The organism is Micromonospora sp. A200, from assembly GCF_029893845.1.
Classification (GTDB): Bacteria; Actinomycetota; Actinomycetes; order Mycobacteriales; family Micromonosporaceae; genus Micromonospora; species Micromonospora purpureochromogenes.
Genome location: NZ_JARXXY010000020.1, coordinates 1 through 111,909, shown reverse-complemented (window position 1 = coordinate 111,909; position 111,909 = coordinate 1). Strand labels below are relative to the sequence as shown.

Here is a 111,909-nt window from a genome sequence, read left to right as displayed (position 1 = left end):
GCGTACGTCCGGCTGCTCGACTCGACCGGTGAGTTCACCGCCGAGGTGGTCACCTCTCCGGCCGGGCAGTTCCGGTTCTTCGCCGCGCCGGGCAGCTGGACGCTGCGGGCGCTGTCCCGGCACGGCAACGGCGACACCGCCGTGACCGCCGGACGGGGCATCAACGAGGTCTCGGTGACCGTCGCCTGACCCACGCTCTGATCGGCCCGGGGCCGGTCACCCACCCGGGGTGACCGGCCCCGGTCGTCCGCCCGGCTTCCGCCGCAGGGGGCGGCCGGCCCGACGGCGGGCGCGTGACACGATGGGCGGGTGAGCGGTGCTGTCCAGGCGGGGTGGGCCCCGCCGAGTGGTCCTTCCGAGCCGGCGCCCACCCGAGGGTGGCCGCGCTGGCTGCTGGCGGTGACCGTGCTCTGGGCGGTGCTGCTGGGCGCGCTGACCTGGTGGTCCGTGCGGCACGATCCGCCGACCGTGCGCGAGCAGCGCACCCTCGCCGAGGCCGGACCGGTGGTCGACCGGGCGGTCGGCCGCCTCGTCGCCGCCACCGGTGACGGGGCCTGGCAGTTGGCCGCGCCGCGGTTCGACCGGGGCTGTCGGGTCACCCCGATGGACGACGGCGCGTCGCTGGCCCGGGATCTGGACGTGGTGGTGGCCGAGGGCGGGGAACGGGCGCTGCTGGAGGCGGTCGCCAAACGGCTCCCCGCGGACTGGCGCGCCGGCGTCCACCTCGGCTCCGACGGTCCCCGGCTGCGGGCCGACGCCGGTGAGTTCGTCGCGGTGCACGGCCGGGTGGTCACCCCCGGCCGGGTCCGGCTGACGGTGGACACCGGTTGCCGCCCGGACGACGTGGCATACGCGACACTCCTTCCCGGCTACGCCGGCGAGCCGGCCCTGGACGAGGCGCTGCGCGCGCTCGGCCGTCCGGCGGGCACCCCGGAACAGGTCGTCGCGCCCTGCCCCGGCGGCGGGCTCGCCCGGACCAGCTGGGTCGCAGCCGGGTCCGCGCCGGCGCCGCTGGCGGGGCTGAAGCCGCTGGCCGCCGGCGGCGCGGTGGTGGACACCCCCGAGGTGTACGCCTACCGGCGCGGCACGGCCGTCGTTCTGGCCGACGCGACCGGCGAGCAGGTCCGGGTCTCCGCCTCCACCGGCTGCTGATCCCGCTCGGCCCCGGCGCGGTCAGCGCTGCTGTTGAACCTCGACGCCGGCGCGGTCAGCGGTCGTGCCGGCTGTCGTGCGGGGTGCGGCTGCGGCCGAGGGCGTCCACCAGGCCCCACCGGCCGGGGATGTCCAGCAGTTCCACCCGGCCCATGCCCTCCGGCACCGCCGGGTCGATGATCAGGTGGTCGCCCTGGGGTTCCAGCCCGAGCATCACCCGCAGCAGCAGCAGGGGCGTCCCGGCCGACCAGGCCTGCGGACTGCACGCCGTGGGGTACTGCACCGGGTACTCGGTGAGGTTGCGGTCGTAGCCGGCGAACGCCTCCGGGAGCCGTCCGTTGAAGTACCGGGAGGCGCTGAGCATGCTCTCGCAGATGCGTCCGGCCTCCTCGCGGAAGCCGTACCGGGCGAGGCCCCAGGCGATGAAGGCGTTGTCGAACGGCCAGACCGTCCCGACGTGGTAGCCGACCGGGTTGTACCGCCCCTGGTCGGCGGCGAGCGTGCGTACCCCCCAGCCGGAGAAGAGCAGGGGGTCGAGCAGGAGGCGGGCGATCCGCTCGGCCCGGGACTCGTCCACGATGCCGCTCCACAGCAGGTGCCCGATGTTGGAGGAGAGCGCGTCCACGTGCCGCCCCTCCGGGTCGAGGGCGAGCGCGAAGTACTCGCGCTCGGGGATCCAGAAGTCCCGGTTGAAGCGTTCCTTGAGGGCGGCGGCCTCGCGTTCCAGCCGCTCGGCGTAGGCGGGGTCGTTCCAGAACTGCCGGGCCATCCGGGCGCCGCGCAGCTTCGCGTCGTACGCGTACCCCTGGAGTTCGCAGGTGGCCCGGGGGAAGTCCGGCAGCCGGCCGTCGGAGTAGGAGATCGCGTCCCACGAGTCCTTCCAGCACTGGTTCTGCAGGCCGGTGTCCGGGTTTCGGGTGCGGTACCAGAGGTAGCCCGTGCCGAGCAGGTCGCCGTAGCTGTCGATCCAGGCCAGCGCCGCCCGGGCCGGGAACTCCAGCTGCCGCACCAGGTTGGCGTCACCGGTCCACCGCTCGTACTCGTCGAGCAGGATCACGAAGAGCGGGGTGGAGTCGGCGGAGCCGTAGTAGGGCGAGTGCGGCTGCTCCTCGAAGCCGGCCGTCTCGCCGTAGCGCAGCTCGTGCAGGATCTTGCCCGGCTCCTCGTCGCGGAAGTCGTCCAGGCGGTGACCCTGCAACCCGGCCAGCATCATGATGGTCGGCGGGATCAGCTCGGGCAGGAACGGCAGCACCTGGAGCGAGGTGAGGATGCTGTCCCGGCCGAAGATGGTCATGAACCAGGGCAGGCCCGCCGCGAGCAGGCGTACGCGGAGGGTGATCGATTCGTAGCGCAGCGCGGAGAGGTCGGTGAGGCTCTGCCGGTACGCCGTGGCCAGCGGCTCGCAGTCGCAGCCCAGTTTGGGCGCGCTGTCGACCAGCTCCTGCTGCTCCGCCAGGATGGCGGCGGGGCTGCGGCTGCCGCTCAGCGGGGTGGTCGCGCGGAAGTCCTCCCCGCGGGCGCCGTAGATCAACGCCGACACGTGCAGCCGGGTACTCCACTCGGCGTGCGGGCCGACGAGGATCATCCAGGTCATCCCGCCCTGGTCCACCTCGGCGGGGGCGGTGCTGGTGATCACGGTCTCCCGGTGGAACGCCTCCCGCCGGTAGGTCAACCGCAGTTCGTTCTCGGCGACGGTGGCGGTGGTCCGGCCCACCTTGCTCCGCTTGTGTTTGATCTCGAAGAGGTCGGCGAAGTCGGAACCCATCTCCAGCCGGAGGTTGAACCGCATCTCCCGCTCGGAGTGGTTGAGCACGGTGAGTTCCTCGCCGAGGCTGCCGCCGATGGCCCGCCTGCGGATCACCGACACCTTGGCGTCGAGGTAGTGCGTCGGCTCGCCGGGGACCAGGAAGTACCGGGTCCGGTAGGACTGCGAGTCGTCGATCGACAGGGCGTGCAGCCGCTCCCCGTCGAGGGTCAGCAGCCAGGTGGAGAGGAAGCGGGTGTCGAACGAGAAGAGCCCGGTGGGAAAGTCGTACGACGGCTCGATGTCACCGCGGCGGTCGCAGACGACGAAGGTGTTGCCGTCGAGGATGCTGACCGGCTCCCTCATCCCGACCATCCGACCTGCTCGCGGGCGGTGTCCCGGGGATCCCGGGCACCGGGCGGGTCGGGGAGGAACCGGCGGAAGGCGAGAAAGAGCGCGGAGTTGCCCCCGAAGGTGCACTCATTGCGCAGGACCGCGGATACGGCCTCGGCCCGGCCGGTGACCAGCCGCTCGAAGAGGTCCGCGCTGCTGGTCCAGATGGCGTCCGCGGGGCCGCGGGCCCGGGTGACGATGACTTCGCCGGGGCTCATCTGGACCAGCCAGTGGTCGGTGCGGTTGTCGGTGGTGAGGTTGATCTGGATGGTCCCGGCGAACGGGGTGCGCAGCACCGCCGGGGCGCGCGCCGGCAGCGATGCGAAGAACTCCTCTATCGCCTCGTCCACAACCGAATGGTAGGCAGCGGACTGGCAAGGCGGGACAGTATCGGCAGTCCGCGCAGATCGGACATAAGCGTTCGGGGGCAGGTCAGTAGACCAGCGCCTGGGCCCCCTCGGCCATCGCCTCCTCGACGAAGACGGCCGCGCCCGCGATGCGGACCCCGGGCAGCACGTCGCCGGGGCCGATGTCCCGGCGGGCGGCGCACTGGGTGCAGGCGGTGATTCGACCGGTGGTGAGGATGACGTGCAGCAGCTCCCCCAGCGGCGCGGAGTGCGGCAGCTCGAACTGCTCCGCCCGACCGGGGAGGGCGAACCAGGTCGACTCGCCGGTCAGCCAGAGCGACACCTCCACTCCGGCTGCGGCGGCGGTGGCGGCGACCGTGAAGGCCTGGGCGCACCGCTCCGGCGCGTCCGCGCCGGCGGTGGCCTTGACGACGAGAGTGCGGGCCATGACGCCCAGCATAGGATGACCATGATGGTTACCGAGATCGGGTTCGTCAGCCTGCTGGTCGCGGGCCTCGGCGCGCTCGCCGGTGGCCTGGTCTACCTTGCCGTACGCATTTCGAGAGGACGTTGGTAATCGGTGAGCGCGAACCCGTCGGACGAGAACCCGCTGCAGCCGCCGTGGCTGAACGCTCCGCCGGTCGAGGAGTACCCGTACGAGGAGAGCCACGACCTGCGGGTCGGCCCGAAGCTGCACCCGGCCCTCGACGGCCTGCTGCCGTACGTCGGGGTGTGGCGGGGGCGCGGCCGGGGCGGCTTCCCCACCATCGAGGACTTCGACTTCGCCCAGGAGGTCCGGATCAGCCACGACGGCCGCCCGTTCCTGCTCTACGAGTCGCGGGCCTGGATCCTCGACGAGCAGAGCCGGCCGGTGCGGCCCGCCGGGCGTGAGGTCGGCTGGTGGCGTCCGGTGCTCAGCGGCGACCGGGCCACCGACGAGCTGGAGGCGCTGATGACGAGCCCCACCGGGATCATGGAGCTCTACATCGGCAAGCGCACCGGCACCCAGATCGAGTTCGCCACCGACGCGGTCGTGCGGACCTCCACCGCCAAGAGGGTCACCGCCGGCGCCCGGCTCTTCGGCATCGTCGAGGGCGCGCTGCTCTACGCCCAGGAGATGGCCGGCATGGGCCAACCCCTCTCGCCGCACCTCTCCGCCCGCCTCATCCGGGTGGCCGGCTGACCCACCGCCGGCATGCCCACCCCGGATCCGCGGTGATCGACAGCTCCGCGTCCCCGGACCCGGACGGGGTCAGGGGACGGAATGGGCCAGGAGGGCCTGGAGGGCCGGGGTGTGCGGGGAGCGGGGGAGGCGCGTGGCGTCGAGGCTGCGGAACTCCGCCAGGCCGCGCACCGACGAGGTGAACCAGATGCCGTCGGCCTCGACCAGCCGCTGCGGCGTAACCATCCGCTCGGCGGCGGTGAAGCCCAGCTCCCCGGCGTGGGCGAGCAGCCAGGCGCAGGTGGCGCCGGGGAGGATGCCGGTCGCGGCGGCCGGGACGGTGCACAGCGTCCCGGCCTCCAGCCACACCACGTTCGCGCTCGGCCCCTCCAGCACGTACCCGTCCGTGGAGATCCAGAGCACGTCGTCCACGCCGTTGCGGGCGGCCCAGCGCCGGGCGGCGCTGCTCACCCCGTACGAGGTGGACTTGACGCCGGTGGGGAGCCAGCCCAGCTCCGGCCGGGCCGCCGCGGCCACGCCGAGGGGCAGGGTGGCCACGCCGACACCGTCCCGTCGGGCCCGTCGGGCGGACGGCGGGACCTCGCCCAGGGTGGCGTAGACGGTCGGCGGGCCGCCGCCCTCCGGGCCCCGGGTGCAGACCAGCCGGAGCGCGCCCTCCACCTCCGCCGGCCAGCCGGCGGCCACGCTCTCCAGCAGCTCGACCAGGGCGTCCTCGGCGGGCAGCGCCAGCCCCACGGCGGCGGCGCCGGCCCGCAGCCGGGCCAGGTGCGCCGCGCGCAGCCAGGGCCGCCCGCCCCGCAGGTGCATGGTCTCGAAGAGGCCGTCGCCGTGCAGCACGCCGAGGTCGTCGCCGCGCAGCACCGGCTCCCCACCGGGTACGACGCCCCGGCCGAGCACGGCGACCCTGGTTGCCTCCATGACCGTCGAGCCTAGACAGTGGCCGGGGCGCCCGGGCGCGCCCGCCTGCCCGGGTCAACCCCGCGCGGCGGCCAGTTCGGCGTTGGCCCGCTCGGTGACCAGGGTCAGCACGCGGGCGGTGACGGCCAGGTCGGCGGCGGGGATGTCCGCGTACACCCGGCCGGCGATGCCGGCGCTGATCTCGGCGATCCGGCTCTGCCGGGCCCGGCCGGCCTCGGTCAGGTCTACCCGGGCTTCGTCGACCGGCAGCACCCGCACCAGCCCGGCCTCGGCCAACTCGGCGATCGTCGCCAGCACCGCCGCCGCGTCGATCTTCAAGGTGCTGGTCATCCGGTCCACCAGCCGGGAGCGGTCGAGCGTCCCGCCGGCGTTGGCGACGGCGTTGAGGGCCAGGGCCTGCGGGAAGGACGTGCCGGTCGGGGCCAGCTCGCCTTCGAGGACCGCGCGGGTGGCGTAGTGGGCCAGGCCGACGACCTGGCCGTTGAGGGTGGGAGTGGTCGACATCGGTCGCTCCTTTGTTCGCTCCATGCTTTCGATACTCAGAGCATATTGAGACTCAGTCTCATTTGGCAACAGGTTTCTAAGGGTGTCAAGTCTCTTCCCGGTCGGGATGCGGCTAGATTGCCGCCATGACCGCCGACTCCTCGACGTCCGACCGGGCCCTGCCGCTGCGGGAGCGCAAGAAGCTGCGGACCCGGCGCGCGCTCGCCGACGCCGCGCTGCGCATGTTCACCGAGCGGGGCTTCGATGCCACCACGGTGGAGGAGCTGGTCGACGCGGTGGAGGTGTCCCGGAGCAGCTTCTTCCGGATCTTCCCGGCCAAGGAGGCCGCCGCCATCGAGGCGGAGGCGGAGCTCTGGTCGGCCTACCTGGCCGCCCTGGACCGGCGCGCCCTGTCCGGCCTCGTGCTCACCGAGCTGAGTGACCTGCTGGGCGAGGTGGTCACCGGGCTCGGGGCCGACTGGGCGGACCGCTACGTCGCCACCCGGCGGCTCGTGCTGACCTCGCCCGCCCTGCTGGCCTACGCCGCCCACTACCGCGCCGAGGTCGAGCAGCGGATCACCGAACGGCTGGCCGGCAAGCTCGCGCTGCCGCCCGGGGACCTCCGGCCGCAGGTCCTCGCCGAGGTCACCACCACCGCCTGGCGCCTGGCCGCCCGGGCCTGGGTGCACGGCGGCGGTCAGGGCGGGTTGCCGACCCTCGTCGAGCGGGTCGCGCGCGCGTTCCGGGCCATTCCCGCGAGCCTGGAGCTTTCCGCGCCGGAACGACCCGCCGCCGCCGAACTATGATCGGACGGTGTCCGAATCCTCGCTCGCGGAAATGCTCCGCTCCCGTGGGCTGCGGCTGACGGCGCAGCGGCAGCTGGTGCTCCAGGCCGTGCTGGACCTGGGGCACGCCACGCCGGAGCAGGTGCACACGGCGGTGCGCGAGGTCGCCGCGGGCGTCAACATCACCACCATCTACCGCACCCTGGAGCTGCTGGAGCGGCTTGGGCTGGTGACCCACACCCACCTGTCGCACGGGTCGCCGACCTACCACGCGGCGGGTGAGCACCAGCACGTCCACCTGGTCTGCCGCGAGTGCGGGGCGATCGACGAGATGGATCCCGAGCTGCTCCGTCCCCTCGCCGACCAGCTCGTGGCCGAGCGTGGGTTCCGGGTCGACATCGGGCACGTGGCGCTCTTCGGCGTCTGCGGCCACTGCGAGGACGGGGAACCGAAATGATCGACATCGCGGGAGCGGTGGCCGTCGAGGCGATCGACGAGGCCAGTCGCGACCAGCCGGAGCCGGCGCACCGCGCCGCCGGGGTGCGGGGCGTCGCCGCGCACTACGGCGACCCGATGCGCGAGCAGCGCACCCTGGCCACCGGGGTCGGCCTGGTCGACCGGTCGCACCGCGGAGTGGTCGCGGTGCCCGGCGAGGAGCGGATCGGCTGGCTGCACACGCTGACCAGCCAGCACCTCAACGCGCTGAAGCCCTGGCAGGGCACCGAGCTGCTGGTGCTCAGCCCGCACGGGCACGTGGAGCAGCACGCGATGGTCGCCGAGGACGGCGAGACCACCTGGCTCGACACCGAGCCGGGCGCCACCGAGGGGCTGCTGTCGTACCTGGAGAAGATGCGGTTCTTCAGCCGGGTCGAGCCGCGCGACGCCACCGCCGACCACGCGTTGCTCTCGCTGGTCGGTCCGGAGGCGGTCGCGGCCGTCGCGGCGCTCGGCGTCACCGGGCTGGCCGACCCCGACGTGGTCGGGGTGCCGGGTCCGAAGTTCCGGTCCGACGAGCTGCCGTCCCGGCCCACCGTCGTGTACGACGTGCGGCCGCTGCCCGTCGGCGGCTGGGCCCGCCGGGGCCCGCTCGGCGTGGACCTGCTGGTGCCCCGGCCCGCCATGGACCAGGTCGTGGCCGAGCTGCGCGGCAACGGGGTGCCGGTGGCCGGGCTGTGGGCGTACGAGGCGGTGCGGGCGGCCGCCCGGCTGCCCCGGGTCGGGGTGGACACCGACCACCGGACCATTCCCGCCGAGGTGGGTCTGATCGCCCCGGCGGTGCACCTGAACAAGGGCTGCTACCGGGGGCAGGAGACGGTGGCCCGGGTGCACAACCTGGGCAAGCCGCCGCGCCGGCTCGTACTGCTGCACCTGGACGGGGTGACCACCGACCAGCCGCCGGCCGCCGGCACGCCGGTGATCCTGGACGGCCGGGCGGTGGGCTTCGTCGGCACTGCCGTGCACCACTACGAGCTGGGGCAGGTCGCCCTCGCCGTGGTCAAGCGCAACGTCGGCGACGACGCCCGCCTGCTGGTGGGGGAGACCGCCGCGGCGATCGACCGGGAGTAAGGGTGCCGGGCCCGCGCCCACGTTGCAGGAAGTCTTCCTTCCTGCCGGGCGCGGTCCCGACATTCTTCCGTCGTTCCCGGCTCCGGCCGTCGACCGGAGCAGGCCGGGGCGGCTAGGATCCCGGCATGAGCACAGGGACGTTGATCACGGTTGCCCCCACCGGCGCGGAGTCGGCCAAGGCGGAGGTGCCGGCGCTGCCGGTGACCCTCGACGAGCTGCTGCTGACCGCCAAGGAGTGCGAGGCGCTCGGCGCCGCCGTGATCCACGTCCACATCCGCGACGACGAGGCGCGGCCGACCCTGGACCAGGGCCGGCTGCGGGACACCGTGGCGGCGCTGCGGGAGAGCACCGACCTGATCGTGCAGCTCTCCTCCGGCGGCGCGGTGACCGACCCGGAGTCCGCCCGGCTCGCCGTGCTCGACGCCGGGCCGGAAATGGCCTCCTGCACCATGGGCACGCTCAACTTCGGCGACGACGTCTTCCTCAACCGGTGGGAGTTCATCGTCGACCTGCACACCCGGATGCAGGAGCGCGGCATCGTCCCCGAGTACGAGATCTTCGACCTGGGCCACCTCACCGCCCTGCAGCGGCTGCTCGGCAAGTACGGGCTGCCGCACGGCGGCCACGTGCACGTCGACTTCGTGATGGGCGTGCCGGGCGGCATGCCGGGCACCACCCAGGCGCTGGTCGCCGCCCACCAGGCGCTGCGTGACCTGCCGGCGGGCACCACCTTCTCGGCCACCGGCATCGGGCGCAGCACGATCCCGGTGCTGCTCGCCTCGCTCTCGGCCGGCGGCCACCTGCGGGTCGGCATGGAGGACACGGTCACCTACGCCAAGGGCCAGCCGGTCGAGTCCAACATGCAGTTGGTCGCCCGGGCGGTCGGGTTCGCCCAGCTCGCCCAGCGTCCGCCGCTGACCACCGCCGAGGCCCGCACGCTGCTCGGCCTGTAAGGCCGGCCCCGCCGCCCACCCCTGTACGGCCGCCGCCGACGTCCCTGGTCACCCGGCTGCCGAGCCCTGCCGGGGCGTCGGTACCGTCCACTTCGTGGGAAAGACGTACGAGGGCGGCGTGCCGCTCGTCGAGGTGGTCCGGTCCGGCTTCGTGGAGGGCGTGCACCGCGGCTCGGTGGTGGTGCTCGACGCCGGTGGCCTACCGGTGGCCGGGGCGGGGGATGTCACCTCGCCGATCTTCCCGCGCTCGGCGAGCAAGCCGATGCAGGCGATCGGGATGCTGCGCGCCGGCCTACCGCTGACCGACCCGGCCGACGTGGCGCTGGTCTCCGCCAGCCACGCCGGCGAGGAGTTCCACCTGGCCCGGGTGGCGGCGCTGCTGGCCCGGGCCGGGCTGGACGGCTCCGCGCTGCACTGCCCGCCCGACCTGCCCGTCGGCGAGGCGGCCCGGGAGGCGGTGCTGCGCGCCGGCGGCGGGCCGACCCGGGTGCAGATGAACTGCTCCGGCAAGCACAGCGGGATGCTGCTGACCTGCGTGGCGGCCGGCTGGCCGCTGGACGGCTACTGGCGGCCGGAGCACCCCCTGCAGCAGCGGCTGACCGCCACCATCGAGGAGTTCACCGGCGAGGAGGTGGCGGCCGTCGGGGTGGACGGCTGTGGCGCGCCGGTGCTCGCCGTCTCGCTGACCGGGCTGGCCGGGGCGTACCTGCGGCTGGTCTCCGCCGAGCCGGGGTCGGTGGAGCGGACCGTGTCCGACGCGATGCGGGCGTACCCGGAGCTGGTCGGCGGGACCGGGGCCGAGGACACCCGGCTGATGCGGGGCGTACCCGGGGCGTTGGCCAAGGTGGGCGCGGAGGGCGTGATCGCCGCGGCCGTGCCCGGCGTGGGCGCGGTCGCCCTCAAGATCGACGACGGCGCCGGTCGGGCTCGGATGCCGGTGCTGGTCTCCGCGCTGCGCCGGCTCGGCGTCGACGCCCCGGTGCTGACCGAGTACGCCGAGCTGCCGCTGCTCGGCGGCGGCCTGCCGGTCGGGGTCGTGCGGGCCGCCTGGTGACGCCCGGTCCGCATCGCGCCGCCTGACGCCGGCGCGTCGCAGCCGGTGGCGCCGTGCGCGGGCGGCCGGCGGCACCGCGACGCCTCGTGGTGCGGGCGGCTGGCGGCACCGCGACGTCTCGTGGTGCGGGCGGCTGCGGTCCACTACAGAGCGTGAGTCCCGTCCGGCAGCAGACTTCCGTGAGCCTGATGCCTGTGAGGCATAAATATGCCTGACAGGCATCACGCTCATGGGCCACACATCCTGCCGAGCGCGACACCCCCGGCGCGGTGTGGGTGCGTTTCCTGTCGTCGGGGTGCCAAGAAACGCAACCGAGTGGGCCGGACGGTAGGACGCCCCGCTTCACCGGCCCGCCGAAGGGCCGGCACCGCGACGCCTGTGCGGGGGCCGGCCCGGCGCGGTCAGCGCAGGAAGTCGCGCAGGGCGGCGTCGACCGCCTCCGGGCGCTCCAGCGGCAGCAGGTGGGCGGCGTCCGGCACGTCGGGCAGGCGCACCGCGCCGGGCACCTCGGCCGCGATCCGGTCGGCGAGCCGGGAGATGTCCGGGACGTCGGCCGCGCCGGCGGTGACCAGCACCGGCAGCCGCAGCTCACCGAGGCGCTCGATCGCCGGCGGGTCGAGGTCGTCGACCTCCACCGCGCTGAGCGCCTGCTCGGCGGCGAGCGCCCGCTGGTCCATCTCCTCGGCGAAGGCGACCAGGCCCGGGTCGACGTCCTCGGGGCGGCGGCCGGGGCCGACCACCCAGAACCGCACCTCGCCGGCTGCGCTCGCCGCGAAGTCCTCCGGGTCCACCTCGCCGACCAGCGTCTCCCAGAGCTGCTCGGCCTCCTCGGACCACTGGTTGCCAGCGACGGCCGAGCCGAAGAGCGCGAGGGCGGAGACCCGCTGCGGGTGCGCCAGCGCGGTGTCGATCGCCACCGCCCCGCCGAACGAGCAGCCGACCAGGGCGGCCCGGTCGATGCCCAGCGCGTCCAGCACCGCGACCACGTCGTCGTGGTGGGCGAAGGACGCCGGCGGCAGCTCGGAGTCGCCGTAGCCGCGCAGGTCGAGTGCGATCACCCGGTGCCGTTCGGCGAGAGCGGGCGCCAGGTGCCGCCACATCCGCCGGTCCGCGATACCGGCGTGCAGCAGGAGCACGGGGCTGCCGCTGCCCAGGTCGTCGTAGGCGAGCCGGGCACCGTTGATGTCGATCATCGTCACGCGTGCAAGCTACGCAGCGGACACCGGGTCCGCAACCGCCCATTGTTACCTTGCTAACTCTGGCTAGCGCTTTGCTTGCTGTAGTTAGCACCGCGGACTACCGTTGGGCCCATGGCCGCACCCAAGGATCTACCCGACGTCGGCGGATTCATCCGTGACCTGCGCCGGAACGCCAAGATCTCGCTGCGCCAGCTCGCCGAGCAGGCCGGGGTGAGCAACCCGTACCTGAGTCAGATCGAGCGCGGGCTGCGCAAGCCGAGCGCCGAGGTGCTCCAGCAGCTCGCCAGCGCGCTGCGGGTTTCCACCCCGGCGATGTACCTGCGCGCCGGGCTGCTCGACGACAAGGAGGGTCAGGGGGTGCTCGCGGCGATCGCCGTCGACCCCGACCTGACGATGGCGCAGAAGCAGTCGCTCACCCAGATCTACGAGACCTTCCGCCGGGAGAACGTCCGGCTCGCCGAGGCGACCGCCGCGGCCGGCCCGGAGACCACCCCGGCGGCGGAACCCAGCGCACCGGCCGAGCCGACCGGGGCGGCCGCCACCGTCACGCCGGCCGCGACCGGCCCCACCACCGGAGACGGCACCCCGACCGAGGCCGTCCTCGAATCGGTCGCCGTCACCGAGGCGGGCCCCGCGCCCGCCCCCGTCACCCCCGACAGCAAGGCCGCGGGAGCGGCCGAGGAGGAGAAGTCATGACCCAGCCGAAGACCAACCGCATCCCGGCTCCGCTCTACGCCGCCGCCGGCGCCGGCGAGCTGGCGTACCAGCAGCTCCGCAAGCTCCCGACCGTGGTGAGCGAGCTGGGCACCAAGGTCGTCGCCGACGGCACCAAGGTGGTCACCGAGATCGGCGGCAAGGCCGTCGTCACCGGCTTCGAGCTGCGCCAGAAGGCCAGCGAGACCTTCAAGACCGCCAACCTGACCGCGACCGGCCTGCGCGAGAAGGCCGTCCCGGCCGACCTCGACCTGGACAAGCTGCGCGAGGCCGCCACCCGCAACGCCGCCGTGCTGCTGGTCGGCGCGCAGGCCGCCCAGGAGCGCGCGCTGGCCGTGTACGGCGCGCTGATCGCCCGCGGCGAGCGCGTCGTCGGTGCCGGCGTGCTGGAGGCCGCCGACACCGTCAACGCCGACATCGAGGCGACCGACGCCACCCTCCCGGCCGAGGTGAAGGACGAGGTCGCGACCGCCGCCACCGCCGCACCGGCCGAGGCGGAGATCCCCACCCCGGCCGAGGTGGCCGAGGTCGTCGAGGCCAAGCCGGCCACCGCGAAGACCACCCGGGCGCGGGCCGCCAAGCCGGCCGCCACCCCGTCGGCGAAGCTGCCGAAGGCCACCAAGCGGACCCGCCCGGCCGCCCAGTAACCGTCGCAAACCGCTACGACCCCGGAAGCGTCCTGTGGGACGTTTCCGGGGTCGTCGGCATATGCTGGCCGGCATGGCCATCGCCGCGCCGATCTTCGTGTTCGAAGTCCGCTATGTGATCGAGCTGATCCTGCTCGTCTTCGCCCTGGCCGTCCAGGGCATCGCCCTGGTACACGCGATCACCCAGCGCGCCGACGCGTTCCCGGCGATCGGCACCCTGCCCAAGGGCGGCTGGATCGCCATCCTGGCGGTCTGTCTGGTGCTCACCCTGCTCGGCTTCGGCGCGCTCAGCATCTTCGGGCTGATCGGCATCGCGGCGGGCCTGATCTACCTGCTCGACGTCCGGGTCGGGCTGCGCGACCTGCACGACGGCAAAGGGTTCTGGTGAGAGGTTTCCGCTGGCCCCCGCCGCCCGACGGCGGACCCCGCACCTGGGGGCCCGGCCCGGGCGCGCCGCGTACCGGCCGACCGGCGCTGCCCGAGCCGGAGACCGAGCTGGTCACCACGCCGCACGGCGTACGGCTGGAGCGGCTGGTCACCGGCGCCGGTGACCCGGCCACCGTCTTCGCGCACGGGCTCGGCAACGGCATCGCCACCACCCGCCCGTTCGGCAGCGCGGTCACCGGCCGCAAGATCTTCTTCCAGTTCCGCGGGCACGGGCGTTCGGACGCGCCGCCCGGCCCGTGGAGCTACCTGGACCTCGCCCGTGACCTGCGGGCCGTCGCCGACCTCGGTGGGGCCACCCGCGCGTTCGGGGCCAGCCTCGGGGCCGGGGCGCTCTGCCGGCTGCTGCTGGAAAGCCCCGACCGCTTCGAGAAGCTGGTCTTCTTCCTGCCAGCGGTGCTCGACAAACCGCGCGGCCCGGTCGCCCGGCAACGGCTGACCGACCTGCTGGACGCGGTGGCCGACGGTGACGCCTCGGCCGTTGCCGACGTGGTCTCGCTCGAGGTGCCGGCGGCGGTGCGCAACACCCCGGCGGGCTGGGCGTACCTGCGGCAGCGGCTCGACCAGCTGCTGCGCGACGGGCTCGCTCCCGGGCTGGCCGACCTGCCGGAGCAGGCCCCGCTGCGGGACGTCTCCGCACTCGCCGCGGTGACCGCCCCGGCGCTGGTGATCGGCTGTGCCGGCGACGACCTGCACCCGGCGCACGTCGCCGAGGAGCTGGCCGCGGCGCTGCCGCACGCCACTCTGCACGTCTACGACCGCCCGGGTTTCGCCTGGACCGAACGCGCCGACCTGCGGGAGCGGATCTCGACGTTCCTCAACGGGTAGCGTCTGCTGTCATGGGCGTCACACACCACGGCCGTACCCACCGTCTCGATCTCGCCGACCCCACCCTGCGGGAGTGGGATTGCACGGTGCTCGCCGCCGACGAGCAGGGCGTCGTGCTGGACCGGTCGGCGTTCTACCCGGGCGGCGGCGGCCAGCCGCCGGACCACGGCGTGCTGCTCTGGCAGGGCGTGCAGACCCGGATCGTCGGCACCCGCAAGGGCGACGACCTCTACCTGATCCCCGCCGAGGGCGACCCGGTGCCGCCGTTCGGCACCACGGTCACCGGCGCGGTGGCGGACGAGCGGCGGACCCGCCTGATGCGCACCCACTCCGGCCTGCACGTGCTCTGCGGCGTCGTGTTCCGCGACTTCGGCGCGCTGGTCACCGGCGGCAACATGGAGCCGGGGGAGGCCAGGATGGACTTCAACCTGCCCGAGGTGCCGCCGGACTTCAAGACCCGGATCGAGGAGCTGGTCAACGCCGAGGTGGCCGCCGACCGGTCGGTCGCCGTGCGGGTGCTGCCCCGGGCCGAGGCGCTGGCCCTGCCGGACATCATCCGTACCCAGTCCAACCTGATCCCGCCGGACGAGCAGGAGGTCCGGATCGTCGACATCGTCGGGCTGGACGTGCAGGCCGACGGTGGCACCCACGTCGCCTCGACCGCCCAGATCGGCAAGGTGCAGGTGGTCAAGGTGGAGAGCAAGGGCCGCGCCAACCGCCGGGTCCGGGTCCGACTGGCGGACTGAGCGGGTGGTGTGTCCCCGGCACCGGTGGACCGGTGCCGGGGACGACGGCTCAGACGAGGTCCACGCGTTCCCGCTCGATCGGGTAGCCCGCCCGGGCGAAGACGGCGGCCATCGGGTGGTTGGTCTGGTCCGTGGCGGCCACGATCTCCGTCGCGCCGCCCTCGACCAGCAGGTGCGTCCCCTCGACCAGCAGGTCGTACGCGTAGCCGTGGCCGCGCTGCTCGGGGACCACGCCGACGAAGCCGATGATCGGATCGGCGTGGTTGCGGGCCGGCACGATGATGCCCACCAGCTCACCGCTCGCGGTCCAGGCCAGTCGCCACCAGTCACGCGGGCTCGGCAGCCAGAGCAGCAGGTCCAGTTCCTCCCGGGCCGCCGCGTCCGGCCCCGAGGTGGCGGCGGTGTGGCGGGTGTGGGCGTCCAGGCTGCCCTCGCCGACGCGGCGGAGGACATCGAGGATCACGGCGTCGTCCGGTTCGGGGCGGAACGTGAGCCGACCCGGCCGGTCGGGCAGTCCACACCCGGTGGTCCAGCGGTACCGGTACCGCTCGACCAGCACCGACATGCCGGCGGCCGTGGCGGCGTCGATCCGCGCCTGCGCCTGCGCCCGGACGGCGGGATCGTCGCGCCAGCCGGGTGGCAGGGCGAGCGAGTACTCCGCCCGCAGCGGTGCGGTCCGGAGCAGCTCCACCGCCGCGTCGGGGTCGGTGAAGTCGAACCAGTCGAGCGCCAGCGGCTGGTCGTCGTCCGGCCCACCCCACCAGGCGGCGCGGGCCACGACGACGTCGTCGCGCAGGGCGACCCAGGTCCATTCGGGGCGGTACTGGCCGGCTTCGGCCATGTCGAGGTAGCGCTCGCCGAACGCGGCGCGGCCGACGAGAGCGGGGTCGGGCAGGGAGTCGAAGAGTTTTTCCTCGCCCGCGGTGATCGGGCGGATGACCAGGTCGGTCATGGGATCCTTCCGGGTGGTGACGTGCTCCCGGTTCAGGACCTCGGCGTCCTCGCCGTCGGGTGGGAGCACAGGACAGTCGTGGTGGACATCGCGCTCACCTCCCTTTCGCTGATCGAGGACGCGGGCGGCAGATTAGCACCGGGGCCGGCGCCCGGCCGAGCGGTTTTCGCTCAGCCGGCCGGCGGCAGGTGGGCGGCGCGCACGTCGAGCAGCCAACCCTCCACCGTCGCCTCGTCCGGCCGCTCCGGCAGCGGCGTACGGCTGGTGTCGAAGTCCCGCTGCGCCGCGGCGACCAGCGCCTCCGCCTCGTCCAACGCGCCGCCGGCCACCCGCTCGCCGAAGGCCCGGAACCACTCCGGGTCGGCCAGCCGAATCTCCAGCACGCCGGTCGCGTAGAGCACCCGGCCCTGGTGCAGCAACCGGGCCAGGTGCCGGGCGTGCTTCGCCGAGCGCCGCCGCCCGCCCAGGGACGAGTCGCGGGTGGTGAGCTTGCGGAACTGCTGCGTGGCGTACCCGAGGTAGGCGTCGCGGACCCGGGGTGCGCTGAGGAACGCCGACCGGATCGCGATCAGCCGCTCACCGAACTCCGTCCGGGTCTCGTAGCAGTCGTCCGGCAGCCACATCAGCTCGGTGGCGGTCGGGTTGCCGCTCAGCGCGAGCTTCGCGTACTTGCCGGCCTCGTGCAGGGTGACGTCCGGGTCGGTGGTGACCACGGACTCCTTCGGCGGGTGCAGGCCGTGGAACGCGACGGTGGGCGCGGCGAACACGCCGATCCGGTCGACGTCCGAGCCCGGCCCGGCCAGCCCGTACGCGACCGACCCGACGATTCCGGAGAGCAGCAGGTGCATGCCGGCGAGCATGACGCACGACACCCGATCGCGAAACCGGACTTCGGGTGTCAGGTTTTCCTGTCAGGGTCGGACGCATGACGACGAAACCGCTGACAGGGAAGATCGCGCTGGTCGCCGGGGCGACGCGGGGCGCCGGCCGGCAGATCGCCATCCAGCTCGGCGCGGCCGGGGCGACCGTCTACGCCACCGGCCGCAGCAGCCGGGCCGGCCGCTCCGAGATGGACCGCCCGGAGACCATCGAGGAGACCGCTGAGCTGGTCACCGCGGCCGGCGGCACCGGCATCGCCGCCCGGGTCGACCACCTCGTCCCCGACGAGGTCCGCGAGCTGGTCGCCCGGATCGACGCGGAGCAGGGCCGGCTGGACGTGCTGGTCAACGACATCTGGGGCGGCGACCCGCTGATCACCTGGGAGAAGCCGGTCTGGGAACAGCCCCTGGACGCCGGCTTCCGTACCCTGCGCCTGGCGATCGACACGCACATCATCACCAGCCACTTCGCGCTGCCCCTGCTGATCCGCCGTCCAGGCGGGCTGGTGGTGGAGATCGGGGACGGCACCCGGTCGTACAACGACGAGAACTACCGGCTCTCGGTCTTCTACGACCTGGCCAAGGTGTCGGTGAACCGGCTCGCGTTCAGCTGGGGGCACGAGCTGAAGCCGCACGGTGGCACGGCCGTCGCGCTGACTCCCGGTTGGATCCGGTCCGAGGCCATGCTGGAGCACTACGAGGTGACCGAGGAGAACTGGCGCGACGGCGCGGCGAAGGACCCGCACTTCCTCATCTCGGAGACCCCGGCCTTCGTCGGACGCGCGGTCGCGGCGCTCGCCGCCGACGAGGGGAAGGCCCGTTGGAACCAGGCCTCCGTCTCGGCCGGCGAGCTGTCCCAGGTGTACGGATTCACCGACGTCGACGGCAGCCGGCCGGACGCCTTCCGCTACATCGCCGAGGTGGTCGACGCCGGGAAGCCCGCCGACGTCACGGGCTACCGCTGACGGGTGGGGAGGTAGAGCCGGTGGGGAGGTAGCGGGCGGCGGACCGCCTCGCGGCGTCCGCCAGCCGTTCCCTCAGCTCCGGCGGGTCCAGTACCTCCACCTCCGGGCCCAGCCCCAGCATCTGGGAGTACGCCACCTCGACGGACTCGACGGGCAGCCGGGTCACCACCCACCCCTGCTCGTCGGGTTCGCCGGCGGCGGCGAGCGCCTCGGCGTACACGAAGGGGGCGTCGGCGAGGTGCCGGAGCCGGCGCAGGCCGGCGGGGCTCAGGCGGATCGTCACCTCGGCCCGGAGCATGCTTCGCAGGAACGCCTCGGCCTGCTCCCGCCAGTACGCGGCCAGGTCGAAGTTGTCGTCCCGGTCGAAGCTCTCCCCACCCACCTCGACGCCCCTCACCCGGTCCACCCGGTACGTCCGGTACCGGTCGCCGACGCGGCCGACCATGTACCAGATCCCGCTCTTGAGGACCAGCCCGTAGGGGCGCAGCTCCCGCGTGACCTCCCGGTCGCCGCGCCGGTAGCGCAGCTCGACCACCCGGTCCCGCCAGACCGCCCGGGCCAGGTCGGCCAGCCACGGTGGCGGCGCGGACTCCCGGAACCAGCCCGGCACGTCCAGGTGGAACCGCTGCCCGGCGCGGGCGGGGGCGTCCCGCAGGCTCGGCGGCAGCGCGGCGAGCACCTTCAGCTCGGCGGCCGCCACCGCGTCCGCCAGCCCCATCTCACCGGCCGGGCCGGGCAGCCCGGAGAGGAAGAGCGCCTCCGCCTCGTCCCGGGTCAGGCCGGTCAGCCGGGTCCGGTAGCCGCCGAGGAGGCGGTACCCGCCGGCCCGGCCCCGGTCGGCGTAGACCGGCACCCCGGCGGCGGAGAGCGCCAGCACGTCCCGGTAGACCGTCCGCTCGGACACCTCCAGCTCGCGGGCCAGTTCGGCGGCGGTCATCGTCTCGCGGGACTGCAACAGCAGCACCAGGGAGATCAACCGGGACGCGCGCACCCGACCATCCTGCCCGGCCCCGGGGCGTGCCGGTGAGCACTAGGCTCTCCGCTCGTGAACGCACCCAGTATCGCCGCGCCGGTCACCGGCGCCGTCGGTCGGTTCCTCTCCGGCGTCGGGCTGCTCCTGCGCGGCCTCGGCCTCTACGTCCGCAGCCCCGGGCTGATGCTGCTCGGCATCGTGCCGGCGCTGATCTCCGGTGCGGTCTTCCTGTCCGCCTTCGCCGCCCTGGTGTACTTCGTGGACGACCTGGCCGCGCTGGTCACCCCGTTCGCCGACGACTGGTCGACCACCGCGCGCAGCCTGGTCCGGGTGATTGCCGGGCTGGCCTTCCTCGGGCTGGGCGGGCTGCTGGCGGTGGTCAGCTTCACCGCGGTCACCCTGGTCATCGGTGACCCGTTCTACGAGAAGATCTCCGAGCGGGTGGAGGAGCGCCTCGGTGGCACCCCGGGCGGGGTGGAGGTGCCGTTCTGGGCCTCGCTGCGGCGCAGCATCGTCGACTCGCTGCGACTGGTCGGGCTGTCGGTGCTGTTCGGCATCCCGCTCTTCGCCGCCGGGTTCATCCCGGTGGTCGGCCAGACGGTGGTGCCGGTGATCGGGGCGGCGGTGGGTGGCTGGCTGCTCGCCGTCGAGCTGGTGGGGGCGCCGTTCTCCCGGCGCGGCCTGCGGCTGCCCGACCGCCGGTCGATCCTGAAGGCGGACCGGCCCACCACGCTCGGCTTCGGCGTGGCGGTCTTCCTCTGCTTCCTGATCCCGCTCGGCGCGGTGCTGGTCATGCCGGCCGCCGTCGCCGGGGCCACCCTGCTGACCCGCCGGTCGCTCGGTCAGTCCGTCGTGGAGAGCTGACATGGAGATCACCCTCGTCGAGGGCTGACCGGTTCAGGTCAGCTCGCGCAGGCAGGACCACTGGGACGCCACCGGCCGGTAGCCGAGCCGCGCGTTGATCGCGAGCATCGGCGCGTTCGCCTCGTCGTTCGAGGTGTACGCGACGCGTACCCCGCCGCCGGCGGCCCGGTGCAGGGCGGCCTGCTTGGCCAGTCGGGCCAGCCCACGGCCCCGGTACGGCGGCAGGGTGGCGGTGTAGTCCGACCACATCCGGTCCCCGTCCCGCTTGACCATGCTGAACGCGGCCAGCTCGCCGTCGATCTCGGCCGCCGTACTGGCCTCCCGGTCCAGGCCCACGTTCTGCCACACCTCGTAATGCCAGGTGGCGTAGCTGATCGCGTCGGACGGCACGTCGCCGGGCTCGTCGGCGGCGGCGACGTTGGCCCGGTAGATCCGGCGCGGGTCCAGCCCGGCGATCGGGACCAGCCGTACGCCCTCCGGCGCGACCGGCGCCGGCGGTGCCGGGCGCAGCTCCAGTGCCGAGTAGCGCAGCTCCCGGCCCGGCGTGAAGCCGTGCCGGCGGGCGAACGGCAGCGACTCGGGCAGGGCCCGGGTGAGGACCCGGCGCGCCCCGATGGACCGGAGGTGGTCCAGGGCGGCGGTGAGCAGCCCGGTGCCCACGCCCCGGCCCCGGTGCTCCGGGTGCACGTGCAGGGTGGAGATTTCCCCGAAGTCGGGCACCGAGGTCTGGCTGTTGCGGTACGCGGACGCCCACCCGACCACCCGGCCGTCCTGCTCGGCGACGAAGGGGAGCCAGTCCTCGCCCGGCGGCGGTTGGGCGATCATCTGCCGAGTCGACTCCACCCCCCGGACCAGGTACGGGTGGACGACCGCCCGCAGCGCCACGATCTCCGGGGCGTCCTCGGGGCGGGCGGTGCGGATCAGGTGGCTACGGGTCATCGGGCGGACGCTACCGGCCGGCCCGGTCATGATCGACCGGTTATCCCGGCCGAGGTGGCGGCGCTCAGGCGGACTCGCGCACCACCAGCTCGGTCGGCAGGATCACCGACTCCTCGATCGCCTCGCCCGCCGCGAGCCGCAGCAACTGCCGGGTCATTTCCCGGCCCAGCTCCACGATCTCCCAGCGCACCGTGGTCAGCGGCGGCTCGGTGTAGGCCGCCGTCTCGATGTCGTCGAAACCGATCACCGCGACGTCGTCCGGCACCCGCCGTCCCGCCTCGCGCAGGGTCCGTAGGGCGGCGTGCGCCATCAGGTCGCTGGCGGCGAAGACCGCGTCCAGGTCGGGGTGCGCGGCGAGCAGCTGGTGCATGGCCGCCGCCCCGGACTCCCGGGTGAAGTCGCCGTACGCGACCAGCTCCGCCAGCCCGGCGGCGGTGACCGTCTCCCGGTAGCCGGTGAGCCGCTCGATGCCGGCGATCATGTCCTGCGGGCCGGCGATGCTGGCGATCCGGCGGCGACCGTTCTCGATCAGGTGCCGCACCGCCCGGGCCACCCCGCCGACGTTGTCGACGTCGACGTAGGGCACCCGCGCGCCGTCGAGCGGCCGGCCGGCGCAGACCACCGGGATGCCGAGCCGGGCCAGGGTGCCGGGCAGCGGGTCGGCCCCGTGCAGCGAGGCGAAGAGCACCCCGTCGACGTGCCGGCCGGTGGTGTACCGCTCGACCCGTTCGTGACCGGCCGCCGACCCGGCGAGCATCAGCACCAACTGCTTGTCGGCCGCCTCCAGCTCCTGGGCCGCCCCCCGGATGATGCCCGGGAACACCTGGTCGTCGGAGAAGACCCGGGTGGCCTCCTCGGGCATGACCAGGGCGACCGAGTCGGTCCGCTGGGTGACCAGGCTGCGGGCGGCCAGGTTCGGCACGTACCCCAGCTCGGCCACGGCCCGGCGGACCGCCTCCTGGATCGGCTCGGCCACCGTGGTGGAGCCGTTGACCACCCGGGACACGGTCGCCCGGGACACCCCGGCCCGGCGGGCGACCGCCTCCAGGGTCGGTCGCTGCGCGGTCGTCATCCCCGTCACCACCACCTCGTCACAGCCCGTTCCGGGAGATCACCTCCTGGTACCACCGGGCGCTGGATTTCGGTGTGCGCCGCTGGGTCAGGTAGTCCACGTGGACGATCCCGAACCGCTTCCGATAGCCCTCGGCCCACTCGAAGTTGTCCAGCAACGACCATACGAGATAGCCGCGCAGGTCCACTCCCCGGGCGATGGCCTGGTGCGCCGCCCGCAGGTGCCCGTCGAGGTAGGCGATCCGGTCGGTGTCCATGACCTGACCGAGACCGTCCGGGCCGTCGGCGCCGGGCTTGTCCGGGAAGGCGCCGCCGTTCTCGGTGATCAGCATCGGCAGCCCCGGGTAGTCCCGGGCGATCCGCTCCAGCAGCCGGGTCAGCCCGGTCGCCTCGATCATCCAGCCCATGTCGGTCAGCGGGCCGGTCGGCGGCAGGAACTCCACCACGCCCTCGGTGCCCGGGTACGCACCGCCGCCGCCGGCGGCGTCCGGCCGGCCGGCGACGTAGGTCGGGGCGTAGTAGTTCACCCCGAGCAGGTCGATCGGCGCGGCGATGAGCTTCTCGTCGCCGTCCCGGATGAACGTCGGCTCCACCAGCCGGCCGAGGTGCGCCAGCACGTCGTCCGGGTAGCCGGCGCCGGTCAGCGGGTCGAGGAAGATCCGGTTGTGCAGGCCGTCGACCAGCCGGGCGGCGGCGACGTCGGCGGCGCTGGCCGGGTCGGCGGGCTGCACGTCGGCCGGGTTGAGGGTGATTCCGAGGGTCGGCGCGCCGGCCGCGCGCAGCGCGCGCGCCGCCAGGCCGTGCCCCAGCAGGAGGTGGTGTACGGCGGCGAAGGCCGCCCCCGCGTCCCGCTCGCCCGGCGCGTGCACCCCGTTGCCGTACCCCAGGTACGCCGAGCACCAGGGCTCGTTGAGGGTGGTCCAGGTGCGGACCCGGTCACCGAGCCGGCCGTGCACGGCGACGGCGTAGTCGGCGAGGTGCTCGGCGGTGTCCCGGTTGGTCCAGCCGCCCCGGTCCTGGAGGGCCTGCGGCAGGTCCCAGTGGTAGAGCGTGACGATCGGGTCGACGCCCCGGTCGAGCAGCGCGTCGGTGAGCCGGTCGTAGAAGTCCAGCCCACGGGGGTTGACCGGGCCGGTGCCGTCCGGCTGGATCCGGGGCCAGGCCACCGAGAAGCGGTACGCCCCCAACCCCAGCTCGGCCATCAACGCCACGTCGTCGGCGTACCGGTGGTAGTGGTCGCAGGCGACGTCGCCGGTGTGCCCCTGGAAGACCTTCCCCGGCGTACGGCTGAAGGTGTCCCAGATCGACGGGCCGCGACCGTCGTCGTGGACCGCGCCCTCGATCTGGTACGCCGCGGTGGCGGCGCCCCAGACGAAGCCCTCGGGGAAACGCAGCTCACTCGTCGCGCTCACGCCTTGACCGCACCTTCCATGATGCCGCCGATGATCTGGCGGCCGAACACGATGAACACCAGCAGCAGGGGCAGGGTGGCGATGGCCGTACCGGTGAACACCTGCGACATGTCCTGGTAGTACCCGTCCGACAGGGCCCGCAGCGACAGCTGCACGGTCGGGTTCTCCGGGTCGTTGAGCACCGCGTACGGCCAGAGGAAGTCGTTCCAGGTGGTCATGAAGGTGAGCAGCCCGAGGACGGCGGCGGCGGGACGCAGCGCGGGCAGCACCACATTCCAGTAGATCCGCGCGGTGCTGCACCCGTCGATCCGGGCGGCCTCGATCAGCTCGGTGCTGACCGCCTGGCCGGCGTACTGGCGCATCATGAAGACCCCGAAGCCGGTCACCAGCGCCGGCACGATCACGGCCGGCAGCCGGTCGTTCCAGTTCAGCTTCGTCATCAGCATGTACAGCGGGATGACGCCGAGCTGGGTGGGCACCATCATCGTCGCGATGATGACCATCAGCAGCGCGTTGCGCCCACGGAACCGCAGCTTGGCGAAGGCGAACCCGGCCAGGGTGGAGAAGAAGACCACCGAGACGGTGACCGACACCGCCACGATCGTGGAGTTCACCAGGCCGGTCAGGAAGTACGCGTCGGTGTTGGCGAAGAGCCGGGCGATGTTCGCGCCCAGGTTGCCGCCGGGGGTGACCGGAGGCGGCACCTCGCCCATCGCGTCGCTGGTGCGGCTGGCCACCACGAACATCCAGTAGATCGGGAAGATCGACAGGAGGGCGGTGAGGGTCAGTGCCGCGTAGGTGAGCCGGCCGGCCGACCAGAGTCGGGTCATCGGGATTCCTCCTTGCGCCCGCCGCCGCCGAGCCGGCGCAGGACCAGCACGTTGATGGCCGCGACCACCGCGATCAGCGCGAAGAGCAGCCAGGCGATGGCGGAGCCGTAGCCGAAGTTGTAGTGCGGCGCGAAGGCGTTCTCGAACATGTACATGGTCACCGTCTGCGACTCGCGCAGCGGCCCGCCCCGGATCGCGTTGGTGCCGGAGTTGAAGAGGCGGGGCTCGGTGAAGAGCTGGAGCCCGCCGATGGTGGAGATGATGACCGCGAAGATGATCGTCGGCTTGAGCAGCGGCACGGTGATCGACCAGAACTGCCGGGCCCGGCCGGCACCGTCGATCGAGGCGGACTCGTACAGGTCGCGCGGGATGGCCTGCATCGCGGCCAGGAAGATCAGCGCGTTGTAGCCCGTCCACCGCCAGTCGACCATGGTGGAGATGGCCACCCAGGACGCGAACCGGTTGGACTTCCAGTCGATGGCGTCGATCCCGACGAGGTCGAGCAGCCAGTTGATCATGCCGAACTCGCGGCCGAAGAGCACGCCGAAGACGATCGCCACCGCCGCGGTGGAGGTGACGTTGGGGATCAGCACCGCCATCCGCCAGCCCGTCCGCGCCCGCAGGTGCCGGTTCAGCAGGTTGGCCAGCCACAGCGCGAGGAGCAGCTGCGGGACGGTCGAGATGACGAAGATGCCGAGGGTGTTGACCACCGAGTGCCAGAAGTCGGGGTCGGCCATCAGCTGGGTGTAGTTCTGCGCCCCGATGAACGTGGGGTCGACCCCGAGCAGGTCCCAGTCGTGCAGCGAGACCCAGAGGGTGTAGACCAGCGGGTAGATCCCGAAGACCGCGAAGAGCAGGAAGAACGGGGCGATGTAGAGGTAGGGCGAGTACCGGGTGTCGAACCGGGCGAGCCGGTTGCCCCGGTTCGAGCGGGCGTGGCGCGGCGCCGGTACGACCGGGGGGCGCGCGTCGAGCTGGACGGCCATGCCGTGGACTCCTTCTCCGCCGGGCGGGCGGGACCGGCGACGCCGAACCCCGCCCGCCCGCCTGGCTCGGGCTACTTGGCGGCGGCCTTCTTCGCGTTGTTGACGGCGTCGTTCCAGCCCTGCTCGGGGTTGCGCTGGCCCAGCTCGACGGTGCGCACCGCGTTCTCCACCTCGGTGCGGACGGCCTGGTTCTTCGGGCCCATGTAGACCGGCTTCAGGCTCTTGGCGCCGGTGCCGAAGATCTTGCCGACCGGGGCGGCGGAGAAGTACGCGTTGGTCGAGTCGACGATCGCCGGGTCGTCGAGCGCCTGCGGCGACGACGGCAGCGGGCCCTTGGCCTTGAACGCGCCGATCTGGCCCTTGGCGCTGGTCAGGAACTTGGCCAGCTCGATCGCCTCGGCCTGGTGCTTGCTCTGCTTCGGCACGGCGAGGAACGAGCCACCCCAGTTGCCGCCGTTGCCGGGGACCTGGGCGATGTCCCACTTGCCCTTGGCGGCCGGGCCGGCGTTGCCCTCGATGACGCCGGTCATCCAGGCGGGGCAGGCGATGGTGGCGAACTTCGACTGCTTGAAGGCGGAGACCCACTCCTCCGACCAGGAGCCGTACTTGCCGGAGAGGCCGGAGTCGATGATGTCGACGGTGGTGTCGAAGGCCTGCTTCACGGCCGGGTTGCTGTCGACCACCAGCTTGTCGCTGGTGTCGTAGTAGCTGTAGCCGGAGGTGTTGCCGGCGGTCTGGAGCAGGATCGTGTTGAACGTGTTGGTCGCCGCGTCGAGGAAGGACGCCCCGGTGTTGGCGGCCTTGAACTTCTCGCCGGTGGCGATGTAGTCCTGCCAGGTCGGCCAGAGCTTGGAGACCTGGTCCCGCTCGGTGGGCAGGCCGGCCTTGGCGAAGAGGTCCTTGCGGTAGCACATCGCGATGCCGCCGACGTCGGTGCCGAGGCCGATCAGCTGCTTGCCGTCGGCGGTGAGCCCCTGGCTCCACTTCCAGTCCAGGAAGTTGCCCTTGAGGTCGGCGGCCCCGTGGTCGAGCAGGTTGACGAAGTTCTGCGGGTTGTCCTTGTACTCGACCAGCAGCCCCTCCTCGATGGCCACGACGTCGCCCGCACCCTTGCCGGCGGCGAGCCACTGGGTGAGCTTCGGCGAGTACTCGTCGAGGTTGCTGCCGGTGCCCCGCTCGACGATCTTCACGTCGGGGTGGCTGGCCATGTACTCCTTGTAGAGCTCCTCGTAGCCGAACTGGCCGAAGACGTCGACGTTCAGCGTGATCGGCCCGTCCTTGGCGGAGTCGTCCTCGCCGGCGCAGGCGGCGGTGCCGAGCAGGGCGGTGGTGGCCACCAGGGCCACCGCCGCCAGACGGCGGCGCGAAAAGGTACCCATCTTCCTCGGATTCCTCTCAGGTCAATCGGTGGTGGAGCGGGTGGACCTGCTGGTGAGCGAGTCGCAGCCCGGGTCCTGACGCGATCGTGAGGGGCTGAGAGAGCGCTCTCACGACAGCGTTGCGGCTCACTTGACCGGTGTCAAGAGAGCGCTCTCTCGTCGCGTCCGAGCCGTGACCTGACGACCCCCGGATACGCGAAGAGTGGCCATTCGCGGGGAATGGCCACTCTTTGCGAAAGGCGCGGGTGCGGGACCGGGAGGTCCGGTGCGGTCAGCCGGTGCGCAGGCCGTCCAGGAGGGTGCGGTCGCCGGTGACGCCCAGGGCGTCGTACCCGATCCGACCCCAGAGGGCGAGCAGCAGGTCGCTGGCGGTGCCGGTTACCTGGACCCGGGCGTGGTGGTCCTCGTGGCCGAAGACCGTGGCGGTGTCGAGCAGGGCCACCCCCTCGCCGCGCAGCCGCAGGTACCAGTCCTGCGCGGCGTCGGTCGCGGTCAGCTGCACCACCCCGTGCCACTGGCCCGGCACCGCCCGGCGCCCGGCCGGCAGCCAGGTGTCGAGCACCTCGCTGATCCCGTCCGCCGCGAGCTTGGCCTCGATCGGCTCACCGGCGGCGATGGCGAGCTGGGCGTCCCAGCGGTGCACCGCCGTCTCGTGCGCCATCCGGCGCGGCCAGAAACCGGCCTTCTTCGGCTGCGGCGCCCAGTTCCACGCCGGCGCCTCCGGGTCGAGGGTGTCGAACTGGGTCATCAGCTGGTCGTACCCGCGTTGCCACAGCTGGAGCGGGGTCACCCCGCTGGGCAGCTCCGCGCGGTCCCGGCGGGCCGGCTGAGCGGTCTCGCCGGAGCCGACGAACGAGTGCACCCAGTGGTAGATGCCGGCGAGGTGCAGCGTGAGGTCGGCGACCGTCCAGCCCGGACAGGACAGCACCGGTGTCTCGGGCGGCGCCTCGGCCACCGCGGCGGCGAACGCCGGGCCGTCCACCCGGAGCGCCCCGATCCAGAAGTCCTTCGTGCCGTGCAACCTGCTCATCGCAATCCTCCCGGGGGTGACCGGGCCACCAGTGGGTGCCACGGCTACCCCTCAGCCTAGGGTGAGAGGCGTGTCAGACGTCTACGCCCAGCCGACAACCGGAGCCGACCCCGCCGACCCGGCCACCCTGGCGAGATACACCACGCTGCGCCTCGGCGGCCCCGCCGGCCGGCTGGAGACCGCCACCAGCGCCGAGGAAATCGTACGAAGCGTGCGCCAGGCGCGGGAGCGGGACGAGCCCGTCCTCATCCTCGCGGGCGGCAGCAACGTCGTCGTGGGCGACGAGGGCTTCCCCGGCACCGTCGTGCTGGTCCGGTCGCGGGGGCTGCGGGTGGTGGCCGAGGACGCCGACACCGTCACCGTAAGGGTCGAGGCCGGCGAGCCCTGGGACGACCTGGTCGCCGCCACCGTGGACAACGGCTGGTCGGGGCTGGAGTGCCTCTCCGGCATCCCCGGCTCGGCCGGCGCCACCCCGATCCAGAACGTCGGCGCGTACGGCCAGGAGGTCGCCGAGAGCATCACCGGCGTCCAGGTGTACGACCGCGCCGACGACAGCCTCGGCCGGGTCGAGGCGGCGGACTGCGGCTTCGCCTACCGGTCCAGCATCTTCAAGTACAGCGACCGCTGGGTGGTGCTCTCGGTCGACTTCCGGCTGCGCCGCTCGACGCTCTCCGGCCCGGTGCGCTACGCCGAGCTGGCCCGGGCGCTCGGCGTCGAGGTGGGCGACCGGGTGCCGCTGGCCGACGCCCGCGCGACGGTGCTGAAGCTGCGCGCCGGCAAGGGCATGGTGCTCGACGCCACCGACCCGGACACCTGGTCGGTGGGCTCGTTCTTCACCAACCCGGTGCTCGACCGGGAGGCGTACGAGCTGCTGCGCGAACGCGCCACCGACCTCGGCGAGCCGCCCTCCTGGCCCTGCCCGGGCGACATGGTGAAGGTCAGCGCCGCCTGGCTGATCGACAAGGCCGGCTTCGCCAAGGGCGATCCCGGCCCCGAGGGCACCGCCATCTCCAGCAAGCACACCCTGGCTCTGACCAACCACACCGGCACGGCCAGCACGGCGGCCCTGGTCGCCCTCGCCCGCGACATCCGCGACACGGTCCACACGCGCTTCGCCGTCACCCTCCACCCCGAACCCGTCCTGATCAACTGCACCATCTGACCCCGCCCCGGCCCGCCACCCCCGGCCAGGCCGCGTTGATCAAGAAGTTTGCGTCACCCCGGGCCGGATTCCTGACCAAAACCTCTTGATCACCTAGGTGCGGGCGCGAGCGGGGGTGGTCGGGCGGGTCGGCGGGTCAGGTGGGGGCGATGGCGGGCCAGGGGAGGGTGAGTTCGCCCTGGCGCCAGCGGGGTGGGCGGTCGAGGACGGGCCAGCCGGACTGTTTGAGGGCGCTGACGGCGCGGAGCCAGCGCTGGCGGGGGCCGAACGGGGCGTAGCCGGCGGCGGCCTGCCAGGCGTCGTCGAGGGCGCGGATCAGGTCGTGCACCGGCTCGCCGGGGACGTTGCGGTGGATCAGCGCCTTGGGCAGGCGTTCGGCCAGCTGGGCCGGGGTCTCCAGGGTCGCCAGGCGGGCCGCCAGGGTCAGCGTGCGCGGGCCGGCCGCGTCGACCAGCACCCAGCTGCCCAGCCGGCCCAGCTCGTCGCAGGTCCCCTCGACCAGCGCCCCGCCCGGGGCGAGCCGGTCGGTGACCGTACGCCAGGCGGCGGCGACCTCGCTCTCGTCGTACTGGCGCAGGACGTTGAACGCGCGCACCAGGACCGGACGCAGGCCGGCCAGCTCGAAGCCGCCCCGGGCGAAGGTCAGCCCGGGCGGGTCGGCGGCGGGCGCGGCGGCGGCCACGCGTACCGGATCGATCTCCAGCCCGACCACCCGCACGTCGGCGCGGACCCCGGTGGCCAGCCGGGCGCGCAGCTCCACGGCGGTGACCGGGGTGGCGCCGTAGCCGAGGTCCACCACCAGCGGGTCGGCGGCGGCGCGGAGCCGGTCGCCGCAGGTGGCCACGATCCAGTTGTCCACCCGCCGCAGCCGGTTGGGGTTCGTCGTCCCCCGGGTCACCACGCCCTGGGGCCGCACCGGCCCGGCCCTCACCCGCGACCGGCCCGGCTCACTGCCCGACCCGGTGCACCTTGTGCTGGGCGGCCTGGGCCAGCGGGCGGACCACCAGCCGGTCCACGTTGACGTGGTGCGGGCGGGTGGCGCACCAGGCGATGCAGTCGGCCACGTCCTCGGCGACCAGCGGCTCGGGCACCCCCGCGTACGTGGCGGCGGCCTTGTCGGCGTCCCCGCCGAAGCGGACCAGCCCGAACTCGTCGGTCCGCACCATGCCCGGGTCGATCTCGATCACCCGGACCGGCCGCCCGCACAGCTCCAGCCGCAGCGTCCCGGCGATCGCGGTCTGCGCGTGCTTGGCCGCGGCGTAGCCACCGCCGCCCTCGTACACGGTGAAGCCGGCGGTGGAGGAGACGATCACGATGGTCCCGGCGCCGGACGCCTCCAACGCGGGCAGCAGCGCCTGGGTGACCCGGAGCGTGCCGAGCACGTTGACGTCGTACATCCACTGCCAGTCGCCGATCGCGCCGGACTCCACCGGGTCCAGCCCGCGCGCCCCGCCGGCGTTGTTCACCAGCAGGGTGACCGGCCCGGGCGCCGCCTGCGCGGCGGCGGCCAACCCGGCCACCGACTCGTCGGAGGTGACGTCGCAGGCCACCGCCGTGGCCGTGCCGCCGGCCGCCTCGATCTCCTTGACCAGCCCGGCCAGCCGGTCGGTACGCCGGGCGGCGGCCAGCACGTGGAAGCCCTCGGCGGCCAGCCGGCGGGCCGTCGCCGCGCCGATCCCGCTGGACGCCCCGGTGACGATCGCGACAGAGGTCATCCGGACATTGTCCCCTCCGCCGCGGACCGGCCGGGGCGGGGGCCGTCGATGAACTGGGTCACGCCGGGGGAGAGCGCGGGCGCATTTCCGTAGCCCGATGGGGAAGATGACACCCGGCGCGCGAGTTGACCGAGAAGCGCCGGTCGTGCGGGACGGCATAAACCGTGACAAGAGGAGCGGACGTGGCGGAAATGCACACCGGCGTCGGTCGTCAGCGAGGTGCCCGTCCGTGGCCGCGCCCCCGGCGGATCGCCACCCTGTCCGTGCACACCTCCCCGCTGCACCAGCCCGGCACCGGTGACGCCGGGGGGATGAACGTCTACATCCTGGAGGTCGCCCGGCGGCTCGCCGAGGCCGACGTCGAGGTGGAGATCTTCACCCGGGCCACGTCCGGTGATCTGCCCCCGGTGGTCGAGATGGCGCCCGGCGTGCACGTCCGGCACATCACCTCCGGGCCGCTGGAGGGGCTGACCAAGGAGGAGCTGCCCGGGCAGCTCTGTGCCTTCACCGCCGGTGTGCTGCGCGCCGAGGCGGCCCGCCCGCCCGGCCACTACGACCTGATCCACTCGCACTACTGGCTCTCCGGCCAGGTCGGCTGGCTGGCCAAGGAACGCTGGGGAGTGCCGCTGGTGCACACCGCGCACACCCTGGCCAAGGTCAAGAACGCCCAGCTCGCCGCCGGTGACCGCCCCGAGCCCAAGGCCCGGGTGATCGGTGAGGAGCAGGTGGTCGCCGAGGCCGACCGGCTGGTGGCCAACACCCGGGTCGAGGCCGCCGACCTGATCGGCCGCTACGACGCCGAACCGGCCCGGGTCGCCGTGGTCGAGCCCGGCGTCGACCTCGACCGCTTCCGTCCCGCCCCCGGCGACCGGGTCGCGGCCACCCGCGCCGCCCGCCGCCGGCTGGGCCTGCCCACCGACGGGTACGTGGTGGCCTTCGTCGGTCGGATCCAGCCGCTCAAGGCGCCCGACGTGCTGATCCGCGCGGTCGCCGCGCTGCGCGAGTGCGCCCCGGCCCTGGCCGAGGAGCTGACCGTGGTGATCTGCGGCGGCCCGAGCGGCAGCGGGCTGGACCGGCCCACCTCGCTGATGGAGCTGGCCGGATCGCTCGGTGTCGCCGACCGGGTGCGCTTCCTGCCCCCGCAGACCGGCGACGACCTGCCCGCCCTCTACCGGGCCGCCGACCTGGTCGCGGTGCCCTCGTACAACGAGTCGTTCGGGCTGGTCGCCCTGGAGGCGCAGGCCTGCGGTACGCCCGTCGTCGCGGCCGCAGTCGGTGGTCTGGTCACCGCCGTGCGCGACGGGGTCAGCGGGGTGCTCGTCGACGGCCACGACCCGGCCGACTGGGCCGCTACGCTCGCCCGCCTGCTGCCCGACCGGGCGCTGCGGGCCGACCTGGCGGCGGGCGCGGCCCGGCACGCCCGCAACTTCTCCTGGCAGCGCACGGTTTCCGGCCTGCTCGCTGTCTACGGGGAGGCGATCGCCGAGCACCGGGGCCGGCTGGCCGCCCAGCTCGCCGGGGACCCGGCGCTGTCCTGTTCCTGGTGACCCCGGCCACTGCCGCGCGTCCGGTGCGTACCGGCGGGCGCCCGTAGAGTGGGTGCGATGAGCGCGAAGAGCGACCTGGCCGCCCTGATCGAGTCCGTCTGCACCGAGCGTGAGCTGGACTGGGAGTCGACCGGCGAGGGTTCCTACGCGGTCACCCTGCCCGGCACGCACAAGCTCAAGACGGTCTGCAACCTGATCGTCGGTGAGCACGCGCTGCGGGTCGAGGCGTTCGTGATGCGCCAGCCCGACGAGCGGCGCGAGGAGCTGTGGGCCTGGCTGCTGCAGCGCAACGCCCGGATGTACGGCGTCTCGTTCTCCATCGACGCGGTGGGCGACGTCTACCTCACCGGTCGGGTCAACCTGGCCGGGATCGACGCCGACGAGCTGGACCGGCTGCTCGGCGCGGTGCTCACCTACGCGGACGAGTCGTTCGACACGATGCTGGAGATCGGCTTCGGCAGCTCGATCCGCCGGGAGTGGGAGTGGCGGGTCAAGCGGGGCGAGTCCACCGCCAACCTCGCCGCCTTCGCCCACCTTTTCGAGCCGTCCGCCGGAGGTTCGGACCGGTCCTGACGGGTATGCCGCACCGCTGCGGTGCGGCGAAACGGGACCCGCCGCAGGCCGAGACGGACTGTCGAGGAGCGTGCGATGGCTCAGCGGAACAGCTCAGGTCGCGGCGGAACTGCGACCAGGACAAAACAGCAGGCGGGCAACCAGACGCCGAACACTCCGGGGATCTCGGAGTCGGAGATCTCGCGGATGCGGGTCGACGACATCCGGGGGCAGTTGCGGCGTCGCGGTGTCTCCGGCATCTCCGCTCTGCGCAAGCCCGAGTTGGTCAAGACGCTCGCGCGGACCCTGCGGTCCGAGGGCCGCCCCGGCGCCGCGGCCCGGCGCACCACCGGCCCGGCGGGCCGGGCGCCCGCCAAGAAGGCCGGCGCGACGAAGGCCGCCGCCGCGAAGAAGACGCCGGGTGCTCGGAAGACCACGACCGCCCGGGCGAAGGCCGCGCCGGCCCCCGCCCGTAAGGCGGCGCCGGCCCGCAAGGCCGCCCCGGCGGCCCGGAAGGCGACCACCGCCCGGGCGAAGGCGGCACCGGCCAAGGCGGCCCGAGCCAAGGCCGCGCCCGCGAAGGCGGGCGCTCGCGCGAAGGCCGCGCCGGCGAAGAAGACGGCCCCGGCGAAGGCGGGCGCCCGCGCCAAGGCGGCCCCGGCGAAGGCCGGCGCTCGCGCCAGGACGGCCCCGGCGAAGAAGGCCCCGGCGAAGAAGGCCGCGCCGGCGAAGGCGGGCGCCCGGGCGAAGGCCGCGCCGGCCAAGGCGGGCGCTCGCGCGAAGGCCGCGCCCGCGAAGAAGACCGCACCGGCGAAGAAGGCCGCGCCGGCGAAGGCCGGGGCTCGGGCGAAGGCCACGCCGGCGAAGGCCGGGGCCACGCCCGCCCAGCGGGTCATCGCCCCGCCGGCCGCAGTCGGCGCGGCCGCCCCGGCCCGGACCACCGGCGTACGGACCGGCCGGTCCAGTTCCCGGTCGGTACGGTCGTCGCAGGTGATCTCCTCCCCGGCGGACCGCCCCGAGCGCCCCGGCCGCAGCCTGGTCACCAGCAACCACGAGGTGATCCAGAACTGGGCGCGGGCCCGTGGCGCCCAACCGGCGACCATCGCCGGCACCGAGCGCGAGGGCCGGCCGGGGGTGCTGACCTTCGAGATCCCGGGCTACCGGGAGAGCAGCCGGGTCCAGGTGATCAGCTGGGACGACTGGTTCCGGACCTTCGACACGCGCCGGCTGAACCTCATCTACCAGGAGCAGCTGCGCGACGGTCGGCAGAGCAACTTCTTCCGGACGGAGTCACCCGATCGGGAGGACGCCTGAGGTGTTTACGGGAATGGCCGCCGGGTACGCCGTGTTGACCGTTGCGAGGCCCGGAGCAGGGGTGTCGGACGCCACGCCGGCGCTGTGACCGGCGAGACAGCGATCCGGGTTGAATCCGGAAACCGGGCGAACTAACTTTATTGCACCGCGCCACGCTCGGAACCGTTCGGGGGAGCGGCGGATCGATCAGATCCGAGCACCGAGTGAGGCGCAAAGAAGCGGGTGGAGCACATCGTTGGGGGACGGTGCCACCCGTGGAACCGGCGGCGCGAGCGGGCGACGCTTACGGGGGTGAGTGTCGCCCGCCGCCGCCGGGCAAGCGGTGCGGATGCCCATCACGACCACCGTCGTGGTGGGCGTTCTGCCGTCAGCCCACCGGCTGCGAGGCCCGCGCCGGGGCGGCCACCCGTTGCGCCGCCACCCGGCGCTCCCGGCTCGGCCCCGCCAGCAGGTGCCCGCCCGCGGCGAGCAGACCCAGGGCCGCCACCACCAGCCAGTGCCGCTCCCCGAGGTACTGCAGGCTCACCCCGCCCAGCGTCGGCGCGACGAAGGACGCCGCCGGGAAGGTCAGGTAGAACACCGACTGGTAGCGCGCCCGCAGCTCGGGTGGGGCCAGGTCGGCGTTGATCTGCGCGTTCGGCGGCGCGGCCAGCATCGAGCCGACCGTCCAGACCACCGCAGCGGCCAGGTAGACCCAGAGCTGGTCGGCGACGGCCAGCGCACCGAACCCCACCGCGAGCAGGCCGGTGGAGAGGGCCAGCACCCGGTGCGCCCGACGCCGGTCGATCAGCCCGGGTACGAAGAGCTGCCCCACCACGATCAGCGCACCGCCCAGCGCCACGACCGTCCCGTACGCCGACGGGCTCAGGCCGTCCGCGCGCATCGCCAGCGGCATGATCGTCGAGGTCTGCATGGTGAGCACGGCCAGCACGAAGGTGAGCCCGACGAAGACCAGGAAGGTCCGGTCGGTCAGCGCGGTGTGCAGCCCCGGCGGCCGGGACCGCCCGGCGCCCGCGGCCACCGGCTCGCCCGCAGTCCGCCCGGCCCCGGCCTGGTCCGGGCGGCTCCCCACCGGTCCGGTGCGGCCGTGGGGCAGGGTCTCCGGAACCTTCCAGGCGATCAGCACGGCGGCGGCCAGGGTGGCGACGGCGTCGACCAGGAAGAGCGCGAGGAAGCTCGCCTCGGCCAGCAGCCCGGCCAGCAGCGAGGCCACCGCCATGCCGAGGTTGAACGCCCAGAACTGAAGGTTGAACGCGCGGGAGCGGCGGTGCTCGGGGACCACGTCCACGATCGCCGCGACGAAGGCCGGGCTCGGCATCGAGTGCGCGATCCCGACCAGCGCGGCCAGCGCCGCGATCACCGCGAGGTGCCGGCTGAACGCCAGCCCCACCATCAGCCCCGCCGCCGCCAGGTGCGCGGCGACCAGGGTGGCCCGCCGGCCCCAGCGGTCCGCCAGCACCCCGCCGAGCAGCACCCCGACCGCCCCGCCCGCCCCGTACGCACCGACCACCGCGCCGGCCAGCGACTCGCTGGCCCCGCGCGCCGCGGTGAGGTAGAGCGACAGGAAGAGCACCGCGAAGGCGCCGGCCCGGTTGACCAGCAGCCCCGCCCAGAGGTACCAGAAGGTGGCGGGCAGACCGCCGGCAGTTCCGTCCCACCAGCGCCGCAACCCGCGCACCCGTCCTCCAGAAACCTTGTTAACCGATCCGTCCCCGACCGTATGCAGCCCCGCCCGACCGCGCCACCGTGTCGGTGATCACCAGCGCACCGCCAGCGGTGTCCCGGGTTACCGCACGGTTCGGGCGGGCCGGAGGCGGACGGTGGTGGGAGGTCCTGTCGAGCTGATGTCGCCAACGACTCGGGCTCCCGGTCCGACGGGCTTGATTCGTTCACGTCATCAGCTCGAAAGGGCCCGCAGGGCGCCCTGCCTCGTCCGAGCTCGGAAGGCCGCCGGGCGGGCGGCAGCGGCCTCGGCCGGTCCGCGTGCCCGGTCGGGGTGCCGGCGGTCGGCGTACTCAGGAAGGGGTGTGGGCCGTGACCGGCTCGGCCGGGGCGGTGGCGGCGGCCTCGGCCGCCTGGGGGGCCGGCTGCCGGACGGCGGTGACCGGCGTGACCGGCTGCGTCGCCGGCCGGAGCTGGGCGGCCCGCCGCTCGCGGGCCGGCCCGGAGACCAGGTGGGCCACCGCCATCAGCGCGCCGATGGCGGCGCAGCCGAGCCAGAGTTCGGTGTTGCCGGCCCGTTCCCGGACCAGGCCGCCGAGGACCGGCGCGACCGCCCCGGCGATCTGCCAGGACAGCGAGAAGACGCCCTGGTAGCGGCCGCGCAGCCGGTCGGGGGAGAGTTCGGCGATGAGGGTGGCGTTGGACGGCGAGTTGAGCATCTCGCCGAGGGTCCAGATCAGCACGGTGAGGCCGTAGAACCAGGCCGCGTCGGCGAACGCGGTCAGGCCGAAGCCGACGCCCATCACCAGCGAGGCCAGGGCGAGCACGTGCGACCGGCTGCGCCCCCTGATCAGCCGGGGCACGAAGAGCTGCCCGACGACGATCAGCACACCGTTGAGCGCGATCACCGAGCCGTAGGTGGCGGGACTGAGGCCCGAGTCGCCCATCGCGATCGGCAGCATCGAGATGTGCTGGAGGAAGACCAGCGCGGCGAACAGGTTCAGCGCCACGAAGCCCAGGAAGACCCGGTCGGCGGCGATGGTGCGCAGCGCGCCGAGCGGGACGGCGCCGCCGGGGCGGGCCGGGGCGGCCGAGACCCGGCGGGTCTCCTTCACCCGGGTGAAGATGATCAGTGCGGTGACCACGGTGGTGGCCGCGTCGACCACGAAGAGCAGCAGGTAGCCGGCCTGGGCGGCGAACCCGGCGAGCACCGCGGCGCAGGCGAAGCCGAGGTTGATCGCCCAGTAGTTCAGCGAGAAGGCGCGCAACCGGTCCTTCTCCGGCACCACGTCGATCATCATGGCGCCGAACGCCGGCCGGGCCGCCTCGGCGAACATGCCGAGCAGCAGCGCGCCCGTGGCCACCGCCCAGAGCGGCCGGGCGAAGCCGAGCGCGAGCATCATGGTGGCCGCGCCGAGGTGCGCGGTGAGCAGCGTGGGCCGCCGTCCCCAGCGGTCGGTGAGCGTGCCACCGACGGTGGTGCCGACCGCGCCGCCGACGCCCCACAGGCCCAGCACCAGGCCGGCCTGGGTGGGGGAGAAGCCGCGTTCCTTGGTGAGGTAGATGGCGAGGAAGACCAGGACGAACGAACCGAGCCGGTTGATCAGGGTGCCGGTCCAGAGGTACCAGAAGGTCCTCGGCAGCCCTCCGGTGGTGTCCCGGAACCAACTTCGCACCGTCCGCACGCCCGCGCCCCCGCTTCGGTAATGACCGCCAAGTTCTAAGCGCCTTACAACCTAGTGTCGGCCCGGAACGCGGGTCATCGGTTTTTCCACGTGGTGGTCGTCACGGCCACCAACCGCGTGTCCACCGGCGGGGTGCGGCAGGATGATCGGCATGACTGCGAGCGAGGGGCCCACCGTCGGGACGCTGGTCCTGCTGCGGCACGGCGAGAGTGACTGGAACGCCAAGAACCTCTTCACCGGCTGGGTGGACGTCGACCTGACCGAGAAGGGCGAGAACGAGGCGCGGCGCGGCGGCGAGCTGATGCGCGAGCACGACCTGCTGCCCGACGTGGTGCACACCAGCGTGCTGCGCCGCGCGACCCGCACCGCCGAGCTGGCGCTCAACGCCGCCGACCGGCACTGGATCGCGGTGCGCCGGTCGTGGCGGCTCAACGAGCGGCACTACGGCGCCCTCCAGGGCAAGAACAAGAAGCAGACCCTGGAGGAGTACGGCGAGGAGCAGTTCATGCTCTGGCGCCGCTCGTACGACACGCCGCCGCCGCCGATCGCCGATGACGACGAGTTCTCGCAGGTCGGCGACCCGCGCTACGCGCTGCTGCCGACTGAGCTGATGCCGCGCACCGAGTGCCTCAAGGACGTCGTCGAGCGGATGCTGCCGTACTGGTACGACTCGATCGTGCCGGACATCCTGGCCGGCCGTACGGTGCTGGTGGCCGCGCACGGCAACTCGCTGCGCGCCCTGGTCAAGCACCTCGACCAGATCAGCGACGAGGCGATCGCCAAGCTGAACATCCCCACCGGCATCCCGCTGCGCTACGACCTCGACGCCCAGCTGCGCCCACACACCCTGGGCGGCACCTACCTCGACCCGGCCGCCGCCAAGGCCGCCGCCGCCGCAGTGGCCAACCAGGGCCGCTGACGCCACGACGAAGGCCCCCGGTCCGCCGGGGGCCTTCGTCGTCGCCCGGGTCAGCTCGCCGAGGGCGTGCTCTGGCCGGTGATCAGGTAGACCACGTGCTCGCCGGCGTTCACCGCGTGGTCGGCGAAGCGCTCGTAGAAGCGGCCGAGCAGGGTGGCGTCGATCGCCGTCTCCACCCCGTACGGCCAGTCGTCGCCGAGCAGCACGCCGAACAGGCTCTTGTGCAGGTCGTCCATGGCGTCGTCGTCGCGGTCCAGCTCGGCGGCGAGGTCGGCGTCGGGCTTCGCCAGCACCGTGCCGATCTTCTCCGCCATCCGGTCGGCGATGCCAGCCATGTCGGTGAAGACCGGCCGCAGCTCGGCCGGCACCGCCGGCGACGGGTGCCGGCGCAGCGCCGTCTTGGCCACGTGGTCGGCCAGGTCGCCCATCCGCTCCAGGTCCGCCGCGACGTGCAGTGCGGTGATCATGGCCCGCAGGTCGGAGGCGACCGGCGCCTGCCGGGCGAGCAGGTCGCAGACCCGCTCCTCGACGTGCCGGTAGAGGTCGTCGATCTCGGCGTCCCGCGCGATCACGGCCTCGGACGCCTCGCGGTCGGCGGTGAGCAGGCCGCGGGTGGCCTGGCGCATCGCGGCGCGGACCCCTTCCGCCATGTCCACCAGCAGCTGGCTGACAATCTGCAGGTCGGCCCGGAACTCGTCGCGCATCGTCACTTCCTGGGGTCGGTGCCGCCGGCCCCGGGGCAGGGGCGTCCGGCATACGGGTCGAGCGGTGCGCGCCAACCGTAGGCGGGGGGAGCGGACCGGAGGTGAACTCCGGTGAACGACGCGGGACCCGCGAGTGAACTTCTGCGGAAGTGAGGATGATTCGTCCCGTTATGGGCGATAGCCAGGTTAACAATGACCCTACGATCGCCGGGTGGAATGGGTGGTGGCGGTCGTGGTGGCCGTGGCGCTGGCGACCGGCCTGGTTGCCGGTCTGCTGCTGTCCGGGGCCGTCCGCGAGTGGCGGCGCCGGGCGGCGTCGTCGGGGAGCGGTGGCTCCCGCTGGAGCTCAGGGAGGCTCGTGATTCCCGACGACCAGCAGGGCCGCCTCACCGGGCTCGGCCGCAAGACGATCGACTCACTGCGCGCCGGCGTGGTCGTGCTCGACCCGGACGACGTGCCGGTGCTGGTCAACCCGGCCGCCCGGGCGATGGGCCTGCTCCGCACCGGCGCCACGCCCGGCTCGATCGCCGCCCACCCGCTGATCCGTACCCTCGCCGGGCAGGTGCGCCGCACCGGCGTGCGGCGCGAGATCGAGCTGGACCTGCCGCGCGGCCGCGACAACCCCGGCGTGAACCCGCTCGGGGTGCACCTGCGGGCGATGGGGCTCGGCGCCGGCTACATCTCGATCGAGGCCGCCGACGTCACCGAGTCGCACCGGCTGGCCCGGGTCCGCCGGGACTTCGTCGCCAACGTCAGCCACGAGCTGAAGACCCCCATCGGGGCGCTGCAACTGCTCGCCGAGGCGCTGCTCGACGCCACCGAACCCGCCGGGGCGGCCGCGCCGGACCTCTCCGAGGACCTGGTCGCCGCCCGCCGCTTCGCCGAGCGGATCCAGCACGAGTCGACCCGGCTGGGCCGGCTGGTGCAGGAGTTGCTGGAGCTGACCCGGCTGCAGGGCGCGGAGCCGCAACCCGCGCCGGAGCCGGTCGCGGTCGACTGGGTGGTCGCCGAGGTGCTCGACCGCACCCGGACCACGGCCGCCGCCCGGCAGATCCAGGTGGTGACCGAGGGCCAGAAGGGGCTGACCGTGTACGGCAGCGACGCCCAGATCGCCACCGCCGTGGCCAACCTGGTGGAGAACGCGATCAACTACTCGGGCGAGGGCACCACCGTCCGGGTCGCCACCCGCACCGACGAGGAACACGTCGAGATCGCCGTCACCGACCAGGGCATCGGCATCGCCCCCAACGAGGTGGACCGGATCTTCGAACGGTTCTACCGGGCCGACCAGGCCCGCTCCCGCTCCACCGGTGGCACCGGCCTCGGCCTGGCCATCGTCAAACACATCGCCAGCAACCATGGCGGCCGGGTGGAGGTGGCGAGCACTCTTGGAGGGGGCTCGACGTTCACCCTCCGGTTACCGGCCAGCCCCCCGGCCGACCTGGACACGATACTGCCGTCGACTGGGATCGAGGCCGGCCCGGCCGAGCTTCGCCAGGTCTGACCGCACGAGAGGAAGCACCGTTGAGCCGCGTTCTGGTGGTCGAGGACGAGGAGTCGTTCTCCGACGCCCTGTCGTACATGCTCCGCAAGGAGGGTTTCGAGGTGTCCGTCGCCGCGACGGGACCCTCCGCCCTCACCGAGTTCGACCGGACCGGCGCGGACATCGTCCTGCTCGACCTGATGCTCCCCGAGATGTCCGGGACGGAGGTCTGCCGGCAGCTGCGGCAGCGCTCGCACGTGCCGATCATCATGGTCACCGCCCGGGACAGTGAGATCGACAAGGTGGTCGGCCTGGAGCTCGGGGCCGACGACTACGTCACCAAGCCGTACTCGCCCCGGGAGCTGGTGGCCCGGATCCGGGCGGTGCTGCGCCGGCAGAGCCCCGAAGTGACCGAGTCGGGCGCGCCGACGCTGGCCGCCGGCCCGGTCCGGATGGACATCGAGCGGCACGTGGTGACCGTCGACGGCGCCGCGGTCCAGCTGCCACTGAAGGAGTTCGAGCTGCTGGAGCTGCTGCTGCGCAACGCCGGCCGGGTGCTCACCCGGGGGCAGCTCATCGACCGGGTCTGGGGCGCCGACTACGTCGGCGACACCAAGACGCTGGACGTGCACGTCAAGCGGCTGCGCTCGAAGGTCGAGCCGGAGCCGTCCGCGCCGCGGTTCATCGTCACCGTGCGCGGCCTCGGCTACAAGTTCGAGCCGTAGGCCGTCAGGAGACCCAGCCGTAGCGACGCTCCGGGCGGCCGGCGGAGCCGTACCGGAGGTTGACCTCCGCCCGCCCGGTGTCGGCGAAGTGCTCCAGGTAACGCCGGGCGCTGACCCGGGAGATGCCCACCGCGTTGGCGCACTCGGCGGCGGAGAACGTCCCCGAGTGTCCTCGCAGGGTGCGTTCGACCAGCTCGGCGGTCTCGGCGCTGAGGCCCCGGGGCAGCGCCGAGGTGGCGATGTGCGCGCCGCTGCGGGAGAGCACCCGGTCGACGTCGGCCTGGTCGCTCACCACCGTGGCGCGCAGCGCGTTGCGCCGGGCGGCGTACTGCTCCAGCCGGGTCCGCAGCTCGTCGAAACCGAACGGCTTGAGCAGGTAGTTGACCGCGCCGTAGCGGACCGCCCGACGTACCGCCTCGGCCTCCCGGGCCGCGCTGATCACCAGTACGTCGCAGTCGTGCCGGGCGGCCCGCAGCCGGGTCACCACGTCCAGGCCGAACATGTCCGGCAGGTAGAGGTCGAGCAGCACCAGGTCGGGGCGGAGCTCGTCGACGGCGGCGATCGCCTGTTCGCCGGTGCTGGCCGTGCCCACCACCCGGAAGCCGTCGATCCGCTCGACGAAGCCCCGGTGGATCCGGGCCACCATGAAGTCGTCGTCGACCACCAGTACGTCGATCACCGGACCCCCTCCAGCGTGCCGGTCACCGACATCCGGGCCGTGAACATCGCGCCCTCCTCGGTGTTCGTCACCGCCACCTCGCCGCCGCGACGGTGACAGACCAGCCGGGTGAGTGCCAACCCGATGCCCCGCTCGCCGCCCCGGGCCGCCTTCGTGGTGAAGCCGTGGGTGAAGACCTCCTGGGCCAGTTGCGGGGCGATCCCCGGGCCGGAGTCGCGGACCACGATCTCCACCGAGGAGGCGTCCCGGCGTAGCTCGACCTCCACCCAGGCCGGCCGGTCCGGCACGTCGCCACCGCCCGGCCCGGCGTCGTCCGAAGCGCCGGCCGCCGACGGCGTCGGACCCTCCCGGCCGCCGGCCACCGCCTCGACGGCGTTGTCGACCAGGTTGCCCAGCACCGTCGCGACGTCCGCGGCGACCGCTGGCTCCAGCCGGTCCAGGCCGGTCCGCTCGGAGATCCGCAGCTCCACCCGGCGCTCGGCGGCCAGCGCCGACTTCGCCATCAGCAGCGCCGCCACCGCCGTGTCGTGGATCCGGCTGGTGACGGTGAGGTCGAGCGAGGCCCGGTGCCGGCTCAGCGCGTCGACGTACCGGACCACCTCGTCGTGCTCACCGATCTGGATCAGCCCCGAGATGGTGTGCAGCTGGTTGGCGAACTCGTGGGTCTGGGCGCGCAGCAGCTCGGTGGTGCTGCGGAACGAGCCGATCTCCTGCTCCAGGCGGGCCAGCTCGGTGCGGTCGCGCAGGGTGGTCACCGAGCCGAGCCGGCGGCCGTCCTTGGTCACCGTCATCCGGTTCATCACCAGCACCCGGCCGCCGCGCACGACCACCTCGTCCCGGGCCTCCGGGTCGCTGTCGGCGCCGGCCAGCACGTCCCGCAACCGGCCGGAGATCCTCAGGTCCGCGAGGCTGCGGCCCAGGCAGTCCTCGGGCAGGTCGAGCAGCCGCCGGCCGACCGCGTTGACCAGAGTGATCCGCAGCTGCGGGTCCAGGGCGACCACCCCCTCGGCGAGGCCGTGCAGCAGTGCCTCCCGGTGCTCGGCCAGGCCGGCGATCTCCCGTGGCTCCAGGCCCAGGGTCTGCCGCTTGATCCGCCGGGCCAGCAGCCAGGAGCCGGCCACCCCCAGCAGGCTGGCGATGCCCAGGTACGTGAAGAGGTACGACGAGGCGCCGACCAGCCGCTTCGACCAGGTCGGCGCGGCCTCGCCGATCATCACCACCCCGAGGTGCCGGCCGAGGTTGTACTCACGAGCCCCGAGCACCGGCACCTGGGCCACCAGCTCCCGGGAGCCGCCGACCTCCAGCTCGCCGGACCAGGCCCGGCCCCGCGCCACGTCGGGGTCGCCGAGCACGAGCCGGCTCCCCACCAGCGTCGGGTCGGTGGAGCTGACCACCCGCCCCCGGGCGTCGGCCACGGTCACCGAGGTCACCCCGGACCGGTTCAGCGCGTTCTGCACCAGCGGGGCGACCAGCTCCGCCGGCGCCGGCTGGTTGAGCCGGTCGCGCAGCAACGGGCTGCCGGCGAGCTCCTCGCCGAGGGCGGCCACCCGCCGCCCCTCCACCCGGTTGAAGGTCGCCGCGGACTGGGCCAGCGAGACGGCGGCCACCGCCACCAGCACGACCACGATGATCGCGAGCTGGAGTACGAGCAACTGCCCGGCCAGGGTACGGCGGGGCGTGACCGCGACCACAAAGACCTCAATTTCCGCTGGTGACAGAAGGCAGACAGGGGATCCGCCCGGGGGCCATCATCTTGCCGCCGGACTCCTTCGAAATGGAAGAGAAACATGATGGCAACTCGGAGAAAACTGCTGGTCGTGGGCGTCGCCGCCGCCACGGCGCTGGCGCTGGGCGCGTGCGGCGCCACCGCCGACAAGAACGAGGGCTCGTCCGGCGGCGGTGACGGCAAGCCGGCCACCGGGCTGCGGCTGATGGTGCCGAACACCCCCGGCGGCGGGTACGACACCACGGCCCGTACCGCGGCCAAGGTGATGGAGGACGCCAAGATCGCCACCGGGGTGCAGGTCTTCAACCTGCCCGGCGCGGGCGGCACGGTCGGCCTCCAGCGCACCGTCAACGAGAAGGGCAACGGCAAGCTCGCCATGCAGATGGGGCTGGGCGTGGTCGGTGCCTCCTACACCTCCAAGTCCAAGGCGACGCTGACCCAGACCACCCCGCTGGCGAAGCTGATCGAGGAGGCCGGCGCCATCGTGGTGCCGAAGGACTCCCCGTACAAGACGATCCAGGATCTGGTCACCGCCTGGAAGGCCAACCCGAAGGGGATCGCCGTCGGCGGGGGCTCCTCGCCCGGTGGCCCGGACCACCTGCTGCCGATGCAGCTCGCCCAGACCGTCGGTATCGACCCGCGCCAGGTCAACTTCGTCTCGTACGACGGCGGCGGCGAGCTGCTGCCGGCCGTGCTCGGTGGCAAGGTGGCCTTCGGCGCCAGCGGCTTCGGCGAGTTCCTCGACCAGGTCGAGGCCGGCCAGCTCCGGGTCCTCGCGGTGACCAGCGAGGCGCCGATCGACGCGCTCAAGGACGTGCCGACGCTCAAGTCCGCCGGCATCGACCTGGTCTTCACCAACTGGCGGGGCATCGTCGCGCCGCCCGGCATCAGCGACGCCGACAAGAAGGTCTGGATCGACGCGCTGACGAAGATGCACGAGTCCGACGAGTGGAAGGCCGAGCTGGCCAAGCGGGGCTGGACCGACGCCTTCGTCACCGGAGACCAGTTCGCCACCTTCCTCACCGAGCAGGACAAGTCGGTGGCGGACCTGCTCAAGCAGCTCGGGTTGGCATGAGCGGCAGGACGAGCCGACCGGACCGGGGCGGCGATCCGCCGCCCCGCCCGGGCGCCGCCACCGGACCGGCGACCCCGCCGGTGCCGGGACAGCCGACCGGTCCGGACCCGGCGACGTCGGGCACCGCGCCGGCCACCCCCGGGCCGGACGCCACGGGTACGCCGGTCGGGGCGGCGGAGGCGGAGGCCGCGTCGGACGGGCCCACCCTGCCCGACGCGGCGACCGGGCCGGCGGCGACGCCGGCCCGCGACCGGGCCCAGTACGCGGTCTGCGCGTTTCTCGCCGTGGTCGGCGGGCTGGTCATCGTCGACGCGGCCCGCACCGGGCAGGCGATCAGCACCGCCGACCCGATCGGCCCGAAGCCGGTGCCGATCCTGCTCGGTGTGCTGCTGCTGATCGTCGCCGCGATCTACGCGGTGGACGTGGCCCGCGGCGGCCGCGGTGAGCCGGAGGCCGGCGAGGACGTCGACCTGACCACCCCGATCGACTGGCGGACGGTACTGCTGCTGATCGGCGCCTTCGTCGTCAACGCGGTGCTCATCGACCGGCTCGGTTGGGTGATCAGCGGGACGTTGCTCTTCTGGGGCTCGGCCTTCGCGCTGGGCAACCGGCACCACGTGCGCAACCTGCTGATCGCCGTCGCGCTGTCGTTGATCACCTTCTACACGTTCGCCATCGGGCTCGGCGTGAACCTGCCCGCGGGCGTGCTGCAAGGGATCCTGTGATGGACAACCTCGGAAACCTGCTCGACGGGTTCGCCAACGTGGTGACCCCGATGAACCTGCTGATCGCGCTGCTCGGGGTGACCATCGGCACCGCCGTGGGCGTGCTGCCCGGCATCGGCCCGGCGATGACCGTGGCGCTGCTGCTGCCGGTCACCTACGGGATGGAGCCCACCCAGGCGTTCATCATGTTCGCCGGCATCTTCTACGGCGGCATGTACGGCGGCTCGACCACCTCGATCCTGCTGAACACCCCCGGCGAGTCGTCCTCCGTGGTGACCGCGATCGAGGGCAACAAGATGGCGAAGGCGGGACGCGCGGCGCAGGCGCTGGCCACCGCCGCGATCGGCTCGTTCGTCGCCGGCACCATCGCCACCCTGCTGCTGGTGGTGGTGACCCCGCCGGTGGTGCAGTTCGCGATCAGCCTCGGCGCGCCGGACTACTTCGCGCTGATGCTGCTGTCGTTCGTGGCGGTCACCGCGGTGCTCGGCGCCTCCCGGGTCCGCGGCTTCGCTTCCCTGCTGATCGGCCTGGTGATCGGCGTGGTCGGGATCGACCAGACCGGTCAGCAGCGGCTCACCTTCGGCATCCCGCAGCTCGCCGACGGCATCGACGTGGTCGTGGTGGCGGTCGGCATCTTCGCCGTCGGTGAGGCCCTCTGGATCGCCGCGCACCTGCGCCGCCGCGCCGCCGAGGTGATCCCGGTCGGGCGGCCGTGGATGGGGAAGCAGGACTGGAAGCGGTCCTGGAAGCCGTGGCTGCGCGGCACCGCGTTCGGGTTCCCGTTCGGGGCGCTCCCGGCGGGCGGCGCGGAGATCCCGACGTTCCTCTCGTACACGACGGAGAGGAAGCTCACGAAGCACCCGGAGGAGTTCGGCCGGGGCGCGATCGAGGGCGTCGCCGGCCCGGAGGCGGCCAACAACGCCTCCGCCGCCGGCACGCTGGTGCCGATGCTGGCGATCGGCATCCCCACCAACGCCACCGCCGCGGTGATGCTGGCCGCCTTCCAGCAGTACGGCATCCAGCCCGGCCCGCTGCTCTTCGAGCGGGAGTCCGGTCTGGTCTGGACGTTGATCGCCAGCCTCTTCGTGGGCAACCTGCTGCTGCTGGTGCTGAACCTGCCGCTCGCGCCCGCCTGGGCGCGGCTGCTGCGGATACCCCGCCCGTACCTCTACGCCGGGATCCTCTTCTTCGCCTCGATGGGCGCGTACGCCGTCAACGCCCAGCCGTTCGACCTGTTCCTGCTGCTCACCCTCGGCCTGCTCGGGTTCGGCATGCGGCGGTTCGGCCTGCCGATCCTGCCGCTGATCGTCGGGGTGATCCTCGGCCCGCGCGCCGAGCTCCAGGGCCGGCGGGCGTTGCAGCTCTCCGGCGGCGAGCTGCACGGCCTGCTCGGCGGGTGGGTGTCCTGGACGATCTACGCCGTGGTCCTGGTGGTGCTGCTCTGGCCGGTGCTCGGCCGCTTCGTCGTCCGGGGAGTTCGGGAAAGGCTGGTGACCCGATGACCGTGCTGGTGGGGTACGTCCCCTCGGCCCTGGGTGAGGCGGCCCTGCGGGCCGCCGTCGAGCAGGCCCGGTTCCGCGACGAGCCGGTGCTGGTGGTGAACACCTCGCGCGGCGACGCCTACGTCGACCCGCGCTTCGCCCAGGAGGGCGACCTGGCCCGGGTGGTCCGCGAGCTGACCGCCGACGGGGTGCCGCACACCGTCCGGCAGCTGGTGCGGGGCCGGGACGCGGCCGAGGAGATCGCCGAGATCGCCGAGGCGGAGGAGATCTCGCTGGTGGTGATCGGCATCCGGCACCGCACCCCGGTGGGCAAGCTGATCATGGGGTCGACCGCGCAGGAGATCCTGCTCCGGGTGCCCTGCCCGGTGCTCGCCGTGAAGGCCGACTGAGTGGGATGTCGCGCGTCAGGCACGGGGATCCCGGGCTGACCGGGGTCCCCTTGCGTACCCAGACGGGCCTGCTGCTCGCGCACACCATCGTGGTGCAGGCGGTCACCTTCATGCTCCGCCCGGCGTCCGCGTACCGGGCCCTGGACCTGGACGTGCCGGCGGCCTGGCTCGGCGTGCTCGGGGCCAGCTTCGCCGTCGTGCCGCTGGTGCTGGCGGTCCCTTCCGGCCACGCGGTCGACCGGTTCGGCGAACGCCGCATCGTGCTGGCCGGGTCGGGCCTGCTCGCCGCCGCCGGCGCCTGCTTCGTGCTCTTCGCCGATTCAGTCGCCGGCCTGGTCGTGGCCAGCATGGTGCTCGGCACCGGCCACCTCTGCGCGGTGGTGGGCCAGCAGGCCCTGGTCGCCAACCGCACCCCGGCGGACCGGTACGACGCGGCCTTCGGCTACTACACCTTCGCCGCCTCGCTCGGCCAGGCGTTGGGACCCGGCCTGATCGTGGTCTTCGGCGGGGACCGCCCGATCCCGGACACCGGGGCGATCTTCCTCGGCGCCACCGCGCTCACCCTGCCACTGCTGGTCGCCGCCGCGTTCCTCCGCCCCTCGGCGCACCACCGGCAGGCGGCGGGTCCGGCCGCCGGCGGACTGGCCGGCCTGCTCCGCCAGCCCGGACTGGTGCGCGCCCTCGCGGTCAGCTGCGTCGTCCTGGCGGCGGTCGACATCACCCTGGTCTACCTGCCGGCCCTCGGTGCCGAGCGGGGCATCGCCGCCGGCTCGATCGGCGTACTGCTGGGGTTGCGGGCGGTCGCGTCGATGGCCTCGCGGCTGCTGCTGGGCCGGCTGGTCGCCGCCGTCGGCCGGCGCCGGCTGCTGGTCGGCACCGTCGCCCTCTCCGCCGCCGGCGTCGGGCTGCTGCTGCCGCCCCTGCCGCTCTGGGCGATGGCGGTGGTGGTCACGGTCTCCGGCCTGGGCCTGGGCGCCGGGCAACCGCTGACCATGTCGTTCCTGGCCGAGTCCGCCCCGCCCGGGTTGCGCGGCCGGGCGATGTCCCTGCGCCTCACCGGCAACCGGCTCGGTCAGGTGGTCATCCCGAGCGCCGCCGGCGCGCTCGCCGCCGGCGCCGGGGCGGCCGGCGTGCTCGCCTGCACCGCCGCCGGCCTGGCCGGCGCGGCCGTCGCCGCGACCGGACTGCACCAGGGCCCACCCCCCGATCCGACACCCCGACCAGAGAGGGAAGAACCATGCTGACTCCGACCGCCGACCTCTACGACCGGTACGGCGACGTGCTCGGCTCGTGCGACACCCAGCTACGCCAGTTCGGCGCCGCCCGCGCCTTCGCCGGGCCGGCCGTCACCGTCCGCTGCTTCGAGGACAACGCCCTGCTCAAGTCGATCGTCGCCGAGCCGGGAGAGGGCCGGGTGCTGGTGGTGGACGGCGGCGGGTCGGTGCACACCGCCCTGATGGGCGACCTGATCGCCGGCACCGCGGCGGCGAACGGCTGGGCGGGGGTGGTGATCAACGGCGCGGTCCGGGACGTCACCGCGCTGGCCGCCCTGCCGATCGGCATCAAGGCGCTCGGCGCCAACCCGCGCAAGAGTGCGAAGGCGGGAGCCGGCGAGCGGGACGTGCCGGTGTCGTTCGGCAACTGCGTCTTCACACCGGGAGCCGAGGTGCACAGCGACGACGACGGCGTGGTCGTGCTGCCGGTTCACGCGCGGGAGTAGCTTCGGCGGTCAGCCCTCGCTGGCCGGGTGCGGGGCGACCTGGCCCTGGCGCAGCCGCGCACCGCACAGCTCCGCCAGCTTCGCGTACGCGGGCGCGCCGATCAGCGCGGTCAGCTCCGGGCCGTAGGAGACGTACATCGGCTCGGTGCCGACGTGCGCGTCGGTGGACGAGGTGCACCACCAGTCCAGGTCGTGCCCGCCCGCGCCCCAGCCCCGCCGGTCGAACTCGGTCAGCGTGGAGACCAGCACCTTGGTGTTGTCGGGTCGCTTGGTCCAGTCCTGCTCGCGGCGGATCGGCAGCTGCCAGCAGACGTCCGGCTTGTATTCCAGCGGGTGCACCCCGTCGCGCAGCGCCTGACCGTGCAGGGCGCAGCCGCCACCGCCGGGGAAGTCGGCGTCGTTGAGGAACACGCACGGCGCGTCCACGTCCCGGGTGGCGGTGCGCCGGGCCGCGTTCTTGCCGTCGATCGTGTCGTCCGCGGTCCAGTTCTTGACGCCCCGGCGGAAGTGCTGCCAGGTCTGCGGGGTGAGTCGCTTGACCGCCGCCCGGACCCGCTTCTCGTCGTCGCCGTCGGTGAAGAAGGCCCCGTGCGAGCAGCAGCCGTCGTTGGCCCGGCCGGCGATGATGCCGTGGCAGCCCTTGCCGAAGACGCACGTCCAGCGGGACAACAGCCAGGTCAGGTCGGCGCGGACGAGGTGCCGCTCGTCGGCCGGGTCGACGAACTCGATCCACTCGCGCGGGAAGTCCAGCTCCACCTCACGGCTGCGCGGGTCGCTCGGGTCGTCCACCAGTACGTGCAGTTCCACCTGGCTCGTCACCCGGACCAGCGTACGCGGGGTGACCGGGGCCGGCCGGCGAGCCGCGGAAACGTGTTGGCCCTAGGGTCGACAGCATGCGACTGGGTGTCCTCGACGTCGGTTCCAACACGGTGCACCTGCTGGTGGTCGACGCCCACCACGGGGCGCACCCCTGGCCGGCGCACTCGGAGAAGGTGGTGCTCCGGCTGGCCGAGCAGATCGGTCCGGACGGGGCGTTGACCGAGGAGGGCGCCGACGGGCTGGTCAAGGCGGTCGGCATGGCGCGTACCGCCGCCGCCGGGATGGCCGCCGACGACCTGCTCGCCTTCGCCACCTCCGCGGTGCGCGACGCCACCAACGCCGCCGAGGTGCTGGCCCGGGTCCGGGACGAGACCGGCGTACGGCTGGAGGTGCTCTCCGGCGCCGACGAGGCGCGGATGACCTTCCTGGCGGTGCGGCGGTGGTTCGGCTGGTCGGCGGGGCGGCTGCTGGTGATGGACATCGGCGGCGGCTCGTTGGAGCTGGCGGCCGGCATCGACGAGGACCCGGACGTCGCGGTCTCCCTGCCGCTGGGGGCCGGGCGGTTGAGCCGGGAGCGGCTGCGGGTGGACCCGGCCGGGCAGGTGCCACCCTCCGCCGAGGCGGTGGAGGAGCTGCGGGAGTACGTCGACGGGCTGCTCGACCCGGTGGTGGAGAAGCTCGCCGGGGTGGGCTGGGAGCGCCCCGTCGCCACCTCCAAGACCTTCCGGATGCTGGCCCGGCTGGCCGGCGCGGCGCCGTCCGCGGCCGGGCTCTGGGCCCGGCGCAGCCTCACCCGCACCGGGCTGCAGCAGGTCCTCGGCTTCATCCGGCACATCCCGCCGGCCCAGCTCGCCGAGCTGGAGGGGGTCAGCACGGGGCGGGCGCACCAACTGCTCGGCGGGGCGGTGGTGGCCGAGGCGGTGATGCGCCGCCTGGACGTCCCGGCGCTGGACATCTGCCCGTGGGCGCTGCGGGAGGGCGTCATCCTCCGCCGGTTGGATCAGCTCGAACCGATGTGATCCGCGTCGGTCGTTCTGCGCCATTTGACGCCGCTCGTCCTGAAGCGTGGCGACCGGTCGGGCTACCCTGAGGGGTGTGACTTCCCGCGTCCCCGTGCTCCTGTCCAGTTCCTCGGTCTTCCCTGAGCGGACCGCGGCGGCGTTCCAGCTTGCCGCGGCGCTCGGCTACGACGGCGTCGAGGTGATGGTCTGGACCGACGCCGTGAGCCAGGACGCCGGCGCGCTGCGCGGCCTCTCCGAGCACTACGGCGTGCCGGTCCTGTCGGTGCACGCGCCGTGCCTGCTGGTGACCCAGCGGGTGTGGAGCCCCGACCCCTGGGAGCGGCTGCGCCGCTCGGCCGAGCTCGCCGCCACCCTGGGCGCGCCGGTCGTGGTGGTGCACCCGCCGTTCACCTGGCAGCGGGACTACGCCCGGAACTTCGCCGAGGGGCTCGACGCGATCGCCGGCGAGTACCCGGACCTGCGCTTCCCGGTGGAGAACATGTACCCGGTGCGGATGGCCGGCCGGCAGTTCGTGCCGTACGTGCCCGGCTGGGACCCGACCGAGGCCGGGTACGCCTCGTACACCCTCGACCTGTCGCACTGCGCCGCCTCGCACACCGACTCACTGGCGATGGCCGACCGGATGGGCGACCGGCTGGCGCACGTGCACCTCGGCGACGGCACCGGCGAGGGGCGCGACGAGCATCTGGTGCCCGGGCGCGGCAGCCAGCCCTGCGCCGAGCTGCTGCGCTCACTGGCCGGCCGGGGCTTCACCGGCTCGGTGGCCGTCGAGGTCACCACCCGGGGCGCGAAGAGCCGCGCCGACCGCGAGGCCGACCTGCGCGAGGCCCTCGCCTTCGCCCGCGCCCACCTCACCGCCCCCTCCCCGGTAGACGCCTGACCCACCGGGGTCCCTCTCCCCGTCGATCATGAAGTTGTTGCCCTCCGCCTCGGCGTGTCGGGGCAACAACTCCATGATCGACCGCGGCGGCCGCGCGAGCGCTGCGGTCGGGTGGGTCAGGGGACGGGGGTGAGGGAGTCGGCCTGGGCCGGGACGGGGAGCTGCTGCTCGCCGACCGCGGCGCGCTTGCGGGCCCGGTGGGCGGCCACGTGGGAGCGGGTGGCGCAGCGCTCCGAGCAGAACCGGCGGCAGCAGTTGGACGAGGTGTCCAGGTAGACGTTGCCGCAGCGCTCGTCCGCGCAGACCCCGAACCGGGCGCTGCCGTACTCGCAGAGCCAGACCGACAGGCCCCAGACCGCGCCGGCCAGGTATTCCGCGCTGACCGACGCGCCCCGGCTGGTCACGTGCATGTGCCAGTCGCTGGAGTCGTGGCCGGAGATCCGCGGCTGCACGGGAAACGCCTCCAGCAGGGCGTTCAGCTCGGCCACCGCCTGGACGTCCCGCCCGGAGGTGCCGAACTCGAACACGTCGCGCAGGCGCTTCTGCGCCCGCCGGAAGATCACCAGGTCCCGTTCGGCGACCTCGTCGCGCATCCACGCGTTGTCTTCCGGGAAGAGGGCCCGCAGGTCGTCGAGGTCGTCCAGGCGGGCGTTGACGAGGTCAACGCCGGTCCGGGCGTACGCGTCGAAGTTCACGACCCCAACGGTAGACGACTCACGGGGCGCGCGGCGCGTCGATGTAGTGCGGCAGGAACCGCGCGTAACCGTCAGTGATGAGACTCTCGCTCTCCCGCAGGCCGACGCCGGCCGACTCGCCGTCGACGATCCAGCTCCCCAGCACCGTACGGTTGCCGGCGAAGTCCGGCAGCGCCCGGAACTCCTGGTAGCAGAAGCCCTCGTCGCCGTAGTCGCCCGGATTGGTGATCTCGGTGTCGCCGGTGACGATCCGCACCGCGGCCCCCTCCCGGCCGAGCAGTGGCTTCGCCACGTACTCCGGCATCCCGCGCGGCGAGTCCAGGTACGCCGGCAGCAGGTACTCGTGCCCCGGGTACAGCTCCCAGAGCACGGCGAGCAGCGCCTTGTTGGACAGCAGCAGCTTCCAGGCCGGCTCGATCCAGGTGGTCGGGGTGCCCGGCTCCAGCGCCGCCGGCCCGTACGGCTCGGCCAGCATCCACTCCCACGGGTAGAGCTTGAAGCAGGTCGTCAGCGGTCGGTCGTCGGCGTCGACGAAGCGCCGGCCGTCCCAGCCGACGTGCTGGATCGGCAGCAGCGTCACGTCCAGCCCGGCCTGGCGGGCGGTCTCGGCCAGGTACCCGGCGGTGATCTGGTCCTCGCCCGACTCCTCCTCGTTCGACCAGGTCACGTGCACCCGTCGGTCGTGCAGGCCGGCGCCGATCTTGGCCCAGGCGCCCACCAGCCGCTCGTGCAGGCTGTTCCACTGGTCGGCGTCCGGGTGCGTCTGCTCCAGCCAGTACCACTGGATGATGCTCGCCTCGACCAGTGCGGTGGGGGTGTCGGCGTTGTACTCCAGCAGCTTCGGCGGCCAGCTGCCGTCGTAGGCGAGGTCGAAGCGGCCGTAGAGGGTCGGCGGCCGCTCGCGCAGCGACCGGGCGACCGCCTCGGCCGCCCAGGCCGGGATGCCGAACTCGGCGTACCGGCCGCGGGCGACGACGTGCTCGGCCGCGGCCACCGACATCCGGTGCAGCTCCTCGGTGGCCTCCTCCAGCCGCAGCACCTCGGCCAGGTCGAAGGCGTACGCCGCCGTCTCGTCCCAGTACGACATGGTCCCGCCGTCGGGCAGCTCGGTGTCGACGTACACCAGGCCCTGCTCGCGGATGGTGGCGTCCCAGTCCGGGCGGGGGGTGGCCGCCTCGCGTCGCACCTCAGCCCCCGCAGGAGGCGAGGTGGGTGCCGAAGCCGCCGCGCTCGGGCAGGGCCGCGGCGACCGGCCGGGGCTCGGCGCCGGCGGTGCCGGTCGTGACCGCCGGTACCCGCATCGCCAGCGCGACCGTGTCCCCGCCGCCGGCCGGACCCAGGGCGCAGTCGTCATCGTCGTCGTCGGAGGTCATGTTGCAGCCGGAGAGGGCGAGCGCCAGGGCGGTGAGCGCGCCCAGCTGCACGGAGGCCGACCGGAGCCGGCGGCGGGGGTGTCCATCCACGGCATCGTTGTAGCTGATCGACGCCACTTCCGTCGCCCCCGGGCGGTGCTCGTGATGCCATTGGGACACCTGTCACGAGACTCGCGGCGGCTCGGCCGCCCCCCGACGGAGCGCCGTGCACGGGCGTTACGCTCGGCTCATGCTCCGTTCCGTCATCCTCGCCGCCTCCCGGTCAACCCAGGTCGAGCGGCTCATCGCGACGGCCCCGTTCACCCGGGACGTCGTCCGCCGGTTCGTCGCCGGCGCCGGCACCGACGACGCGTTGCGCGCGACCCGCGAACTCGTCGCCGACGGCCTCGCGGTCACCATCGACAACCTCGGCGAGGACACCGTCACTCCCGAGCAGGCCACCGCCACCCGCGACGAGTACCTCAAGCTGCTGAAGCTGCTCTCCAGCGCCGGGCTCACCCCGCCCGCCGAGGTCAGCGTGAAGCTCTCCGCCCTGGGCCAGAAGTTCGACGAGCAGCTCTCCTACGACAACGCGCGGGCCATCTGCCTGGCGGCCGACGAGGCGGGCACCACGGTCACCCTCGACATGGAGGACCACACCACCACCGACTCGACGCTGAGCGTCCTGGCCAGGCTGCGCAAGGACTTCCCGGCCACCGGCGCGGTGCTCCAGGCGTACCTGCGGCGGACCGAGTCGGACTGCCGCGAGCTGGCCGGCGCCGGGTCCCGGGTACGGCTCTGCAAGGGCGCGTACAAGGAGCCGGAGTCGGTGGCGTACCAGTCGGCCCGCGAGGTGGACAAGTCGTACGTCCGCTGCCTGAACGTGCTGATGTCCGGGGACGGCTACCCGATGCTGGCCACCCACGACCCACGCCTGATCGCCATCGGCGAGGACCGGGCCCGCTGGTTCGACCGCGGCCCGGAGCGCTTCGAGTTCCAGATGCTGTACGGCATCCGGCCGGAGGAGCAGGCCCGGCTGGTCGGCGAGGGCTACACCGTGCGGACCTACCTGCCCTACGGCGAGGACTGGTACGGCTACCTGATGCGCCGGCTCGCCGAGCGCCCCGCGAACCTGATGTTCTTCGGCCGGGCCCTGGTCTCCAAGAAGTGACTCAGGCGTTCGACCAGCCCCGGGTGCTCAGCACCAGCCGGTAGCCGTCCGGATCGGCCACCGTCACCCCCCAGCGGTCCCAGTACGGGCCGGCGGAGACTCTCGTCCCGCCGGCCCGTTCCAGTCTCGTGACCAGGTCCGCCTCGACCGGCCCGGCCAGGTAGAGCACGAACAGGTCCTCCTCCGTCGGGCGGGGCGCGACCGCCAGGTGCTCCCCGCCGACCAGCTCCAGGTGCCAGGCCGCGTCCGGCCAGCCCAGCATGACCAGGTCGTGCTCACCGGGCCCGGCGGCCTCGCCCCGGTACAGCACGCTCAGGCCGAGCCCGTCGACCCAGAAGCGCTCGGCCGCCCCGAGGTCGCGGCTCGGCCGGGCGATGCGGAGGTGCGGGCTTTCCGTCGACGTCATGCGGTGATCATCGGAGCTGTACCGGGCTTCAGGTCAAGTCCGCCGTTGACGGATCAGGCTAATGCTATTAGCTTTAAGGCTATGCATATTAGCCAGGTGGGGCGGGACGGCGGCACCATCGCGTACGAGGTGCACGGCGAGGGGCCGCTGGTGGTCCTCGCGCACGGCATGGGGGAGAACCGGCGGTCCTTTCGCCACCTGATCCCGCTGCTGGTCGCGGCCGGCTACCGGGTGGCCTCGGTGGACGTCCGCGGGCACGGCGACTCCAGCGCCCACTGGCCGTCGTACGCCCCGGCCGAGGTCGGCTCCGACCTGCTGGCCGTGGTGCGTACCCTCGGCGGCCCGGCCACCCTGGTCGGCAGCTCGTCCAGCGCGGCGGCCGTCGTCTTCGCCGCCGGGGACGCGCCCGAGCTGGTCAACGGCATCGTGCAGATCGGCGCGTTCGTCGCCCAGCCCAGGCCCAACCCGGCGATGCGGCTGGCCCAGGCGGCGGTGCTGCGCAGTCCCCGGCTGTTCGGCATGTTCCACCGGACGCTCTTTCCCTGTGGACGGCCCGCCGACGACGCCGCGTACCGCAAGGAGCTGGTCGCCGGCCTGCGCGGCCGGATGGCGGCGGTCCGCGGTGTGGTCGCGCCGGTCGCCCCGCACTGGACGGCCCGGACGGCCGACGTGCGGCAGCCGGTGCTGGTGCTGATGGGCGCGAAGGACCCCGACTTCGCCGACCCTGGGGGCGAGGCCCGGGCCGCCCGCCGCCTCTTCGTCACGGCCGAAGCCCGCATGATCGCGGACTCCGGCCACTACCCGCACGCCGACCAGCCGGCGGCCACCGCTGCCCAGCTCGTCGAGTTCCTGGCGGTGACCACGCGTGCCTAGGGCCGGGCTCACCCCGTCGACGGTGGTCCGCGAGGCGGCCCGCCTCGCCGACGAGGTCGGTTACGAGCGGCTGACCCTGGCCGCGCTCGCCGGCCGGCTCGGCGTCGCGCTGCCCAGCCTCTACAAGCACGTCAAGGGCGCCGACGCGTTGAGCCAGAAGCTGGCCGCGCTGGCCGTCGATGAACTCGCCGACGCGATGACCTCGGCCGCCGCCGGGCGCGCCGGGGCGGAGGGGCTGCGGGCGGTCGCCACCGCCTGGCGCGACTACGCCCGCCGGTACCCCGGCCGCTACCCGGCGGCGCAGCGGGTGCCCGACCCGGCCGACCCCGAGCACGTCGCCGCCGGCCGGCGGGCCCTCGACACCGTCTACGCGATCCTGCGCGGGTACGGCCTGACCGGTGATGCCGCGGTCGACGCCGCCCGCCTGTTCCGCAGCGCCGTGCACGGCTTCATCACCCTGGAGGCGGCCGGTGGCTTCGGCCTGCCCCGAGGCATCGACCGGTCCTTCGACCAGCTGGTGGCCGCGTTGGACACCGCGTACCGGGACTGGCGGTCCTGATGAGGGCCGCGCTGCTGACGATCGCCTTCCTGGTGGAGGTGGCGATGCTCGTGGCCGCCGGCTGGTGGGGCTTCACCCTCGACGCGGGCCTGGCCGTCCGGCTGCTCGCCGGGCTCGGCGCACCGCTGCTGATCGCGCTGGTCTGGGGCGTCTTCTGCTCGCCCCGGGCCCGGGTCCGGCTCGCCCCGCCGGCCAAGTACGCCGTCCAGGCGGCCTGCTTCCTCGCCGCCGGCGTGTTGCTCGCCCTCGCCGGGCACCCGTTGCTCGCGGTGGGTCTGGTCGCCCTGTGGGCCGTGGACCGGGCGCTGCTCAGCCGCGGCGGTCACCCGGCCTGACCGGCCCTGGTCGCCTGCTCGGGCCGGCGGGTAGCTCGTGGTCCTTCCTCCCGGTGGTGTCTGCTGGCGGGTCCGACCCCGGCGCCTGCCGGTCGCTGATGGTTCCGCCTGCTGTGGTGGCTGCTGGCGGGCGATCCCGGCGCTTGTCGGTGGCTCATGGTCCCGCCTGCTGTGGTGTCTGCTGGCGGGCCCGAGCCCGGCGCCTGTCGGGGTGACCCGCTGACGGCGACCGCTGGTGGTGGCTCCCGTGGGCGGCCCGTCCCCGGCACCCCACCTGCGGTGGTCGCGCCCTTTCGAGCTGATGTCGTGAACGATTCAGGCCACCCCGACGCGCGCGTGGCTGTCGTCCGGCGGCCGGCCGGGTGACGGCCCGCTCTGCCGGACGGCAGAGACGACGTCCGTCGCCACCGCCACCGGGGTCGGCGTTCCGTGAGTCGTTCACGTCATCAGCTCGACAGGCGAGTAGTCACCCCCTTCCGACGCCACCCCGGTCACCGTCCGTGCAGGCCACCGTCCTGTGGCGGAAGGTTCGAACGGCTCGTGCCCCGGCGCCACAACGCCCGGCTGAACGACACCGGGTAGGCCCAGCCGGCGAGTACCGCGTGTGCACGCCCGCCGGCGTGCTGCCGACGCGCGGGTGGCTCTGGCCGGATCGCCCCGATTGGTCGTACCCTTCGCCGGTGACCGACGGGCATGACGAGCCGCGCCTCACCGACGGGGTGGACGAGTCGCGCCCGACCGATGGGATGGACGAGCCGCGCGCGGCCGATGGCGACGGGCCGCGCCCGGCTGACGGGGTCGACGAGCCGCGCCCGGCCGATGGAGTGGACGAGCCGCGCCCGACCGACGGGCTGGACGAGCCACGCTCACGCCGCCGCTGGCCGCTCTGGACCGCGATCGCCGTGGTGCTGGCGCTGGTGGGCTGCGGCGTGCCGGCGGCGCTGCTGGCCGGCCTGGTCGACCGCACCGCCGAGCGCGCCACGGTGGACCGCCCCGCCACCCGCACGCCCGATCCGGCCACGGCGGCCGCCCGCCGGGTGGGCGACCAACTCTCCGCCCAGCTCGCCCGGCAGGCCAACGCCCTGCTCGGCGGGGACCGGCGCGGTTTCCTCGCCGTCGCGGACCCCGCCGCCCGCGCCGATCTGGGCCGCCGCTTCGCCGCACTGCGCGCGCTCCGGGTGACGGTGTGGCGGGCCGAGCCGTCCGGGCTGCCGACCCACGTCGCTGGGCAGGCGGGGCAGTGGCGGCAACTGGTGACCTTCCGGTACTGCTTCCTCGTGCCGGACTGCGCGCCCAGCCCGGTCCTGATCGGCACCCGCTGGCGGGAGACCGGCGGCGCACCGCTGCTGGTCGCCGTGGAGGAGTCCCGTTCCGCGCAGGCCGGGGTCCGACCCTGGGAGGTCAGCGACCTGGTCGTCGCGGTCGGCCCGCGCACCATGGTGGCCACCACCCCGGCGCTGCGCGGGAAGCTGCCCGGCCTGCTCGCCGAGGCCGAGTCCGCGGCGGCGGTCGCCGACCGGTACGCGGTCGCCGGCCCACCGCCGGACCGTTACCGGATCTTCTACGCCGGCGGCGCCGAGTGGCGACGCTGGTACGGCGGCGGCCGCCCGAAGTGGACCGCCGGGTACGCGGTCACCGTCGGCGGCGGCCACCACGAGGTGGTGCTCAACGCCGACGGGCTGACCGCCACCGCCACCGGTGAGCTGCTGCGGCACGAGCTGACCCACGCCGCCTCGCTGCCCGCGCGGGGCTACCCGGGCAAGCAGACCTGGTGGCTGGTGGAGGGGCTGGCCGAGTACGCCGGTGCCGACGGGGCACCGGTGAGCCGCTACGAGGGGCTGGACGAGGCCGGGCAGCTCGTCGCCGGCGGGTGGAACGGCCGGCTGGACGCCCTGACCCCGGCCGACGCCGCCCCGGCCGACCGGGTCGGCGGCAGCTACGGCGTCGGCTACCTGGCCGTCCGCCACCTCGTCGACCGGTACGGCGAGCAGCAGGTGCTCGACTTCTTCCGGGCCGTGGTGCACGACCGGCGGTCGCTGGACGACGCGTCCGAGCAGGTGCTCGGCGACCCGTGGACGGCCCTGCACGACGAGTGCGTTGCCTACGTCCGGGCGACCGTCCGTTGACAGCGGACGGACTCGTCGCCGAGTTGACGCGGTCCGCCCGGTAGGCCGATCGCGCCGCTCGGTGTCGTATCGACGCCGGGCTAAGGTTGGCCCGTGCGCCGCCCCGATTCGCCGCGGCCCCCCGTAGCCACGCGGCCCCGCCTGCTCACCGCCCTGCTCGCCGTCGTCGTCCTCACCGGCACCACCGCCGCCTCCTGCGGAGACGACGATTCCACCGTCGCGCTGGCCCCGGCCGGCCGGGCCGCCGTCGCCGAGGTGATCGACGCTCCGGCCACCGTGACCGCCCGCGCCGCGGCCACCCTCACCGCACCCGCCGACGGCACCGTCAGCAGCCTGCGCGTCCAGCCCGGCCAGCGGGTCAGGCGCGGTCAGGTGCTCGCCGTGATCAGTTCCCCGTCCGCCCAGGAGCGCCTCCGGCAGGCCCGCGACGCCCTCCGGGCCGCCGAACGGGCCGGCCGGGGCGTCGGCGTGAGCGACCTGGGCACCCGCCGTCGCGGCACCGACAAGGCCGCCGACGAGGCGTTCGACGCCGCTCGGGACGCCGCCGGGAAGATCGCCGACCAGAAGGTACGGGACGCGCTGCTCGCCCAGGTGACCGCCGCCCAGCAGCAGTACGCCGCCGCGGCGCGCACCGCCGACCAGGCCGTCCGCTCGGTGCAGCGGGGGGTAGCCGGTCTCAACTCGGCGGTCGGCGCGCTGTCGGCCGCGCAACGGCTCCAGGCCCGGCAGGCGTACGACCTGGCGAAGGCGACCGTCGACGCGCTGACCCTGCGCGCCCCGATCGGGGGAGTCGTGCAGCCCGGCGGTACCCCCGCCGGCGGCGCCGACCTGTCCGCCCTGCTCGGCGGCGGGCAGGTGCCCGCCGGGATCGACCCGTCGGCGCTCACCCCGTCCCGCGCCGGGCCGCCGCCGGGCGTGGACGACGCGGTGGTCGCCGGCGGCCGGGTCACCGCCGGCACGCCCGTACTGACCATCGTGGACACCGGCGCGCTCGGCCTGCTCGCCGAGGTCGACGAGACCGACGTGCTGCTGGTCCGCCCCGGCCTGGTCGCCGACGTCGAACTGGACGCGGTCACCGGCGCCAGCTACGCCGCCACGGTCCGCTCGGTCGACGTGCTGCCCACCAGCTCCGCCCGGGGCGGCGTCACCTACCGGGTGCGGCTCTCGCTCGGCGCGGGCCGGCTCGGCGAGGGCGAGGCCGCACCGGCGCCCCGCCCCGGCATGAACGCCGTGGTGCACCTGCGGGTACGCGAGGCCGCCGACGCGGTCACCGTTCCCGCCTCGGCGGTCTTCTCCGCCGACGGCCGGGATGTCGTCTGGCTGGTCCGCGACGGCCGGGCGGACCGGGCGCCGGTGACGGTGGGCGTGCAGGGGCAGGACCTGGTGCAGATCCTCGACGGGGTGCAGGCCGGCGACCGGGTCGTGGTGCGCGGCACCGACCAGGTCCAGGACGGCCAGGAAGTCCGGTGAGCGCGTGGAGGGGGCCGACGAGGGAATGGCCGTGAGCGGTCCGGCGGCGATCGAGGCGGTGGATGTCTCCCGGACGTACCAGCTCGACGGCGTCTCCGTGCCGGCGCTGCGCGGCGTCTCGCTGACCGTGGCGCCGGGGGACTACGTGGCCGTGGTCGGGCCGTCCGGCTCCGGCAAGTCGACCCTGATGCACCTGCTCGGCGGGCTGGACCAGCCCACCGGCGGTCGGCTGGTGATCGGCGGTCGGGACGTCGGCGCCCTCTCCGCGCCGGAGCTGGCGGCGCTGCGCAACGAGACCATCGGCTTCGTCTTCCAGGCGTTCCACCTGCTGCCGCGGACGTCGGCGGTGGACAACGTGGCGCTGCCGCTGGTCTACCGCGGCGTCGGGGCCCGGCAGCGGCGCGAGCGGGCGGCCGCGATGCTCGGCCGGGTCGGCCTGGGGCACCGACTGGACCACCGCCCCAACCAGCTTTCGGGTGGCGAGCAGCAGCGGGTGGCGATCGCCCGGGCGTTGGTCACCGACCCGACGGTGCTGCTCGCCGACGAGCCGACCGGCAACCTGGACACGGTGACCGGCCAGGCGGTGCTGGCCCTGCTGGAGCAGCTCAACGCCGAGTCCGGAGTGGCGCTGGTGATGGTGACCCACGACAACGAGGTGGCGGCCCGGGCCCGGCGGCGGATCGCGATGCGCGACGGGGTGGTGGTGTCGGACAGCGCCTCGACCGTTCATGATCGACCGGCGTCCGGGCCCGTGGCGGCACCTGACACACTGGTGACCGCTCCCAGCGCGGAGCCCCGGTCCGCGTCCGGAAGCGGCCCGGGGCGCCCGTCCGGTGGCTCCGGTGGCGCCACCGGAGCCACCGGACGCCTTCCGCGCGATCCGGCGGCCGACCGGCGTATCCCCGAGGTGGCCGGACCGGGATCCGAGGTGGACGCCGCCGACCGGCCAGGACCGGACGCGGACCCTGCGGCCGGACCGCGACCCGGCGCGGACACCGCGACCCGGGGGACCTCCCGAGTGGACGCGGCCGGGACGGACCGGGCGGGCGACGAGCGGGCCGGTGGGGCGTCGTGAGGCTCGCCGAGGCGTGGCGGGTGGCGCTGGACGCGCTGCGGGCCAACCGGATGCGCAGCGCGCTGACCATGCTCGGCGTGATCATCGGGGTGGCGTCCGTGGTGCTGCTGGTCGCCATCGGCACCGGTACGAAGCAGAAGGTCGAACAGCAGGTCGAGGGGCTCGGCTCCAACCTGCTGCTGGTGGTACCCGGCCGGATCGACGTGGGCACCGCGCCGGTGGTCTCGCCGCTGACCCTCGCCGACGTCGACGCGGTCTCCCGGGTGGTCGGCGATCCGAGCCGGGTCGCGGTCACCATCGCCTCCGGCGCGACGGCCCGGGCCGGCAACCGCTCCGACTTCACGACTGTGCAGGGAGTGCTGGAGACCACCCCGACGGTCTTCACCCGCTCGCTGGCCCGGGGCCGCTACCTGACCGGCGCCGACGTGGACACCAGCCGCCGGGTGGCGGTGCTCGGCGACTCGGTGGCCCGCGCGCTCTTTCCCGACCGGGATCCGCTCGGCCAGCAGGTCGCGCTCGCCGGCGTCCGGTTCCGGGTGATCGGGGTGTTCGCGCCGCTCGGGCAGAGCCTCGGCGTCGACCGGGACGACGAGGTGCACGTGCCGGTCACCGCGGCCCAGCGACTCTGGGGCACCCAGCGGGTGGACGGCATCGCGGTCAAGGCCCCGGACCGGGAGCGGATCGGCGAGCTGGGCGACCGGATCGTCGCCGAGTTGTCCCGCCGGCACCCGGACACCGAGTTCAGCGCGGTCACCCAGCAGCAGATCCTCGGCGTGCTCGGCGACATCCTCGGGGTGCTCACCGGCGTGCTCGCCGCCATCGCCGGCATCTCGCTGCTCGTCGGCGGGGTGGGCGTCTCCAACATCATGCTGGTCTCGGTGCGCGAACGGACCCGGGAGATCGGCCTGCGCAAGGCCGTCGGCGCGCGCCCCCGCGACATCGGGGTGCAGTTCCTGCTGGAGGCGGTGCTGCTCACCGCGATCGGCGGGCTCACCGGGATGGCGCTCGGCGTGGGCACCGCGCTGCTGGTGGACGCCTTGTCGCCGATCCCGGCCGCGATCACCTGGTGGTCGCTGGCGCTGGCGTTCGGGGTGTCGGCGGCGGTGGGCATCGTCTTCGGGGTGGTGCCGGCGCAGCGAGCCGGCCGGCTCGACCCGGTGGTCGCGCTGCGCGCCGAATGAGCCCGCCCGCGTCGCCGGCGCGGGCCTCGCGGGACCGGTGCCCGCCACCGGTCCCGGGAACGGGACGCTGGGCGCAGGCGGGGGCGAAACGGCAGGTCACGGTCGGGTGAACGACGGTCGGCGCATGATCAGTTGTACGAAGGGATCGCGCCGGTCACAGCGGCCCCGCTACCGTACTGGTAACACGCGCGTTGCCGGCCCGGACGGAAGCTCCGGTCGCTCGGTACGCGCCGGGCATGGGATTGGGTCGGGTGAGCCATGGCCGGGTCGCAGTCCGACGGTCGGCTGTCGGATGTCAAGTTCCTCACCGTCGCCGAGGTGGCGTCGGTCATGCGGGTGTCCAAGATGACGGTCTACCGCCTGGTGCACAGCGGTGAACTCACCGCGGTCCGGGTCGGCCGGTCGTTCCGGGTGCCGGAGCACGCGGTGCACGACTATCTCCGGGGCGCGTTTCAGGAAACCGCCTGACCCGTCGCCGGGCGGTGCGCCGACTGCGACGTAACGGGCATCGACGGGGGCGCGTTGGTCCTGCTGACGCACTCCGGCTACCCTGGAGCCGATCGTGACCCTCGCCGGTGAGCCCCGACGCCACCAGGCTGGTCCGGTCCGTTGTCCGAACGCGGTCACCGGCGCCACCGACGTGGCGCCGCTCGTCCGCCCCGCACGTTTGCATTGAAAGGCTGTCGTATGGGCTCGGTGGTCAAGAAGCGCCGCAAGCGCATGGCTAAGAAGAAGCACCGCAAGCTGCTGCGCAAGACCCGCGTCCAGCGTCGCCGTCTCGGTAAGTGACCGGGGCCGGGCCACGGCCCGGCTTCCGGCACCACTTGCCAACTGTCGACCCTCGGAGGCTCAGGTGATCAGGCCGCGGACGTCCCGGCTCGGTCCCGTCTGCCGGTCAGGGCGTACGAGATGACCCCCGGTGGCACCTCAGGTGCTCCGGGGGTCGTCGTCGTGACCGGGGTCGGCCGCTATCTCGGCGCGCACGTCGCCGCCCGGCTCGCCGCCGACCCGCGCATCGAGCGGGTGATCGGCGTCGACCCGGCCACCCCCGGCCCCGAGTTCACCGACCTGCTCGACCGGGTCGAGCGGGTCCGGCTCGACCTCGGCTCGCTCGGCGGGCTCCTCGTCGACCTCGACGTCGACGCCGTGGTGCACCTCGCCCTGGTCAGCTCGCCCGACCCGCAGCACGGCGGCCGGGCGGCGATGAAGGAGCAGAACGTCATCGGCACCATGCAGCTGCTCGCCGCCTGCCAGCGGGCGCCGCGGCTGCGCAAGCTGGTGGTCCGCTCCTCCACGGCCGCGTACGGCGCGTCCTTCCGCGACCCGGCGGTCTTCACCGAGGAGACCGAGCCGCGCGAGGTGCCGCGCGGCGGTTTCGGCCGCGACATCCTCGACATCGAGGGGTATGTCCGCGGCTTCCGCCGCCGCCGTCCCGACGTGACCGCGACCGTGCTGCGCTTCGCGCCGTTCATCGGCTCCACCGCCGACACCACGCTCACCCGCTACTTCTCCCAGCCGGTGGTGCCCACCGTCTTCGGGCGCGACCCGCGGTTGCAGTTCGTGCACTTCGACGACGCCCTGGAGGTGCTGCACCGGTCCATCGCCGAGGAGCACCCGGGCACCTACAACGTCGCCGGGCCGGGGGTGCTCTCGCTCTCCCAGGCGATCCGCCGGGCCGGTCGGGTCGCCGTGCCGGTCCTGGAGCCGGGCCTGTCCGGGGCCGCCGCGCTCGCCCGCAACCTCGGCTTCGGCCGCTACGGCCTCGACCAGGTCGACCTCTTCGTGCACGGCCGGGTGGTCGACACCAGCCGGCTGGAGCGGGAGTACGGCTTCACCCCGCGCTCCACCGCCGCCGCGTTCGACGACTTCATCCGGGCCCACCACGGCGGCGTGGTGCTCACCCGGGACAGCCTGGCCACTGCCGAACAACTGGTGCTGGAGAGCATCCGCCAGGTCCGGTCGGCCGTCCGGGAGCGCTCGTGAGCCGGTCCGAGGAGCGGCCCGACGGCCGGTACGACGTACCGCTGACCGTGGCCGGGCCGGACGTTCAGCCGGCGCGAAGCAACGGGCACCGGCGCACCACGGCCGCCGCCGCCCCGGAGCCGGCGGCCCTGGCCGAGCCGGACACCTCCGCCACCGACGAGCCAATCCCGTCCGCCCGGGCGGGCGCGACCTCGTCCACCGGCAACGAGCCGGACACCGGGACCGACGAGTCGGCGGACCCGCCGGGCGGGGCGGCGGTGCCGGACCGGCCGGGGGACCACTGGGACCGCAAGGTCGCCGCCGGCCTGGCCTTCCTGCGCCGACGGCTCTCCGGCGAGTACGAGGTCGACGAGTTCGGCTTCGACCCGGACCTGACCGACTCGGTCTTCCACCCGCTGCTGCGCCTGCTCTACCGGGACTGGTTCCGCACCGAGGTCACCGGCCTGGAGAACGTGCCCGTCGACGGGGCGGGCCTGGTCGTCGGCAACCACTCCGGCACGGTGGCCCTGGACGCGCTGATCCTCGCCACCGCCCTGCACGATCAGCACCCGGCGCGCCGCTACCTGCGGCTGCTCGGCGCCGACCTGGTGTTCCGGATGCCGGTGGTCTCCGAGATCGCCCGCAAGACCGGCGGTACGGTCGCCTGCAACCCGGACGCGGAGCGGCTGCTCGGCAACGGTGAACTGGTCGGCGTCTTCCCCGAGGGCTTCAAGGGCATCGGCAAGCTCTACGCCGACCGTTACAAGCTGCAACGCTTCGGTCGGGGCGGTTTCGTCTCGGCGGCGCTGCGTACCGGCACCCCGATCGTGCCGGTCGCCATCGTCGGCGGCGAGGAGATCTATCCGATGCTCGCCGACATCAAGCCGCTCGCCCGGCTGCTGAAGCTCCCGTACTTCCCGGTCACGCCGACGTTCCCGTGGCTCGGGCCGCTGGGCATGGTGCCGCTGCCCAGCAAGTGGCTGATCGAGTTCTGCCCGCCGATCCCGACGGCGCACCTCACCGACTCCGCCGACGATCCGCTGGTCGTGTTCAACCTCGCCGACCAGGTCCGCGAAACGATCCAGCAGACCCTGCACAAGCTCCTGGAACGCCGCCCCGACCCCTTCGGCCCCTGACCCACCCCGGCCGGGGCCGTCGCGCCCCCTGCCGAGACGCACCTACCGAGAAAGCGTGGCTATTCCTCCGCGAATAGCCACGCTTTCTCGGTAAGAGCGGGCGGTTCGTCGTGGGGGTCAGGGGGTGCGGCGGCGGCGGTGCAGGGCCAGGCCGGCGCTGACCGCGCCGGCGAGCAGGCCGGCGGCGGCGGTGGACGGTACGGCGATCTTGACCGCTCGCCGCCCGGTGCGGAAGTCCCGCACCTCCCAGCCCCGCTCGCGGGCCTGCCGCAGCAGCGTCCCGTCCGGGTTGATCGCGACCGCCCGTCCGACGGCGGTGAGCATCGGCAGGTCGTTGGCCGAGTCGCTGTAGGCGGCGCAGCGTGTCAGGTCCAGCCCCTCGACCGCGGCGAGCTGGGCGACCGCCTCCGCCTTGGCCGGCCCGTGCATCAGGTCGCCGACCAGCCGCCCCGTGTACGCGCCGTCGACCACCTCGGCGACCGTGCCGACCGCACCGGTCAGGCCGAGCCGGGTGGCGATCACCCGGCCGATCTCCACCGGGGCGGCACTGACCAGCCAGACCCGCTCGCCGGCGTCGAGGTGCCGCTGCGCGAGCCGGCGGGTACCGGCCCAGATGCGCGGGGCCATCAGCTCGTCGAAGATCTCCTCGGCGAGGCGCTCGATCTCGTCCACCCGCCAGCCCTCGATGAAGGCCAGGGCGGCCTCCTTGGCCTGCGACATGTCGACGGCGTTCTCGGTGGCCAGCAGCCGGAACCGGGCCTGCTGCCAGGCGAACCGGGCCAGGACGCCGGTGGTGAAGTACTTGCGGGCGGCCAGCCCACGGGCGAACCAGTAGATCGAGGCGCCCTGCATCATCGTGTTGTCCACGTCGAAGAAGGCCGCGGCGGTGGGGTCCGGCTCAGCGGGGACGGGCCGGTCGAGCTCGGCGTCGGCCCAGCCGGCGGTGTGTCCGTGGACGTCGGTGCTGACCGTGACCTTGCGGGTGCGGGCCATCCGACCTCCCTCCGTACGACGACCGCTGCACCCCTGAGGGTAGTCGGGGGTCGGTTACGGGCGGCCGCCCGAAGGTGCAACTGTGGCGTGAACGGCTCTCAGCGGTCGCTCGGGCAGGTCGCCGGGGCGGGGCCGAGCGCGTCGCTGCCGACCGGCGCGGGCAGGCCGCAGGCGATGGCGGCGCGCAGCGCGTCGGAGCGCTTGCGGATGGCGTCCAGCAGGGCCAGCGAACGGCGGGTCCGGTCCCGCTCGGCGCGGCTGGCCCCGTCGAGCAGCCCACCGACCGCCTTGCGCTGCCCGGTCACGAAGGTGTTCACCGCATCCAGCCCGGCCGGGTCGGAGCGGTGGGCGGCGGTGGTGGTGAGCAGCCGTACGCCCTGGCGGGTGTCGGCGTCCATGTCGTCCAGCACCGCGCTGAACCCGGCCAGGTCGCCGCGGAGCATGCCGGCCTCGTCCAGCCGGGTACGGGCGAAGTCGAGGAAGAGCTGGCCCCGGCTGAGGTCGGAGCTGGTCAGGGCGAGCTGGGCCCGTTCGGTGGAGCGCTTCATGCCGTACAGCGCGTCGCCGGGGACCGCGTCCTCGCTGGCGGCGGAGATGCCCGACACGGCGACGGCGCCGGCGGCGATGCCGACCAGGATGGCGCCCCGGGCGCGGATCTGGCGGGCGGTCACCGCGCCCAGCAGCGAGCCACGCGACGTCGCCTCGGTCGTGCGGGCGGGTGTGGTCGCGGTCGCCGCGCCCATGCCCTCCCGCTCCGCGGTCGCCACCAGCATGGCCCGGAGGCCGGCGCGGAACTCCGCGTCGACCTCGACGTCCGGCCGCGCGGCGACGAGTCGCTGACCGACCGCCACCAGGGCGGTGAGCCGGTCGTCGGCACGGGACCGGACATGGTGACGCCGGCCGCCGTTCGCCTCGTCGAGAAGCTGGGCGAAACGTGCGGCCCGACGACGGGAGAAGAGGTCACTGTCCACCGCAGGCACCCCCTCTCGCTGGTCACGGCCGCCTCGGCCGCGTTGGTTCCCAGCGACCGGCGGCGGCGTACACCGACGGACGAAGGTGTTGGCCGGCCGCGCTGCTCCGGACCGGGTGGTCCGGGGGCGCCGGGGCAACCACCGGTCGCACCCGGAGAAACGGTCCGCGACGGGCACGGGTTACGGGCCGGCCGCTGCCGAAATCACGAAGAGTGATCGTCGTCGCAGGGGCTCAGGGCTGGAAACCGTCCGGGAGCAGGCGGGCCAGGGCGCGGACGGCGCGATATTGCAGTGCCTTGATCGCGCCCTCGTTCTTGCCCATCGCGCGGGCCGTCTCGGCAACTGAGAAACCCTGGAGGAAGCGGAGCACGATGCACTCCTGCTGCTCCGGGTTGAGCTGCTTGACGGCGGTGAGCAGCGCGACGTTGGTGATGTGCTCGACCACCGCCGCCTCGGGGCTGCCCTCCGGGCCCCGGTCCTCCCGGTCGGCGTCGAGCACGTCGCCGGTGGTGACCTCCAGCCGGTAGCGGCCGGACTTGAAGTGGTCCGCCACCAGGTTGCGGGCGATGGTGACCAGCCAGGCGCCGAGGTCGCGGCCCTGCCAGGTGAAGCTGCCGATCCGCTTGAGGGCCCGCAGGAAGGTGTCCGAGGTGAGGTCCTCGGCCAGTTGGCGGTTGCCGACCCGGAAGTAGACGAAGCGGAAGACGGTGTCGACGTACCGGTCGTAGATCAGGCCGAACGCCTCGGCCTCGCCGGCCTGCGCGCGCTCCACCAGCGCCCAGACCTCGGTGGCCGGGTCGGACGGGTCGGGCCGGCTGGGGAAGCCGGTCGCCGTCGTGGCCGCCGGCACCGCGGGCAGCACGGCGGTGTCGGCGGCGGGCACGGCCGGCAGCACGGCGGTCTCGGCGCCGGACGGGTCGGTCACCGCCGGCGGCTCGCCGACCCGCCGGCTCTGCGCCGGCATGGTCGGGCGGGCCGGCGACGCGACCCGGCCGTTGGCCGGTTTCGCGTTCCCACCGGGTACGGCGGGCCGGGCCGGGGCCTCGTTGTGCCGGTTGCGCCGATCGGAGCCGTGCCCCGGATCCAGCCGCTCGTTGGGCGACGTCCGGGGTGTCGGGCCGGTCAGGCCGGCGGGCCGCTCCGCATAGCCGAAGGTGGTCACCGCGCCTCCCCGGTCCGCGCGCCGGCCGGCCGGGCGGTGCGGCGACGGGTCGCCGCAGCGCCCGGTCCGCCCCGGGCGGGCAGGGTCGCACAGGGGTGTGCCGACGTGCGGCAGATCCCCCTGAGGTGCTGGTCCAATGCGCTCACAGGCACGGGGGCCTCCTCGGGCTGAGGGGTGTCGACTCACGGCAAATGGGGTGAGCCGACCCGAGTGATGATAGGGCCAACGTCACCCGCGCGTGGCAAGTCCGTTACACAGGGCCAAAGTATTTCCCGCCCCGTCGCACAGATGGCGGACCCGTTGTCCGTCGTGTGCGGTTGACTTTCACGTCACGCCTTGATCCCGAGTGGAGAGTCCAGGTCGGAGCGGAAGTGAACCGCCTTCGGCGTGTCGGCGTGTCGCCGGAAGGGCGGCGTGCCCCCGGCGCAAGCATGGTCCCTCCGGGGCTGCTGTGCCAGACTCAGCGACCGTGCAGGACGCCACCGACAGCTCCGCGCCCGACCTCGCCGACCGGCTCCGCCGGGCGGCCGCCGACCACGGCGACCGACCCGCGCTGCACTGGCGCGAGCAGACCCTGACCTGGTCCGAACTGGACGCCCGGGTGAGCGCCGTGGCCCGGGCCCTGGCCGCCACCGGGCCGGCCGCGCCGACCGACCCGCCGGCGCGGGTGGCGATCGCGTTGCCGAACACGCCGGACTTCGTGGTCGCCTACCTCGCCACGCTGCGCGCCGGGCTGGTCGCGGTGCCGGTCAACCCCGGCCTCACCGCCCGCGAGCTGCGGCACGTGCTCGCCGACTCCGGGGCGACGCTGCTCTGCGGCACCGAGGCCGTCCGGGACCGGGTCGCCGGTCTCGAGCTGCCGGCGCTCACCGCCGTGCACACCACCCTGCCCGAGGAGGCGGGGGAGCCGCCGGCGCGAGCCGGCGGCGACCTCGCGGTGCTGCTCTACACCTCGGGCACCGAGGGGCAGCCCAAGGGCGCGATGCTGCCGCACCGGGCGCTGGCCGCCAATCAGGACCAGGTGGGCCGGATCTCCCCGCCGGTGGTCGGGCCCGGGGACACCGTGCTGCTCGCGCTGCCGCTGTTCCACGCGTACGGGTTGAACACGGGGCTGGGCGCGGTGATCCACCACGGCGCGACCGGGGTGCTGGTCGACGAGCTCGGCCCCGGCTGCGCGCTCGACGAGATCGCCCGGCACCGGGTCAGCGTGCTGGTCGGCGTACCGTCGATGTTCCTGGCCTGGTCCACGGCGGACGCCGACGCGGTCGTCGCGGCGATGGCGTCGGTGCGGGTCGCGGTCTGCGGCGCGGCGCCGCTGGACCCGGCCGCCGCGGCGCGCTTCACCGAGGTCACCGGGCATCCGGTGCACGTCGGGTACGGCCTGACCGAGACCGCGCCGGTGCTCACCACCACCCTGGTCGGCGGCGAGCCGAAGCCCGGCTCGATCGGCCGGCCGCTGCGGGGCGTCGAGCTGCGCCTGGTCGGCGCCGACGGGACCGACCTGTGGCGCGACGGCGTCGCCGAGCCGGACGACGACCCCGACGACGACCCGTGGCTCGCCGACTCCTCGCCCGGCACCGACCCCGGCCAGATCGTGGTCCGCGGGGCGAACCTGTTCGCCGGCTACTGGCCGGACGGCCGGGGCGGCCCGGACGCGGACGGCTGGTGGGCCACCGGCGACGTCGCATACGCCGACGACGGCGGCGACCTCTTCCTGGTCGACCGGCTGGGCGAGCTGATCCTGGTCAACGGCTTCAACGTCTACCCGCGCGAGGTCGAGCTGGTGCTCGAGGCGCACCCGGGGGTGGTCGGCTCGGCCGTCCTGGGTGTGCCGCACCCGCGTACGGGTGAGACTGTGCGGGCGTACGTGGTGCCGGCGCCGGGGCGTCCGGTCACCGGCGAGGAGCTGCTCGCCCACTGCGCGCGTAACCTGGCCCGGTTCAAGTGCCCGACCGCCGTCGAGTTCGTCGACGAACTGCCGTACTCGGTGATCGGGAAGGTACGCAAGACCCAGCTGCGGTCGGCGCCGTCCCCGGCGACGCCGCCCCGGCCCCGACGCACGGAGGTCCCCGATGTCCAGTGACGCCCGGCTCACCCTGATCACCCGGCCCGGCTGCCACCTCTGCGAGGACGCCAAGGCCGCGCTGGACCGGGTGGTGGCGGTCACCGGCGACAAGTGGGTGGAGAAGGACGTCACCGGCGACGTCGAGGCGGAGCGGGACTACGGCGACCGGCTGCCGGTGGTGCTGCTCGACGGCAAGGAGCACGGCTACTGGCGGGTCGAGGAGGATCGGCTGCTGCGGGACCTGACCACACCGCAGCTCTGAGCAGGCCCTTAGGCTGCTGCGATGACCCCTGCGCGCGACCACCTGGTGTGGGACTGGAACGGCACCCTGCTCAACGACCTCAGCCTGGTGGTGCAGGCCACCAACGTGGCCTTCGCCAGCGCCGGCGGCCCGTCGGTGACCGTCGACGAGCACCGGGTGCGGTTCCGCCGGCCGATCGTCGACTACTACGCCGAGATGCTGGAGCGGGCGATCGACGCGGAGGCGTTCGGCGCGCTCGACCGGATCTTCCACGACGCGTACCGGGCCGGGCTGACCAGCTGCGCGCTGGCCGACGACGCGCTGGCGGCGATCGCCGCCTGGCCGGGCAGCCAGTCGCTGCTGTCGATGTGGTTCCACGACGAGCTGGTGCCGACCGTGCACACCTACGGCCTGACCCCGCACTTCGCGCGGGTGGACGGGCTGCGCGCCACGGTCGGCGGCGGGCACAAGGCGGAGTGGCTGGAGAAGCACCTGGCCGAGCTGGGGCTGGCCGGCGAGTCGGTGGTGCTGATCGGCGATTCGGTCGACGACGCGCACGCCGCCGAGAGCGTCGGCGCCCGCTGCGTCCTCTACACCGGCGGCCTCTCCGACCCGGCCGCCCTGCGCGCCACCCCCCACCCCGTCGCCGACACCCTCACCGAGGCGGTGACCCTGGCCGCCCACCTCCCCTGACCTCGGCCCTTACCAGCCGCGGTCAGGCGCGGAGGTGGGCGAGGACGGCCAGGACCCGGCGGTGGTGGTCGGTGTCCGGGGGCAGGTGGAGCTTGGTGAAGATGTTGCGGACGTGCTTCTCCACTGCGCCGTCCGTGACCACCAGGGACTTCGCGATGGCGGCGTTGGAACGGCCCTCGGCCATCAGCGCCAGCACCTCCCGCTCGCGCGGGGTCAGCTCGCCCAGCGGGTCGTCCCGGCGGCGCCGGACCAGCAGCTGGCCGACCACCTCCGGGTCGAGCACGGTGCCGCCGGCGGCCACCCGGGCCAGCGCGTCGAGGAACTCGTCGATCGCGGCCACCCGCTCCTTGAGCAGGTAGCCGATCCCGCCGCCGCCCCCGCCCGCGGTGGACAGCAGGTCGTCGGCGTACGACACCTCGACGTACTGGGAGAGCACCAGGATCGGCGTACGGGGAACCAGCTCGCGGGCCCGGACGGCCGCGCGCAGCCCCTCGTCGGTGTGGGTGGGCGGCATCCGCACGTCGACGATCGAGACGTCCGGCCGGTGCGCCACCACCGCCTCCACCAGTGCCTCACCGTCCCCGACGGCGGCCACCACCTCGTGTCCCTGTTCGGTGAGCAGCCGGACCAGGCCCTCCCGGAGCAGGACGGCGTCGTCGGCGATCAGTACTCGCATGTCGCGGTGTCTACCACGTCCGGGCGGGTGCCGGGGTCACAGCGGCAGCACGGCCCGCACGACGGTCGGCCCGCCGACCGGGCTGTCCACCCGGAGCACGCCGCCGGCGGCGCGTACCCGGTCGGCGATGCCGGCGAGGCCGTGCCCCTTCGCCACGTGCGCACCACCGGCCCCGTCGTCACTGACGGTGACGTCGAGCTGGTCGTCGCGGCGCTGCACGGTCACCGCGCAGCCGGTCGCGCCGCTGTGCTTGGCCACGTTGGTCAGCGCCTCGGCGACCACGAAGTAGGCGGTGCTCTCCACCAGCGGATCGAGCCGGCCCTTCGGGTTGCCCAGCCGGTCGTCGAGGGTCAGGTCGACCGGCACCAGGCTGCGGCCGGCCAGGGCGGCCACCGCGCTGGGCAGGCCCCGGTCGACCAGCACCGGCGGCGCGATGCCCCGGGAGAGTGCCCGCAGCTCGGCCAGGGTGTCCCGGGTCTGGGCGATCGCCTCGTCCAGGGTCCGGGCGGCGGCCTGCGGGTCGGTGGCGAGCTGCTGCCGGGCCCGGCTCAGGTCCATCGCCAGCCGGACCAGTCGCTGCTGGGGGCCGTCGTGGATGTCCCGCTCCAGCCGGCGCAGCGCCGCCGCCTCGGCCGACACCGCCGCCCGCTTCTGCTCCTCCAGCACGGTGATCCGGTCGCGCATCTCGGCCACGCCGGTGAGCAGGCCGCGCGCGAAGCCGGCCTGGAGCAGCGCGCAGCCGCGGACCACGATCGGCAGGGTGAGCAGGAAGATCAGGCCGATCGCGGTGTTCAGGCCGATCCGGGCCACCGGCCCGTCGCCGAGACCGAGCAGGTCGGCCAGGCTGCGGTCGCCCGGGCCGTAGGGGAGCGCCCAGTCGTACGCGGGGTAGAGGGTGCCGGCGAGCGCGACGACCCACCAGGCGACGGTGATGGCGAACGTGACGACCGCCACCACCGACCGGGCGATGCCGTGCGCCAGGTCGAGCCAGGACTGCCCGTCCCGGATCGGGGTGAAGATCCGCCGCCAGGCGCTGGCCGTCGGTGGCGGGGTCAGGTAGCGGGGGCGGATCCGGGGCATCCGGAGCACCGTGGGCAGCCGCAGCCGCTCCACGTCGGCCAGGCCGCGCGCGGTGTAGAGCGTGCCGGTCATGATCGGCACGCCCACCACCAGCGCCGCCAGCCCGACGCCGAGCGCGAGGCCGGCCGTCAGCACCACCAGGCCGAACAGCGCCAGGGGGAGGCCGAGCAGGACGTACCCGGTGTCGCGCATCAGCTGGCGGCTCACGCTCGGTACCGGCGTGACCGGGTTGGCGGTGGTCATGCTCCGAGGCTAGGGACGCCGGGCCCGGAATGCCCATCCGGCGGGCTGCCCCGTTCGGGTTCGGGTTGGCCCTACCCCCGGCCGGCACCGCACCCGGGCCCGGCCGGCGCGCCGGGTGGGACCGGCTCCGGCGCAGGTGAGGGGTACGCCACGTGCTCGCCGGGCCCTGCGTGATTGGTCAGAGAAGTCGGGATTGAGCAATAATCGCCGAGCGGCGCCGGCCAAGGCAGCCGGATCGATCTTGCGGAATGGAGGGCCTGGTGGACGGGCGTCGCGAGTCAGCAAGATCGCGATTTGTGCACGTCTTCACAAGCGCCTACTCTGTAGTTCCGACGCGCCCCGCTAGCACGGCCGGCACTCTTGGCCGCGAGCGGGGGTCCCGAAACGGCCGGGCACCGGAGCTGGCCGAGGATCGCACCGCACGGAGTCTCATGAGTCAGCACCGTCACCCTGGCGCGCCCGGCCGCGCCGGTGCCGTACCGGCGCTCCCGGATCTTCCGGAGGCGACCGTCGCGCGGCTCCCCGAGTACCTCCGCGCGCTGCACAACGTCGCCGAGAGCGGTCACGAGACCGTCTCCAGCGAGGGGCTGGCCAGCGCCGCCGGGGTCAACTCGGCCAAGCTCCGCAAGGACCTCTCCCACCTCGGCTCGTACGGCACCCGGGGCGTCGGCTACGACGTCACGTTGCTGATCGAGCAGATCGAGTACGTGCTCGGGCTCACCCAGTGCCGGGCCGTCGCCCTGGTCGGCGTGGGTAATCTCGGTCACGCCCTGGCCGGCTACGACGGCTTCGCCAGCCGTGGCTTCCGGATCGCCGCCCTCTTGGATGCCGATCGCGCCCGGGTCGGCGAGGTGATCAACGGCCTGGTCGTGCAGCACGTCGACGACCTCGCCCGGGTGGCCGCCGAGGAGTTGATCTCGATCGGCGTGATCGCCACCCCGGCCTCGGCCGCCCAGCCGGTCGCCGACCAGCTCGTCGCCGTCGGCGTGACGAGCATCCTGAACTTCGCGCCGTGCGTACTCTCGGTGCCGGAGGGGGTCGACGTGCGCAAGGTCGACCTCGCCATCGAGCTGCAGATCCTGTCCTTCCACGAGCACCGCAAGGCGTCGCTGACCGCGCTCCCCGCCACCGGCGGGTCCGCCCTCACCGCTCTGCCCGGCGGGCTCGCGGCCACCGACACCCAGGAGGCGATCGGCACGTGAAACTGCTCGCCGTCGGCGCGTCCTACCGCACCGCACCCGTGGCCACCCTGGAGCAGCTGGCGGTCGCCCCCGTCGACCTCACCCGCATCCTGGACCGGCTGCTCGCCCAGCCGTACGTCTCCGAGGCGGTGCTGGTCTCCACCTGCAACCGGGTGGAGGTCTACGCCGCCGTGTCCGGTTTCCACGGTGGCCTCGGCGACATCTGCGCGGTCCTCGCCGACCAGGCCGGCGCCCCGCCGGCCGCGCTCGCGAACCACCTCTACGTGCACTACGACGCCGCCGCGGTCGAACACGTCTTCCGGGTCGCCGCCGGGCTGGACTCGATGGTGGTCGGCGAGGCGCAGATCCTCGGCCAGCTGCGCGACGCGTACCACTGGGCCACCGGGGCCGACTCCGCCGGGCGGCTGCTGCACGAGCTGATGCAGCAGGCGCTGCGGGTGGGCAAGCGGGCGCACGCCGAGACCAACATCGACCGCGCCGGGCAGAGCGTGGTCACCGCCGCGCTGGACCTGGCCGCCGGTCACCTCGACGGCGACCTCTCCGGCCGCCCCGCCCTGGTGGTCGGCGCGGGCGCCATGGGCGCGCTGGGCGTGGCGACGCTGTCCCGGCTGGGCGCCGGGCCGCTCACCGTCACCAACCGGGGGGCCGACCGGGCGGTACGCCTGGCCGAGTCGTACGGGGCGAACGCCGTGCCGATGGCCGAGCTCGTCGACGCGCTCTCCACAGTGGACATCGTAGTGGCCGCCACCGCGGCCACCGAACCGGTCCTCACCCTCGACGTGGTCACCCGGGCCCTCGCGAAGCGCGACGCCGACGGGGGCCCGCTGGTCCTGCTCGACCTCGCCGTGCCGCGCGACGTCGAGCCCGGCGTGGCCGAGCTGCCCGGCGTCGAGGTGATCGACATCGACCGGATGGCCACGCTGCTCGCCACCGGCGAGGCGGCCGCCGACGCCGCCGAGGTCACCCGGATCGTCACCGGCGAGGTCGAGACGTTCCTGTCCTGGCTGCGCGGGGCCGACGTGGCGCCCACCGTGGCCGCCCTGCGCGGCCGCGCCGACGACGTGGTCACCGCCGAGCTGCGCCGGCTCGCCCAGCGCCGCCCCGACTTCAGCGACGACCAGCGCGCCGAGGTCGCCCGGACGGTGCACCGGGTGGTGCAGCGGCTGCTGCACCAGCCCACCGTGCGGGTCCGCCAGCTCGCCGCCGAGCCCGGCGGCGACCAGTACGCCGCCCTGCTGCGGGAGCTGTTCGACCTCCAGGTGCCGCAGACCTCGCCGGTCGACACCGTTCCCGACGTCGTCGAGAACGCCGACGGCCGGCCCTCCTTCGACGTCGTCGACGTCCCGCCCACCGGAGGTGAGCGATGAGCACGCCCCTGCGCCTCGGTACCCGGGGCAGCGCCCTGGCGATGGCCCAGTCCGGCCAGGTCGCCGAGGCCCTGACCGCGGCCACCGGCCGCGAGGTCGAGCTGGTCGAGGTGGTCACCGCCGGTGACCGCTCGTCGGCCCCGGTGCACCGGCTCGGCGTCGGCGTCTTCGTCTCCGCCCTGCGCGACGCGCTGACCGCCGGCATCATCGACCTCGCGGTGCACTCGTACAAGGACCTGCCCACCGCCGCGGCGGCCGGGCTGCACATCGCGGCGGTGCCGCCCCGGCAGGACCCGCGCGACGCGTTGGTCGCCACGGGCGGTCGTACCCTCGCCGAGCTGCCGCCGGGCGCCGTGGTCGGCACCGGCGCGCTGCGCCGGATCGCCCAGTTGCACGCCCTCGGGCTGCAGCTGGAGGTCACCCCGATCCGGGGCAACGTGGACAGCCGCCTGCGGCGGGTGCTCGGCCCGGAGGCCGACCTCGACGCCGTCGTCCTGGCCCGGGCCGGCCTGGCCCGGCTGGGCCGGACCGACGTGATCACCGAAACGCTCGACCCGATGCTGATGCTGCCCGCGCCCGCCCAGGGCGCGCTGGCGGTGGAGTGCCGGGCCGACGACCAGGACCTGGTCGAGCTGCTCGCGGTGCTCGATCACGCACCGTCCCGGGCCGCGGTCACCGCGGAACGGGCGTTCCTGGCCACCCTGGAGGCCGGATGCTCCGCTCCGGTCGCCGCTTACGCCGAACTCGCCGAGGGCGACGCCGGTGATGAGATCTACCTGCGCGGGGCGGTGATCAGCCCGGACGGTACCCGAGACCTCCGGCTGTCCCGCACCGGTACGCCCGCCGACGCGGCGGAGATCGGCAAGGCACTCGCCGCCGAACTCCTCGAACTCGGCGCCGACTCGATCCTCGGCCACGAAGGACACACCGGCCCGGGGACCCAGCAATTTGGGAGCACAGAATGACCCGCACCCGTAAGCCCGTAGGCCGGATCGCGTTCGTCGGGGCCGGCCCCGGCGACCCGGGCCTGCTGACCCGCCGGGCGCACGACGCCCTGGTCGACGCCGACCAGGTGGTGTACGACCGGGGGGTCCCCGAGTCGCTGCTCGACGCCGTCCGCGCCCAGGCCAGGTCCGACGCCCAGTTCACGCCCGCCGAGGGTGCGCCGGGCGACGTGGCCAAGGTGCTCATCTCCGCCGCCCGTTCCGGGCTGAACGCGGTGCACCTGGTCGCCGGTGACCCGTTCGGCCACGACTCGGTGGTCAAGGAGGTGCAGGCGGTGGCGCGTACCGCCGCGCACTTCGAGGTGGTCCCGGGGGTCGGCCAGGCCGAGGGTGTCGCCACGTACGCCGGTGTTCCGCTGCCGGGCGTGCGCACCGCCGCCGACGTCGAGGACGTCAGCACGCTGGACTTCGACGCGCTGGCCGCGGCCGTCGGCCGGGGCTCGCTGGCCCTCGCGGTCGACGCGGGTGACCTCGCCGCCATCCGGGACGGCCTGCTGGCCGCCGGGGTGGACGGCACCACCGGCGTCGGGGTGACCGGCGACGGCACCGGCGAGACGCAGTACACCACCACGTCGACCGTGGACTCCTTCGTCGCGGCGGCGCTCGGCTTCACCGGCCGGGTCGTGCTCACCGTCGGTGCGGGCGTCGCCCAGCGCGACAAGCTGAGCTGGTGGGAGAACCGCCCGCTGTACGGCTGGAAGGTGCTGGTGCCCCGCACCAAGGAGCAGGCCGGTGTGATGAGCGCCCGGCTGCGCGCGTACGGGGCGATCCCGTGCGAGGTGCCGACCATCGCGGTCGAGCCGCCGCGCACCCCGGCCCAGATGGAGCGGGCGGTCAAGGGCCTGGTCGACGGCCGGTACGCCTGGGTGATCTTCACCTCGGTCAACGCTGTCCGGGCGGTCTGGGAGAAGTTCGCCGAGCACGGCCTGGACGCCCGCCACTTCGGCGGCGTCAAGATCGCCTGCATCGGCGAGGCGACTGCCGACGCGGTGCGCGCCTTCGGCATCCAGCCGGAGCTGGTGCCGTCCGGCGAGCAGTCCTCCGAGGGGCTGCTGGCCGAGTTCTCGCCGCACGACGAGATCCTCGACCCGGTGGGCCGGGTGCTGCTGCCGCGCGCCGACATCGCCACCGAGACGCTCGCTGCCGGGCTCACCGAGCGCGGCTGGGAGGTCGACGACGTGACCGCGTACCGGACCGTCCGGGCCGCCCCGCCGCCCGCCGAGATCCGGGACGCGATCAAGTCGGGCGGGTTCGACGCGGTGCTCTTCACCTCGTCCTCCACCGTCCGGAACCTGGTCGGTATCGCCGGGAAGCCGCACGCGCGTACCGTTGTTGCAGTCATCGGGCCCAAGACGGCGGAGACGGCGACGGAGTTCGGCCTGCGGGTCGACGTGCAGCCTGCGCACGCCTCGGTGCCCGACCTGGTGGAGGCGCTCGCCGCCTACGCCGTCGAGTTGCGCGAGAAGCTGGCCGCCATGCCGGCCAAGCAGCGCCGCGGCTCGAAGGTGCAGGGGCCGACCGCTCTGAGGTTCCGCTGACAGGAGGCTCCCGTGCCGTATCCCGAGATCCGGCCCCGCCGGCTGCGTCGTAACGCCGCCGTGCGGCGGCTGGTCTCCGAGACCCGCGTCGACCCGGCCGAACTGGTCGTGCCGATGTTCGTCAAGGAGGGGCTGACCGAGCCGCGGGCCGTCGCGTCGCTCCCGGGGGTGCTCCAGCACTCCCGGGACTCGCTGCGCAAGGCCGCCGTCGAGGCGGTCCAGGCCGGGGTGGGCGGGATCATGCTCTTCGGGGTGCCGGCGTCGCGGGACGCGACCGGCTCCGGCGGCATCGACCCGGACGGCATCCTCAACGTCGCCATCCGGGACGTCGTCTCCGAGGTGGGCGACGCCACCGTGGTGATGAGTGACCTCTGCCTGGACGAGTTCACCTCGCACGGGCACTGCGGGCTGCTCACCCCGGACGGCGGCGTCGACAACGACGCCACCCTGGCCGCGTACGCCGAGATGGCGGTGGCCCAGGCCGCCGCCGGGGTCGGCGTGGTCGGGCCGTCCGGGATGATGGACGGCCAGGTCGGCGTGGTCCGCCGGGCCCTCGACGCCGCCGGTCACCAGGACGTCGCGGTGCTGGCGTACGCGGTGAAGTACGCCTCGGCCTTCTACGGTCCGTTCCGCGACGCCGTCGAGTCGGCGCTGGAGGGCGACCGCCGCACCTACCAGCAGGACCCGGCCAACCTGCGGGAGTCGCTGCGCGAGGTCGAGCTGGACGTCGCCGAGGGCGCCGACATGGTGATGGTCAAGCCGGCGCTGCCCTACCTCGACGTGGTCGCGGCGGTCCGGGCCGCGGTGGACGTCCCGGTCGCCGCCTACCAGGTCTCCGGCGAGTACGCGATGGTCGAGGCGGCCGCCGCGAACGGCTGGATCGACCGGGAGCGGGTGATCCTGGAGACGCTCACCTCGATCCGCCGGGCGGGCGCGCAGATCATCCTCACCTACTGGGCGGTCGAGGCCGCCCAGCTGCTCCGCGAGCGTTACTGACCGCCAGCGCGCCATTCCCCAGTCCGCGACATCCCGTGGTCCGCGTCGTCTGCTGGGCGGCTGCGGCCCGCCGCCCATTTCTCGCCGGTCGTTGCCGCCTTCCCGGGGCCAGCGTCATCACTGTCCGTATCTTCCGCCCCCCGGCAGCTCACCCCTCACTTTCCCTTTGCTCTGCTGCCCTGGAGGCGACACACACACTCGGTCGCCGTCGCCGATAGGGCAGCAGTGCAAAGCGCCGGGAGGGGTGGGGTGGGGGTATGGGTGAGGCGGCGTGTTCGGGCTGTTCAGGGGGACGCCCTGCGGTCGAGGCTTCACGCGGGTCTGCCGCCGGGCCCAGCGGCGATCACTCACCGTTATCCTCGACGATCCGGTGGGTCCGGTGACCGAGCGCTACTGAGCGGTGCGACGCGCAGCGGAGGTTGTCCACGGTGAGATGCTTCGTCCCGCCCGGTCGGCCATGATCGTCGTGCTCCCGGCGCTGGTCTGACTCGTTATCCACCTGGCGCCACGGCTGCCCTTTGCTTGATTTGTCGGCCGCGCCGGGTGCACGCGCCGAACGGACGGGTGTGACTTAACAGGAGCCTGTGCAAGAGGTCCCATCACCGTGCTGTCCGTCCGCCCGACGGTGCGTGCTGCCCTGGTTGGACGCCTGGAAGGACAGCACCACCCACCATGACAGACCACCAGCTCGAAGTCATCGGCGGCGTGGACACCCACGCCGACACCCACACCGCCGTCGTCATCGACGAGGTAGGCCGGATGCTCGGCCACCGTCAGTTCCCGACCACGGTCGCCGGCTATCGGTCGCTGCTGGCCTGGGTGAGCGAACACGGCGGGGTGCGCGCCATCGGGATCGAGGGCACCGGCAGCTACGGCGTTGGCCTGGCCCGCTACCTGCGCGCCCAAGGTGTCCACGTCGTTGAGGTCGACCGCCCGAACCGCAAGATGCGCCGCCAGCGCGGCAAGTCCGACCCGATCGACGCCGAGGCCGCCGCCCGCGCCGTGCTGGCCGGCACCGCGACGACCACCCCGAAGACCCGGGACGGCCAGGTCGAAGCCATCCGGGTGATCCGCGCTGCCCGCGCGACGGCGGTGAAGTCGCGCACCGCCGCGATGAACGCCCTGATCGGCATGGTCCGCACCGCCCCGGAACCGCTGCGCACCCAGCTCCTGGACCTGCGCAAGACCACACTGATCATGACCGCCGCCGCACTGCGCCCGGGCCTGGACCGGTCTGACCCCGTCGCCGCGACCAAGACCGCGGTCCGTCGGCTGGCGCGGCGAATCATCGACCTGGACCGGGAGATCCGGGATGCCGACGTTGACCTGCAAGTGCTGCTCACGCAGGCTGCGCCCCGCCTCATGGAGTTGCCCGGCGTCGGCCCGGACGTCGCCGCGCAGCTCCTCATCACCGCCGGGGACAACCCTGAGCGGATCCGCGACGAACGGGCGTTCGCCGCCCTCTGCGGCGTCTCACCGATCCCCGCCAGCTCGGGCCGGACCGATCGGCACCGGCTGAACCGAGGTGGCGACAGGATGGCGAACAGAGCGCTCTACATTGTGGCCATCAACCGGATGAGAAACCACGGGGAGACGTTGGAGTACGTCGCCCGCCGGCGCGAGCAAGGACTCAGCAGCAGAGACATCTCTCGCTGCCTGAAGCGTTACATCGCTCGCCAGGTCTATCCCTTGATCTTGGAATCCCTCCGCACCCGGCCACCTTCATCCACAGCCCTCGCAGGGGTCTGAACAAGCCGGCTTGCATTACAGGAGCATCAGGGCAGTCGGTTGTCCACAGGACGGTGCAACGGGGTGGTGGCGGAGCCCGGGCAGCCGCGACGGTGACGCCATGAGTGATGTGATCCCCACCGACCAGCCCGTCGGAGTGGCCGACGGCGACGGCGACCAGCCCGGTGGCCAGCCCGGCGGCGACACCGAGGGCTGCGGCGCACAGCCGACCTTCCTCAGCAAGCCGTTCGACCTGCCCTGGCCGGCCGCCGGCATCGTGCGCGCCGTTCGGCGCCGTGCCGACGCGAGCCAGCGGGAATTGGCCCGCTGGGCGGAGGTGCACCACGGCACCATCGGCAAGATCGAGGCGGGGACGCTGATTCCGAGCATCGCCCTGCTACGTCGCATCATCGCGGCCGCCGGCTTTCGGCTCGCCGTCGTCGACGAGTTCGGCCGGCTGCTCCAGCCGATGCGGGACCGCGAGGACACCCGCGACGGCGCGGAGCGGCGCTACCCCTCCCACCTGGACACCATTCTCGACCCGGAAGCCGGCGAGTGGTGGGCCGACATCTACGGGCTGGCGCGTCCCCCGGAAACCTTCCACCGCAACCGGGCGGTGCGGGACGCCATGCGTCGGCGCAGCCAGTGGGAGGTGCGGGTGGCGAAGTACCGCGGTGACCCGCCCCCGCCCCGGGTCCGCCCCAACTGGTGACGGCCCGCCGGCCAGGCGCGTGCCTGGCCGACGGGCCGTCGGGACAGCAGGAACTCAGTCGTCGTTCGTGATGGTGCCCGTCGCCAGCGGGTCGGCGAGCCGCAGGTTGAGCGGGCCGGCGACCGCGAAGGCGATCTTCTCGTCCGCCTCCACCTTCCGGTCACCGCGCACGGTCACCGGGAAGGCCAGCGAGGTCTGCCCGGCGGGCAGGACCTTGCAGCCGACGTACGGGTCGAAGTCCGACCCCGCCGTGGCGGTCAGGCCGACGGCGGCGGCGCAGATCGTCGTCGGCACCGACAGCGGCCGCGACACGGTCGCGGTGAACGTCAGCGTGCTGTCGCCCTTGTCGCCCTCGGTAACCGACGCGTCGGCCACCCGCAGCGACGGCTGCGCGCGGAACCGGGCGACCGACGGGTCGTGGTCGCTCGCGCCACGCGACCCGTCGCCGCTGACGTCGGACGGCCAGTCGGCGTTGACGTGCGCCGTCCGCACCTGCACCAGGTCGGCGTGGAGCGCGTCGTTGACGAAGATGCTGTCCAGCGTCTGCGCCTGCCCGCTGAAGGCGTACGAGTACGCCGCCGCCGGCACGTCCGCGACCAGGTCGTCCCAGAGGTTGTGCAGGCCGGCCTCGTAGAGCGGGGCGAGCTGGTCCGACGGGGTCGGGTTCGCCGCGGTGGCGATCGGGTCGTCCGGGCGGGGGAAGACGTTCATGTCGCCGCCGTAGACCACCCGGGCGTGCGGGTCCGACTCCTCGATCGCGGTGACGATCGCGGCACCGTACGTCGCCTGCTCGGTCCGCTGCCCGACCCTGGTGTCCGGGCCGGACGAGTAGTGGTTGCTCAGCGCGTAGAGCAGGTAGGACTCCGAGCCGTCCGGCGTCGCCCTCACCACGAACTTGCCCAGCTGGGGGGCGCGGGTGAAGACGTTGTCGCCGTCCTTGCCCGTCGAGGTGTCCGTGTCGGCGGGCAGCTGCGCGTTGAGCGCCTTCGGGTTCTGCACATCCGCGTTGGACGGCAGCCCCGCCGACCGGTACTCGACCGTCGGCGTGGCGCCGAGCAGCGGGTCGGTGGCGGTCGCCTCGGCCAGCGAGAGCCGGTCGGTGCGGTAGAGGAACGCGGAGGTGATGCCCCGGGCGTCCGCGCCGGTCCGGTCGTACGCGGCGGCGTAGGCCGGGCCACCGGTGGCCGCGATCGTCAGCGCCAGGTCCTGGAGGGTGTCCGGAGCGCCGTCGGCGTCGTTGCTGTCGCCGCAGACCAACTCGGTGCCGGAGACCGTGCAGATGTCCTGGTCCTCGGCCTCCTGCACCAGGATCAGGTCCGGGGAGTGCAGGTCGGTGCGGATCTGGTCGGCGAGCGCGGCCAGGTGCTCCCGATAGTCGGCCTCGTCGGCCGGCACGTAGTCGAACGGCGGCCGGACCCCGGTGCAGCCGGGGTTGCCGGTGAAGTCGCAGCCGTCGAACGGGTCGTCCCGGAAGTCGTACAGGTTCTCCACGTTGTAGGTCGAGACGGCGACCTCACGGTTGCGGTCGGCCGGCTGCGGCGGGTTGTTCGCCGACGGGTCGGCGCCCGCGGTGAGGGAGAGCGTCTCCGGCTGCACGGTGAACTTGCTGAAGCCGTAGGAGACCGCGCCGAACGCGTCCGTGGCGAGGGTGTCGAAGGTGCGGGCCGGCGGCAGCAGCGCGGCCGAGTCGCCGGCCGTGGCCTTGACCCCGCCCGCGCCCAGCAGGACGCGCTGGTTGTTGCCGTTGTCGAAGAGGGTGCCCGGGATGTCGTCCAGCGGGTGGGCGTCCCGGAACACCCGCCGGGCGTACGGGTCGGTCCGCTTCATGATCGGGTCCTCGCGGTCCACCACGTAGATCTCGGAGTCGGCGGTGGAGGCGAAGATGTGGCGCGGGGCGGACACCCCGCTGCCCGAGCGGACCCGCATCCGGGTGCCCTCGTGCCGCTCCCAGAACCGGTTCGCGTCGGCCGCCTCGGCCGGCGGGACCGCGTCGTCCACCGCGACGGCGGTGTTCACGTCCAGGCCGGAGTCCAGCTTGCGCACCAGCGAGGCGCCGGAGAGCTGGGTCTGGTTGAAGAACTCCGACACCCGGCCGCGCAGCACCACCTCGTCGCCGACGGTCGGCGCGTAGCCGCCGATCAGCGTGGTGAACGAGCCCGTGAAGACGAAGAGGCCGTCGGAGGTGAGCGGGTCGCCGTCCTCGGCGCCCGTACGGCTCTGCAGGTAGAAGCCGTACTGGTCGGCGCCGGCCGAGGTGCGGGTGAGCGACTTCTGGGTGATCACCCCGCGCACGTCGTACAGCGTGGAGCTGGTGCCGTTGCCGCTGGCCGGGGCGAGCGGAGAGCGGTCGGTGTGCCCGTCCTCGTCCTCCCGGGTCGGGCCCTGCACCTCGCCCACCGTCAGCACGGTGGTGGCCTGCACGGTCAGCTTGCAGGTGGCGTTGCCGCCCTCGGCGTCGGTGGCGGTCAGGGTCACCGCGTACGCCCCGCCGGGAAGGCCGCTCGCGGTGACGGTGGCGGTGGCGGTCCCGCCGGCGGCGGTGGCCGGCGTGAAGGCCGTCCGGCTGATCGAGCCGGTGGCCGGCGTCGGGTTGACCGAGGTGACGGCGAGGTCGGTGACCGTGTCGTCCGCGTCGGTGGCGGTGACCTGGCGGGTGGCGGTCGCGCCCGCCTCCAGGGTCAGCGCGCCGCCGCAGTTCAGTGTGGCCGGCTGGTCGACCGGGCCGCCGCCGTCCACGGTGTGCGCGCCCAGGCCGTCGAAGGTGTCGGTCGGCAGGCCCGTCCACTGGGCGGCCGGGTCGAACGCGTCGGACGGGTCGGTGTCTCCGATGGAGACCGACGGCAGCCGCCGCAGCGTGTTGTCGGCGGTGCTGGTCAGCCCGCTGCCCCACTCGGTACCGGGGTCGACGCCGACCTGGCCGATCGAGTCGAGCACGGCGCCGGCCTTGCGCAGCACGATCGCGTCGTCCCCGTTGAACAGCGACGCGCCGGTGGTCTGGTCGGCCTGGGCGAGCACCGCCGGCGCGGCCGAGGAGGCGGCGAAGACGAAGGCGTCGCCGGCGGCGACGGTGCCGCTCAGGGCGACGTTCGTCGGCGTGGTCGAGCCGTTGAAGTGGAGCTGGAGCTGGTAGCCGCCGGCGGTGAGGTCGACCGGGGAGCCGGTGCCGTTGAACAGCTCGATCGCCTTGTTGTTCGACGAGCCTTCGACGTACTCGGAGATGAACAGGTCGGTGGGCGCGGCGATGGCCGCGGTGGGTGCGACGCCGATGACCGGAAGGGTGACGGCGGCGGCGGTTGCGAGCGCGGCGTATCTGCGGCGCGGGCGCATAAGGCCTCCACGATGGGTGGACGGGAACTAACGCACGTTAAGTGTCATTGCTGGCCGCCGTCCATCCCCCGCGGGGGGGCGGTGTGGTGAACGCGCGGTCAGCGGGCGGCGTCGAGTCGGTGCACCAGCTCGGCGACGTCCACGCTGTATTCGCACCACTCCCGGTCGGGGCGGTAGCCCAGCTCGGCGTTCACCTTGAGCATCGCCTCGTTGGCCTGGGCGTTCCAGGTCTGCACCTCGGCCAGCGTCGGCTCGGCCGAGCGCAGCTCCAGCAGCATCCGGGCCTTGATCGCCCGGTCGATGCCGTAGCCGCGGTGGTCCTGCACCACGATCGTGTCGTACTGGTCGGCCCGGGTGGGGTGCTGCGCCGGCACCACCACCTCGGTCAGCCCGGCGACCTCGCCGCTGTGCTCGTGCTGGGCCAGCACGATGTACGGCTTCATGCCCCGCCGGTGCAGCGTGTCCAGGCTGTCCCGCAGCCGCTGCGGGTCGTACGAGCTGGGGCGCAGCTCGCCGTCGTCGACGTCGCGCACCTCGGCCTTGGCCCGCGCGTACGCCTCGATCAGGTCGTCCGGCGGGCCGCCCGGGCAGAACTCCAGGTGGTAGCCGGCGCCGATGCCGGTGGCCATCTGGGCCAGCGCCGGCCAGTCCACCGCGCCGAGGTCGAGCACGCTGCGGGTCTCGACGTACTCCCGGGTGAAGCCGAGCGACTCGTAGAAGGCGATCGCCGGCGTGTCACCGACCACCTCGACGCCAATCGACTGGAAGCCCTCCTGGTAGACCCGGCGGGCGGCGAGCAGGACCAGCTCACGACCCAGCCCGGTACGCCGGATGTCGGGGTGCACCAGCACCTCCAGCACGCCGATGTCGCCGAGCAGCAGCACGTGCACGTGGCCGAGGATCGGGCCGGGCCCGCCGTCCGGCCCGGGCTCCGCCTGGGCGACCCAGGAGATCCGCCGCTCACCCGGCATCACCTCGGAGAGGTATTCCCGCAGGGAACTCTCCCGCCAGGGCGGGTCCTGCGGGAGGTCCGCCGCCAGGACCGCGTTCAGCGTGTCCAGCACGGACGCGACCTCGTCGGACGACGCGGTCCGGGGATCCCACTCGCGCACCATCACCCGTCTAGCTTGCCGTCATCGGCTGCCGGGGGGAAGTGTCCGGTCCGGCAATGTATGCGAACGATCACGTCACGTACGGCTGGCCACCCCGTACTGGTTGGCCTTGTCGAAGACATCCTGGGCGTACCGGCGCACATCGTTGTAGGACAGGATGGCGCCCCACCAGTCGCCGGGGATGGTCATGTTCCGGCCGCCCTTGCAGAGGTACCGGGCGGCGGCGAGCGCCGCGTCGTCCAGGTCGTGCGGGTCCTTGCGGCCGTCGTTGTCGGCGTCGACGCCGATCTCCTGCCAGGTGGTCGGGATGAACTGCATCGGCCCGATGGCCCGGTCGTAGACGGTGTCCCGGTCGAAGAGCCCCCGGTCGGTGTCGGTGATCCGGGACCGGCCGCCCTGCCCGTCGAGCGGGTCGCCGATGATCTCGGGTTCGGCCCGGCCGGTCGACTGGAGGCTGGCGCCGTTGGCCTGCCCGTGCCGCGACTCGACGTAACCGATCGCGGCGAGCGTGGTCCAGCTCAGCTGGCAGCTGCGGTTGGTCTCGGCGAGTACCAGCTCGGCGTAGCCGTACGCCTGCATGGCCACCGGCGAGATGCCGACCCGCGCGCCGGTGGTCTGGGCCCAGGCGGCCAGGGCGTCGGCCGGGCGACCGGCGGCGGGCGGGGCGACCGGCCCGGTCGGCGGCACGCCGCCGGGCAGCGCGGTCGCGGGCGGCAGCCCGGGCAGCGCCGTCCCGCCTGGCAGCACCGGCACGGCGGTCACGCCGGGCAGCGCACCCGGCGCGGGTACGACCACGGCGCCGTCGGTCGCGTCCACGGCCACCGGCTTCGGCGACCGGACGGCCGACGGGACCACCACGGCGCCCACCACCGCGGTGGCGGCGACCAGCGCGACGAGGAACACCCCGGGCAGCGTCAGCCGGCCGCTCGGGCGCCGGGACCAGGCCCGGGTGGCCCGGGCCGCGCCGACGACCGCCTGCCGGGGCGGGGGAAGCCGCACGGCGTGCGCGAACGGCACCCGGCGACGCCGTCCCGGTTCGCCGCCGGCCTTGCCGTCGTCCTTCGCCGGCTCCTTCGCCGGGCCGTCGGGGGGCGTGGCGCCGGCCTCCGCGCCGGCCCTGCTCCCGTCGCCGGTCTCCGCGTCGGTCTGGTCCGCGCCGGCCTTGCTCGTGTCGGCGGCTTCGGCGCCAGCTTTCTCCGCGCCGGCTTTCTCCGCGTCAGCCCGCTCGGCGTCGGCCTTGCTCGCGTCGACGTTCCCTCGGCCGGCCTCCGCCACGTCGGTCGTCCCGGCGTCGGCCTTCGCCGCGCCCCGCGTCCCCGGCCCGGCCTGCGCCGCGTCGCCGGCGGTCTGCTCCACGGTGGTCGGCGCGCTGCCGGCGGTGGTCGCGGTCGACGGTTCGTCGGCGGACCGGCCGAGGAAGGGGCGGCGGGGACGGGGGACCGGGGTCGGGTCCGGCGCGGCGCCGGAGCTGCCGAGCGGCCCGTCGGGCGGCGTCGCCGGTCGCAGGGGTCGCACCGTCGATGGTTCCTCGCCGCTCGCCACCCGTCGAGTATCACCCATCCGGGTGTGACCGTCAGGCCCGGTCGTACGCTGGGAGCATGCCCCGGTACGAGTTCCGCTGCCGCGCCTGCGGCGACACCTTCGAGGTCAACCGCCCGATGGCCCGGGCCGGTGATCCGGCGTCCTGTCCACAGGGACACGCCGACACGGTCAAGCTGCTCTCCACCGTCGCGGTGACCGGCCGGGGCGGTGGTGGACCGGTGGGCGGCGCTCCGCCCGCGCCGGCCGGTGGCTGCTGCGGCGGTGGCGGCTGCTGCTGAGCCGCCACGACCGGCCCGTTCGGCGGCGCAGACCTTGCCGCTGACCGGCGGCAATGGCACCTTGGGGCGGACGCCGCCCGGCCGTTCTCACGATGCGTGACGGCCCGACCATAGGGCAGCATGAAGCCGACGTCAGGGGCGGAGGTTCCACGCATGTCGCCACGGATCCACCTCCCGAGCGGGTGGGTGACCTTCGTGTTCACCGACATCGAGGGTTCGACCCGGCTGGCCCAGCTGCTCGGGTCGGGCTACCGCCCCGTGCTGTGGGAGCATCGCCGGCTGCTCCGGGACACCCTCGCCGGCACCGACGGCGCGGAGCTGCTGACCGAGGGCGACTCGTTCTTCCTCGCCTTTCCTGACGCGGCGGCGGCGCTGACCGCCTGCCTGACCGCCCAACGCGCGCTGTCCAACCACGACTGGCCCACCCCGGAGGCCACCCCCAGGGTGCGGATGGGGCTCCACACCGGCTACGCGGAGCCGCGCGACGGCGAGTACGCCAGCCCCGAGGTGCACCGGGCCGCCCGGGTGGCCGCCGCCGCCCACGGCGGGCAGGTGCTCTGCTCGGCGGCGACCGCCCGGCACGCCGAACCGCTGCCGTCCGGCGCGTCCCTGCTCGACCTCGGCCTGCACCGGCTGCGCGGCTTCGACGACCGGGAGCGGCTCTTCCAGCTCGTCGCGCCCGGCCTGGAACGGCAGTTCCCCCGGCCGCGCACCGCCGACGCGGTACCGCACAACCTGCCCACCCAGGTCACCTCCTTCATCGGCCGGGAGACCGAGCGTGCGGAGCTCGACCTGCTGGTACGCCGGCACCGGCTGGTCACCGTGCTCGGGGCCGGCGGCGCCGGCAAGACCCGGATGGCCGTCGAGCTGGCCGGCGGGATGGTCGAGGCGTACCCGGACGGCGTGTGGTTCGTCGACATCGCCACCGTCACCGACCCGGGGCTGGTGGCGTTCGCGGTCGCCGCGGTGCTCGGGCTGCGCCCCGAGCCGGGCCGCCCGATGCTGGACACCCTGGTCGAGTACGCCGCCGCCCGGCAGATGCTGGTGGTGCTGGATACCTGCGACGCCCAGCCCGCGGCCTGCGCCGAGGTGATCTCCCGGCTGCTCTCCGGCGGGAGCGGGGTGCGGGTGCTGGCCACCAGCCGGGAGTCCTTCGGCCTGCCCGGCGAGGTGGTCTGGCGGATCCCGCCGCTCGCGGTGGACCCGCAGCCGGGGCGTACCGAGAGCGACGCGGTGGCGCTGCTGCTGGACCGGACCGCGGCGGCCCGGGGCGGCCGGCCGCCGGACTGGGCGGAGGCCGGTGACCTGCGCCGGGTGGTGCGGCGGCTGGACGGCCTCCCGCTGGCGATCGAGCTGGCCGCCGCCCGGCTCCGGGTGCTCTCCGCCGGGCAGCTCGCCGCCCGCCTCGACGACGTGCTCGGCACCCTGGACGCCGGGCGGGTCGTGCCGGAGCCGCCGGCGGACCGGGGCTGGACGGGCAACCAGCAGGACACCGTGGACCTGGCCGCCGCGGCGGCCGGAGCCGTGCCCCCGTCGGCCGCGCACCGGGCGGTGCAGCGTTCCGCCACCGAGCGGCACCTCACCATGCAGGCGACGGTCACCTGGTCGTACCGGACGTTGGGTCCGCGCGCGTCGCGGCTGCTGCGCTGGCTGGCGGTCTTCGCCGGCCCGGTAGAGCTGTCCACCGTGGAGTGGCTGCTCGACGACGACCCGCTCGACCCGCTGTCGGTGCTGGTGGACAAGTCGATGCTGCTGGCCGAGCCGCACGCGTCGGGCAGCATGTACCGGATGCTCGACCCGATCCGGGCGTACGCGGCCCGCCGGCTGGTGGAGGCCGGCGAGGAGCAGGCCGCGCGGGACCGGCACGTCGCCTGGTCGGCGCACGCGCTGGAGCGCGCCCACCTGGGTCCGGACGGCCAACCGGTGACCCTCTCGCTGTACGCGCTCGACCCGCTGGCCAGTGAGCTGCGGGCCGCCCTGCGCTGGTGCGCCACCGGGGGCAGCGCCCGGGCCGGGTTGCGGCTGGCCGGCGGGCTGGACCAGTGGTGGCGGGAGCGGGGGCTGTCCCGGGAGGCGCGGCTCTGGCTGTTCCGGCTCTACGGGCGGATAGCCGAGACCGGCGAGGCGATCCCGGAGGCGGAGCTGGCGGCGGCGTACCACCTGCACTCGCTGCACGCCGGCGCGGACGGCGAGTTCGCCGAGGAGCTGCGCTACTCGCAGCGGGCGGAGGCGGCGGCCCGGCAGGCCGGTGACGCCGGGCTGCTCGCCCGGGTGCTGGCCGGGCGGGCCGCGCCCCTGATCGACATGGGGCAGTTCGCCGAGGCGGAGCGGGTCTGCCGCGAGGTGATCGACTGGGCGCACGAGCAGCAGGTGACCGGCGACGCGCTCTTCGCCACCTACAACCTGGCCGAGCTGCTGTGGCGGCGGGGCGCGCTGAACGAGGCGGCGGAGCTGCTCGGCGCGGCCCGCCCGGTGGAGGCGGCGCGGCCGGTCGAGCGGGGCCGGCGGTCGGTGGACATGCTGCTCGGCATGGTCGCCCTGGCCCGGGGCGATCTGGTCGCCGCGCACGAGCACCTGCTGGTGGCGCTCCGGTCCCGGATGAGCCACGGCTACCACGGCCGGGCCTGCGACACGGTCAACGCGGTGGCGGTCCGCTGCGCCGCCGGTGGTGAGCTGGGCACCGCCGCCCGGCTCTTCGGCGCGGCGCAGGCGACCCGGGCGCAACTGCGGGCCACCCCGGCCATCTACGGCAGCTACTGGCTGGAGCGCCAGGCCGAGCTGCGCCGGGTGCTGGGCGACGCCGCCTTCGACGCCGCGTACGGCGAGGGGGGCGAGCTGGGCCTGGAGGAGGCGGCGGCGCTGGCGTTGGCGGTGGAGCACCCCGACCTGGGGGCGGACTCGATCCGGTTCCGCACCGCCGGGGCGGCCGCGCCCCGGCAGGGTGGCCCAGGCCGGCAGGAGCTGGACCGCCGGGAGCGGGCCTGACACCGCCGGGCGCCCCGGTCTGGGACGCCCGGCGGAGTCGACGGCGGCGGGGTCAGCCGCGCAGGGCGGCGCGGCGCTCCGCGTCGGCCTTCATCCGGGCGGCCCGGTCGATGTCGGACTGCTGGACGGCGGCGACGGAGCCGAAGGTCTTGACCGCCTGGTAGTAGGTCCACGCCAGGCTGTAGCAGGCCGGCCGGACGACGACGTTGTACGGGGCGCAGGCCCGCTTCAGGTCCTCGTAGAAGGCGCTGTCGAGGCGGGACTTGTTCGCCGAGAACTGGCCCATGGCCTTGTAGTTGCGGTAGCCGAAGTCGTGCCGGGCGCAGGAGAGGGTGAAGTTGAACCCGAGCGGGTTGTCCGGGCTCGACGAGCAGTAGTCGGTGGACCAGTCGAAGGCGTAGTCGGCCCAGGCGGCCTTGTTCAGCCGGGCGGAGTTCCAGGCGTTGTAGCTGGTGGCGCTGGTCTGTGTCCAGCTGGAGAGCACCGAGAGCTTCTGCTGGGGGGTGACCGCGAACGCGGGCGAGCTCACGCCGAGCATGGCGAGCAGTGCGAACGCGCCGGCGGCGAAGAGGGTGGCAAGTCGTCTGGGCATTCGGGTACCTCCGCGAGGATGGGCCACGACCGGTGACCGGTGGATCACCGTTGGTCGCATCAGTCTCGATCAATCCCCACAACTCGATGTGTTACCCGCGGGTACTATTGATGACAGACGATGAAACAGACGAATGCCCCGGGCGGTGACCGCCCGGGGCATTCGCGGCTGGGTCAGCGCACCACCCGCGCCGGGCTGGGCAGGCTCTCGTTCCAGAGCCGGTCCAGCGCGGTCACGTGGTACGTGTACGTCCGCCCCGGCTCCGCCGTGGCGTCCACGAAGGACTGCACCGCGGTGGCGTCGTCGGCGCGCAGGGTGCCGACCAGGTGGGACGCGTCGGCGAAGCCGCAGGCGTCCACCCGCTCGTCGGAGTCGAAGCGGTAGACCGCGTACGAGGTGGCGTCGCCGAGCGGGCCCCGGTCGTCGGCCGGCTGCCGCCAGCTCAGCCGCACCCCGTCAGCGGACCGCTCCGCCTCGGTGACCACCGGGGGCAGCAGCGGCTTGGCGGGCAGGTGCGGCATCGCCGGCACCAGCGCCGGCCGGGAGTAGTGCTCGGCGGCGTAGATGTCGGTGGCGCCGAGCCGGTTGGCCCGCACCTGCACGGCGGAGAAGTGCACGTTGCCGAGCACCTCCGGGTACGACCGGTTGAGCGTCAGGTGGTCGGACAGCTCGCGCGGGTTCTGCCAGAACGGCCCGTACACCGGTTCGCCGCTCTTGTAGTCGGCCTGGCCGATGTAGAGCTGCACCCGGGTGCCGCGTACCGTCTCGGCCCACCACGGCACCAGCCGGGCGTAGTCGGCGGCCGGGTACTGGCCGATGTACCAGTAGAGCTGCGGCACCACGTAGTCGATCCACTCCTGCTTGACCCAGGTACGGGTGTCGGCGGAGATGATGTCGTACGACTGGCTGCCGGTGGTGTCCGAGCCCAGCGGGTCGGCCGACTTGTTACGCCAGATGCCGAACGGGCTGACCCCGAACTTGACCCACGGCTTGACCGCCTTGATCTTGGCGTTCATCTCCTGGATCAGCAGGTTGATGTTGTCCCGCCGCCAGTCCGCCTTGTCGGTGAAGCCCCGGTTGTGGGCGGCGAAGGTGGCGTCGTCCGGCACCTGGTGGGTGCCGCTCGGGTACGGGTAGAAGTAGTCGTCGAAGTGCACGCCGTCGACGTCGTACCGGTTGACCGCGTCCATCATCGCGGTCTGGACGAACTCGCGGACCTCGGGGATGCCGGGGTTGTAGTAGAGCCGGCTGCCGGCCACGCCGGCCGGCGGGTAGGCGAAGGTCCACTCCGGGTGCTGCCGCGCCGGGTGGTTCGGCGCGAGCTTGGTGAGGTCCGCGCCGGCGCCGCCCGGGGCCGGCATGGAGACCCGGTACGGGTTGAACCAGGCGTGGAACTCCAGGTTCCGCTTGTGCGACTCGGTGACGAGGAACTTCAGCGGGTCCCAGCCCGGGTCCTGGCCGCGCACCCCGGTGAGGTACTCCGACCACGGCTCGTACGGCGAGGGCCAGAACGCGTCCGCGGTCGGCCGGACCTGGACGACGACGGCGTTGTGTTTGAGCTTCTGCGCCAGGTCGAGCCAGGCCAGGTACTCGGCCTGCTGCTTGGCGACCTGGTCGGGGGCGGTCTGCGAGGCCTTGCTGGGCCAGTCGATGTTGGTGACCGACGCGATCCACATGGCCCGGAACTGGCGCTTCGGGGTAGCCGGGTCGGTGATGCAGTCGGTGGTGGCGGGTTCGGTGGCCGTCGTGTCCGGTGCGGCGCTCGCGGGCGAGCCGGCGACCAGCGCGCCGAGCAGTGCCACGGCCAGCCCGGCGGCTCGGAGCCGAGTTGCCTTCATGCGGTGTGTCCCTTCGTCGGGCTCCCGGTTGTCGCGGCGTCCGTGGCAAGATTCGCCAGCGGCTATCTACCGCTGGTAAGAAATTTTCACACTTGATGGGCTTCGCGCAAGGGTCCGACCTGGATGTCCGGATACCGGCAAACGCGGCGGGGGCGGCCGAGCCGGCAACCGTGCGAACGGCGACGGTCCCCACACGCCCGGTCAGCGATCCGGTTCCGGGATAGCCACTCTTTCCGTGAAAGTGCGCCCACGGGGGGCGGGCGGGTGGGGGGTCAGGGGCGGGGTTGGGGGGTGGGGGTGGGGCCTTTCACGACGGGTTTGCCGTTCTCCCAGGTGACCTCGTCGAGCCAGACCTGGCGGCCGGGGTCCGTGCTGCCCTCCTGGCCGGGCGGCCAGGCGTGGTAGACCAGCCAGGTCCGGCCGTCCCTGACGACCATCGAGGCGTGGCCGGGGCCGGAGGCGACCTCGTTGGTCTTCAGGATCGGGTTCTCGGCGGCCTTCACGCAGGGGCCGGTCGGGCTCTCGCAGACCGCGTAGCCCTCGGCGTACGTGGCCCGGTCGTACGCGTTGGCAGCGAAGAAGAGATACAACCGCCCGTCGTGGCGGTGGAAGAACGGACCCTCGATCAGGGTGCCCTCCCACGGCTCGGTCTGCTTCAGCAGCTTCGTCGGCTCGCCGATGAGTTTCAGCCCGTCGTCCGAGAGGCGCTGCGACCAGAGCCAGGTGTCCACCCCGATCGCGTTGCCGTCGTTCTTCCAGAGCAGCCAGAGGCTGCCGTCGGTGTCCCGGAACGGGCTGGCGTCGATCGCCCCGCCCAGCTCGGCCTGGCAGATGAACGGCTCGGTCGAGTCGTCCCGGTACGGCCCCTGCGGACTGCTGGCCACCGCCCGCCCCACGCACTGCCGGCCGGCATCCCGCCCGGCGACGGTGTAGTAGAGCAGGAACCGGTCCGGGGCGAGTTGGATCGCCTCCGGGGCCCAGGTCTTTCCCGGGTCCGCCCAGCCGGGCAGCTCGGGCAGGGCGTCCTCGGCCTCGCTCCAGTCGACCAGGTCGGCCGAGCGCCGCACCGGCACGTTGCGGCCGCCGCTGTTGGTGTGGAACAGCCACCAGGCGTCGCCGGCCCGCATCACCTGCGGGTCGGGGGCGTCGGCGCGTACCACGGGGTTGGTGAACATGCTCGGGTCGCTCCGCGTACTCGTTGGGTCGTCCGCACCGTTCTCGCCGCAGCCGGCGACGAGCAGTGCGGCGGCGAGGACCGCCGCCGCACCGCGTAGCCGGGTGTGCCCGGCGCTCATCCCTTCAGGCCGCTGCGCGAGACGCCCTGGATGATGTGCCGCTGGGCCGCCACGAAAAGGATCAGCACCGGCACGCTGGCCAGCACCGCCCCGGCCATGATCACCGGGTAGTCGCTGACGTAGGCGCCCTGGAGCAGGCCCAGGCCCGCCGGCAGGGTCAGCCGCTCCGGGCTGAACAGCACGTAGATCGGCCAGAGGAAGTCGTTCCAGTTGGTCAGGAACGACAGCACCGCCAGCGTGGCCAGGGCCGGCTTGGAGAGCGGCAGCAGCACCTGCGTGAAGATCTGCCAGTGGTTGGCGCCATCCAGCACCGCCGCCTCCTCCAGCTCGGCGGGGATGCTGAGGAAGAACTGCCGCAGGAAGAACACCCCGAACGCGCTGGCCGCGCCGGGCACGATCAGCACGGTCAGGGTGTCCAGCCAGCCGAGCCGGTCGGCGATCACGAAGTTCGGGATGATCAGCGAGGTGGGCGGGATGAACAGGGTCCCCACGATCAGCGCGAAGCTGACCGCCCGGCCGCGGAACCGGAGCCGGGCCAGCGCGTACGCCGCCATCGAGGCGGTGACCAGCACCAGCAGCGCGTGCAGGGCGGCCGCCAGCATGCTGTTGACGAACCAGCGCAACACCGGGTTCGAGGTGTTGCCGAGGATCTGCTCGTAGCCGTAGGTGGAGAACGGCTGGGGTACGAAGCTCGGCGGGATCTTCTGGGCGTCGCCGTAGGTCTTCACCGAGGTGATCGCCATCCAGAGCAGCGGGGTCAGGAAGACCAGGGCCAGCAGCACCAGGACCGCGTAGCGCGTGAAGCGGCGGAGAGTCGTCATGGTCGGCCCCTCAGTCTTCCCGGTACCGGAAGAACCGGAAGTTGACGATGCTGATCACCGTGAGCGCCAGCGCGAAGACGATGCTCATCGCCGCGGCCCGGCCGGCGTCGTTGTCCCGCAGCCCCTCGTCGACGATCCGCCAGACCACGGTGCGGGTCTGCTGGCCCGGGGCGCCCTGGGTGATCAGGAACGACTGCCCGAAGACGTTCGCCGAGGCGAGGATCGTGGTGGTCAGCACGAAGAGCATGACCGGGCGCAGCCCGGGCAGGGTGACGTTGCGGAACCGGTCCCAGGCGTTCGCCCCGTCCATCCGCGCCGCCTCGTAGAGCTCCGGGGAGATGTCCTGCAGGCCGGCCAGGTAGATCACCGCGTTGAACCCGGAGGTCCACCAGACGGTGACCCCGACCAGCGACACCCAGGCCCACGGCACGTCGGTCACCCACGGGGTGTCCGACGGCAGGCCGACCGCGCCGAGCAGCCGGTTGACCAGGCCCAGGTTGGCGTCGAGCAGGAAGCGCCAGAGCAGGCCGATCACCGCCACCCCGAGCACGTACGGCGCGAAGTAGAGCGCCCGGAAGAACGTCCGCCCCGGGAACGACCGGTTGAGCAGCAGCGCCAGCCCCAGCGGTACGACCACCAGCAGCGGCACCGAGAAGACCGTGAAGATCGCGGTGGCCCGGACGCTGGACCACCAGTCGCCGTAGATGGCCGACTCGCTGTCGAAGAGGTCACGGTAGTTGTCCAGCCCGACGAAGGGCCGGTTGGGCAGTTGGAGGTCCCACTGGTGGACGCTCAGCCAGACGCCGAAGAGGATCGGCAGCAGCCCGAACGCCAGGAAGAACAGCAGGTACGGCGCGAGGAAGAGGTACGGGGTCGCGCGGCTGCCCCGCTCCGTCGCGCCCCGGCGGTTCTTCCCGCCCGCCGGGGGCGGCGCGTCCTTGCGCGCCGCCCCGACCTCGATCACGTCCGCCACGGGAAATCAGCTCCCGTACTTCTTGCGGTTGTCCTCCAGCTGCTTGGTCGCCTTGGCCGCGCCGTCGTCGAGGGCCTGCTTGGGCGACTTCTTGCCCAGCACGGCCTCGTTGAAGGAGGTGTAGAAGGTGGTGACCACCTCGCCGAGCCCGGGAACGGCCGGCGGGAAGGCCGCGTAGTCCAGCTCCGGGGCGAGGGTGGCGACGTTCGGGATGGCCTTGAACTCGGCACCCTCCCGGACCTCCTTACGGGCCGGGACCTGACCGCCCTTCGCCCAGTCCAGCGAGTGCTCGCTGAGCCAGTTGATGAACACCTTCGCGCCGGAGATCTTGTTGTTGTCGGCGCTGCGCTGCTTGACGATGGTGAAGTTGTGCGAGTTCGCCCAGGCGGCCTTCTGGCTGCCGATCTGCGGCAGCTCGGCGACGCCGATCTGCGCGCTCGGGTCCTTGGCGATGTCGTTGATCTGCCAGATGCCGTTGAAGTTGAAGGCGTTCTTGCCGCTCTTGAGGGCCAGGTAGTCGGCGTCCTGGCCGACGTTCGACGGCGAGTGCCCCTGCTTGATCAGGTCGACCAGCCAGGTGCACGCCTCGATCGCCGGGTCGGAGTTGAAGGTGGCCTTCGTGACCTCGGCGTCGAAGAGGGTGCCGCCCCACTGGTGCAGCAGCGAGTAGAACGTCATGCCGCCGGTGAACTGGAACGGGCTGATCCAAAAGCCCTGTACGCCGGACTTCTTCAGCTCGGTCAGCGCGGCGGTGAACTCGTCCCGGGTGGTCGGCGGCTTGTTCGGGTCCAGGCCGGCCTTCTGCATCACGGCCTTGTTGTAGTAGAAGCCGAGCGGGTGCATGTCCAGCGGGATGCCGTACCGCTTGTTGTTGTAGAGCCCGCCCTTCCAGACGGTCGGCGCGAAGTCGCCCTCGCTGAGCTCCAGGGCCTTGGCCACGTCGTCCAGCTCGGTGATCACGCCGCGGGCGGCGAAGGTGGCCAGCTGGTCCATGTGCATGACCGCGATGTCCGGGCCCGAGCCGCTGGAGACCGCACCGGGGAGCTTGCTGTAGTAGTCGTCCCACCGGTAGGTGTTCACCGCGATCGCGATGTTCTGGTGCTCAGAGTTGAACTGCTCGACCAGCTTCTTGAAGATGTCGCCGTCGCCGCCGGTGAAGCCGTTCCACAGGTTCAGCGAGACCTTGGGGCCGGTGTACTCCTTGCCGCCGTTGCCGGTGGCGGTGGACTTGCTGGCGCTGCCACCGCCGCAGCCGGCGAGGGTCAGCGACGCGGCCGCGCCGAGGCCCACGCCGAGACCGAGCAGCCGTCGGCGGCTCATTTCGTTCTGCATCATGCGGGTTTCTCCTTGGGGGACGGGGGTGAAGTATTCCCCTGGTCAGGGCCGCGACGCGAAACGCAGCACGTTCCAGGAGACCGCCGGCAGGCGTACGGTGCAGCGACCGCCGTCGGGGGTGGGGGTGGGCAGTGCGTGAGGTGTCACCCGGTCGGGCTCGGCCTCGGTGTTGATCGCCTCCGGGTCGTCCCCGGCGGCGAGACTCAGGTGCTCGATCGCGCGCAGGCCGGGCAGGCCGCGCAGGTCGAGGTCGAGCGGGAGATCGTCGGAGCCCCGGTTGACCGCGAAGACGGTCAGCTCGCCGGACTCCTCGTCGTGCACCGCCACGGTGTCCAGCACCGGCACCGCGCCGAACCGCTTCGTCTCGTAGTCCGGCGTGACCGGCTCGGTGCGCAGCACCGTGCCCCGGGCGTACCGGGCGGTGAGGGCGAACGGGTGGAAGATGCTCTGCCGCCAGGCCGGCCCGCCGGTGCGGGTGCGGATCGGGGCGATCACGTTGGCCAGCTGCGCCTGGCAGGCGACGCCGACCCGGTCGGCGTGCCGGAGCAGGGTGATCAGCAGGTCACCGACGACGACCGCGTCGACCGCGGTGAAGTCGTCCTCGATCAGTGCGGGCGCCTCGACCCAGCCGCGCCGGTCCAGGTCGGCCTTGAGCCGGGACTCGTACCAGACGTTCCACTCGTCGAAGGAGACCTTGAGCTTGCGCCGGTGCCGCTGCTTGGCGGCCACGTGGTCGGCGGTGGCGACCACCTCGCGGATGAAGTTGTCCATGTCCACCGCCGAGGCCAGGATGCTGGCCCGGTCGCCGTCGGACGGGTCGTAGTAGGTGTGCGCGGAGATGTAGTCGACGTGCTCGTAGGTGTGCTCCAGCACCGTCGCCTCCCAGGAGGCGTAGGTGGGCATCCGCCGGTTGGAGCTGCCGCAGGCGACCAGGCTGATCGAGGGGTCGATCATCTTCATCGCCCGGGCCGTCTCGGCGGCGAGCCGGCCGTACTCGTCGGCGGTCTTGTGGCCGACCTGCCACGGGCCGTCCAGCTCGTTGCCGAGGCACCAGAGCCGCACCCCGTACGGCTCCTCGGCGCCGTGCTTTCGGCGCAGGTCCGACAGCTGGGTGCCGCCCGGATGGTTGGCGTACTCCAGCAGGTCGCAGGCCTCCTGCACGCCCCGGGTGCCCAGGTTGACCGCCATCATCGGCTCGACGTCGGCCTCGGCGGCCCAGGTCATGAACTCGTCGAGCCCGAAGGCGTTGGTCTCGATGGTCTTCCAGGCCAGGTCGAGCCGGCGCGGGCGGTCGCCGACCGGGCCGACGCCGTCCTCCCAGCGGTACCCGGAGACGAAGTTGCCGCCGGGGTAGCGGACCACGGAGACGCCCAGCTCGCGGGTGAGCGAGAGCACGTCGCCGCGCAGGCCGCGCGAGTCGGCGGTGGGGTGGCCGGGCTCGTAGACCCCGCCGTAGACGCAGCGCCCCATGTGCTCGACGAAAGAGCCGAAGAGCCGCCGGTCAGCGGGGCCGATCGCGAAGGCCGGATCGATCGTCAGCCGGGCGTTGCGCAAGGGTGCCACCTTTCCTTGTCGTACCCGGGGTGACTCCGGTCACCCCGTACCACAGGTTTCTACAACGTTGTAAGCAACGTTGTAAAGAGGGCGGCGCGCGATAGAGTCCGGGGACGACCCCGGGGAGGGATGAGATCGTGCGACACAGGCTCAAGGACGTGGCCGAGCGGGCCGGCGTGTCGGTCAAGACGGTCTCGAACGTGGTCAACGGCTACCTGCACGTCCGGCCGGACACCCGGGCCCGGGTCGAGGAGGCGATCGCCGAGCTGAACTACCGGCCCAACCTCTCCGCCCGCAACCTGCGCAAGGGGCGTACCGGCGTGATCGCGCTGGCCGTGCCGGAGCTGGACATCCCGTACTTCGCGGAACTGGCCCGGCACGTCGTCACCGCCGCCGCCGAACGCGGCTGGACCGTGCTGATCGACCAGACCGGCGGTGGGGCCGAGCGCGAGCGGGTGGCCGCCGCCGGTATCGGCGACCACATGATCGACGGTCTGATCCTCAGCCCGCTGGCGCTCACCGCCGAGGACCTCGCCGGCCTCGACGGCACGCCGATGGTGCTGCTCGGCGAGCGGGTGGACCACGGCCCGGCCGACCACGTCGGCATCGACAACGTGGCCGCCGCCCGGGAGATCACCGCTCACCTCGTCGGCCTCGGCCGCCGCCGGATCGCCGCCGTCGGGTCGCAGCGCACCCCCGAGGGCGCCAGCGCCCGACTGCGCCTGGCCGGCTACGCCGCCGCGCTCGCCGACGCCGGCATCGCCTACGACGAGGCCCTGGTGGCGCCCGCGCCGGCCTGGCACCGCGCGGACGGCGCCGCCGCCGTCCGCCACCTGCTCGCCACCGGGGTACGCCCCGACGCCGTCTTCTGCTTCAACGACACCCTCGCCCTCGGCGCCCTACGCGCCCTGCACGAGGCCGGCCTGCGGGTGCCCGAGGACGTCGCGGTGGCCGGCTTCGACGACATCGAGGACGGCCGGTTCAGCGTGCCCACGCTGACCACCATCGCCCCCGACAAGGAGCGCATCGGCCGCCTCGCGGTCGAGATGCTCGCCGCCCGCGTCGACGGCGACCGCGAGACCCCACCCCGCGACCTCACCGCCCCCTACCGCCTCACCCCCCGCGAAAGCACCGACTCCCACTGACCCCGTTCTCCCCGGCGGGGGTCAGGCGAAGAAGCGGGCCAGGTGGGAGGGGGAGGGTGGGGGCTCGCTGGCCGGGAGGGGGGTGAGGTCGGCGAAGATCGAGGCGCCGTCGCAGCCGGCGTGCAGGGGGTACCAGCGCGGGGTGCCCGGCGGGCGCTGCCCGCAGATGCCCTTGATCGTCTGCACGTCGAGCAGGCGTACGTGGGTCGGGTCGGCCACCGCGTTGACGTGCCCCCACCAGGGGCTCATCACGTGCAGCACGCCGCCCGGACGCAGTACCCGGTGACACTCGTCCACCAGCGGCAGGAAGTCGATCAGGTGCTCCAGGATGTGCACCGCGAAGAGGACGTCGACCGAGTCGTCGGCCAGCGGCAGCGAGCCGGACAGGTCCGCCACGGCGTCCACCCCGGGCGCCGGGAAGATGTCCAGCCCCAGGTTGGTCGGGTACTGCTTCTGGCCGCCGCAGCCCAGGTCCACCACCACCGGCTCCCGGCCGCCCACGCCGACCCGGCACCACACGCCGTAGACCCCGGCCAGCCGGCCCACCAGCTCGCGGATCATCCGCAGCTCGGCCGGCTCGGCCACCGCACCGGTCAGGTGGGCGACCCCCCGGTCGAACCGCACGTCCACGGCGAGCCCCCGCAGCCGTTCGTCGTGGCGGACCTGATCCGCCCAGGCCTCGGCGAGGAATCCGTCGATCGCCCGCAGCCGCTCGGCCGAGGGCGGCGTCTGAGCCAGCGCGACCATGGCCACCTCCCGCCGGCCGTTACCCGCATCGCCGCCCGGTATGCGTGGCGCGCCCGATTCAGCCGGAAATGGTGCGCCGGGCGGACCGGCCGCCGCCCCGCATCCGCTGGCGCGGCGCCGCGCTCGCCTTCGGCCGCTTGAGGTGGTAGCGGTGCAGCTCGTTGTTGCCGGGCAGCGACGGGTCCTCGCTCATCGCCACCAGCTCCCAGCCCTGGTCGCCGGCCCGGTTCAGGTGGGCCAGCGCGGTGTCGCCGTACGGCGTGACGTCGACCATCGAGCCGTCCGGGCCGTACCAGACGAAGACGACCTCCCAGCCGACGTCGTTGGTGGCCGCCTGACGTCGCCGCACCAGCAGCGCGTACTCCCACTTGAGCATGGGCTCATTCTCGCCCGCCGCGCGCCGGTCGGCACGGATCAATCCTCGGCGATCCGTCCGGCGTCCACCCGCAGCCGCCGGTTGACGCTCACCGCGTCCAGCATCCGCCGGTCGTGGGTCACCAGCAGCAGCGTCCCCGGGTAGTTGGCCAGCGCCGACTCCAACTGCTCGATCGCCGGCAGGTCCAGGTGGTTGGTCGGCTCGTCGAGCACCAGCAGGTTGACCCCGCGCCCCTGCAACAGCGCCAGCGCCGCCCGGGTCCGCTCGCCGGGGGAGAGGGTCGCCGCCGGCCGCAGCACGTGCTCCGCGCGCAGGCCGAACTTGGCCAGCAGCGTCCGCACGTCCGCCGGGGTCAGCTCGGGTACGGCGGCACCGAACGCGTCCACCAGGGGTTGGTCGCCGAGGAAGAGCCCCCGGGCCTGGTCGACCTCGCCGACCACCACGCCCGGGCCGAGCGCGGCGTGCCCGGCGTCCAGCGGCAGCCGGCCCAGCAGCGCGGCGAGCAGGGTGCTCTTGCCGGAGCCGTTCGCCCCGGTGATCGCCACCCGGTCCGCCCAGTCGATCTGGAGGTCCACCGGGCCGAGGGTGAAGCCGCCCCGGCGGACGACGGCGCCGCGCAGCGAGGCCACCACCGCGCCGGCGCGGGGCGCGGCGGCGATCTCCATCCGCAGCTCCCACTCCCGCCGCGGCTCCTCGACCGCCTCCAGGCGCTCGATCAGCCGCTCGGTCTGCTTCGCCTTCGCCGCCTGCTTCTCGGTCGCCTCGGCCCGGAACTTGCGGCCGATCTTGTCGTTGTCGGTGGCCTTGCGCCGGGCGTTCTTCACGCCCTTCTCCATCCAGGCGCGCTGGGTGCGGGCCCGGGCCTCCAGCCCCGCGCGGGTGTCGGCGTACTCCTCGTAGTCGGCCCGGGCGTGCCGGCGGGCCACCTCCCGCTCCTCCAGGTACGCCGCGTACCCGCCGCCGTAGTGCCGGACCTGCTGCTGGATGAGGTCCAGCTCCAGCACCCGGGTCACCGTCCGGGTCAGGAACTCACGGTCGTGGCTGACCAGCACCGTGCCGGCGCGCAACCCGGTGACGAACCGCTCCAGCCGTTCCAGACCGGCCAGGTCCAGGTCGTTGGTGGGCTCGTCGAGCAGGAAGATGTCGTACCGGCTGAGCAGCAGCGACGCCAGCCCGGCCCGGGCCGCCTGGCCGCCGGAGAGGGCGGTCATCGGGTGGTCCAGGTCGACGGTCAGCCCCAGCTCCGCGGCGACCTGCTCCGCGCGCTCCTCCAGGTCCGCGCCGCCGAGACCGAGCCAGCGCTCCAGCGCGTCCGCGTACGCGTCGTCCGCGCCGGGCCCGCCCGCGGTCAGCGCCTCGGTGGCCGCGTCCAGCGCGGCCTGCGCCGCGGTGACCCCGGTACGCCGGGCCAGGAAGTCGCGGACGGCCTCGCCCGGCCGGCGCTCGGGCTCCTGCGGCAGGTAGCCGACGGTGGCGGACGGCGGGTTCAGCGACACGCTGCCCAGCTCCACCGGCAGCAGCCCGGCCAGGGTGCGCAGCAGGGTGGACTTGCCGGCCCCGTTGACCCCGACCAGCCCGACCACGTCGCCGGGGGCGACCACCAGCTCCAGGTCGGAGAAGAGCAGCCGGTCACCGTGCCCGGCGGCGAGGTCCTTGACGATCAGCGTGGCGCTCATGAGGAGCCGAGCGTACCGTCGCCGCCGCGCCCGCCGGATCGGGCGACCCGCAGTACGCGGCCCCGGGACGCGAGGCAGACTCACTCCCGTGGTGACCACACTGGCGATCGACTGCGGCGGTGGCGGGATCAAGGCGAGTGTGCTGGACGCCGCCGGCACGATGCGCGCCCGGCCGCTGCGGGTGCCCACGCCGTACCCCCTGCCGCCGGCGCTCTTCGTCAAGACGCTGGTGGAACTCGGCGCCCGGCTGCCCGCGCCGGACCGGGTGACCGTCGGGATGCCCGGCATGATCCGGCACGGCGTGGTGGTGGCCACCCCGCACTACGTGACGCGTTCCGGCCCGCGCAGCCGGGTCGACCCGGACCTGGTCGCCGAGTGGTCCGGGTACGACGTCCGCAGCGCGCTCGGCGACGCCTTCGGGGTGCCGGCGCTGGTGCTCAACGACGCCGAGGTGCACGGGGCCGGGGTGGTCGCCGGGACCGGCTGCGAGCTGGTGCTGACCCTCGGCACCGGGCTGGGCAGCGCGCTGTTCGACGGCGGGCGGCTCGCCCCGCACCTGGAGCTGTCGCACGCACCGGTGCGCTGGGGCACCACCTACGACACGTACGTCGGGGAGCCGGAGCGGCGCCGGCTCGGCGACGCGTTCTGGTCCCGCCGGATCCGGCAGGTGGTGGAGGGGCTGCGCCCGGTGTTCCGCTGGGACCGGCTCTACCTGGGCGGGGGCAACTCCCGGCTGGTCCGGCCGGAGCAACTGGCCAGAATGGGCGAGGATGTCGTGGTCGTCCCGAACACGGCCGGGATCGTGGGCGGTGTCCGGGCGTGGGAGCTGCTCGACGGCCGATACGACCCGGCCCCCTGATCGCGATTCCGGCCAGGAACACTCGCGGAGCGGCCGGTGTTGTGCCAGCGTCGGACCAGAGGCGGCTCGACAGGAGGAGGTGGGTCGGGATGGATCTTCTGGCGGAGTACCGGCGGGCGACCATGTTCTTCGAAGCGGGTGACCCGACCGGAGCGGCCCGGCTGCTGGAGCCGATCGTGGAGGCCGAGCCCGGCAACTCCTCGGTACGCCAGCTGCTGGCCCGCGCGTACTTCCAGTCGGCCCAGCTCAACCGGGCCGAGGAGCAGCTGCGCGAGCTGGTCGAGCGGGACCCGAGCGACCACTACGCGCACCACGTGCTGGGCCGCACGCTGGAGCGGCTGAACCGGCACGCCGACGCGCTGCGGCACCTGCGGATCGCCGCGGCGATGCACTCGACCAACGACGACTACGCGACCGCGCTGCGCCGGGTGGAGACCCGGGTCGGGCTCGGTCGCTGACGCACGATCCTCGGGGCGGCCCTGCGGGGGCCGCCCCGACGCGTGTCCGCAGGCCGGCCGCGGGCCCGCCTACGATTGGGCGCATGGGAGCTGACCTGGCGGTGGGCGCGGCATGAAGCTGAAGCTGGACCTGCACGAGATCTTCAACAAGGGCCACGACATCGACCGGGCGCTGCGCGGGATCATGGACGAGGCGGTGGCGAAGAAGGCCACCCTCGTCGAGATCATCCCCGGCAAGGGCTCCGGGCAGCTCAAGAAGCGGGTGCTGCGGTTCCTCGACCAGAAGGACGTCAAGCAGCTCTACCACCGGGTCGAGAAGGACTCTAAGAACTTCGGCCGGCTCTTCGTGCACTTCCGCTGGAAGTAAGGGTCCCGGCTTCCCGACCTCCCACGCTATCCGCGCTAAGGCCTCTGACCTGCTGAAACGCCTTCCGTCGGTTCCGGCATCTGCCGCCGTTACTCGCGCTCGGTTGTGCCGGATCTGTGCCCCGCTCTGCACCTATGGATTGCCGGCGAAGGGTCGCGCGCCGACGGCCCAGCACGTACGCCGCAAGTGCTGGCCGGACGGCCGAGGGCTGTGACGGTGCCGACCGCGGACTCTCGTCAGGACCCGGAACGGATGTTTGCAGCGGTGGTGCGCCTCGCTCAGGGCCGACTCGACAAGCTCGACGGTGCTTCACGTCTGGCGAGAGAGGACTGGCGTGATCTCTTGGTTGGAGCTGACTTCGGGAACGAAGACTGGCCCGCCCGCCTCTCCGACTGGCTCAGCGCTCCGGGGCCAACCGGTGACAGCGCCCGTCGTGGCCGTCGGACCCCCTCGCTTGTAAGGCGCATCAGGCGATGGTGGCAGCGTCGTCACCGTCTAGGACGTCCATGATGACGCCTTGATCCGTACGAGCGAGTCCGCCGGCGTCCGGATGATGGCGGCGGTTGAGGCGTGGTGGCCACCGCCGTCTTCGACGAGAACCTGATCAGCACCTACCAGGCATTCCTGGCTCGGCGCCGGTCGCGACACTGGTGGCATGCCAAGTCTTACCGCGCTGGGTGTCCTTGAGCTGGTCGGCTTATTCGTGTTCGCGATCTCCGGTGCCTTGACCGCATTCAAAAGGGTTTCGACGCCGTCGGAATTCTGATCTTGGCGGAAGTCACCGCGTTGGGTGGCGGCGTCCTTCGCGACGTCATCATCGGCGACACACCTCCAGCAGCATTTCAGCAGGTCAGCTACCTGCTCGTGCCGTTGGCCGCCGCAACGGTCGCGTTCTTCGCTCACCCGGTCGTGCAACGCCTGAACTTCGGGGTGCTGCTGTTCGACGCGGCGGGGCTGGGACTGTTTTGCGTCACCGGCACTCTGAAGGCGCTCAGTCACGGGCTCGGCCCCGTACAGTCTTCGGTACTGGGCGTGACCACGGGCGTCGGTGGCGGCCTGCTGCGCGACATCATCGCCCGGCAGACGCCCGCGGTGGTCAAGGTCGATACGGACCTCTACTCGATTCCCGCGATACTCGGAGCGGCCGCCGTGACTGTCGCCTACCACGTGAACCTGCCGATGCCCGTGGCGGCGCCGGTCGCAGCGGCGTTCGTGTTCGTGTTCCGGGTGGTGGCCATGGTGCGGCACTGGACCGCACCGCAAGCATGGACTCGCCGCCGGTCCGGCGGTCCGTCCGGCGGCACACCAGACGCGTCAGGGAGCCCACGCGCCCACCCGTGATCGAATACATGACCCTGACACCAGCTCTAACACAGGCTCTAATCCCCGGCTGGGTGTTCGGCCCGTTCGCGGTACGCAGCCGCGGCGACCTGGTCCTCGCCTCGGTCACCACCCTGCCGCCGGCCGCAGACGGAGCTTCACCCCCGCCGGGGGGAGCCTGGTCGGCGTTGTCGACCGTGTCAGCAGGTGTCGTTCCCCGTGGTCCTGCCCTCGGTGCCATGCCGGCTGTGACCATCGGCGTCGATCACGCATCACGACATTCGCTGACTTTCTGCTGACTCGGCCGAGGCTGAGCCGATCAACTGCGGTAGCCGTCGGGACCGGCGCGGCAAGAGCGCAACCCCAACGTGACACCGACCGCCCTCGTGACGTCTCCGGCATGCGTCGTAGCGTTCCACGGCGGCGGTCACGTCCTCACCAGGACATGGAAGCAAGGGAGGCTGCGGGCACCGTAAACCCGCTATTCTGCCGCGATGCAGGCGACGGCGCAGAGAGCAGCGGCTACCAGCCGACGGGTGTGGACACTCGTGTGGGTACATCTGCTCGTTCTTGCGGCTTACAGCTACGCGGTAGTCGCATACCTCATCACTGATGCTGACTACTTCCCCGAGCAGGCACCGCCCGCTTGGTCCTGGCCAGCAGTTGTTGCGGTCGGCGTGGGCTTCATCCCCGCCCTGCTCTGCCTGCTGGTGGCGTTGCCGTTGCTGGCTTCTGCCGACTTCCGGGCCGAGCAGCCCCGGTGGCGTTTGCTGGCCATGGTCAGTGCCGCCAGCATCGCCATGCTGCTTGTCATGGCAACACCGCCCGGCTGGGAACTGCTCGACTGGTACGTCGGTTAGTACGGCCGCTCCGCCCGCGGCGCTGGGCGATCATCGGCCGGCACTGGTCCTGGTCGTCCTCGTCGCGAACGCTTCCTGTCACCGCTGCTATCACGACAACCTACGCATTACGAGTCAGCCGCGGCCGCCTGCTCTCGCCAGTGCGCGCTGCACATCAACTGATGCTGGCGTCCGGCGTCGTTCGCCCCCGGCCGCCGGTTTGGCTGCACGGTTGGCTGCTCGTCCAAGCCCTCACTGGGAGCGTTGCACTCTCGCTCCTCTGCTCATCGGGCTTGAGGTGGTGGTGATCGCTCCGATGTCAGCGGACGATTCCCCTCAGGCTCCCCCTGGGTAGCCCAGATGACTGTCACCGGCCCAACCGATGCCCCCGGGCGGTTGCTTCCATTCGCTGGCGCGCCTCTTTGAGATCGGCAGGTTCGGCCATCTCTTACGTGCCGCTTGCCGGCTGGCGCCCACCGCCGCGCCGAGCTCCGGGTAGCCGGCACCGTATTGCACCGCTTCCTGAGCGCTCGTCGAAACGAGATCAGCGAGAAGGCCCCGCATCTGCTCGCCCGCCGCCATCCGCGCGAGATGCGTCCGCATCCGCACCGCGTAGCTCGGTTCGTGGTCTGCCCTGGGCTGCGCTTCCGCGTCGGAGCCGTTCAGCCGCTGCGCCCAGTCCGCGGCAACAGCACCCAGTTCCCGCCGTAGTTCCTGTCGCTCGTCCGGTGTCAGATCCCGCATGACGACTCCCTCGTCAGTGACCTTGCACCCCAGAGTCCGCCGGACAACCAAGGTTGTCAACCCTGCGCACATGACCAGGGAAAGGGAATCCACCACGAGTCGAGCGCGCCCAACCGGCCCACCGCCAGGTCCCCGTGTCCAGCACGGTGCCCGGGCCCGAGATCCTTGCTTATCCTCGCCGGTTTGGCTGCTCGGCCAAACCCCTGACGCCCCGCTTACAAGGCGCTTTCGGCAAAGGTCGCAGCGTCCGCTGACGTCCACGGCGTTCAGGGAGAAGGCACGCACCCGTCCGCGCTCGTCCGGCCTCGGCCGCCATCGTTGATGTCAAGCATTGATGTCACGTCGCGCTGCTTCCGGCCTCCCGCGACGAGCGGTCCCGGCCCGGACCAACGCCGGGGAAATGCGTTCGACCCGGAGCGCGTGTGATCGCGAACCCCACACCGCCCTGTTAGCGTCGATCGGTGCCTGTCACCGTACTGGCGTCCCCTTCGCCCACCCACCGTGCCCGCCCGGGGCCTGGGACTGGTCTGGCTGGCGACCGCCCTGCCCGGGACGGCGGTGGTGGTGACCGGAGTGCTCGTCGCCCGGATGGACGAGATCCTCAACTCGGCGGTGTCGCAGGGCCGCGCGTTTCCCTTCACCGGCGAGGCCGGTGAACAGTCCATGCTGCCGTTCCTGCTCGGGTGCGCCCTGGCCGCCCTCTTCCTCACTACCGCGGCGCTGGGCTACCTGCTCCTGACTCTCTGCTGACTCGTGCGTCGTGGGGCCGACTGCTGAGCTGTACGGTCGCGGAGTGGAACGTGCACAGCTGATCTCCCTGCTCGTCGGCCAGACAGCATCCTTCGCGGCCTGCCGGGAGGCCCTAGAACGTGGTGCACCCTTCACATCCTCAGACGGGCTTCTCCCTGCGTGTCACTACGCGAGGATCTACGAGAGGCGTGAGCGACACACCCGGGAAGCTGGCATCCCCACCGTGGGTTTCGCTGAGGCCGTGAAGGCCCTCGACGCCCTCGAGGATGAGCCGTTGCAGATCGCAGGCGTCAGGCAGAGTGGTCCTCGGTACTACTTCCAACTGTTCCTGGCTGCTGACCGGTCCGCAGTGGTCGCCTGCATCGGGGTCGATCAACAGCACCATGCCGCGGACTGCAGCGGTAAGTGAGCATTTGACCTCTGGACGAATGGGATGACATCGAGGGCCACACGGGAGATCATTAGCCCGGAGGTGAGGTTAGGTGTCCAAGCAGGGGAAGAGTGGGACGCTGTCGTGCGCGAGACATCAAGCCCGGCGAGATCTACGAGGACTGCCACTTCCACCCCGTCCTCTGCCTCTATAACGACGGCGACCAGATCCACGGCGTCTCCCTCATCGACGCCAGCTCTCCCCGAGCCTGCTCAATAGGCTTCTGCGCCGTCATCAAACTCACCGTCGACGACGTCATCGCCGCGCGAGCCGACTGGCCGGGATACCTGGAACGACGCCACGCAGAGTTCGAAGCCGAGTGCGACGAGCACACCACTTGACCGACCCCTGGCGAGAGCCCATAACTAACTACAAGATCGTCTAGCCGGACGTGTCACGCAGGTCCCGAGACTGATCCGTCACTCAGGTCCTGAGACCCGACATTGCCGGCAGACGGCCGACCGCTTCTCCCGCACACCTCGGGACGTGGCTCCTCAGTGGGGTTTCTCGTCGGGGGCTTCTTCTTCGTGCCAGCGGGCTCGCCAATCGGCCTCGTGCTTCTCGTAGGTGGTCTTCTCCTCGAAGACGGCGCCGAGCAGGGCTTGGCGGGCGTCCGCCATGACCACCATCTCGGTCGCCACCAAGCCGATGCAGATGGCCGTGAGCAGGGCGAGGGCCGCCAGTGCGGGGAGGTGTGTGGCGAGGGGGATGGCGGCCGCGAGTACGAGCACGGTGCCGACGCGGGTCCAGGAGAGCGTGCCGAGGGTGCGCAGTTGGAACAGCATTCCGCCGACGAGGTAGACGATCACCCCGACGAACAGCAGCGGCACGCCGGGGCCGTGCGTCGGCTCGGTCAGGCTGATGGAGCGGTCGGCGACCTGCCGCACGATCACCTCTGCTCCGAGGGCGAACAGGATGATCCCGCCGATCATGACGAGCTGGCAGTACGTGTAGGCGTCCCGCGCCATGGCGACCCGCAAGCGCCCCTGCGCCGCGTGCTGGGCGATCCGGGCGGCCGGAGCGATGACGTCGAAGTGCGTCCACCAGAGGGCGGCGGTGAAGAAGATGCCGAGCACCGCCGCCGCTACCGCCGGCCAGGTGACCGGCTCACCGAGGAGGTTGCCGCCGACGCCGACGGAGATGATCGACTCGCCGAGGGCGATGATGAGGATGAAGTCGTACCGTTCGGTCCAGTGCTCGGCGGAGGTCAACACCCAGCCCCACGCGCCAGCGACCAGGGGGGCGCCGTACTGCAACAGGACGACGGCGATCCAGAGCCCGTCGCGCACCAGGTCGGCCCACCACCGGTCGTCGATCTGCGGCGGGATCAGCGCGGCACCCAGCAGCAGGAGGGTGCTCGTCACCAGCTCGGGGGAGTATTTCAGCAACAGGCGACGCTCGCCGGGACTCTCCCGGGCGACGTGCCAGTACAGCAGCAGGTGCACGCCGCGGAGCACCACGTAGCTCACCGCGAGCACCACCGGTCCGACTGCCCACCGCACCGGGTCACCAAACGCCTGTGGCAGGGAGAGCGCGAAGCAGAACAGCGCGGCCATCGCGACGACCATCAGCGCCGGGACGAAGCCCACGCCGAGCCGGACCCGGGTCGCGACCACGGTATGCGTCACCCAGACCCGCCAGAGCACGGCGAGGACCAGCATGCCGTGCAGCAGGCGGTCGCCGGTGATGTTCACCGCGGTGGCCCGGGTGATTATGAAGAACGAGAAGACGAAGACCAGGTCGAAGAAGATCTCGAACCGGTCAACGCGGGCGCCGGGAGCCACCGCGACGGCCGGCCCCAGCCGCTCCGCCCACCGCCTTCCACCCACCGCCCGAGTGTCGCAGCGTGCAACCCCTGTCCGGGCGCGATTCGCCTCAGCCCCCGAGGCCGACACCGCGTATCGAACTCCCACCGCAGCACCTTGCCCGTCTCGGAGTCGCAGGCCCTGGCCGCGACGTGGCACCGACCTCGAGAGCGAGCCACGCGTCACGCCGGGTGAGCCGTCCCCAGTGGGGTCGGGCCGAAGCGCGGTGCCGGGCTTTCGTCCGGTCCGTTTCTTCGGCCCGCCCTCCGAACCGGACGTGCAACTCTCG

General features: G+C 73.2%; 110 protein-coding genes and 2 pseudogenes (1 of these 112 only partly in view). 64 read left to right on the top strand and 48 right to left on the bottom strand.

What is annotated here, in order from left to right:
• On the top strand, nucleotides 1–189 hold the 3' portion of the coding sequence (locus M2302_RS20575) for a DUF1416 domain-containing protein (protein WP_154941598.1). 132 nt of this gene lie to the left of the window's left edge; 189 of the gene's 321 nt are visible here — the last part of the coding sequence; the start codon falls outside the window, past its left edge; its stop codon occupies nucleotides 187–189.
• A 120-nt stretch (nucleotides 190–309) separates the two neighbouring features.
• Entirely contained in the window at nucleotides 310–1,152 is an 843-nt protein-coding gene (locus M2302_RS20570) for a hypothetical protein (RefSeq protein WP_280839471.1), read from the top strand.
• A gap of 55 nt (nucleotides 1,153–1,207) precedes the next feature.
• Here the strand turns inward: M2302_RS20570 and M2302_RS20565 are convergent, their stop codons facing one another.
• The 3 genes from M2302_RS20565 to M2302_RS20555 all read right to left on the bottom strand — a co-directional run bounded on the left by M2302_RS20565 (nucleotide 1,208) and on the right by M2302_RS20555 (nucleotide 4,096).
• Complete coding sequence (locus tag M2302_RS20565) at nucleotides 1,208–3,262, bottom strand: glycogen debranching N-terminal domain-containing protein (RefSeq protein ID WP_280839470.1); 2,055 nt, start codon at nucleotides 3,260–3,262, stop codon at nucleotides 1,208–1,210.
• Nucleotides 3,259–3,639, bottom strand: a complete 381-nt coding sequence (locus tag M2302_RS20560) for an SCP2 sterol-binding domain-containing protein (protein ID WP_280839469.1) — start codon at nucleotides 3,637–3,639, stop codon at nucleotides 3,259–3,261. The genes M2302_RS20565 and M2302_RS20560 overlap by 4 nt, the downstream gene beginning before the upstream one ends.
• Before the next feature lie 82 nt (nucleotides 3,640–3,721).
• Entirely contained in the window at nucleotides 3,722–4,096 is a 375-nt protein-coding gene (locus tag M2302_RS20555; RefSeq protein ID WP_280839468.1) for a DsrE family protein, read from the bottom strand.
• Nucleotides 4,097–4,108: 12 nt separating this feature from the next.
• Here M2302_RS20555 and mtfM point away from each other — a divergent pair, with 12 nt between their 5' ends.
• A complete protein-coding gene (gene mtfM / locus M2302_RS20550; RefSeq protein ID WP_267897534.1) occupies nucleotides 4,109–4,213 on the top strand; it encodes a small membrane protein MtfM in 105 nt (34 codons plus the stop codon).
• A 3-nt stretch (nucleotides 4,214–4,216) separates the two neighbouring features.
• On the top strand, nucleotides 4,217–4,819 hold the full coding sequence (locus M2302_RS20545; RefSeq protein WP_280839467.1) for an FABP family protein: 603 nt from the start codon (nucleotides 4,217–4,219) through the stop codon (nucleotides 4,817–4,819).
• A 69-nt stretch (nucleotides 4,820–4,888) separates the two neighbouring features.
• On the opposite strand, the gene M2302_RS20540 is transcribed toward M2302_RS20545, so the two are convergent.
• Together M2302_RS20540 and M2302_RS20535 are read right to left on the bottom strand one after the other, a co-directional pair.
• Nucleotides 4,889–5,737, bottom strand: a complete 849-nt coding sequence (locus M2302_RS20540; protein WP_280839466.1) for an aminotransferase class IV — start codon at nucleotides 5,735–5,737, stop codon at nucleotides 4,889–4,891.
• A 54-nt stretch (nucleotides 5,738–5,791) separates the two neighbouring features.
• The gene (locus M2302_RS20535) at nucleotides 5,792–6,241 is read right to left on the bottom strand and encodes a hypothetical protein (protein WP_280839465.1); all 450 of its coding nucleotides are present in this window, start codon (nucleotides 6,239–6,241) and stop codon (nucleotides 5,792–5,794) included.
• 125 nt (nucleotides 6,242–6,366) lie between these two features.
• On the opposite strand from M2302_RS20535, the gene M2302_RS20530 reads away from it, so the two are divergent.
• From M2302_RS20530 to M2302_RS20510, 5 genes are all read left to right on the top strand, one after another.
• Nucleotides 6,367–7,026, top strand: a complete 660-nt coding sequence (locus M2302_RS20530; RefSeq protein WP_280839464.1) for a TetR family transcriptional regulator — start codon at nucleotides 6,367–6,369, stop codon at nucleotides 7,024–7,026.
• Between the two features lie 31 nt (nucleotides 7,027–7,057).
• A complete protein-coding gene (locus M2302_RS20525) occupies nucleotides 7,058–7,462 on the top strand; it encodes a Fur family transcriptional regulator (protein ID WP_088960086.1) in 405 nt (134 codons plus the stop codon).
• Nucleotides 7,459–8,571: a folate-binding protein gene (locus tag M2302_RS20520; RefSeq protein WP_280839463.1), complete on the top strand. Its 1,113-nt coding sequence runs from the start codon at nucleotides 7,459–7,461 to the stop codon at nucleotides 8,569–8,571. Before M2302_RS20525 ends, M2302_RS20520 begins: the two co-directional genes overlap by 4 nt.
• 125 nt (nucleotides 8,572–8,696) lie before the next feature.
• Nucleotides 8,697–9,524, top strand: coding sequence for a 3-keto-5-aminohexanoate cleavage protein (locus M2302_RS20515; RefSeq protein WP_280839462.1), 828 nt, complete (start codon nucleotides 8,697–8,699; stop codon nucleotides 9,522–9,524).
• A gap of 94 nt (nucleotides 9,525–9,618) precedes the next feature.
• Nucleotides 9,619–10,578, top strand: coding sequence for an asparaginase (locus M2302_RS20510; protein WP_280839461.1), 960 nt, complete (start codon nucleotides 9,619–9,621; stop codon nucleotides 10,576–10,578).
• 401 nt (nucleotides 10,579–10,979) lie between these two features.
• Here the strand turns inward: M2302_RS20510 and M2302_RS20505 are convergent, their stop codons facing one another.
• On the bottom strand, nucleotides 10,980–11,771 hold the full coding sequence (locus M2302_RS20505) for an alpha/beta hydrolase (RefSeq protein WP_280839487.1): 792 nt from the start codon (nucleotides 11,769–11,771) through the stop codon (nucleotides 10,980–10,982).
• A 117-nt stretch (nucleotides 11,772–11,888) separates the two neighbouring features.
• Between M2302_RS20505 and M2302_RS20500 the strand changes: the two genes are divergently transcribed.
• From M2302_RS20500 to M2302_RS20480, 5 genes are all read left to right on the top strand, one after another.
• Entirely contained in the window at nucleotides 11,889–12,473 is a 585-nt protein-coding gene (locus M2302_RS20500; RefSeq protein ID WP_210773658.1) for a helix-turn-helix transcriptional regulator, read from the top strand.
• On the top strand, nucleotides 12,470–13,138 hold the full coding sequence (locus M2302_RS20495; protein ID WP_280839460.1) for a hypothetical protein: 669 nt from the start codon (nucleotides 12,470–12,472) through the stop codon (nucleotides 13,136–13,138). The genes M2302_RS20500 and M2302_RS20495 overlap by 4 nt, the downstream gene beginning before the upstream one ends.
• Before the next feature lie 73 nt (nucleotides 13,139–13,211).
• Complete coding sequence (locus M2302_RS20490; protein ID WP_210773656.1) at nucleotides 13,212–13,526, top strand: DUF2516 family protein; 315 nt, start codon at nucleotides 13,212–13,214, stop codon at nucleotides 13,524–13,526.
• Complete coding sequence (locus M2302_RS20485) at nucleotides 13,523–14,410, top strand: alpha/beta hydrolase (RefSeq protein ID WP_280839459.1); 888 nt, start codon at nucleotides 13,523–13,525, stop codon at nucleotides 14,408–14,410. Before M2302_RS20490 ends, M2302_RS20485 begins: the two co-directional genes overlap by 4 nt.
• Nucleotides 14,411–14,421: 11 nt before the next feature.
• A complete protein-coding gene (locus M2302_RS20480; RefSeq protein ID WP_280839458.1) occupies nucleotides 14,422–15,156 on the top strand; it encodes an alanyl-tRNA editing protein in 735 nt (244 codons plus the stop codon).
• Between the two features lie 49 nt (nucleotides 15,157–15,205).
• Here the strand turns inward: M2302_RS20480 and M2302_RS20475 are convergent, their stop codons facing one another.
• Nucleotides 15,206–16,177 (bottom strand): GNAT family N-acetyltransferase, encoded by a 972-nt coding sequence (locus tag M2302_RS20475; protein ID WP_280839457.1) that lies wholly within the window; start codon nucleotides 16,175–16,177, stop codon nucleotides 15,206–15,208.
• A gap of 101 nt (nucleotides 16,178–16,278) precedes the next feature.
• Entirely contained in the window at nucleotides 16,279–16,956 is a 678-nt protein-coding gene (locus tag M2302_RS20470) for a nucleotidyltransferase domain-containing protein (RefSeq protein ID WP_280839486.1), read from the bottom strand.
• 77 nt (nucleotides 16,957–17,033) lie between these two features.
• Here M2302_RS20470 and M2302_RS20465 point away from each other — a divergent pair, with 77 nt between their 5' ends.
• Nucleotides 17,034–17,951 (top strand): SDR family oxidoreductase, encoded by a 918-nt coding sequence (locus M2302_RS20465; RefSeq protein WP_280839456.1) that lies wholly within the window; start codon nucleotides 17,034–17,036, stop codon nucleotides 17,949–17,951.
• Here the strand turns inward: M2302_RS20465 and M2302_RS20460 are convergent.
• Nucleotides 17,935–18,942 carry a YafY family protein gene (locus M2302_RS20460; protein WP_280839455.1) on the bottom strand — a complete coding sequence of 336 codons (1,008 nt, stop codon included), beginning with the start codon at nucleotides 18,940–18,942 and terminating at the stop codon, nucleotides 17,935–17,937. The two genes, M2302_RS20465 and M2302_RS20460, sit on opposite strands and share 17 nt — an antisense overlap.
• Nucleotides 18,943–18,996: 54 nt before the next feature.
• Here M2302_RS20460 and M2302_RS20455 point away from each other — a divergent pair, with 54 nt between their 5' ends.
• Nucleotides 18,997–19,788 carry an EI24 domain-containing protein gene (locus M2302_RS20455; RefSeq protein ID WP_280839454.1) on the top strand — a complete coding sequence of 264 codons (792 nt, stop codon included), beginning with the start codon at nucleotides 18,997–18,999 and terminating at the stop codon, nucleotides 19,786–19,788.
• Nucleotides 19,789–19,821: 33 nt separating this feature from the next.
• On the opposite strand, the gene M2302_RS20450 is transcribed toward M2302_RS20455, so the two are convergent.
• From M2302_RS20450 to M2302_RS20420, 7 genes are all read right to left on the bottom strand, one after another.
• Nucleotides 19,822–20,727: a GNAT family N-acetyltransferase gene (locus tag M2302_RS20450; protein ID WP_280839453.1), complete on the bottom strand. Its 906-nt coding sequence runs from the start codon at nucleotides 20,725–20,727 to the stop codon at nucleotides 19,822–19,824.
• A 64-nt stretch (nucleotides 20,728–20,791) separates the two neighbouring features.
• Nucleotides 20,792–21,799, bottom strand: coding sequence for a LacI family DNA-binding transcriptional regulator (locus M2302_RS20445; RefSeq protein WP_280839452.1), 1,008 nt, complete (start codon nucleotides 21,797–21,799; stop codon nucleotides 20,792–20,794).
• A gap of 19 nt (nucleotides 21,800–21,818) precedes the next feature.
• Nucleotides 21,819–23,210 (bottom strand): GH1 family beta-glucosidase, encoded by a 1,392-nt coding sequence (locus M2302_RS20440; RefSeq protein ID WP_280839451.1) that lies wholly within the window; start codon nucleotides 23,208–23,210, stop codon nucleotides 21,819–21,821.
• Complete coding sequence (locus M2302_RS20435) at nucleotides 23,207–24,040, bottom strand: carbohydrate ABC transporter permease (protein WP_154941642.1); 834 nt, start codon at nucleotides 24,038–24,040, stop codon at nucleotides 23,207–23,209. Before M2302_RS20435 ends, M2302_RS20440 begins: the two co-directional genes overlap by 4 nt.
• Nucleotides 24,037–25,026, bottom strand: coding sequence for a sugar ABC transporter permease (locus tag M2302_RS20430; protein ID WP_280839450.1), 990 nt, complete (start codon nucleotides 25,024–25,026; stop codon nucleotides 24,037–24,039). The genes M2302_RS20435 and M2302_RS20430 overlap by 4 nt, the downstream gene beginning before the upstream one ends.
• Before the next feature lie 71 nt (nucleotides 25,027–25,097).
• A complete protein-coding gene (locus M2302_RS20425) occupies nucleotides 25,098–26,405 on the bottom strand; it encodes an ABC transporter substrate-binding protein (RefSeq protein ID WP_280839449.1) in 1,308 nt (435 codons plus the stop codon).
• 271 nt (nucleotides 26,406–26,676) lie between these two features.
• Nucleotides 26,677–27,435 (bottom strand): maleylpyruvate isomerase family mycothiol-dependent enzyme, encoded by a 759-nt coding sequence (locus M2302_RS20420; RefSeq protein WP_280839448.1) that lies wholly within the window; start codon nucleotides 27,433–27,435, stop codon nucleotides 26,677–26,679.
• Between the two features lie 70 nt (nucleotides 27,436–27,505).
• Here M2302_RS20420 and M2302_RS20415 point away from each other — a divergent pair, with 70 nt between their 5' ends.
• Complete coding sequence (locus M2302_RS20415; RefSeq protein WP_280839447.1) at nucleotides 27,506–28,597, top strand: UDP-N-acetylmuramate dehydrogenase; 1,092 nt, start codon at nucleotides 27,506–27,508, stop codon at nucleotides 28,595–28,597.
• Between the two features lie 136 nt (nucleotides 28,598–28,733).
• On the opposite strand, the gene M2302_RS20410 is transcribed toward M2302_RS20415, so the two are convergent.
• Both M2302_RS20410 and M2302_RS20405 read right to left on the bottom strand, forming a co-directional pair.
• The gene (locus tag M2302_RS20410; protein ID WP_280839446.1) at nucleotides 28,734–29,513 is read right to left on the bottom strand and encodes a class I SAM-dependent methyltransferase; all 780 of its coding nucleotides are present in this window, start codon (nucleotides 29,511–29,513) and stop codon (nucleotides 28,734–28,736) included.
• 31 nt (nucleotides 29,514–29,544) lie between these two features.
• Nucleotides 29,545–30,312, bottom strand: coding sequence for an SDR family NAD(P)-dependent oxidoreductase (locus M2302_RS20405; RefSeq protein WP_280839445.1), 768 nt, complete (start codon nucleotides 30,310–30,312; stop codon nucleotides 29,545–29,547).
• 182 nt (nucleotides 30,313–30,494) lie between these two features.
• Between M2302_RS20405 and mshA the strand changes: the two genes are divergently transcribed.
• From mshA to M2302_RS33155, 3 genes and pseudogenes are all read left to right on the top strand, one after another.
• Nucleotides 30,495–31,859: a D-inositol-3-phosphate glycosyltransferase gene (gene mshA, locus M2302_RS20400; RefSeq protein ID WP_280839444.1), complete on the top strand. Its 1,365-nt coding sequence runs from the start codon at nucleotides 30,495–30,497 to the stop codon at nucleotides 31,857–31,859.
• 57 nt (nucleotides 31,860–31,916) lie between these two features.
• A complete protein-coding gene (locus M2302_RS20395) occupies nucleotides 31,917–32,432 on the top strand; it encodes a YbjN domain-containing protein (protein ID WP_280839443.1) in 516 nt (171 codons plus the stop codon).
• 663 nt (nucleotides 32,433–33,095) lie between these two features.
• Nucleotides 33,096–33,725: pseudogene (locus M2302_RS33155) on the top strand (hypothetical protein); the annotation flags it as partial.
• A gap of 367 nt (nucleotides 33,726–34,092) precedes the next feature.
• On the opposite strand, the gene M2302_RS20385 reads toward M2302_RS33155, so the two are convergent.
• On the bottom strand, nucleotides 34,093–35,403 hold the full coding sequence (locus M2302_RS20385) for an MFS transporter (protein ID WP_280839441.1): 1,311 nt from the start codon (nucleotides 35,401–35,403) through the stop codon (nucleotides 34,093–34,095).
• A gap of 337 nt (nucleotides 35,404–35,740) precedes the next feature.
• Nucleotides 35,741–37,072: an MFS transporter gene (locus M2302_RS20380; RefSeq protein WP_280839440.1), complete on the bottom strand. Its 1,332-nt coding sequence runs from the start codon at nucleotides 37,070–37,072 to the stop codon at nucleotides 35,741–35,743.
• Between the two features lie 151 nt (nucleotides 37,073–37,223).
• Between M2302_RS20380 and M2302_RS20375 the strand changes: the two genes are divergently transcribed.
• Nucleotides 37,224–37,991, top strand: a complete 768-nt coding sequence (locus tag M2302_RS20375; protein ID WP_280839439.1) for a phosphoglyceromutase — start codon at nucleotides 37,224–37,226, stop codon at nucleotides 37,989–37,991.
• 50 nt (nucleotides 37,992–38,041) lie between these two features.
• Here the strand turns inward: M2302_RS20375 and phoU are convergent, their stop codons facing one another.
• Complete coding sequence (gene phoU / locus M2302_RS20370; RefSeq protein ID WP_280839438.1) at nucleotides 38,042–38,695, bottom strand: phosphate signaling complex protein PhoU; 654 nt, start codon at nucleotides 38,693–38,695, stop codon at nucleotides 38,042–38,044.
• A gap of 232 nt (nucleotides 38,696–38,927) precedes the next feature.
• On the opposite strand from phoU, the gene M2302_RS20365 reads away from it, so the two are divergent.
• On the top strand, nucleotides 38,928–40,199 hold the full coding sequence (locus M2302_RS20365) for an ATP-binding protein (protein WP_280839485.1): 1,272 nt from the start codon (nucleotides 38,928–38,930) through the stop codon (nucleotides 40,197–40,199).
• 20 nt (nucleotides 40,200–40,219) lie between these two features.
• Entirely contained in the window at nucleotides 40,220–40,903 is a 684-nt protein-coding gene (locus tag M2302_RS20360; RefSeq protein WP_210773632.1) for a response regulator transcription factor, read from the top strand.
• 4 nt (nucleotides 40,904–40,907) lie between these two features.
• On the opposite strand, the gene M2302_RS20355 is transcribed toward M2302_RS20360, so the two are convergent.
• The gene (locus tag M2302_RS20355) at nucleotides 40,908–41,582 is read right to left on the bottom strand and encodes a response regulator (protein ID WP_280839437.1); all 675 of its coding nucleotides are present in this window, start codon (nucleotides 41,580–41,582) and stop codon (nucleotides 40,908–40,910) included.
• Nucleotides 41,579–43,273, bottom strand: coding sequence for an ATP-binding protein (locus M2302_RS20350; RefSeq protein WP_280839436.1), 1,695 nt, complete (start codon nucleotides 43,271–43,273; stop codon nucleotides 41,579–41,581). Before M2302_RS20350 ends, M2302_RS20355 begins: the two co-directional genes overlap by 4 nt.
• A 99-nt stretch (nucleotides 43,274–43,372) precedes the next feature.
• Between M2302_RS20350 and M2302_RS20345 the strand changes: the two genes are divergently transcribed.
• Genes M2302_RS20345 through rraA form a run of 6 tightly spaced genes read left to right on the top strand, consistent with a single transcriptional unit; the run spans nucleotide 43,373 to nucleotide 48,719 of the window.
• Nucleotides 43,373–44,383: a tripartite tricarboxylate transporter substrate binding protein gene (locus M2302_RS20345; protein WP_280839435.1), complete on the top strand. Its 1,011-nt coding sequence runs from the start codon at nucleotides 43,373–43,375 to the stop codon at nucleotides 44,381–44,383.
• Nucleotides 44,380–45,108: a tripartite tricarboxylate transporter TctB family protein gene (locus M2302_RS20340; RefSeq protein ID WP_280839434.1), complete on the top strand. Its 729-nt coding sequence runs from the start codon at nucleotides 44,380–44,382 to the stop codon at nucleotides 45,106–45,108. Before M2302_RS20345 ends, M2302_RS20340 begins: the two co-directional genes overlap by 4 nt.
• Nucleotides 45,108–46,610, top strand: a complete 1,503-nt coding sequence (locus M2302_RS20335; RefSeq protein ID WP_280839433.1) for a tripartite tricarboxylate transporter permease — start codon at nucleotides 45,108–45,110, stop codon at nucleotides 46,608–46,610. The genes M2302_RS20340 and M2302_RS20335 overlap by 1 nt, the downstream gene beginning before the upstream one ends.
• Complete coding sequence (locus M2302_RS20330) at nucleotides 46,607–46,999, top strand: universal stress protein (RefSeq protein ID WP_210773628.1); 393 nt, start codon at nucleotides 46,607–46,609, stop codon at nucleotides 46,997–46,999. The genes M2302_RS20335 and M2302_RS20330 overlap by 4 nt, the downstream gene beginning before the upstream one ends.
• Before the next feature lie 50 nt (nucleotides 47,000–47,049).
• Nucleotides 47,050–48,243: an MFS transporter gene (locus M2302_RS20325; protein ID WP_280839432.1), complete on the top strand. Its 1,194-nt coding sequence runs from the start codon at nucleotides 47,050–47,052 to the stop codon at nucleotides 48,241–48,243.
• Nucleotides 48,237–48,719, top strand: a complete 483-nt coding sequence (gene rraA / locus M2302_RS20320; protein WP_280839431.1) for a ribonuclease E activity regulator RraA — start codon at nucleotides 48,237–48,239, stop codon at nucleotides 48,717–48,719. The genes M2302_RS20325 and rraA overlap by 7 nt, the downstream gene beginning before the upstream one ends.
• A gap of 9 nt (nucleotides 48,720–48,728) precedes the next feature.
• On the opposite strand, the gene M2302_RS20315 is transcribed toward rraA, so the two are convergent.
• A complete protein-coding gene (locus M2302_RS20315) occupies nucleotides 48,729–49,538 on the bottom strand; it encodes a hypothetical protein (protein ID WP_280839430.1) in 810 nt (269 codons plus the stop codon).
• A gap of 74 nt (nucleotides 49,539–49,612) precedes the next feature.
• Between M2302_RS20315 and M2302_RS20310 the strand changes: the two genes are divergently transcribed.
• Together M2302_RS20310 and M2302_RS20305 are read left to right on the top strand one after the other, a co-directional pair.
• Nucleotides 49,613–50,557 (top strand): Ppx/GppA phosphatase family protein, encoded by a 945-nt coding sequence (locus tag M2302_RS20310; protein ID WP_280839429.1) that lies wholly within the window; start codon nucleotides 49,613–49,615, stop codon nucleotides 50,555–50,557.
• A gap of 76 nt (nucleotides 50,558–50,633) precedes the next feature.
• Nucleotides 50,634–51,440: a sugar phosphate isomerase/epimerase gene (locus tag M2302_RS20305; RefSeq protein ID WP_238450594.1), complete on the top strand. Its 807-nt coding sequence runs from the start codon at nucleotides 50,634–50,636 to the stop codon at nucleotides 51,438–51,440.
• A gap of 116 nt (nucleotides 51,441–51,556) precedes the next feature.
• Here M2302_RS20305 and M2302_RS20300 read toward each other — a convergent pair whose 3' ends face one another.
• Genes M2302_RS20300 through M2302_RS20290 form a run of 3 tightly spaced genes read right to left on the bottom strand, consistent with a single transcriptional unit; the run spans nucleotide 51,557 to nucleotide 53,598 of the window.
• Nucleotides 51,557–52,135 (bottom strand): CGNR zinc finger domain-containing protein, encoded by a 579-nt coding sequence (locus M2302_RS20300; protein WP_280839428.1) that lies wholly within the window; start codon nucleotides 52,133–52,135, stop codon nucleotides 51,557–51,559.
• Nucleotides 52,136–52,154: 19 nt separating this feature from the next.
• Nucleotides 52,155–53,321: a glutathionylspermidine synthase family protein gene (locus M2302_RS20295; protein ID WP_280839427.1), complete on the bottom strand. Its 1,167-nt coding sequence runs from the start codon at nucleotides 53,319–53,321 to the stop codon at nucleotides 52,155–52,157.
• A gap of 1 nt (nucleotide 53,322) precedes the next feature.
• The gene (locus M2302_RS20290; protein WP_280839426.1) at nucleotides 53,323–53,598 is read right to left on the bottom strand and encodes a hypothetical protein; all 276 of its coding nucleotides are present in this window, start codon (nucleotides 53,596–53,598) and stop codon (nucleotides 53,323–53,325) included.
• A 139-nt stretch (nucleotides 53,599–53,737) separates the two neighbouring features.
• On the opposite strand from M2302_RS20290, the gene M2302_RS20285 reads away from it, so the two are divergent.
• Nucleotides 53,738–54,658 carry a proline dehydrogenase family protein gene (locus tag M2302_RS20285; protein ID WP_280839425.1) on the top strand — a complete coding sequence of 307 codons (921 nt, stop codon included), beginning with the start codon at nucleotides 53,738–53,740 and terminating at the stop codon, nucleotides 54,656–54,658.
• A gap of 1 nt (nucleotide 54,659) precedes the next feature.
• On the opposite strand, the gene M2302_RS20280 is transcribed toward M2302_RS20285, so the two are convergent.
• Nucleotides 54,660–55,064, bottom strand: a complete 405-nt coding sequence (locus tag M2302_RS20280) for a VOC family protein (RefSeq protein ID WP_280839424.1) — start codon at nucleotides 55,062–55,064, stop codon at nucleotides 54,660–54,662.
• Between the two features lie 81 nt (nucleotides 55,065–55,145).
• Between M2302_RS20280 and M2302_RS20275 the strand changes: the two genes are divergently transcribed.
• The 11 genes and pseudogenes from M2302_RS20275 (at nucleotide 55,146) to M2302_RS20225 (ending at nucleotide 65,781) form a co-directional block, all read left to right on the top strand.
• Nucleotides 55,146–55,937: an alpha/beta hydrolase gene (locus tag M2302_RS20275; protein ID WP_280839423.1), complete on the top strand. Its 792-nt coding sequence runs from the start codon at nucleotides 55,146–55,148 to the stop codon at nucleotides 55,935–55,937.
• Complete coding sequence (locus M2302_RS20270; protein WP_280839422.1) at nucleotides 55,930–56,496, top strand: TetR/AcrR family transcriptional regulator; 567 nt, start codon at nucleotides 55,930–55,932, stop codon at nucleotides 56,494–56,496. The genes M2302_RS20275 and M2302_RS20270 overlap by 8 nt, the downstream gene beginning before the upstream one ends.
• Nucleotides 56,496–56,831 (top strand): YrdB family protein, encoded by a 336-nt coding sequence (locus tag M2302_RS20265; protein WP_280839421.1) that lies wholly within the window; start codon nucleotides 56,496–56,498, stop codon nucleotides 56,829–56,831. The genes M2302_RS20270 and M2302_RS20265 overlap by 1 nt, the downstream gene beginning before the upstream one ends.
• A 680-nt stretch (nucleotides 56,832–57,511) precedes the next feature.
• Nucleotides 57,512–58,957: a hypothetical protein gene (locus M2302_RS20260; RefSeq protein WP_280839420.1), complete on the top strand. Its 1,446-nt coding sequence runs from the start codon at nucleotides 57,512–57,514 to the stop codon at nucleotides 58,955–58,957.
• Between the two features lie 93 nt (nucleotides 58,958–59,050).
• On the top strand, nucleotides 59,051–60,427 hold the full coding sequence (locus M2302_RS20255) for an efflux RND transporter periplasmic adaptor subunit (RefSeq protein ID WP_280839419.1): 1,377 nt from the start codon (nucleotides 59,051–59,053) through the stop codon (nucleotides 60,425–60,427).
• Nucleotides 60,428–60,458: 31 nt separating this feature from the next.
• A pseudogene (locus M2302_RS20250) lies at nucleotides 60,459–61,295 on the top strand (ABC transporter ATP-binding protein); the annotation flags it as partial.
• Between the two features lie 203 nt (nucleotides 61,296–61,498).
• On the top strand, nucleotides 61,499–62,683 hold the full coding sequence (locus M2302_RS20245; RefSeq protein WP_154941702.1) for an ABC transporter permease: 1,185 nt from the start codon (nucleotides 61,499–61,501) through the stop codon (nucleotides 62,681–62,683).
• 258 nt (nucleotides 62,684–62,941) lie between these two features.
• Nucleotides 62,942–63,151, top strand: coding sequence for a helix-turn-helix domain-containing protein (locus tag M2302_RS20240; protein WP_088960133.1), 210 nt, complete (start codon nucleotides 62,942–62,944; stop codon nucleotides 63,149–63,151).
• Between the two features lie 219 nt (nucleotides 63,152–63,370).
• On the top strand, nucleotides 63,371–63,472 hold the full coding sequence (locus M2302_RS20235; protein ID WP_007465623.1) for an AURKAIP1/COX24 domain-containing protein: 102 nt from the start codon (nucleotides 63,371–63,373) through the stop codon (nucleotides 63,470–63,472).
• Nucleotides 63,473–63,592: 120 nt separating this feature from the next.
• Nucleotides 63,593–64,666, top strand: a complete 1,074-nt coding sequence (locus tag M2302_RS20230; RefSeq protein WP_179801989.1) for an NAD-dependent epimerase/dehydratase family protein — start codon at nucleotides 63,593–63,595, stop codon at nucleotides 64,664–64,666.
• 257 nt (nucleotides 64,667–64,923) lie between these two features.
• The gene (locus tag M2302_RS20225; protein WP_280839484.1) at nucleotides 64,924–65,781 is read left to right on the top strand and encodes a lysophospholipid acyltransferase family protein; all 858 of its coding nucleotides are present in this window, start codon (nucleotides 64,924–64,926) and stop codon (nucleotides 65,779–65,781) included.
• Between the two features lie 117 nt (nucleotides 65,782–65,898).
• Here M2302_RS20225 and M2302_RS20220 read toward each other — a convergent pair whose 3' ends face one another.
• The 3 genes from M2302_RS20220 to M2302_RS20210 form a co-directional block, all read right to left on the bottom strand.
• Nucleotides 65,899–66,774, bottom strand: a complete 876-nt coding sequence (locus M2302_RS20220; protein ID WP_280839417.1) for an HAD-IB family hydrolase — start codon at nucleotides 66,772–66,774, stop codon at nucleotides 65,899–65,901.
• A gap of 98 nt (nucleotides 66,775–66,872) precedes the next feature.
• Nucleotides 66,873–67,745, bottom strand: coding sequence for a DUF5667 domain-containing protein (locus M2302_RS20215; RefSeq protein WP_280839416.1), 873 nt, complete (start codon nucleotides 67,743–67,745; stop codon nucleotides 66,873–66,875).
• Nucleotides 67,746–67,977: 232 nt separating this feature from the next.
• On the bottom strand, nucleotides 67,978–68,907 hold the full coding sequence (locus M2302_RS20210; RefSeq protein WP_280839415.1) for an ECF subfamily RNA polymerase sigma factor, BldN family: 930 nt from the start codon (nucleotides 68,905–68,907) through the stop codon (nucleotides 67,978–67,980).
• 469 nt (nucleotides 68,908–69,376) lie between these two features.
• Between M2302_RS20210 and M2302_RS20205 the strand changes: the two genes are divergently transcribed.
• Genes M2302_RS20205 through M2302_RS20195 form a run of 3 tightly spaced genes read left to right on the top strand, consistent with a single transcriptional unit; the run spans nucleotide 69,377 to nucleotide 71,906 of the window.
• A complete protein-coding gene (locus M2302_RS20205; protein ID WP_280839414.1) occupies nucleotides 69,377–70,990 on the top strand; it encodes an AMP-binding protein in 1,614 nt (537 codons plus the stop codon).
• Nucleotides 70,980–71,234 (top strand): glutaredoxin family protein, encoded by a 255-nt coding sequence (locus M2302_RS20200; protein ID WP_154941713.1) that lies wholly within the window; start codon nucleotides 70,980–70,982, stop codon nucleotides 71,232–71,234. The genes M2302_RS20205 and M2302_RS20200 overlap by 11 nt, the downstream gene beginning before the upstream one ends.
• A gap of 21 nt (nucleotides 71,235–71,255) precedes the next feature.
• A complete protein-coding gene (locus M2302_RS20195; RefSeq protein WP_280839413.1) occupies nucleotides 71,256–71,906 on the top strand; it encodes an HAD hydrolase-like protein in 651 nt (216 codons plus the stop codon).
• A 22-nt stretch (nucleotides 71,907–71,928) separates the two neighbouring features.
• On the opposite strand, the gene M2302_RS20190 is transcribed toward M2302_RS20195, so the two are convergent.
• Both M2302_RS20190 and M2302_RS20185 read right to left on the bottom strand, forming a co-directional pair.
• A complete protein-coding gene (locus M2302_RS20190; RefSeq protein ID WP_088960141.1) occupies nucleotides 71,929–72,582 on the bottom strand; it encodes a response regulator transcription factor in 654 nt (217 codons plus the stop codon).
• A gap of 36 nt (nucleotides 72,583–72,618) precedes the next feature.
• Nucleotides 72,619–73,905, bottom strand: a complete 1,287-nt coding sequence (locus tag M2302_RS20185; RefSeq protein WP_280839412.1) for a sensor histidine kinase — start codon at nucleotides 73,903–73,905, stop codon at nucleotides 72,619–72,621.
• A 431-nt stretch (nucleotides 73,906–74,336) separates the two neighbouring features.
• Here M2302_RS20185 and M2302_RS20180 point away from each other — a divergent pair, with 431 nt between their 5' ends.
• The 7 genes from M2302_RS20180 to M2302_RS20150 all read left to right on the top strand — a co-directional run bounded on the left by M2302_RS20180 (nucleotide 74,337) and on the right by M2302_RS20150 (nucleotide 82,452).
• On the top strand, nucleotides 74,337–75,107 hold the full coding sequence (locus M2302_RS20180; protein WP_280839411.1) for a redox-sensing transcriptional repressor Rex: 771 nt from the start codon (nucleotides 74,337–74,339) through the stop codon (nucleotides 75,105–75,107).
• Entirely contained in the window at nucleotides 75,104–76,474 is a 1,371-nt protein-coding gene (locus M2302_RS20175; protein ID WP_280839410.1) for a glutamyl-tRNA reductase, read from the top strand. Before M2302_RS20180 ends, M2302_RS20175 begins: the two co-directional genes overlap by 4 nt.
• Nucleotides 76,471–77,439, top strand: coding sequence for a hydroxymethylbilane synthase (gene hemC / locus M2302_RS20170; protein ID WP_280839409.1), 969 nt, complete (start codon nucleotides 76,471–76,473; stop codon nucleotides 77,437–77,439). The genes M2302_RS20175 and hemC overlap by 4 nt, the downstream gene beginning before the upstream one ends.
• Nucleotides 77,436–79,016 carry a uroporphyrinogen-III synthase gene (locus tag M2302_RS20165; protein ID WP_280839408.1) on the top strand — a complete coding sequence of 527 codons (1,581 nt, stop codon included), beginning with the start codon at nucleotides 77,436–77,438 and terminating at the stop codon, nucleotides 79,014–79,016. The genes hemC and M2302_RS20165 overlap by 4 nt, the downstream gene beginning before the upstream one ends.
• Nucleotides 79,017–79,028: 12 nt before the next feature.
• Nucleotides 79,029–80,012 carry a porphobilinogen synthase gene (gene hemB / locus M2302_RS20160; RefSeq protein WP_280839407.1) on the top strand — a complete coding sequence of 328 codons (984 nt, stop codon included), beginning with the start codon at nucleotides 79,029–79,031 and terminating at the stop codon, nucleotides 80,010–80,012.
• A gap of 672 nt (nucleotides 80,013–80,684) precedes the next feature.
• Nucleotides 80,685–81,761, top strand: coding sequence for an IS110 family transposase (locus M2302_RS20155; RefSeq protein ID WP_280839406.1), 1,077 nt, complete (start codon nucleotides 80,685–80,687; stop codon nucleotides 81,759–81,761).
• 100 nt (nucleotides 81,762–81,861) lie between these two features.
• Nucleotides 81,862–82,452, top strand: a complete 591-nt coding sequence (locus tag M2302_RS20150; RefSeq protein ID WP_280839405.1) for a helix-turn-helix transcriptional regulator — start codon at nucleotides 81,862–81,864, stop codon at nucleotides 82,450–82,452.
• A gap of 54 nt (nucleotides 82,453–82,506) precedes the next feature.
• Here M2302_RS20150 and M2302_RS20145 read toward each other — a convergent pair whose 3' ends face one another.
• The 3 genes from M2302_RS20145 to M2302_RS20135 all read right to left on the bottom strand — a co-directional run bounded on the left by M2302_RS20145 (nucleotide 82,507) and on the right by M2302_RS20135 (nucleotide 88,433).
• Entirely contained in the window at nucleotides 82,507–85,779 is a 3,273-nt protein-coding gene (locus tag M2302_RS20145) for a lamin tail domain-containing protein (protein ID WP_280839404.1), read from the bottom strand.
• 98 nt (nucleotides 85,780–85,877) lie between these two features.
• Nucleotides 85,878–86,894, bottom strand: coding sequence for a GNAT family N-acetyltransferase (locus M2302_RS20140; RefSeq protein WP_280839483.1), 1,017 nt, complete (start codon nucleotides 86,892–86,894; stop codon nucleotides 85,878–85,880).
• 72 nt (nucleotides 86,895–86,966) lie between these two features.
• Nucleotides 86,967–88,433, bottom strand: a complete 1,467-nt coding sequence (locus tag M2302_RS20135) for a lytic murein transglycosylase (RefSeq protein ID WP_280839403.1) — start codon at nucleotides 88,431–88,433, stop codon at nucleotides 86,967–86,969.
• A 56-nt stretch (nucleotides 88,434–88,489) separates the two neighbouring features.
• Here M2302_RS20135 and M2302_RS20130 point away from each other — a divergent pair, with 56 nt between their 5' ends.
• Together M2302_RS20130 and M2302_RS20125 are read left to right on the top strand one after the other, a co-directional pair.
• Nucleotides 88,490–88,711 (top strand): zinc ribbon domain-containing protein, encoded by a 222-nt coding sequence (locus M2302_RS20130; protein WP_154941724.1) that lies wholly within the window; start codon nucleotides 88,490–88,492, stop codon nucleotides 88,709–88,711.
• A 153-nt stretch (nucleotides 88,712–88,864) separates the two neighbouring features.
• Nucleotides 88,865–91,696, top strand: a complete 2,832-nt coding sequence (locus tag M2302_RS20125; protein WP_280839401.1) for an adenylate/guanylate cyclase domain-containing protein — start codon at nucleotides 88,865–88,867, stop codon at nucleotides 91,694–91,696.
• Between the two features lie 52 nt (nucleotides 91,697–91,748).
• Here the strand turns inward: M2302_RS20125 and M2302_RS20120 are convergent, their stop codons facing one another.
• From M2302_RS20120 to M2302_RS20090, 7 genes are all read right to left on the bottom strand, one after another.
• On the bottom strand, nucleotides 91,749–92,288 hold the full coding sequence (locus M2302_RS20120; RefSeq protein ID WP_280839400.1) for a phospholipase: 540 nt from the start codon (nucleotides 92,286–92,288) through the stop codon (nucleotides 91,749–91,751).
• A 173-nt stretch (nucleotides 92,289–92,461) separates the two neighbouring features.
• Nucleotides 92,462–94,126 (bottom strand): family 10 glycosylhydrolase, encoded by a 1,665-nt coding sequence (locus tag M2302_RS20115; protein ID WP_280839399.1) that lies wholly within the window; start codon nucleotides 94,124–94,126, stop codon nucleotides 92,462–92,464.
• A 272-nt stretch (nucleotides 94,127–94,398) separates the two neighbouring features.
• Nucleotides 94,399–95,421, bottom strand: a complete 1,023-nt coding sequence (locus M2302_RS20110) for a glycoside hydrolase family 43 protein (protein ID WP_280839398.1) — start codon at nucleotides 95,419–95,421, stop codon at nucleotides 94,399–94,401.
• Nucleotides 95,418–96,242, bottom strand: a complete 825-nt coding sequence (locus M2302_RS20105) for a carbohydrate ABC transporter permease (RefSeq protein WP_280839397.1) — start codon at nucleotides 96,240–96,242, stop codon at nucleotides 95,418–95,420. Before M2302_RS20105 ends, M2302_RS20110 begins: the two co-directional genes overlap by 4 nt.
• A gap of 10 nt (nucleotides 96,243–96,252) precedes the next feature.
• On the bottom strand, nucleotides 96,253–97,215 hold the full coding sequence (locus M2302_RS20100) for a sugar ABC transporter permease (protein ID WP_280839396.1): 963 nt from the start codon (nucleotides 97,213–97,215) through the stop codon (nucleotides 96,253–96,255).
• Nucleotides 97,216–97,221: 6 nt separating this feature from the next.
• On the bottom strand, nucleotides 97,222–98,550 hold the full coding sequence (locus tag M2302_RS20095; RefSeq protein ID WP_210779718.1) for an ABC transporter substrate-binding protein: 1,329 nt from the start codon (nucleotides 98,548–98,550) through the stop codon (nucleotides 97,222–97,224).
• A 42-nt stretch (nucleotides 98,551–98,592) separates the two neighbouring features.
• Nucleotides 98,593–100,104: an alpha-N-arabinofuranosidase gene (locus M2302_RS20090; RefSeq protein ID WP_280839395.1), complete on the bottom strand. Its 1,512-nt coding sequence runs from the start codon at nucleotides 100,102–100,104 to the stop codon at nucleotides 98,593–98,595.
• Nucleotides 100,105–100,241: 137 nt separating this feature from the next.
• On the opposite strand from M2302_RS20090, the gene M2302_RS20085 reads away from it, so the two are divergent.
• Nucleotides 100,242–101,249 (top strand): LacI family DNA-binding transcriptional regulator, encoded by a 1,008-nt coding sequence (locus tag M2302_RS20085; RefSeq protein WP_280839394.1) that lies wholly within the window; start codon nucleotides 100,242–100,244, stop codon nucleotides 101,247–101,249.
• 21 nt (nucleotides 101,250–101,270) lie between these two features.
• Here the strand turns inward: M2302_RS20085 and M2302_RS20080 are convergent, their stop codons facing one another.
• The 3 genes from M2302_RS20080 to M2302_RS20070 are packed head-to-tail and all read right to left on the bottom strand — an operon-like array spanning nucleotide 101,271 to nucleotide 104,048.
• The gene (locus M2302_RS20080) at nucleotides 101,271–101,996 is read right to left on the bottom strand and encodes a methyltransferase domain-containing protein (protein WP_280839393.1); all 726 of its coding nucleotides are present in this window, start codon (nucleotides 101,994–101,996) and stop codon (nucleotides 101,271–101,273) included.
• A gap of 58 nt (nucleotides 101,997–102,054) precedes the next feature.
• Nucleotides 102,055–102,372: a hypothetical protein gene (locus M2302_RS20075; RefSeq protein WP_280839392.1), complete on the bottom strand. Its 318-nt coding sequence runs from the start codon at nucleotides 102,370–102,372 to the stop codon at nucleotides 102,055–102,057.
• A gap of 38 nt (nucleotides 102,373–102,410) precedes the next feature.
• A complete protein-coding gene (locus tag M2302_RS20070) occupies nucleotides 102,411–104,048 on the bottom strand; it encodes an ABC-F family ATP-binding cassette domain-containing protein (RefSeq protein ID WP_280839391.1) in 1,638 nt (545 codons plus the stop codon).
• A gap of 88 nt (nucleotides 104,049–104,136) precedes the next feature.
• Between M2302_RS20070 and M2302_RS20065 the strand changes: the two genes are divergently transcribed.
• The 5 genes from M2302_RS20065 to M2302_RS20045 all read left to right on the top strand — a co-directional run bounded on the left by M2302_RS20065 (nucleotide 104,137) and on the right by M2302_RS20045 (nucleotide 107,912).
• Nucleotides 104,137–104,907, top strand: a complete 771-nt coding sequence (locus M2302_RS20065) for an ROK family protein (protein WP_280839390.1) — start codon at nucleotides 104,137–104,139, stop codon at nucleotides 104,905–104,907.
• 89 nt (nucleotides 104,908–104,996) lie between these two features.
• Nucleotides 104,997–105,365, top strand: coding sequence for a tetratricopeptide repeat protein (locus M2302_RS20060; RefSeq protein WP_280839389.1), 369 nt, complete (start codon nucleotides 104,997–104,999; stop codon nucleotides 105,363–105,365).
• 112 nt (nucleotides 105,366–105,477) lie between these two features.
• Nucleotides 105,478–105,732 carry a Smr/MutS family protein gene (locus tag M2302_RS20055; protein WP_030329768.1) on the top strand — a complete coding sequence of 85 codons (255 nt, stop codon included), beginning with the start codon at nucleotides 105,478–105,480 and terminating at the stop codon, nucleotides 105,730–105,732.
• 699 nt (nucleotides 105,733–106,431) lie between these two features.
• Nucleotides 106,432–107,073 (top strand): TRIC cation channel family protein, encoded by a 642-nt coding sequence (locus tag M2302_RS20050; protein WP_348529434.1) that lies wholly within the window; start codon nucleotides 106,432–106,434, stop codon nucleotides 107,071–107,073.
• Between the two features lie 515 nt (nucleotides 107,074–107,588).
• Nucleotides 107,589–107,912, top strand: coding sequence for a hypothetical protein (locus M2302_RS20045; protein ID WP_280839388.1), 324 nt, complete (start codon nucleotides 107,589–107,591; stop codon nucleotides 107,910–107,912).
• Nucleotides 107,913–108,227: 315 nt separating this feature from the next.
• Here the strand turns inward: M2302_RS20045 and M2302_RS20040 are convergent, their stop codons facing one another.
• Nucleotides 108,228–108,635 carry a hypothetical protein gene (locus M2302_RS20040; protein ID WP_280839387.1) on the bottom strand — a complete coding sequence of 136 codons (408 nt, stop codon included), beginning with the start codon at nucleotides 108,633–108,635 and terminating at the stop codon, nucleotides 108,228–108,230.
• A 501-nt stretch (nucleotides 108,636–109,136) separates the two neighbouring features.
• Between M2302_RS20040 and M2302_RS20035 the strand changes: the two genes are divergently transcribed.
• From M2302_RS20035 to M2302_RS20025, 3 genes are all read left to right on the top strand, one after another.
• Nucleotides 109,137–109,385: a hypothetical protein gene (locus M2302_RS20035; RefSeq protein WP_280839386.1), complete on the top strand. Its 249-nt coding sequence runs from the start codon at nucleotides 109,137–109,139 to the stop codon at nucleotides 109,383–109,385.
• A 43-nt stretch (nucleotides 109,386–109,428) separates the two neighbouring features.
• A complete protein-coding gene (locus tag M2302_RS20030) occupies nucleotides 109,429–109,794 on the top strand; it encodes a hypothetical protein (protein WP_280839385.1) in 366 nt (121 codons plus the stop codon).
• Between the two features lie 92 nt (nucleotides 109,795–109,886).
• Nucleotides 109,887–110,156 (top strand): hypothetical protein, encoded by a 270-nt coding sequence (locus M2302_RS20025; protein WP_280839384.1) that lies wholly within the window; start codon nucleotides 109,887–109,889, stop codon nucleotides 110,154–110,156.
• 153 nt (nucleotides 110,157–110,309) lie between these two features.
• Here M2302_RS20025 and M2302_RS20020 read toward each other — a convergent pair whose 3' ends face one another.
• Nucleotides 110,310–111,644 carry a low temperature requirement protein A gene (locus M2302_RS20020; protein ID WP_280839383.1) on the bottom strand — a complete coding sequence of 445 codons (1,335 nt, stop codon included), beginning with the start codon at nucleotides 111,642–111,644 and terminating at the stop codon, nucleotides 110,310–110,312.
• Nucleotides 111,645–111,909: the final 265 nt, after the last annotated feature.

Coding starts and splice junctions, on each gene's coding strand:
- M2302_RS20165 (WP_280839408.1), top strand. CDS start 77,436: ATGACCCGCACCCGTAAGCCCGTAGGCCGGATCGCGTTCGTCGGGGCC.
- mtfM (WP_267897534.1), top strand. CDS start 4,109: ATGGTTACCGAGATCGGGTTCGTCAGCCTGCTGGTCGCGGGCCTCGGC.
- M2302_RS20430 (WP_280839450.1), bottom strand. CDS start 25,026: ATGGCCGTCCAGCTCGACGCGCGCCCCCCGGTCGTACCGGCGCCGCGC.
- M2302_RS20105 (WP_280839397.1), bottom strand. CDS start 96,242: ATGACGACTCTCCGCCGCTTCACGCGCTACGCGGTCCTGGTGCTGCTG.
- M2302_RS20180 (WP_280839411.1), top strand. CDS start 74,337: ATGAGTCAGCACCGTCACCCTGGCGCGCCCGGCCGCGCCGGTGCCGTA.
- M2302_RS20110 (WP_280839398.1), bottom strand. CDS start 95,421: ATGAGCGCCGGGCACACCCGGCTACGCGGTGCGGCGGCGGTCCTCGCC.
- M2302_RS20280 (WP_280839424.1), bottom strand. CDS start 55,064: ATGACGTCGACGGAAAGCCCGCACCTCCGCATCGCCCGGCCGAGCCGC.
- M2302_RS20190 (WP_088960141.1), bottom strand. CDS start 72,582: ATGCGAGTACTGATCGCCGACGACGCCGTCCTGCTCCGGGAGGGCCTG.
- M2302_RS20115 (WP_280839399.1), bottom strand. CDS start 94,126: ATGAAGGCAACTCGGCTCCGAGCCGCCGGGCTGGCCGTGGCACTGCTC.
- M2302_RS20195 (WP_280839413.1), top strand. CDS start 71,256: ATGACCCCTGCGCGCGACCACCTGGTGTGGGACTGGAACGGCACCCTG.
- hemC (WP_280839409.1), top strand. CDS start 76,471: ATGAGCACGCCCCTGCGCCTCGGTACCCGGGGCAGCGCCCTGGCGATG.
- M2302_RS20240 (WP_088960133.1), top strand. CDS start 62,942: ATGGCCGGGTCGCAGTCCGACGGTCGGCTGTCGGATGTCAAGTTCCTC.
- phoU (WP_280839438.1), bottom strand. CDS start 38,695: ATGCGCGACGAGTTCCGGGCCGACCTGCAGATTGTCAGCCAGCTGCTG.
- M2302_RS20445 (WP_280839452.1), bottom strand. CDS start 21,799: ATGACGACCGCGCAGCGACCGACCCTGGAGGCGGTCGCCCGCCGGGCC.
- rraA (WP_280839431.1), top strand. CDS start 48,237: ATGCTGACTCCGACCGCCGACCTCTACGACCGGTACGGCGACGTGCTC.
- M2302_RS20525 (WP_088960086.1), top strand. CDS start 7,058: ATGCTCCGCTCCCGTGGGCTGCGGCTGACGGCGCAGCGGCAGCTGGTG.
- M2302_RS20425 (WP_280839449.1), bottom strand. CDS start 26,405: ATGGGTACCTTTTCGCGCCGCCGTCTGGCGGCGGTGGCCCTGGTGGCC.
- M2302_RS20555 (WP_280839468.1), bottom strand. CDS start 4,096: ATGCTGGGCGTCATGGCCCGCACTCTCGTCGTCAAGGCCACCGCCGGC.
- M2302_RS20330 (WP_210773628.1), top strand. CDS start 46,607: ATGACCGTGCTGGTGGGGTACGTCCCCTCGGCCCTGGGTGAGGCGGCC.
- M2302_RS20340 (WP_280839434.1), top strand. CDS start 44,380: ATGAGCGGCAGGACGAGCCGACCGGACCGGGGCGGCGATCCGCCGCCC.
- M2302_RS20140 (WP_280839483.1), bottom strand. CDS start 86,894: ATGGTGCGCGAGTGGGATCCCCGGACCGCGTCGTCCGACGAGGTCGCG.
- M2302_RS20075 (WP_280839392.1), bottom strand. CDS start 102,372: ATGCTCAAGTGGGAGTACGCGCTGCTGGTGCGGCGACGTCAGGCGGCC.
- M2302_RS20080 (WP_280839393.1), bottom strand. CDS start 101,996: ATGGTCGCGCTGGCTCAGACGCCGCCCTCGGCCGAGCGGCTGCGGGCG.
- M2302_RS20345 (WP_280839435.1), top strand. CDS start 43,373: ATGGCAACTCGGAGAAAACTGCTGGTCGTGGGCGTCGCCGCCGCCACG.
- M2302_RS20120 (WP_280839400.1), bottom strand. CDS start 92,288: ATGCCCAGACGACTTGCCACCCTCTTCGCCGCCGGCGCGTTCGCACTG.
- M2302_RS20095 (WP_210779718.1), bottom strand. CDS start 98,550: ATGATGCAGAACGAAATGAGCCGCCGACGGCTGCTCGGTCTCGGCGTG.
- M2302_RS20515 (WP_280839462.1), top strand. CDS start 8,697: ATGAGCACAGGGACGTTGATCACGGTTGCCCCCACCGGCGCGGAGTCG.
- M2302_RS20040 (WP_280839387.1), bottom strand. CDS start 108,635: ATGCGGGATCTGACACCGGACGAGCGACAGGAACTACGGCGGGAACTG.
- M2302_RS20230 (WP_179801989.1), top strand. CDS start 63,593: ATGACCCCCGGTGGCACCTCAGGTGCTCCGGGGGTCGTCGTCGTGACC.
- M2302_RS20540 (WP_280839466.1), bottom strand. CDS start 5,737: ATGGAGGCAACCAGGGTCGCCGTGCTCGGCCGGGGCGTCGTACCCGGT.
- M2302_RS20420 (WP_280839448.1), bottom strand. CDS start 27,435: ATGAGCAGGTTGCACGGCACGAAGGACTTCTGGATCGGGGCGCTCCGG.
- M2302_RS20395 (WP_280839443.1), top strand. CDS start 31,917: ATGAGCGCGAAGAGCGACCTGGCCGCCCTGATCGAGTCCGTCTGCACC.
- M2302_RS20310 (WP_280839429.1), top strand. CDS start 49,613: ATGCGACTGGGTGTCCTCGACGTCGGTTCCAACACGGTGCACCTGCTG.
- M2302_RS20275 (WP_280839423.1), top strand. CDS start 55,146: ATGCATATTAGCCAGGTGGGGCGGGACGGCGGCACCATCGCGTACGAG.
- M2302_RS20530 (WP_280839464.1), top strand. CDS start 6,367: ATGACCGCCGACTCCTCGACGTCCGACCGGGCCCTGCCGCTGCGGGAG.
- M2302_RS20405 (WP_280839445.1), bottom strand. CDS start 30,312: ATGACCTCTGTCGCGATCGTCACCGGGGCGTCCAGCGGGATCGGCGCG.
- M2302_RS20070 (WP_280839391.1), bottom strand. CDS start 104,048: ATGAGCGCCACGCTGATCGTCAAGGACCTCGCCGCCGGGCACGGTGAC.
- M2302_RS20535 (WP_280839465.1), bottom strand. CDS start 6,241: ATGTCGACCACTCCCACCCTCAACGGCCAGGTCGTCGGCCTGGCCCAC.
- M2302_RS20500 (WP_210773658.1), top strand. CDS start 11,889: ATGGCCGCACCCAAGGATCTACCCGACGTCGGCGGATTCATCCGTGAC.
- M2302_RS20505 (WP_280839487.1), bottom strand. CDS start 11,771: ATGATCGACATCAACGGTGCCCGGCTCGCCTACGACGACCTGGGCAGC.
- M2302_RS20220 (WP_280839417.1), bottom strand. CDS start 66,774: ATGGCCCGCACCCGCAAGGTCACGGTCAGCACCGACGTCCACGGACAC.
- M2302_RS20265 (WP_280839421.1), top strand. CDS start 56,496: ATGAGGGCCGCGCTGCTGACGATCGCCTTCCTGGTGGAGGTGGCGATG.
- M2302_RS20470 (WP_280839486.1), bottom strand. CDS start 16,956: ATGCACCTGCTGCTCTCCGGAATCGTCGGGTCGGTCGCGTACGGGCTG.
- M2302_RS20450 (WP_280839453.1), bottom strand. CDS start 20,727: ATGACCCGTAGCCACCTGATCCGCACCGCCCGCCCCGAGGACGCCCCG.
- M2302_RS20235 (WP_007465623.1), top strand. CDS start 63,371: ATGGGCTCGGTGGTCAAGAAGCGCCGCAAGCGCATGGCTAAGAAGAAG.
- M2302_RS20130 (WP_154941724.1), top strand. CDS start 88,490: ATGCCCCGGTACGAGTTCCGCTGCCGCGCCTGCGGCGACACCTTCGAG.
- M2302_RS20155 (WP_280839406.1), top strand. CDS start 80,685: ATGACAGACCACCAGCTCGAAGTCATCGGCGGCGTGGACACCCACGCC.
- M2302_RS20335 (WP_280839433.1), top strand. CDS start 45,108: ATGGACAACCTCGGAAACCTGCTCGACGGGTTCGCCAACGTGGTGACC.
- M2302_RS20490 (WP_210773656.1), top strand. CDS start 13,212: ATGGCCATCGCCGCGCCGATCTTCGTGTTCGAAGTCCGCTATGTGATC.
- M2302_RS20285 (WP_280839425.1), top strand. CDS start 53,738: ATGCTCCGTTCCGTCATCCTCGCCGCCTCCCGGTCAACCCAGGTCGAG.
- M2302_RS20200 (WP_154941713.1), top strand. CDS start 70,980: ATGTCCAGTGACGCCCGGCTCACCCTGATCACCCGGCCCGGCTGCCAC.
- M2302_RS20565 (WP_280839470.1), bottom strand. CDS start 3,262: ATGAGGGAGCCGGTCAGCATCCTCGACGGCAACACCTTCGTCGTCTGC.
- M2302_RS20520 (WP_280839463.1), top strand. CDS start 7,459: ATGATCGACATCGCGGGAGCGGTGGCCGTCGAGGCGATCGACGAGGCC.
- M2302_RS20060 (WP_280839389.1), top strand. CDS start 104,997: ATGGATCTTCTGGCGGAGTACCGGCGGGCGACCATGTTCTTCGAAGCG.
- M2302_RS20465 (WP_280839456.1), top strand. CDS start 17,034: ATGACGACGAAACCGCTGACAGGGAAGATCGCGCTGGTCGCCGGGGCG.
- M2302_RS20495 (WP_280839460.1), top strand. CDS start 12,470: ATGACCCAGCCGAAGACCAACCGCATCCCGGCTCCGCTCTACGCCGCC.
- M2302_RS20480 (WP_280839458.1), top strand. CDS start 14,422: ATGGGCGTCACACACCACGGCCGTACCCACCGTCTCGATCTCGCCGAC.
- M2302_RS20145 (WP_280839404.1), bottom strand. CDS start 85,779: ATGCGCCCGCGCCGCAGATACGCCGCGCTCGCAACCGCCGCCGCCGTC.
- M2302_RS20435 (WP_154941642.1), bottom strand. CDS start 24,040: ATGACCCGACTCTGGTCGGCCGGCCGGCTCACCTACGCGGCACTGACC.
- M2302_RS20125 (WP_280839401.1), top strand. CDS start 88,865: ATGTCGCCACGGATCCACCTCCCGAGCGGGTGGGTGACCTTCGTGTTC.
- M2302_RS20185 (WP_280839412.1), bottom strand. CDS start 73,905: ATGACCACCGCCAACCCGGTCACGCCGGTACCGAGCGTGAGCCGCCAG.
- M2302_RS20375 (WP_280839439.1), top strand. CDS start 37,224: ATGACTGCGAGCGAGGGGCCCACCGTCGGGACGCTGGTCCTGCTGCGG.
- M2302_RS20055 (WP_030329768.1), top strand. CDS start 105,478: ATGAAGCTGAAGCTGGACCTGCACGAGATCTTCAACAAGGGCCACGAC.
- M2302_RS20150 (WP_280839405.1), top strand. CDS start 81,862: ATGAGTGATGTGATCCCCACCGACCAGCCCGTCGGAGTGGCCGACGGC.